The 111590-nt window shown below is 63.0% G+C and carries 115 protein-coding genes, 4 tRNA genes, 1 pseudogene and 1 riboswitch; of the genes and pseudogenes, 15 read left to right on the top strand and 105 right to left on the bottom strand.

Annotated features, from left to right (window positions below):
* Positions 1-4: 4 nt before the first annotated feature.
* The 24 genes from tatA to PEP31012_RS16195 all read right to left on the bottom strand — a co-directional run bounded on the left by tatA (position 5) and on the right by PEP31012_RS16195 (position 17435).
* A complete protein-coding gene (tatA, locus tag PEP31012_RS16310) occupies positions 5-250 on the bottom strand; it encodes a Sec-independent protein translocase subunit TatA (protein WP_150590362.1) in 246 nt (81 codons plus the stop codon).
* 281 nt (positions 251-531) lie between these two features.
* On the bottom strand, positions 532-906 hold the full coding sequence (locus PEP31012_RS16305; RefSeq protein ID WP_150590361.1) for a histidine triad nucleotide-binding protein: 375 nt from the start codon (positions 904-906) through the stop codon (positions 532-534).
* Positions 907-960: 54 nt separating this feature from the next.
* Positions 961-1383, bottom strand: coding sequence for a DUF4870 family protein (locus PEP31012_RS16300; protein WP_246171336.1), 423 nt, complete (start codon positions 1381-1383; stop codon positions 961-963).
* Positions 1384-1448: 65 nt separating this feature from the next.
* A complete protein-coding gene (locus PEP31012_RS16295; RefSeq protein ID WP_150590360.1) occupies positions 1449-1805 on the bottom strand; it encodes a phosphoribosyl-ATP diphosphatase in 357 nt (118 codons plus the stop codon).
* A gap of 5 nt (positions 1806-1810) precedes the next feature.
* A complete protein-coding gene (gene hisI / locus PEP31012_RS16290; RefSeq protein ID WP_150590359.1) occupies positions 1811-2209 on the bottom strand; it encodes a phosphoribosyl-AMP cyclohydrolase in 399 nt (132 codons plus the stop codon).
* Between the two features lie 17 nt (positions 2210-2226).
* Positions 2227-3000, bottom strand: coding sequence for an imidazole glycerol phosphate synthase subunit HisF (gene hisF / locus PEP31012_RS16285; RefSeq protein WP_150590358.1), 774 nt, complete (start codon positions 2998-3000; stop codon positions 2227-2229).
* 38 nt (positions 3001-3038) lie between these two features.
* Positions 3039-3788 carry a 1-(5-phosphoribosyl)-5-[(5-phosphoribosylamino)methylideneamino]imidazole-4-carboxamide isomerase gene (hisA, locus tag PEP31012_RS16280; protein WP_150590357.1) on the bottom strand — a complete coding sequence of 250 codons (750 nt, stop codon included), beginning with the start codon at positions 3786-3788 and terminating at the stop codon, positions 3039-3041.
* 204 nt (positions 3789-3992) lie between these two features.
* Positions 3993-4631 carry an imidazole glycerol phosphate synthase subunit HisH gene (gene hisH / locus PEP31012_RS16275; protein ID WP_150590356.1) on the bottom strand — a complete coding sequence of 213 codons (639 nt, stop codon included), beginning with the start codon at positions 4629-4631 and terminating at the stop codon, positions 3993-3995.
* Positions 4628-5254, bottom strand: coding sequence for a MarC family protein (locus PEP31012_RS16270; protein ID WP_017234572.1), 627 nt, complete (start codon positions 5252-5254; stop codon positions 4628-4630). Before PEP31012_RS16270 ends, hisH begins: the two co-directional genes overlap by 4 nt.
* Positions 5255-5358: 104 nt before the next feature.
* Positions 5359-5946, bottom strand: coding sequence for an imidazoleglycerol-phosphate dehydratase HisB (hisB, locus tag PEP31012_RS16265; protein WP_150590355.1), 588 nt, complete (start codon positions 5944-5946; stop codon positions 5359-5361).
* A gap of 27 nt (positions 5947-5973) precedes the next feature.
* Positions 5974-7038 carry a histidinol-phosphate transaminase gene (hisC, locus tag PEP31012_RS16260; RefSeq protein WP_150590354.1) on the bottom strand — a complete coding sequence of 355 codons (1065 nt, stop codon included), beginning with the start codon at positions 7036-7038 and terminating at the stop codon, positions 5974-5976.
* A 79-nt stretch (positions 7039-7117) separates the two neighbouring features.
* On the bottom strand, positions 7118-7690 hold the full coding sequence (locus tag PEP31012_RS16255) for a hypothetical protein (RefSeq protein ID WP_150590353.1): 573 nt from the start codon (positions 7688-7690) through the stop codon (positions 7118-7120).
* A gap of 1 nt (position 7691) precedes the next feature.
* Positions 7692-9014 carry a histidinol dehydrogenase gene (gene hisD / locus PEP31012_RS16250; RefSeq protein WP_150590352.1) on the bottom strand — a complete coding sequence of 441 codons (1323 nt, stop codon included), beginning with the start codon at positions 9012-9014 and terminating at the stop codon, positions 7692-7694.
* Positions 9011-9691, bottom strand: coding sequence for an ATP phosphoribosyltransferase (hisG, locus tag PEP31012_RS16245; protein WP_150590351.1), 681 nt, complete (start codon positions 9689-9691; stop codon positions 9011-9013). Before hisG ends, hisD begins: the two co-directional genes overlap by 4 nt.
* Positions 9688-10965 carry a UDP-N-acetylglucosamine 1-carboxyvinyltransferase gene (gene murA / locus PEP31012_RS16240; protein WP_174978267.1) on the bottom strand — a complete coding sequence of 426 codons (1278 nt, stop codon included), beginning with the start codon at positions 10963-10965 and terminating at the stop codon, positions 9688-9690. Before murA ends, hisG begins: the two co-directional genes overlap by 4 nt.
* Positions 10966-11024: 59 nt before the next feature.
* Positions 11025-11264 (bottom strand): BolA family protein, encoded by a 240-nt coding sequence (locus tag PEP31012_RS16235; RefSeq protein ID WP_150590349.1) that lies wholly within the window; start codon positions 11262-11264, stop codon positions 11025-11027.
* An 18-nt stretch (positions 11265-11282) separates the two neighbouring features.
* Complete coding sequence (locus PEP31012_RS16230; RefSeq protein ID WP_150590348.1) at positions 11283-12050, bottom strand: ABC transporter permease; 768 nt, start codon at positions 12048-12050, stop codon at positions 11283-11285.
* Positions 12047-12973, bottom strand: a complete 927-nt coding sequence (locus PEP31012_RS16225; protein WP_150590347.1) for an ABC transporter ATP-binding protein — start codon at positions 12971-12973, stop codon at positions 12047-12049. Before PEP31012_RS16225 ends, PEP31012_RS16230 begins: the two co-directional genes overlap by 4 nt.
* Before the next feature lie 329 nt (positions 12974-13302).
* Positions 13303-13560, bottom strand: a complete 258-nt coding sequence (locus tag PEP31012_RS16220; RefSeq protein WP_150590346.1) for an STAS domain-containing protein — start codon at positions 13558-13560, stop codon at positions 13303-13305.
* Between the two features lie 4 nt (positions 13561-13564).
* Entirely contained in the window at positions 13565-14185 is a 621-nt protein-coding gene (locus PEP31012_RS16215; RefSeq protein WP_150590345.1) for an MlaC/ttg2D family ABC transporter substrate-binding protein, read from the bottom strand.
* Positions 14186-14375: 190 nt separating this feature from the next.
* A complete protein-coding gene (locus tag PEP31012_RS16210; RefSeq protein ID WP_150590344.1) occupies positions 14376-15239 on the bottom strand; it encodes an MlaA family lipoprotein in 864 nt (287 codons plus the stop codon).
* 5 nt (positions 15240-15244) lie between these two features.
* Positions 15245-15799 carry an outer membrane lipid asymmetry maintenance protein MlaD gene (gene mlaD, locus PEP31012_RS16205; RefSeq protein ID WP_150590343.1) on the bottom strand — a complete coding sequence of 185 codons (555 nt, stop codon included), beginning with the start codon at positions 15797-15799 and terminating at the stop codon, positions 15245-15247.
* Between the two features lie 53 nt (positions 15800-15852).
* Positions 15853-16620: a lipid asymmetry maintenance ABC transporter permease subunit MlaE gene (mlaE, locus tag PEP31012_RS16200; protein ID WP_150590342.1), complete on the bottom strand. Its 768-nt coding sequence runs from the start codon at positions 16618-16620 to the stop codon at positions 15853-15855.
* Positions 16617-17435, bottom strand: a complete 819-nt coding sequence (locus tag PEP31012_RS16195; RefSeq protein WP_150590341.1) for an ABC transporter ATP-binding protein — start codon at positions 17433-17435, stop codon at positions 16617-16619. Before PEP31012_RS16195 ends, mlaE begins: the two co-directional genes overlap by 4 nt.
* 340 nt (positions 17436-17775) lie before the next feature.
* On the opposite strand from PEP31012_RS16195, the gene PEP31012_RS16190 reads away from it, so the two are divergent.
* Entirely contained in the window at positions 17776-18270 is a 495-nt protein-coding gene (locus PEP31012_RS16190) for a GNAT family N-acetyltransferase (RefSeq protein ID WP_174978263.1), read from the top strand.
* A gap of 22 nt (positions 18271-18292) precedes the next feature.
* On the opposite strand, the gene PEP31012_RS16185 is transcribed toward PEP31012_RS16190, so the two are convergent.
* The 4 genes from PEP31012_RS16185 to PEP31012_RS16170 all read right to left on the bottom strand — a co-directional run bounded on the left by PEP31012_RS16185 (position 18293) and on the right by PEP31012_RS16170 (position 21757).
* On the bottom strand, positions 18293-19486 hold the full coding sequence (locus tag PEP31012_RS16185; protein WP_150590339.1) for a thiamine phosphate synthase: 1194 nt from the start codon (positions 19484-19486) through the stop codon (positions 18293-18295).
* Positions 19487-19551: 65 nt separating this feature from the next.
* Positions 19552-20397, bottom strand: a complete 846-nt coding sequence (locus PEP31012_RS16180; protein ID WP_150590338.1) for a thiazole synthase — start codon at positions 20395-20397, stop codon at positions 19552-19554.
* Between the two features lies 1 nt (position 20398).
* On the bottom strand, positions 20399-20596 hold the full coding sequence (gene thiS / locus PEP31012_RS16175) for a sulfur carrier protein ThiS (protein ID WP_150590337.1): 198 nt from the start codon (positions 20594-20596) through the stop codon (positions 20399-20401).
* Positions 20597-20611: 15 nt separating this feature from the next.
* Positions 20612-21757 carry an FAD-dependent oxidoreductase gene (locus PEP31012_RS16170; protein ID WP_150590336.1) on the bottom strand — a complete coding sequence of 382 codons (1146 nt, stop codon included), beginning with the start codon at positions 21755-21757 and terminating at the stop codon, positions 20612-20614.
* Positions 21758-21974: 217 nt separating this feature from the next.
* Positions 21975-22104, bottom strand: a riboswitch (TPP riboswitch).
* Between the two features lie 253 nt (positions 22105-22357).
* On the opposite strand from PEP31012_RS16170, the gene PEP31012_RS16165 reads away from it, so the two are divergent.
* Positions 22358-24142, top strand: coding sequence for an ABC transporter ATP-binding protein/permease (locus tag PEP31012_RS16165; protein WP_174978262.1), 1785 nt, complete (start codon positions 22358-22360; stop codon positions 24140-24142).
* Between the two features lie 46 nt (positions 24143-24188).
* Here the strand turns inward: PEP31012_RS16165 and PEP31012_RS16160 are convergent, their stop codons facing one another.
* The 5 genes from PEP31012_RS16160 to PEP31012_RS16140 form a co-directional block, all read right to left on the bottom strand.
* Positions 24189-25106: an SMP-30/gluconolactonase/LRE family protein gene (locus PEP31012_RS16160; RefSeq protein WP_150590335.1), complete on the bottom strand. Its 918-nt coding sequence runs from the start codon at positions 25104-25106 to the stop codon at positions 24189-24191.
* Positions 25103-25927 (bottom strand): NAD-dependent epimerase/dehydratase family protein, encoded by an 825-nt coding sequence (locus PEP31012_RS16155; protein ID WP_150590334.1) that lies wholly within the window; start codon positions 25925-25927, stop codon positions 25103-25105. Before PEP31012_RS16155 ends, PEP31012_RS16160 begins: the two co-directional genes overlap by 4 nt.
* A 565-nt stretch (positions 25928-26492) precedes the next feature.
* Positions 26493-27959, bottom strand: a complete 1467-nt coding sequence (locus PEP31012_RS16150; RefSeq protein WP_150590333.1) for a glutamate synthase subunit beta — start codon at positions 27957-27959, stop codon at positions 26493-26495.
* Positions 27960-28055: 96 nt separating this feature from the next.
* Positions 28056-32789 (bottom strand): glutamate synthase-related protein, encoded by a 4734-nt coding sequence (locus PEP31012_RS16145; protein WP_484549315.1) that lies wholly within the window; start codon positions 32787-32789, stop codon positions 28056-28058.
* Between the two features lie 379 nt (positions 32790-33168).
* Positions 33169-33870 carry a transposase gene (locus tag PEP31012_RS16140; protein WP_150590332.1) on the bottom strand — a complete coding sequence of 234 codons (702 nt, stop codon included), beginning with the start codon at positions 33868-33870 and terminating at the stop codon, positions 33169-33171.
* A 199-nt stretch (positions 33871-34069) separates the two neighbouring features.
* Here PEP31012_RS16140 and PEP31012_RS16135 point away from each other — a divergent pair, with 199 nt between their 5' ends.
* From PEP31012_RS16135 to PEP31012_RS16125, 3 genes are all read left to right on the top strand, one after another.
* Positions 34070-34918, top strand: a complete 849-nt coding sequence (locus tag PEP31012_RS16135) for an OmpW/AlkL family protein (RefSeq protein WP_150590331.1) — start codon at positions 34070-34072, stop codon at positions 34916-34918.
* Between the two features lie 267 nt (positions 34919-35185).
* Complete coding sequence (locus PEP31012_RS16130) at positions 35186-35935, top strand: OmpW/AlkL family protein (protein ID WP_150590330.1); 750 nt, start codon at positions 35186-35188, stop codon at positions 35933-35935.
* 318 nt (positions 35936-36253) lie between these two features.
* Complete coding sequence (locus PEP31012_RS16125; protein ID WP_165385382.1) at positions 36254-36631, top strand: ElaB/YgaM/YqjD family protein; 378 nt, start codon at positions 36254-36256, stop codon at positions 36629-36631.
* Between the two features lie 153 nt (positions 36632-36784).
* On the opposite strand, the gene PEP31012_RS16120 is transcribed toward PEP31012_RS16125, so the two are convergent.
* The 6 genes and pseudogenes from PEP31012_RS16120 to pilM all read right to left on the bottom strand — a co-directional run bounded on the left by PEP31012_RS16120 (position 36785) and on the right by pilM (position 44063).
* Positions 36785-37921: a deoxyguanosinetriphosphate triphosphohydrolase gene (locus PEP31012_RS16120; RefSeq protein WP_150590328.1), complete on the bottom strand. Its 1137-nt coding sequence runs from the start codon at positions 37919-37921 to the stop codon at positions 36785-36787.
* 16 nt (positions 37922-37937) lie between these two features.
* On the bottom strand, positions 37938-39014 hold the full coding sequence (gene aroB, locus PEP31012_RS16115) for a 3-dehydroquinate synthase (protein WP_150590327.1): 1077 nt from the start codon (positions 39012-39014) through the stop codon (positions 37938-37940).
* A 248-nt stretch (positions 39015-39262) separates the two neighbouring features.
* Positions 39263-39781: pseudogene (locus tag PEP31012_RS16110) on the bottom strand (shikimate kinase); the annotation flags it as partial.
* Complete coding sequence (locus PEP31012_RS16105) at positions 39675-42362, bottom strand: type IV pilus secretin PilQ (RefSeq protein WP_150590325.1); 2688 nt, start codon at positions 42360-42362, stop codon at positions 39675-39677. The gene PEP31012_RS16105 and the pseudogene PEP31012_RS16110, both read right to left, overlap by 107 nt.
* The gene (locus PEP31012_RS16100) at positions 42352-43017 is read right to left on the bottom strand and encodes a PilN domain-containing protein (RefSeq protein ID WP_174978261.1); all 666 of its coding nucleotides are present in this window, start codon (positions 43015-43017) and stop codon (positions 42352-42354) included. The genes PEP31012_RS16105 and PEP31012_RS16100 overlap by 11 nt, the downstream gene beginning before the upstream one ends.
* Positions 43014-44063, bottom strand: a complete 1050-nt coding sequence (gene pilM / locus PEP31012_RS16095) for a pilus assembly protein PilM (protein WP_150590323.1) — start codon at positions 44061-44063, stop codon at positions 43014-43016. Before pilM ends, PEP31012_RS16100 begins: the two co-directional genes overlap by 4 nt.
* 243 nt (positions 44064-44306) lie before the next feature.
* Between pilM and PEP31012_RS16090 the strand changes: the two genes are divergently transcribed.
* The gene (locus PEP31012_RS16090; RefSeq protein ID WP_150590322.1) at positions 44307-46748 is read left to right on the top strand and encodes a penicillin-binding protein 1A; all 2442 of its coding nucleotides are present in this window, start codon (positions 44307-44309) and stop codon (positions 46746-46748) included.
* Positions 46749-46862: 114 nt separating this feature from the next.
* Here the strand turns inward: PEP31012_RS16090 and cyaY are convergent, their stop codons facing one another.
* Positions 46863-47183, bottom strand: coding sequence for an iron donor protein CyaY (gene cyaY / locus PEP31012_RS16085; RefSeq protein ID WP_150590321.1), 321 nt, complete (start codon positions 47181-47183; stop codon positions 46863-46865).
* 57 nt (positions 47184-47240) lie between these two features.
* Between cyaY and lptM the strand changes: the two genes are divergently transcribed.
* Together lptM and lysA are read left to right on the top strand one after the other, a co-directional pair.
* On the top strand, positions 47241-47468 hold the full coding sequence (gene lptM / locus PEP31012_RS16080; RefSeq protein ID WP_085982717.1) for an LPS translocon maturation chaperone LptM: 228 nt from the start codon (positions 47241-47243) through the stop codon (positions 47466-47468).
* 117 nt (positions 47469-47585) lie between these two features.
* Positions 47586-48854: a diaminopimelate decarboxylase gene (lysA, locus tag PEP31012_RS16075; RefSeq protein ID WP_150590320.1), complete on the top strand. Its 1269-nt coding sequence runs from the start codon at positions 47586-47588 to the stop codon at positions 48852-48854.
* On the opposite strand, the gene PEP31012_RS16070 is transcribed toward lysA, so the two are convergent.
* The 5 genes from PEP31012_RS16070 to PEP31012_RS16050 all read right to left on the bottom strand — a co-directional run bounded on the left by PEP31012_RS16070 (position 48782) and on the right by PEP31012_RS16050 (position 54966).
* Complete coding sequence (locus tag PEP31012_RS16070; RefSeq protein WP_246171335.1) at positions 48782-49588, bottom strand: protein-methionine-sulfoxide reductase heme-binding subunit MsrQ; 807 nt, start codon at positions 49586-49588, stop codon at positions 48782-48784. The two genes, lysA and PEP31012_RS16070, sit on opposite strands and share 73 nt — an antisense overlap.
* Positions 49589-49615: 27 nt before the next feature.
* Positions 49616-50614, bottom strand: coding sequence for a protein-methionine-sulfoxide reductase catalytic subunit MsrP (gene msrP, locus PEP31012_RS16065; RefSeq protein ID WP_150590319.1), 999 nt, complete (start codon positions 50612-50614; stop codon positions 49616-49618).
* 196 nt (positions 50615-50810) lie between these two features.
* On the bottom strand, positions 50811-51995 hold the full coding sequence (gene ccsB, locus PEP31012_RS16060) for a c-type cytochrome biogenesis protein CcsB (RefSeq protein ID WP_150590318.1): 1185 nt from the start codon (positions 51993-51995) through the stop codon (positions 50811-50813).
* An 11-nt stretch (positions 51996-52006) separates the two neighbouring features.
* The gene (locus tag PEP31012_RS16055) at positions 52007-54142 is read right to left on the bottom strand and encodes a cytochrome c biogenesis protein ResB (RefSeq protein ID WP_246171334.1); all 2136 of its coding nucleotides are present in this window, start codon (positions 54140-54142) and stop codon (positions 52007-52009) included.
* A gap of 167 nt (positions 54143-54309) precedes the next feature.
* A complete protein-coding gene (locus PEP31012_RS16050; protein ID WP_150590317.1) occupies positions 54310-54966 on the bottom strand; it encodes a c-type cytochrome in 657 nt (218 codons plus the stop codon).
* A gap of 298 nt (positions 54967-55264) precedes the next feature.
* On the opposite strand from PEP31012_RS16050, the gene yihA reads away from it, so the two are divergent.
* Both yihA and hemB read left to right on the top strand, forming a co-directional pair.
* On the top strand, positions 55265-55933 hold the full coding sequence (gene yihA / locus PEP31012_RS16045; RefSeq protein WP_150590316.1) for a ribosome biogenesis GTP-binding protein YihA/YsxC: 669 nt from the start codon (positions 55265-55267) through the stop codon (positions 55931-55933).
* Positions 55934-56434: 501 nt separating this feature from the next.
* Positions 56435-57433, top strand: coding sequence for a porphobilinogen synthase (hemB, locus tag PEP31012_RS16040; RefSeq protein ID WP_150590315.1), 999 nt, complete (start codon positions 56435-56437; stop codon positions 57431-57433).
* Between the two features lie 124 nt (positions 57434-57557).
* Here hemB and dsbD read toward each other — a convergent pair whose 3' ends face one another.
* The 35 genes from dsbD to rpsL all read right to left on the bottom strand — a co-directional run bounded on the left by dsbD (position 57558) and on the right by rpsL (position 79270).
* Complete coding sequence (gene dsbD / locus PEP31012_RS16035) at positions 57558-59513, bottom strand: protein-disulfide reductase DsbD (RefSeq protein ID WP_246171333.1); 1956 nt, start codon at positions 59511-59513, stop codon at positions 57558-57560.
* A 58-nt stretch (positions 59514-59571) separates the two neighbouring features.
* Positions 59572-59904 carry a divalent-cation tolerance protein CutA gene (gene cutA, locus PEP31012_RS16030; protein ID WP_150590314.1) on the bottom strand — a complete coding sequence of 111 codons (333 nt, stop codon included), beginning with the start codon at positions 59902-59904 and terminating at the stop codon, positions 59572-59574.
* Positions 59905-60097: 193 nt separating this feature from the next.
* Positions 60098-60490 (bottom strand): 50S ribosomal protein L17, encoded by a 393-nt coding sequence (gene rplQ, locus PEP31012_RS16025; protein WP_150590313.1) that lies wholly within the window; start codon positions 60488-60490, stop codon positions 60098-60100.
* Positions 60491-60655: 165 nt separating this feature from the next.
* Positions 60656-61633 carry a DNA-directed RNA polymerase subunit alpha gene (locus tag PEP31012_RS16020; RefSeq protein ID WP_150590312.1) on the bottom strand — a complete coding sequence of 326 codons (978 nt, stop codon included), beginning with the start codon at positions 61631-61633 and terminating at the stop codon, positions 60656-60658.
* 105 nt (positions 61634-61738) lie between these two features.
* Positions 61739-62362: a 30S ribosomal protein S4 gene (gene rpsD, locus PEP31012_RS16015; protein WP_150590311.1), complete on the bottom strand. Its 624-nt coding sequence runs from the start codon at positions 62360-62362 to the stop codon at positions 61739-61741.
* 152 nt (positions 62363-62514) lie between these two features.
* Positions 62515-62919 (bottom strand): 30S ribosomal protein S11, encoded by a 405-nt coding sequence (gene rpsK / locus PEP31012_RS16010; RefSeq protein ID WP_010804113.1) that lies wholly within the window; start codon positions 62917-62919, stop codon positions 62515-62517.
* A gap of 17 nt (positions 62920-62936) precedes the next feature.
* Positions 62937-63302: a 30S ribosomal protein S13 gene (gene rpsM / locus PEP31012_RS16005; protein WP_150590310.1), complete on the bottom strand. Its 366-nt coding sequence runs from the start codon at positions 63300-63302 to the stop codon at positions 62937-62939.
* A gap of 35 nt (positions 63303-63337) precedes the next feature.
* A complete protein-coding gene (rpmJ, locus tag PEP31012_RS16000) occupies positions 63338-63454 on the bottom strand; it encodes a 50S ribosomal protein L36 (protein WP_010804115.1) in 117 nt (38 codons plus the stop codon).
* A 19-nt stretch (positions 63455-63473) separates the two neighbouring features.
* Positions 63474-63692 (bottom strand): translation initiation factor IF-1, encoded by a 219-nt coding sequence (gene infA / locus PEP31012_RS15995; RefSeq protein ID WP_150590309.1) that lies wholly within the window; start codon positions 63690-63692, stop codon positions 63474-63476.
* A 9-nt stretch (positions 63693-63701) separates the two neighbouring features.
* Positions 63702-65039, bottom strand: a complete 1338-nt coding sequence (secY, locus tag PEP31012_RS15990) for a preprotein translocase subunit SecY (protein WP_150590308.1) — start codon at positions 65037-65039, stop codon at positions 63702-63704.
* Between the two features lie 23 nt (positions 65040-65062).
* Entirely contained in the window at positions 65063-65497 is a 435-nt protein-coding gene (rplO, locus tag PEP31012_RS15985; protein ID WP_010804118.1) for a 50S ribosomal protein L15, read from the bottom strand.
* Between the two features lie 11 nt (positions 65498-65508).
* Positions 65509-65691 carry a 50S ribosomal protein L30 gene (rpmD, locus tag PEP31012_RS15980; protein WP_010804119.1) on the bottom strand — a complete coding sequence of 61 codons (183 nt, stop codon included), beginning with the start codon at positions 65689-65691 and terminating at the stop codon, positions 65509-65511.
* Positions 65692-65702: 11 nt separating this feature from the next.
* Positions 65703-66221, bottom strand: a complete 519-nt coding sequence (rpsE, locus tag PEP31012_RS15975) for a 30S ribosomal protein S5 (RefSeq protein WP_010804120.1) — start codon at positions 66219-66221, stop codon at positions 65703-65705.
* Between the two features lie 13 nt (positions 66222-66234).
* A complete protein-coding gene (rplR, locus tag PEP31012_RS15970) occupies positions 66235-66600 on the bottom strand; it encodes a 50S ribosomal protein L18 (RefSeq protein ID WP_010804121.1) in 366 nt (121 codons plus the stop codon).
* Between the two features lie 12 nt (positions 66601-66612).
* Positions 66613-67146: a 50S ribosomal protein L6 gene (gene rplF / locus PEP31012_RS15965; RefSeq protein ID WP_150590307.1), complete on the bottom strand. Its 534-nt coding sequence runs from the start codon at positions 67144-67146 to the stop codon at positions 66613-66615.
* A gap of 15 nt (positions 67147-67161) precedes the next feature.
* Entirely contained in the window at positions 67162-67557 is a 396-nt protein-coding gene (gene rpsH, locus PEP31012_RS15960) for a 30S ribosomal protein S8 (RefSeq protein WP_017235791.1), read from the bottom strand.
* 13 nt (positions 67558-67570) lie between these two features.
* Positions 67571-67876 (bottom strand): 30S ribosomal protein S14, encoded by a 306-nt coding sequence (rpsN, locus tag PEP31012_RS15955; RefSeq protein ID WP_042113420.1) that lies wholly within the window; start codon positions 67874-67876, stop codon positions 67571-67573.
* A gap of 7 nt (positions 67877-67883) precedes the next feature.
* Entirely contained in the window at positions 67884-68423 is a 540-nt protein-coding gene (gene rplE, locus PEP31012_RS15950) for a 50S ribosomal protein L5 (protein ID WP_010804125.1), read from the bottom strand.
* A 19-nt stretch (positions 68424-68442) separates the two neighbouring features.
* A complete protein-coding gene (gene rplX / locus PEP31012_RS15945) occupies positions 68443-68751 on the bottom strand; it encodes a 50S ribosomal protein L24 (protein ID WP_023593828.1) in 309 nt (102 codons plus the stop codon).
* 11 nt (positions 68752-68762) lie between these two features.
* Complete coding sequence (gene rplN, locus PEP31012_RS15940) at positions 68763-69131, bottom strand: 50S ribosomal protein L14 (RefSeq protein WP_010804127.1); 369 nt, start codon at positions 69129-69131, stop codon at positions 68763-68765.
* Positions 69132-69396: 265 nt separating this feature from the next.
* Positions 69397-69669 (bottom strand): 30S ribosomal protein S17, encoded by a 273-nt coding sequence (gene rpsQ, locus PEP31012_RS15935; protein ID WP_010804128.1) that lies wholly within the window; start codon positions 69667-69669, stop codon positions 69397-69399.
* On the bottom strand, positions 69666-69860 hold the full coding sequence (rpmC, locus tag PEP31012_RS15930) for a 50S ribosomal protein L29 (protein WP_010804129.1): 195 nt from the start codon (positions 69858-69860) through the stop codon (positions 69666-69668). The genes rpsQ and rpmC overlap by 4 nt, the downstream gene beginning before the upstream one ends.
* A 14-nt stretch (positions 69861-69874) precedes the next feature.
* A complete protein-coding gene (rplP, locus tag PEP31012_RS15925; protein ID WP_010804130.1) occupies positions 69875-70291 on the bottom strand; it encodes a 50S ribosomal protein L16 in 417 nt (138 codons plus the stop codon).
* 2 nt (positions 70292-70293) lie between these two features.
* A complete protein-coding gene (rpsC, locus tag PEP31012_RS15920) occupies positions 70294-71097 on the bottom strand; it encodes a 30S ribosomal protein S3 (RefSeq protein ID WP_150590306.1) in 804 nt (267 codons plus the stop codon).
* 9 nt (positions 71098-71106) lie between these two features.
* Entirely contained in the window at positions 71107-71436 is a 330-nt protein-coding gene (rplV, locus tag PEP31012_RS15915; RefSeq protein WP_150590305.1) for a 50S ribosomal protein L22, read from the bottom strand.
* A gap of 10 nt (positions 71437-71446) precedes the next feature.
* Entirely contained in the window at positions 71447-71722 is a 276-nt protein-coding gene (gene rpsS, locus PEP31012_RS15910) for a 30S ribosomal protein S19 (RefSeq protein ID WP_010804133.1), read from the bottom strand.
* A 13-nt stretch (positions 71723-71735) separates the two neighbouring features.
* Positions 71736-72563, bottom strand: coding sequence for a 50S ribosomal protein L2 (gene rplB / locus PEP31012_RS15905; protein ID WP_150590304.1), 828 nt, complete (start codon positions 72561-72563; stop codon positions 71736-71738).
* A 2-nt stretch (positions 72564-72565) separates the two neighbouring features.
* Positions 72566-72880, bottom strand: a complete 315-nt coding sequence (rplW, locus tag PEP31012_RS15900; RefSeq protein ID WP_017235800.1) for a 50S ribosomal protein L23 — start codon at positions 72878-72880, stop codon at positions 72566-72568.
* On the bottom strand, positions 72877-73497 hold the full coding sequence (gene rplD, locus PEP31012_RS15895; protein WP_150590303.1) for a 50S ribosomal protein L4: 621 nt from the start codon (positions 73495-73497) through the stop codon (positions 72877-72879). The genes rplW and rplD overlap by 4 nt, the downstream gene beginning before the upstream one ends.
* Before the next feature lie 2 nt (positions 73498-73499).
* Entirely contained in the window at positions 73500-74156 is a 657-nt protein-coding gene (rplC, locus tag PEP31012_RS15890; RefSeq protein WP_150552129.1) for a 50S ribosomal protein L3, read from the bottom strand.
* A 205-nt stretch (positions 74157-74361) separates the two neighbouring features.
* Positions 74362-74673 carry a 30S ribosomal protein S10 gene (gene rpsJ / locus PEP31012_RS15885; RefSeq protein WP_010804138.1) on the bottom strand — a complete coding sequence of 104 codons (312 nt, stop codon included), beginning with the start codon at positions 74671-74673 and terminating at the stop codon, positions 74362-74364.
* Between the two features lie 114 nt (positions 74674-74787).
* A complete protein-coding gene (tuf, locus tag PEP31012_RS15880) occupies positions 74788-75996 on the bottom strand; it encodes an elongation factor Tu (protein WP_150590302.1) in 1209 nt (402 codons plus the stop codon).
* Between the two features lie 82 nt (positions 75997-76078).
* A complete protein-coding gene (gene fusA / locus PEP31012_RS15875) occupies positions 76079-78181 on the bottom strand; it encodes an elongation factor G (RefSeq protein ID WP_150590301.1) in 2103 nt (700 codons plus the stop codon).
* Positions 78182-78298: 117 nt separating this feature from the next.
* Positions 78299-78769 carry a 30S ribosomal protein S7 gene (rpsG, locus tag PEP31012_RS15870; RefSeq protein ID WP_017232357.1) on the bottom strand — a complete coding sequence of 157 codons (471 nt, stop codon included), beginning with the start codon at positions 78767-78769 and terminating at the stop codon, positions 78299-78301.
* 126 nt (positions 78770-78895) lie between these two features.
* Entirely contained in the window at positions 78896-79270 is a 375-nt protein-coding gene (gene rpsL / locus PEP31012_RS15865) for a 30S ribosomal protein S12 (RefSeq protein ID WP_010804142.1), read from the bottom strand.
* A gap of 513 nt (positions 79271-79783) precedes the next feature.
* On the opposite strand from rpsL, the gene PEP31012_RS15860 reads away from it, so the two are divergent.
* Entirely contained in the window at positions 79784-80941 is a 1158-nt protein-coding gene (locus PEP31012_RS15860) for a hypothetical protein (RefSeq protein WP_150590300.1), read from the top strand.
* 225 nt (positions 80942-81166) lie between these two features.
* Positions 81167-81889: an HAD family hydrolase gene (locus tag PEP31012_RS15855; RefSeq protein ID WP_150590299.1), complete on the top strand. Its 723-nt coding sequence runs from the start codon at positions 81167-81169 to the stop codon at positions 81887-81889.
* On the opposite strand, the gene PEP31012_RS15850 is transcribed toward PEP31012_RS15855, so the two are convergent.
* Both PEP31012_RS15850 and PEP31012_RS15845 read right to left on the bottom strand, forming a co-directional pair.
* Positions 81837-82628: an AraC family transcriptional regulator gene (locus PEP31012_RS15850; protein ID WP_150590298.1), complete on the bottom strand. Its 792-nt coding sequence runs from the start codon at positions 82626-82628 to the stop codon at positions 81837-81839. The genes PEP31012_RS15855 and PEP31012_RS15850 overlap by 53 nt on opposite strands.
* Positions 82629-82750: 122 nt before the next feature.
* On the bottom strand, positions 82751-83149 hold the full coding sequence (locus PEP31012_RS15845; RefSeq protein WP_150590297.1) for a CopD family protein: 399 nt from the start codon (positions 83147-83149) through the stop codon (positions 82751-82753).
* Positions 83150-83300: 151 nt separating this feature from the next.
* Between PEP31012_RS15845 and PEP31012_RS15840 the strand changes: the two genes are divergently transcribed.
* Positions 83301-83609 (top strand): DUF4148 domain-containing protein, encoded by a 309-nt coding sequence (locus tag PEP31012_RS15840; RefSeq protein WP_150590296.1) that lies wholly within the window; start codon positions 83301-83303, stop codon positions 83607-83609.
* 297 nt (positions 83610-83906) lie between these two features.
* Here the strand turns inward: PEP31012_RS15840 and PEP31012_RS15835 are convergent, their stop codons facing one another.
* Entirely contained in the window at positions 83907-84617 is a 711-nt protein-coding gene (locus PEP31012_RS15835; RefSeq protein WP_150590295.1) for a dienelactone hydrolase family protein, read from the bottom strand.
* 653 nt (positions 84618-85270) lie between these two features.
* Here PEP31012_RS15835 and PEP31012_RS15830 point away from each other — a divergent pair.
* Positions 85271-85795: a hypothetical protein gene (locus tag PEP31012_RS15830; RefSeq protein ID WP_150590294.1), complete on the top strand. Its 525-nt coding sequence runs from the start codon at positions 85271-85273 to the stop codon at positions 85793-85795.
* 141 nt (positions 85796-85936) lie between these two features.
* Here PEP31012_RS15830 and PEP31012_RS15825 read toward each other — a convergent pair whose 3' ends face one another.
* The 7 genes from PEP31012_RS15825 to hpaH form a co-directional block, all read right to left on the bottom strand.
* Positions 85937-86869 (bottom strand): LysR family transcriptional regulator, encoded by a 933-nt coding sequence (locus tag PEP31012_RS15825; RefSeq protein WP_150590293.1) that lies wholly within the window; start codon positions 86867-86869, stop codon positions 85937-85939.
* 156 nt (positions 86870-87025) lie between these two features.
* On the bottom strand, positions 87026-88015 hold the full coding sequence (locus tag PEP31012_RS15820; RefSeq protein WP_150590292.1) for a 2-dehydropantoate 2-reductase: 990 nt from the start codon (positions 88013-88015) through the stop codon (positions 87026-87028).
* 4 nt (positions 88016-88019) lie between these two features.
* Positions 88020-88970 carry a fumarylacetoacetate hydrolase family protein gene (locus PEP31012_RS15815; RefSeq protein ID WP_150590291.1) on the bottom strand — a complete coding sequence of 317 codons (951 nt, stop codon included), beginning with the start codon at positions 88968-88970 and terminating at the stop codon, positions 88020-88022.
* Between the two features lie 12 nt (positions 88971-88982).
* On the bottom strand, positions 88983-89846 hold the full coding sequence (locus PEP31012_RS15810) for a DODA-type extradiol aromatic ring-opening family dioxygenase (protein WP_150590290.1): 864 nt from the start codon (positions 89844-89846) through the stop codon (positions 88983-88985).
* A gap of 41 nt (positions 89847-89887) precedes the next feature.
* Positions 89888-91363 carry an aldehyde dehydrogenase family protein gene (locus PEP31012_RS15805; protein ID WP_150590289.1) on the bottom strand — a complete coding sequence of 492 codons (1476 nt, stop codon included), beginning with the start codon at positions 91361-91363 and terminating at the stop codon, positions 89888-89890.
* 74 nt (positions 91364-91437) lie between these two features.
* Positions 91438-92223 carry a 4-hydroxy-2-oxoheptanedioate aldolase gene (hpaI, locus tag PEP31012_RS15800; protein WP_150590288.1) on the bottom strand — a complete coding sequence of 262 codons (786 nt, stop codon included), beginning with the start codon at positions 92221-92223 and terminating at the stop codon, positions 91438-91440.
* Positions 92224-92289: 66 nt separating this feature from the next.
* Positions 92290-93093 carry a 2-oxo-hept-4-ene-1,7-dioate hydratase gene (gene hpaH, locus PEP31012_RS15795; protein ID WP_150590437.1) on the bottom strand — a complete coding sequence of 268 codons (804 nt, stop codon included), beginning with the start codon at positions 93091-93093 and terminating at the stop codon, positions 92290-92292.
* A 349-nt stretch (positions 93094-93442) separates the two neighbouring features.
* On the opposite strand from hpaH, the gene PEP31012_RS15790 reads away from it, so the two are divergent.
* The gene (locus PEP31012_RS15790; protein ID WP_150590287.1) at positions 93443-95659 is read left to right on the top strand and encodes a TonB-dependent receptor family protein; all 2217 of its coding nucleotides are present in this window, start codon (positions 93443-93445) and stop codon (positions 95657-95659) included.
* 109 nt (positions 95660-95768) lie between these two features.
* Here the strand turns inward: PEP31012_RS15790 and rpoC are convergent, their stop codons facing one another.
* The 15 genes from rpoC to PEP31012_RS15715 form a co-directional block, all read right to left on the bottom strand.
* A complete protein-coding gene (gene rpoC, locus PEP31012_RS15785; protein ID WP_150590286.1) occupies positions 95769-99980 on the bottom strand; it encodes a DNA-directed RNA polymerase subunit beta' in 4212 nt (1403 codons plus the stop codon).
* Between the two features lie 26 nt (positions 99981-100006).
* Positions 100007-104113 (bottom strand): DNA-directed RNA polymerase subunit beta, encoded by a 4107-nt coding sequence (rpoB, locus tag PEP31012_RS15780; protein WP_150590285.1) that lies wholly within the window; start codon positions 104111-104113, stop codon positions 100007-100009.
* A 496-nt stretch (positions 104114-104609) separates the two neighbouring features.
* On the bottom strand, positions 104610-104984 hold the full coding sequence (gene rplL / locus PEP31012_RS15775; protein ID WP_150552112.1) for a 50S ribosomal protein L7/L12: 375 nt from the start codon (positions 104982-104984) through the stop codon (positions 104610-104612).
* Positions 104985-105044: 60 nt separating this feature from the next.
* Positions 105045-105542 carry a 50S ribosomal protein L10 gene (rplJ, locus tag PEP31012_RS15770; RefSeq protein ID WP_010804162.1) on the bottom strand — a complete coding sequence of 166 codons (498 nt, stop codon included), beginning with the start codon at positions 105540-105542 and terminating at the stop codon, positions 105045-105047.
* A gap of 336 nt (positions 105543-105878) precedes the next feature.
* Positions 105879-106574, bottom strand: coding sequence for a 50S ribosomal protein L1 (gene rplA, locus PEP31012_RS15765; RefSeq protein WP_150590284.1), 696 nt, complete (start codon positions 106572-106574; stop codon positions 105879-105881).
* Positions 106574-107005, bottom strand: a complete 432-nt coding sequence (gene rplK, locus PEP31012_RS15760) for a 50S ribosomal protein L11 (protein WP_010804164.1) — start codon at positions 107003-107005, stop codon at positions 106574-106576. Before rplK ends, rplA begins: the two co-directional genes overlap by 1 nt.
* A gap of 143 nt (positions 107006-107148) precedes the next feature.
* Positions 107149-107706 (bottom strand): transcription termination/antitermination protein NusG, encoded by a 558-nt coding sequence (gene nusG, locus PEP31012_RS15755; protein ID WP_150590283.1) that lies wholly within the window; start codon positions 107704-107706, stop codon positions 107149-107151.
* A gap of 1 nt (position 107707) precedes the next feature.
* Positions 107708-108088 (bottom strand): preprotein translocase subunit SecE, encoded by a 381-nt coding sequence (gene secE, locus PEP31012_RS15750; protein ID WP_042113452.1) that lies wholly within the window; start codon positions 108086-108088, stop codon positions 107708-107710.
* A gap of 22 nt (positions 108089-108110) precedes the next feature.
* A tRNA-Trp gene (locus tag PEP31012_RS15745) sits at positions 108111-108186 on the bottom strand.
* A gap of 64 nt (positions 108187-108250) precedes the next feature.
* Entirely contained in the window at positions 108251-109441 is a 1191-nt protein-coding gene (gene tuf, locus PEP31012_RS15740; RefSeq protein ID WP_150590282.1) for an elongation factor Tu, read from the bottom strand.
* 72 nt (positions 109442-109513) lie between these two features.
* Positions 109514-109588, bottom strand: a tRNA-Thr gene (locus PEP31012_RS15735).
* 34 nt (positions 109589-109622) lie between these two features.
* Positions 109623-109696: transfer RNA gene (locus tag PEP31012_RS15730), tRNA-Gly, on the bottom strand.
* Between the two features lie 73 nt (positions 109697-109769).
* Positions 109770-109855 (bottom strand) — tRNA-Tyr (locus PEP31012_RS15725).
* A 154-nt stretch (positions 109856-110009) separates the two neighbouring features.
* The gene (locus PEP31012_RS15720) at positions 110010-110783 is read right to left on the bottom strand and encodes a glycosyltransferase family 25 protein (protein ID WP_150590281.1); all 774 of its coding nucleotides are present in this window, start codon (positions 110781-110783) and stop codon (positions 110010-110012) included.
* Between the two features lie 344 nt (positions 110784-111127).
* The gene (locus PEP31012_RS15715; protein WP_150590280.1) at positions 111128-111322 is read right to left on the bottom strand and encodes a hypothetical protein; all 195 of its coding nucleotides are present in this window, start codon (positions 111320-111322) and stop codon (positions 111128-111130) included.
* Positions 111323-111590: the final 268 nt, after the last annotated feature.

Here is a 111590-nt window from a genome sequence, read left to right as displayed (position 1 = left end):
CGGCTTAGCCTTGCTTATGATTGCTCGTGTCCTTGGCCTGCACGTCGATGGTGGTCGAATCGCGCAGTTCCTTGGCCGCCGCCGGGTCTTCCTTGGCGGCCGGGGCACCTTCGCCCTCCTTCATGCCGTCCTTGAAGCCCTTCACGGCGCCTCCCAGGTCGCTGCCGATGTTACGCAGCTTCTTGGTGCCGAAAACCATCATCACGATCACCAGCACGATCAGCCAGTGCCAAATACTCAACGAACCCATGACCACTCTCCTTGCGTTTCCCCACCCCTGCCGCATCGCGACGAGGTCTTGTCGTGCACGATTGCCCTGGCTTCACGCCCCCTCGGACAAGCGCTCCATGTTTGCCGCCGTGTCCGCGGCAATGTGCCCCATTGTGGCACATCGCGCGTCACGTCCTGCATCGTAACCGGGCCTGACGTCGGGTAGAAATAAATGTTTCGTGAAACTGTCGCCGATGCGGGACACTTGCACGATCCGGCAGCCCTGCGCGGCAAAGCGTCGCGTCATGCCGCCAGCGGTATTCACATCCGCTTCCACGGCCGCGGCCCGGCCAGAATGTGCATGTGAAGATGATAAACCTCCTGGCCGCCGCCCGGCCCGGTGTTCATCACGACACGAAATCCGTTGCCTTCGATATTCGACGCGTCGCCGTCAAAACGATAACCCTGCTCGGCGGCCAGCTTCGGCGCGAGCAGCATCATCTTGCCCAGCAGCGCCTGATCGCCCGGCTCGCAGTCCTGCAGCGTGGCGATGTGCTTGCGCGGCACCATGAGCAGGTGCAGATCGGCGGCCGGGTTGATGTCCTTGAACACCACCACATCGTCATCGGCGTGGACCTGCGCGCTCGGGATCTGTCCGGCGATGATCTTGCAGAAGATACAGTTGTCTTGCGTCATGCGTGTGTCTTCCTCTCGAATACTCTCAGGGTTCGAAGCGCCGCCCGGCGTCGTTCAGGCGCGCGCGGCGTACATGGGCTTGTTGTCGTTCAGGTAGAGCCAGCCCTTGACGATCCGGTACAGTGCCCAGATGCCCAGCACCCAAAGGATCGCGAAGCCGACCATGACCACGGCGAGCGCCACGCCGAGCACACCCCAGACCACCGACCACCAGAACGTGCGGATCTGCCACGTGAAATGCGAAGCGTAGAGCGTGCCGGCCGCGTCGTCGCGCTTGATGTAGTTGATGATGATCGCCACGATGGCGGTCACGCCGCCCGTGAGCCAGAACAGCGCATAGAGCGCGTAGAGCACATGCGTGAGCTTGCGCAGCGCGCGCTCCTGCTCGGCACTCGGCGCATTCGGGGGCGTGGCGAGATAAGGATTGCCCGGGCTGCCGGGCGATCCGGTCGCGCCCGGGGGCTGCGAATCGTTCATGAGGCGTCTCCTCGCGTGAGCCTGCGCGGCATATCGACGATGGCGGCCGTCACGGCCGCAGGAAATCAGTCCGCGTGTTCGCCGCGGGTGCTGCGCTGCGCCTTTTCGACGAGCCCCGACAACCCTTCGCGGCGCGCCAGTTCAGCGAGCACTTCGTTCGGGCTCAGGTCGTGATGCGCGAGCAGCACCATGCAGTGAAACCACAGGTCGGCCGTCTCGTTGACGAGCTTCTGGCGCAGGTTCTCGGCCCCGCCAATGCGAATGTCCTTTGCCGCGAGCACCACTTCGGTGGCCTCTTCGCCGATCTTCTTGCAGATGGCGTCATCGCCCTTGTGGAACAGACGGGCGACGTACGACTTGTCGGGATCCGCCCCCTTGCGCGAGGCGATCACCTCGGCCACACGCTCCAGCGTATCGTTCATGGCGCTCACTTGTAGATCTTGTGCGGGTCCTTGAGCACCGGCTCGACGGTGGCCCACTGGCCATCCTCGACGCTGCCCTCGAACTTCTGGAAGAAACAGGAATGGCGACCGGTGTGGCAGGCAATGCCGTCGATCTGCTCGACCTTGATCAGCACCACGTCTTCGTCGCAATCGAGACGAATCTCGTGCACCTTCTGCACGTGGCCCGATTCCTCGCCCTTGTGCCACAGCCGCTTGCGCGAGCGCGAATAATAGACGGCCTCGCCGGTCTCGACCGTGCGCGCGAGCGCCTCACGGTTCATCCAGGCGAACATCAGCACATCGTTGCTGCCGACTTCCTGCGCAATCACGGGCACGAGGCCCTGCGCGTCCCAAGCCACCTTGTCCAGCCAATCTTGCGTCATGATCCGTCGAATTCCGTTCAGAGCCGCACCGAAATGCCCTTGTCGGCCATGAAGCGCTTCGCTTCACCGACCGTGTGCTCGCCGTAGTGGAAGATACTCGCGGCAAGCACGGCATCCGCATGGCCTTCGGTCACGCCGTTGGCCAGATCGGCCAGCGAACCCACGCCGCCCGAGGCGATCACGGGAATGCTCACGGCGTCCGACACCGCGCGCGTGAGCGCCAGGTCGAAGCCGCTCTTCGTGCCGTCGCGATCCATGCTGGTGAGCAGGATTTCGCCCGCGCCGAGGGCCTCGATCTGCTTGGCCCAGCCCACGGCGTCGAGTCCGGTGGCCTTGCGTCCGCCGTGCGTGAAGACTTCCCAGCGCGGCGCCTCGCCGTCGGCGGACACACGCTTGGCGTCGATCGCCACAACGATGCACTGCGAGCCATACTTGGCAGCCGCGTCGGCCACCAGTTGCGGATTGGCCACCGCCGACGAGTTCATGCTGACCTTGTCGGCGCCGGCGTTGAGCAGGCGGCGCACGTCGGCCACCTCGCGCACGCCACCGCCCACGGTCAGCGGAATGAAGACCTGCGCGGCCACCGCTTCGATGATCGGCAAGATGAGATCGCGTCCGTCGGAGGTCGCCGTGATGTCGAGGAACGTCAGTTCGTCGGCGCCCTGCTCGTCATAGCGGCGGGCGATCTCGACGGGGTCGCCCGCGTCGCGAAGTTCGACGAAATTGACACCCTTGACCACGCGGCCGGCCGTCACGTCCAGACACGGGATGATGCGTTTAGCGAGAGCCATGATGTTGGCAGGCGAGGCGGCCGCAGCCGTGGCCTCGCTTACGCCGCTCCTTCGGAAAGCTCGTCGGCACGGGTTTGCGCCGCCGCGAAATTCAGGTCGCCCGAGTAGATCGCGCGACCACAGATGACGCCTTCGACGCCCTCGTGTTCGACCTGGCACAGCGCATCGATATCGTTCAGGTTCGACAGCCCGCCGCTGGCAATCACCGGCACCGTCACCGCCTGTGCGAGACGCACCGTGGCCTCGATATTGATGCCCTGGAGCATGCCGTCGCGACCGATGTCGGTGTAGATGATCGACTCCACACCGTAGTCCTCGAACTTGCGCGCCAGGTCCACGACTTCGTGGCCGGTGAGCTTGCTCCAGCCGTCGGTGGCGACCTTGCCGTCCTTGGCATCCAGGCCGACGATGATGTGCCCGCCGAAGGCGCTGCACGCATCCCGGAGGAATCCGGGATTCTTCACCGCCGCCGTCCCGATGATGACGTACGACAGACCGTCATCGAGATAGCGCTCGATGGTGGCCAGGTCGCGAATACCGCCGCCCAACTGCACGGGGATATCGGCCCCGACTTCCTGAATGATGGCGCGGATGGCGGCTTCGTTGCGCGGCTTGCCGGCGAATGCGCCGTTCAAGTCCACCAGATGGAGGCGGCGCGCGCCTTGCTCGACCCAATGTCGAGCCATGGCTGCGGGTTCCTCCGAGAATACGGTGGCTTGATCCATGTCGCCTTGTTTGAGGCGTACACACTGACCGTCTTTAAGGTCGATGGCCGGGATGAGCAGCATAGGCAATCGTGAAACGTCGCTAGAGGGAGGTAAAGGGAATTCGCAAACTACGCGGGCAACATAAAACCGAGCCCAGCCTTGCCGGGCATCGGCACGTCGGGATCGGATTCATCAACATGACACACAGTATAAGCCGGGACGCGGTGCATGCTCAGAGAGACATCCGGGCGCGAGCGCGCCAAACGGGTCACGAACGGGTCACAATCAGGGCTTCCACTGCGCAAAATTGCGATACAGGGCAAGGCCGGCCTGGGCGCTCTTTTCCGGGTGGAACTGGGTCGCGAAGATATTATCTTGGGCCACCGCACAGGTAAAGGGCACCCCATAGACCGTCTCGCCAACGGTCAGCTCGGGCTTCGCGGGCACCACGTAGTAGCTGTGCACGAAGTAAAAGTAACTCTCGTCGGGCACACCGGCCCAGATCGGGTGTGGCTGCGTCTGACGCACGCGATTCCAGCCCATCTGCGGCACCTTGAAGCGCGAGCCGTCGTCCTGCACCTGGCCCTCGAGTTCGAAGCGCACCACGCGCCCCGGCAGCAGGCCGAGCGCGGGCGTGTTGCCCTCGTCCGACATGTCGAACAGCATCTGCTCGCCCACGCACACGCCGAACATCGGCTTGGACGCGGCAGCCTCGACAACCGCGTCGCGCAGGCCCGACTCGTTCAGGCAGCCCATGCAGTCGCGCATCGCACCCTGCCCCGGCAGCACCACGCGGTCGGCGGCGCGAATCTCGGCGGCGTCGCTGCTGATGCTCACATCAGCCTCCGGCGCGGCCGCACGCAGCGCCTGATAGACCGAGCGCAGGTTGCCCATTCCGTAGTCGACAATCGCAATCTTATTCATCTCAAACCCGGCAGCAGTATTTTCAAACCATCGATAATGAATTCCACGGCCAGCGCCGAGAGGATCAACCCCATCAGGCGCGTGCCGATGTTAATGCCCGTGCGCCCGAGCCAGCCTTCAAGACGTCCGGCGCTGCTCAGCGCTACCCAGCACACCGCGCCCAGGCCCACGCCGATCGCCAGAAGCATCAGGATCTGTGCCCAGCCGTGCGCACGCCCCGAGTAGATGATCACCGTACTGATCGTGCCCGGACCGGTAAGCAGCGGGATCGCGAGCGGCACCACGGCGATGTTCGGCCGCTCTTCCGCTTCGTCGCGCTCTTCCGCGGTCGAGCGCGTGTTCCCGGTCTGCGCGTTGATCATGTTGACCGCCATGAGCAACATGATGACGCCGCCGCCGACTTCAAGCGACGCGATCGAAATACCGAAGAAGCGGATGATGGCCTCACCGAACAGTCCCGAGCCGGCGACGACCAGCGCGACCGCAATCGCCGCGACATTGATCGTACGGCGCTTCTCCTCGCGCGTCTGCGACGACGTGAGGCTGATGAATAGCGGGATCGCCCCGAGCGGATTGATCAGGGCCAGCAACGAAATGAAGAACTTGAAGGCGTCGAGCGTCATAGGGGCACACGGCGCCGGCGGCCGGCCGGTCGGTGATGCGTCGCTGGGGCGCCGGCCTTGCGGGCCGGCGGGCTATCGGGCCGGCCGTGCCGACCCGTCTCGCGTTACAGGCTTCCCTTCGTGGACGGCACGACGCCCGCGGCGCGCGGATCGATCTCGACCGCCATGCGCAGCGCGCGACCGAACGCCTTGAACACCGTTTCGCACTGGTGGTGGGCGTTGATGCCGCGCAGATTGTCGATGTGCAGCGTGACGCCCGCGTGATTGACGAAGCCACGGAAAAATTCGATGGTCAGGTCGACGTCGAAATTGCCGACGCGCGCCCGCGTGAACGGCACATGGAATTCGAGACCGGGACGACCGGAGAAATCGATCACGACGCGCGACAGCGCTTCGTCGAGCGGCACATAGCTGTGGCCGTAGCGCACGATGCCCTTCTTGTCGCCGATGGCCTTGGCCACCGCCATGCCCAGCGTGATGCCGACGTCTTCCACCGTGTGGTGATCGTCGATGAAGGTGTCGCCGCGGGCTTCGACATCCATGTCGATCAGGCCGTGGCGCGCGATCTGGTCGAGCATGTGGTCCAGGAACGGCACGCCGGTATCGAGTGTCTTGCGGCCGGTGCCGTCCAGGTCGATCTTGACGCGTATTTGCGTTTCGCTGGTATCGCGAACGACTTCCGCAATGCGCATGATGGTGAGTTCTCGTCGTATGGCTTGTTAGAGTGATGCGGCCAGGGCTTCCACCATTGCCGCATTCTCCGTGGGGGTGCCGACCGTCAATCTCAGGCAATTGGCCAGCAATACGTGCATTTTACCCACGTTTTTGATCAACACCTTGCGTGCGAGCAGCCCCGCGTGGGTTTTGTCGGCATCCGGCACCCGCACGAGCAGGAAATTCGCATCGCTCGGGAACACGCTGACCCCAGGCAGCGCCGCCACGGCAGCGGCCAGCCGCGCCCGTTCGGCACGCAATTGCGCCGCCTGCGCGTCGAGCACGTCGAGGTGATCGAGCATGAATTCGGCGCAGGCCTGCGTGAGCACGTTGATGTTGTAGGGCGGACGCACCTTGTCGATCTGGTCGAGCCATTGCGCGCTGCCCGCCACGTAGCCCAGCCGGATGCCCGCGAGCCCGAGCTTCGAGACGGTGCGCATGACGAGCAGATGGGGGAACTCCGCCAGGCGCGGCATCCACGTCTTGCCGGCAAACGGCTGGTACGCCTCGTCGATCACCACGAGGCCGCGGCTGGCGGCGCGCACGAGCGTCTCGATGTCGTCGTCGGCGAACAGATTGCCCGTCGGGTTGTTCGGGTAGGCCAGATAGACCACCGCGCCCGGATGCGCCGCAATGGCGTTCAACATCGCCGGCATATCGAGCGAGAAGTCGGCGCGCAGCGGCACGCCGACGAACTCGATGCCCGCGAAGCGCGCCGACATCTCGTACATGACAAAGCCCGGCATCGGGGCGATCACGGCGGCTCCGGGGCGGGCCGTGGCCATCGCGATCATGCTGATGATCTCGTCCGAGCCGTTGCCCAGCAACAGCTTGGCGCCGGCCGGCACGCCCATCGTGCGGGCGAGCGTCTCGAGCAGCGCCTGCGGACGCGGCGCCGGGTAACGATTGAGCGCCACGTCGGCCAGGCGCAGCCCCAGCGCGCTGCGCAATGCCGGCGGCAGGCCGTATGGATTCTCCATGGCGTCGAGCTTGAGGAAACCGCTGGCGTCAGGCACGGCGTAGGGGCTCATGGCGAGCACATCGGAGCGGATCACTTGGTCGACGGACATGGCAGTAGAGGAGAATCGGGCGGAATCAGGCGGAATCAGGCGGAATTGCGCGAAGTCGTTCGGGATCGTTCAAAAAGGCTCAGTTGAAGGCGAATGTCAGCCGCCCGGCATCCGCACCATCGATCTTGACGATGCACCGGCGGCCGGTCTCCACACTGCCGAGGGCATCGGTAATGCGTTGCAACCGCACGCCGGTCTGCCAGGACAGCGCCTGCGCCACCGCCGGACTCACGCGCGCGGGCGCGGCTTCGGGCTCGCACCGCATGGCCACCAGGCGGTTGCCAACGCGTCCGAACAGGCCATGGGCAACTTCTTCGTCCGTGCCACGCAGCGCTGTTTTCCCGCCAAGCCGCAACACGTAGATGTCATTGTCGAACGCCTGACGGCTCACGCATACGGTCATGCGCTCGACGGACGTACCTTCGAACGTGGCGTGCTGGCAATATTGTCCGGCGGCGTAGGCCGACGCACTGGCCGCCATCCCAAGGGCGAGCGCGGCACTCGCTCGCCGCACCGCCCGCACGAGGCGCACGGGCAGCGACGAAAACGGCGATGCAAACGGCGATGCGGAACCCGCGAGGGCGCCCAGGCGACGCCGAGCGGCGGCCGACGTCGTTGGACAATACGCGGGCCGCAGGGCGTCGTCGCGCATGTCAGGACTCGCGATGCAGACGGTATTCGGCGCTGCGCGCATGCGCTTGCAGGCCTTCGCCGTAAGCCAGTTCCGCGGCGATCTCGCCGAGCATGCGGGCACCGCCTTCGCTCACTTCGATCAGGCTCGAACGCTTGATGAAGTCGTACACGCCCAGCGGCGACGAGAAGCGTGCCGTGCGCGAGGTCGGCAGCACGTGGTTGGGACCGGCGCAGTAATCGCCCAGGCTCTCGCTCGTGAACTTGCCGAGGAAAATCGCCCCGGCGTGGCGAATCCTGTCGCCCCACTGCTGCGGAGTCTCGGCCGAGATCTCGAGGTGCTCCGGCGCGATCACGTTGGCGATCTCGCACGCTTCGGCCATGTCGCGCACCTTGATCAGCGCACCGCGACCGCGCAGCGAGGCAGCGATCACGTCGCGACGCGGCATCTCGTCGATCTGGCGCTCGAGCGAAGCATGCACGCGCGCGAGGTACGCGGCGTCCGGACACAGCAGGATCGACTGCGCGAGTTCGTCGTGTTCGGCCTGCGAGAACAGGTCCATGGCGACCCAGTCGGGATCGGTCGTGCCGTCGCAAATAACGAGAATTTCGGACGGCCCGGCGATCATGTCGATGCCGACGGTGCCGAACACGCGGCGCTTGGCGGCGGCCACGAAAGCGTTGCCCGGGCCGACGATCTTGTCGACGGCCGGCACCGTCGCGGTGCCGTAGGCCAGCGCCGCCACCGCCTGCGCGCCGCCGATGGTGAACACGCGATCCACCCCGGCGATTTGGGCGGCGGCGAGCACCAGCGGGTTCTGCACGCCATCCGGCGTGGGCACCACCATGACGATCTCTTTCACGCCCGCCACCCGCGCGGGAATGGCGTTCATCAACACCGACGACGGATACGCGGCCTTGCCGCCCGGCACGTAGATGCCCACGCGGTCGAGCGGCGTGACCTTCTGGCCCAGCACCGTGCCGTCCGGCTCGGTGTATTGCCAGCTATGGCTGCCGCACTCGATGCGCTGCTTCTCGTGATAGGCGCGCACGCGGGCCGCCGCGGCTTCGAGCGCCGCGCGACGCTTCGGCTCGAGGCTCTCCAGCGCTGCCGCCAGCGCGTCGGCGCTCAGCTCCAGCGCCGCCATGTCAGGCGCGCTCAGACGGTCGAACTTGTTGGTGTATTCGATGACGGCCGCGTCGCCTCGCGACTTCACGTCGGCGAGAATGTCAGCCGCCGCACGATCGATGGCGGCGTCTTCGCTCGCCTCGAACGCCAGCACATCGCGAAGTTGCGTCGCGAAGCCTTCAGCGGAGGAATCGAGTTTGCGAATATCGAGTTTCATGCTGTTTGCCGGGAGGCCTGCTCGAAGGCATCCAGAATAGGCTGCAACGACTCACGCTTCAACTTGAGTGCAGCCTGATTGATCACGAGGCGCGACGAGATCTCCATGATCTCCTCCACTTCCACCAGATTGTTGGCCCGCAGCGTGCCGCCGGTACTCACCAGATCGACGATCGCGTCGGCCAGGCCCACGAGCGGACCCAGCTCCATCGAGCCGTACAGCTTGATCAGGTCGACGTGCACGCCCTTGGCCGCGAAGTGCTCGCGCGCCGTCTGCACGTACTTGGTTGCCACGCGCAAGCGCGCTCCCTGACGGACGGCATTCGCGTAATCGAAGCCCTTCGGTACCGCTACAGACATGCGGCAACGCGCAATGTTCAAATCGATCGGCTGATACAGACCGCCGCCGCCGTGCTCGATGAGCACATCCTTGCCGGCCACACCGAAGTCGGCGGCACCATATTGCACATAGGTCGGCACGTCGGTCGCGCGCACGATGATGACCTGCAGGTTCGGATCCGTCGTCGGCAGAATCAGCTTGCGCGAGGTCTCCGGGTCTTCCGTGACTTCGATGCCGGCGGCCGCCAGCAATGGCAGCGTCTCCGTAAAGATACGCCCTTTCGAGAGCGCCAGCGTCAGCGGTTGAGCGAGCGGCTGGGCGGGCTTGGCGGAACTCATGCAATGTCTCCCTGGCGCGCTTGAACGCGCCGGATTCGCGCGCCCACGGCGCACAACTTGGCCTCGATGCGATGATAGCCGCGATCGAGGTGATGAATACGGTCGACGAGCGTGCGGCCCTCGGCCGTCAGACCCGCGACGATCAAACTGGCGGAAGCACGCAGGTCGGTCGCCATCACATGCGCACCCGACAGGCGATCCACGCCGGAAATGCGCGCCGTGTTGCCGTCGATGCCGATATTCGCGCCCAGACGCGTCAACTCCTGCACGTGCATGAAGCGGTTCTCGAAGATCGTTTCGACGACCTGGGACGCCCCGTCGGCCACGCAATTGAGCGCCATGAACTGGGCCTGCATGTCGGTCGGGAACGCCGGATACTCCGACGTCCGGAAACTGACCGCCCGCGCGCGCCGATCCATCGACACGCGCAGCCAATCCGCACCTGCCGTCACGTTCGCGCCGGTTTCGCGCAGCTTCTCGATCACGGCATCGAGCGTGCCCGGCACCACGCGATGCAGCGTGATATCGCCGCGCGTGGCCACGGCCGCGCACAGGAACGTGCCGGCTTCGATCCGGTCGGGCACGACATCGTGCGTTGCGCCGCTCAGGCGCGGCACGCCGATCACCACCAGACGATCCGTGCCGATGCCGTCGATCTTCGCGCCCATCTTCACGAGCAGTTCGGCCAGGTCCGTCACTTCGGGTTCGCGTGCGGCGTTGGCGAGCACGGTGACGCCGTCGGCCAGCGTGGCCGCCATGAGCAGGTTTTCGGTGCCCGTGACGGTGATCATGTCGGTCACGAGCGTCTCGCCGCGCAGACGCGTTGCCTTGGCGACGATGTCGCCGTGCGTCAGCGTGATCTCGGCGCCCATCGCCTGCAGGCCCTTGATGTGCTGATCGACCGGCCGCGCCCCGATCGCGCAGCCGCCGGGCAGCGACACGCGCGCCTCGCCGCAACGGGCCAGCAGCGGGCCGAGCACAAGAATCGACGCCCGCATGGTCTTCACGAGGTCGTACGGGGCCGCCGGTTCGGTGATCTGCGACGCGTCGAGCGTCACCGATTCGCCGTGACGCTCGACCTTCACGCCCATGCGCGCGAGCAGCGTCAGCATGGTGCGCACGTCGTGCAGATCGGGAACATTGCCGAGCACCAGCGGCTCGGACGTGAGCAGGCACGCACACAGAATCGGCAGGGCCGCGTTCTTGGCACCCGACACGGTAATCTCGCCCGCCAGCCGCTCGCCGCCCTCGATCACCAGATGGTCGGCGCCCATGCGCTCGCCGGCGGCGGTCTCGCCGTTGCCGGCGACGCCGGCGCTTTCTTGCGTAATCCTCATTGCGCCTGATACTCCGCCGGCGTGAGGGTCTTCATGGACAGCGCGTGAATTTCCGCCTTCATGCGATCGCCCAGCGCGGCGTACACGAGCTGGTGGCGCGCGATGAGGCGCTTGCCGGCGAATTGCTCGCTCACGATGGTTGCATAGAAGTGCTGGCCATCGCCTTCGACGGCCACGTGCTCGCAAGCCAGACCGGCTTCGATGTACTGTTTGATTTGTTCGGGGGTGGGCAGCATGGCCGATCCTAGAGAAGTTCAGTGACGCAATTTATAGCCACGGCGCAGCAAATTCAGCGCCACGGTTGCGAGTATCAGAAAAGTCGCACCCACAACGGCAAGGCTGGTCTGCGGGGCAACGTCGGACACGCCGAAGAAGCCATAGCGGAACCCGTCGATCATGTAGAAGAACGGGTTGAAGTGCGAGACAGCCTGCCACAGCGGCGGCAGCGAGTGAATCGAGTAAAACACGCCCGCGAGGAACGTCGCCGGCATGATCAGGAAGTTCTGGAACGCCGCGAGCTGGTCGAACTTCTCCGCCCAGATGCCCGCGATCAGACCCAGCGTGCCGAGAATCGCCGCCCCGAGGAACGCGAAGCCGACGATCCACAGCGGCGCCGCAAACGTCAGATGCGTGAACGTCACCGTCACCGCGAAGACCCCTGCGCCCACGCACAGCCCGCGCACGACGGCGGCGAGCACGTAGGCGCCGAACATCTCCCAGTGCGACAGCGGGGGAAGCAGCACGAACACCAGGTTGCCGGTGATCTTGGACTGGATCAGTGACGACGAGCTGTTCGCGAACGCGTTCTGCAACACGCTCATCATGACCAGACCCGGCACGAGAAACGACGTGTACGTGATCTGGTCATAGACCTTCACGCGATCTTCGAGCACATGGCCGAAGATCATCAGATACAGCAGCGCGGTGAGCACCGGCGCGGCCACGGTCTGGAAGCTGACCTTCCAGAAGCGCAGCACCTCCTTGTAGAACAGCGTGCGGAATCCGACCCATGCGCCGATCATGCTGCCACCTCCTGCGCACGCGAACCGGACATGATCTGCACGAACACGTCTTCGAGGTCGGCCTTCTGAATGTCGATGTCCTCGACGATGCAGCCTGCCGCCCGGCAGGTGGCGAGAATCGATTCCACTTCGTCGCAGCCCGCCAGACGCAGCGCGAACTGCGGCCCGCTCGTGTCCTGCGCGTCGACCAGCAACGGACGCAGTGCGTCGGGCAACGTGCCCTGCTTGAAGCGCAGCACGAGACGCGTGCCCGCGAAACGTTGCAGCAGCGATGCCGTGCGCTCAAGCGCCACGACTTCGCCGCGCTTGAGCATGGCGATGCGGTCGCACAGCGCTTCCGCTTCTTCGAGGTAATGGGTGGTCAGCACAATGGTGTGGCCTTCGCGGTTCAGGCGCGAGATGAATTTCCAGAGCGTCTGGCGCAGTTCGACGTCGACCCCGGCGGTCGGCTCGTCGAGCACGATGACCGGCGGGCGATGCACGAGCGCCTGCGCGACAAGCACGCGCCGCTTCATGCCGCCCGAGAGCTGGCGCATGTTCGCGTCGGCCTTGTCGGTCAGGTCGAGGTTCGCCATCACTTCGTCGATCCAGTCGTCGTTGCGCGTCAGACCGAAGTAGCCGGACTGGATACGCAGCGTTTCACGCACGGAGAAGAACGGATCGAAGACGAGTTCCTGCGGCACCACGCCGAGCTTGCGGCGGGCATTGCGGTAGTCGCGCACTACGTCGTGGCCGAGCACGCTGATGTCGCCGGCATCCGCGCGCGCGAGACCCGCGAGAATACTGATCAGCGTGGTCTTGCCGGCGCCGTTCGGACCGAGCAGACCGAAGAATTCTCCTTCTTCGATCGAAAAACTGACGCCTTTGAGCGCCTGCAGCGCCTGATAGCGTTTTTTGACGTGACGGATTTCGATGGCGGCCATGGACTGCACGCACCCGCCTTGGCAGGTACGCCATATAGATTCTCCGGCCACGGCGGCTCGTGGGCGCCGACCGCTGGGATCGCGGCAGCAGCCATCGCGGCGGCGCGGGTGCCCGGATGAGGGTAACTGCCCAAAAGTCGGCAGAAAGCCTGTGATTATAAAGGAAGCTGGTGGCGGCCGTGTTCACCCCGGCCACGCGGCCCGGCGGCGCCGGTGACGCGCGTCATGCCGGTGGCGCATGGCGTTCGGCCGCCGTCACGGCATGGCACATAAAAAAAGCGCCGTTGCGAGACGGCGCTTTCCTGCGGGGCACAGTCCGGCCAGTCGAATCAGCTCGAGAGCAGATGGTCGACGCCGTACACCAGCGCAAGGCTGGCCAGCCCCGTCGGCAGGTTAGTGAACGCCAGCGTCGAACCCCGCCGAACCGCGTGGCGGCGCAGGGCCAGCAACACGGCGAGCGCCGACGAGTCGAATTGCTTCAGCCCGGCGCAATCGATCTGGGTCTCGCCCGCGTCGATGCGATCGATGGCCTGCGCAAGGACGTCGCCGGCGGTGTCGTGCGTGAGGTCGGTCTGCAACGCGAGCATGCGCTTACTTGCCGCCTGCCAGTTGCTGGTTGCGCTGCGTCAGAAACTGAATCAGGCCATCGACGCCCGACTTGTTGACCTGCTCGGCGAACTGGTTGCGATACGTCTGGATGAGCCAGGCACCCAGCACGTTCAGGTCATACAGCTTCCATTCGCCGCTGGCGGTCTTGTACAGACGGTAGTCGAGTTCGATCGGCTGACCGTTGTTGATCACGTCGGTGTAGACCACGGCGTCGGTGTCGCCCGGCTGACCACGGAACGGCTTGTAGTTGACCTGCTGATCACGAATCTGGGCGATGGCGCCCGCGTACGTGCGCAACAGCAGCGTCTTGAATTGCTCGGTCAGTTGCTGGCGCTGCTGCGGCGTGGCGTTGCGCCATGCGGCGCCGGTCGCCAGTTGCGTCGTCTTCGCGAAGTCGGCGTGCGGCAGGATCTTCTGCTCAACCAGCTTGGTGATGCTGTTCAGATCGCCTTTCTGGATGTTCGGATCGGTCTTGGCCGCGGCCATCACTTCGCTGACGGTCTGCTTGACCAGCACGTCGGGGGCCTGCGCCTGCGCCACGGCGGCGCCAGCGGCGGTGTACGTCATCAAAGCCATGACGGGAATGAGCCAGAACTTCTTCATTGTGGACTTCCTCTTTCGAGTGACAGGTGTTGCGGGATTGGATACCCGCGTTGCGTCTGGAGTTCTCGGAATGCCGGCAGTGTCGTGTAACAAACTGTTGCCCGACAGGGCTGCCGACAGCGCCCCGCCTTGCGGGGCGCTCAGTGTCATCGATCGGAATCGAGACGGTGCGGTCGGCGATTCGCGCCGATCAACGACGGAACGGCAGGCCGCCCGGCACAATCTTGCCCGGCACGGGCGAGCCCTGCGGCGCGTCCGGTTCGGCTTGAACGCCCGACGCCGGTGCGGCCGGCTTCGGCTGCACATTCGCGCCATTCGCACCATTCGCCGAGCCGTCGTCCTCTTCGTAATTCGGCAGCGCGGCGTTGCCCGCGGCCCCGCCGTTGATCAGGTACTTGCGGCGCGCCAGATAAGCATCGCGCGTGAACGAGTACGGATCGAGGGCAGCCGCTTCGAGCAGGTTGGAGGCGTCGAGCAGGTTCGCCCGCGTATTCACAATGCGAACGCCGTAGATCGAATAGCTCACCCAATTCGGATTGATATACGACGTCGGGTCGATGAACATGTTGCCGGCCAGGCCGACGCTGTCGCGCACCGTGCTCGGGCCGAGCACCGGCAGCACGAGGTACGGGCCATCGGGCACGCCCCACTTGCCGAGCGTCACGCCGAAATCCTGGCTGTGCTTGGGCAACCCGGCGGGCGTGGCGAAGTCGACCAGACCGCCTACCCCCAGGAAGGTGTTGATCGTCAGGCGCATCAAGTCCTGCACGGCGGCCGTGACTTCGAGCTGAAGCAGGTTGTTGGCGAAGTTGTACACATCGCCCACGTTCGAGAAGAAGTTCGTGACCATGTCGCGCGCCGGTTGCGGCACCGCGAAGCGGTAGCCCTTGGCCACCGGCGTCATGACCGTCTTGTCGAGCGTGTCATTGAACGTGTACATCGAACGGTTGAACCCTTCGATGGGGTCTGCGGGACTCGGGTTCGTGACAGTCGAGCAACCGGCCAGCGCCATCGCGCCGGCGGCCAGCACTGCCGAAGTACGGATGCGGGTCATCTCTTTTATTTTCCTTGGGTTACCGTTGCCGCCCCTGGCGCCGGCACGGCAGACGGTGCTGCCGGCGCCGCGGCAGCCGATGCCCCGCCCGCTTGGGCGCCCCCGGCATCTGCCGCCTTGTTGTACAGGAACTGGCCGATCAGGTTTTCCAGCACGATCGCCGATTGCGTGAGCGTGATCGTATCACCCGCCTTGAGCATCTGATCGTCACCGCCGGCTTCCAGCCCGATGTATTGCTCACCGAGCAAGCCCGACGTCAGTATCTTCGCCGACGAGTCCTTCGGGAAGTGATACTGCGAATCGATGTTGAGCGTCACGTTGGCCACGTAGCGCTTGTCGTCGAACTGGATCGACGCCACGCGCCCCACCACGACGCCCGCGCTCTTGACCGGCGCGCGCGGCTTGAGGCCGCCGATGTTGTCGAAGCGCACCGTCACCGGGTACGAGCTCGAGAACGACAGCGAGCTCATGTTGCCCACCTTGAGCGCGAGGAACAGCAGCGCTGCGAAGCCGAGAACCACGAACAGGCCAACCCAGAAGTCGAGGGGGTGTTTTTTCATTGTGTCAGTGTGCGCAAACTGTCTGTCGATGTCTTGGCGGGCACGCGGGCCCGTCAGCTGAACATGAGGGCCGTAAGCAGGAAGTCGAGGCCGAGCACCGCAAGCGACGCCTGCACCACCGTGCGGGTAGTCGCACGCGACACGCCTTCCGGCGTCGGTTGCGCCTCGAACCCCTGGTACAGGGCGATAAAGGTGACGGCAATGCCGAACACGATGCTCTTGATAACGCCGTTGGCGACGTCCGACCACACGTCCACGCCGCCTTGCATCTGCGACCAGAACGCGCCGGGGTCCACGCCGATCAACTTCACGCCGACCAGGTAACCGCCGAAAACGCCCACCGCCGAGAAGATCGCCGCGAGAATCGGCATGGCGATCACCCCCGCCCAAAAACGCGGGACCACCACGCGCGCGATCGGATCGATCGCCATCATTTCCATGGCCGTCAATTGCTCACCCGCCTTCATCAGGCCGATTTCAGCCGTGAGCGAAGTGCCCGCGCGTCCTGCAAACAGCAAGGCGGTGACCACCGGCCCCAGCTCGCGCACCAGCGACAGCGCCACGAGCAGACCCAGCGCCTGCTCCGAGCCGTACCGGTTGAGCGTGTAATAGCCCTGCAGGCCCAGCACGAAGCCGACGAACAGCCCCGAGACCGCAATGATCACAAACGAAAAGTTGCCGACGAAGTGAATCTGGTCGGTCACCAGACGCGGCCGGCGCAGCATGGCGCCGCTCGACGCCAGCACGCGCAGGAACATGCGGGCGCCATATCCCAGGCGCTCGACATGGCCGCGAACAAAACTGCCGAGGGTCGTGATCATGCACGCGCTCCCATCCCGAAATCGTCCGCAAGCGGCGGCGCGGGATACTGAAATTTCACGGGGCCGTCCGGCTGCGCGTCGATGAACTGGCGCACCGTCGGGTCGTTCGAGGCGCGCAGTGCCTCCGGCGTGCCCTCCGCCCCGATTCGGCCTTCGCTGATGAAGTAGATGTAGTCGGCGATGGCAAAGGTCTCCGCAACATCGTGCGAAACAATGATCGACGTAGCACCCAGCGCGTCGTTGAGCTTGCGGATCAGATTCGCGGTGATGCCCAGCGAAATCGGGTCCAGCCCCGTGAACGGCTCGTCGTACATGACGAGATCGGGGTCGAGCGCAATCGTGCGCGCCAGCGCCACACGGCGCGCCATCCCGCCTGAAATCTCGGCAGGCTTCATGTCTCGCGCGCCTCGCAGGCCCACGGCATTGAGCTTCATGAGCACGAGATCGCGAATGAGCGCGTCGCTGAGCCGGGTGTGTTCGCGCAGCGGGAACGCCACGTTGTCGAACACCGTCATGTCGGTGAAAAGCGCGCCGAACTGGAACAACATGCCCATGCGGCGACGCAGGCGGTACCAACCAGCGTGATCGAGCGTCGCAACGTCAGTCCCGTCGAAATCAACGGTGCCCTGGCTCGCATGGACGAGCCCGCCGATCAAGCGCAGCACCGTCGTCTTGCCGCAGCCGGAACCGCCCATCACCCCGATAACCTTGCCGCGGGGAAACCGCATATTCAATCCGGAAAGCACCAGACGTTCGCCGTAACCGAAGCTGACGTCGCGCAATTCGAGCAAATTTTCCGGATTCGAGGTAGACACGTTTCGGGTCTTATAGTGCGGCGCAAAACGCCAATTATAGGGGGGAATGCCGATTGATGCCGCCCAACGGCGATGAGCGGAATCGAGGATCGGCGCTGCCCCGCGGCATTCTACAGGGCCGGCGCGTGTTCGCCTTGCCGCGCCCCAACCGTCACAACAGACAAAAAACGTAACGGCAGCAAGGACTTATCGAGACCTTCCGGGTATGAGTGTTGCGTCGTTGCTACAATACCTTGTTTCACGCAATAACTCGTTGCCCCGAATGCCCCGCCCCATCCAAACGCCTTTCGGCTCCCTTCAGACGCAATCTACGGACGAACTCGATTTTCGGATTCGTCCGATGCAATCCTCCGATATTCCCCAAGTCCTGACGGTACAGGCGGCGGCGTATCGCGGTTCGATGCAGGAATCGGAGGCGACGCTGGCCTCGCGTCACGAGTTGTCGCCGGCCACGTGTTGGGTCGCAGTGGACGCCGGCACGACGAATGCCGCCGTGGCCGGCTATCTACTCACGCACCCGTGGCGCATGGCCGCGCCACCGCCACTGGATACCCGCCTCGACGCGCTGCCCGATGTGCCCGACTGCTGGTACGTGCACGACATGGCGCTCGCCCCTCGCACACGCGGGGCGGGGGTGGCTCGCCAGTTGTACGCGGCCGCCCTCGCATCGGCGCAATCGCTGGGGTTGCGGGCGTCAGCCCTTGTGGCAGTGCAGCAATCGCAAGGCTTCTGGGCACGCTTCGGATATGCCGCAATGCGCGACGTCTCACCGCAGATGGCCGCAAAGCTGGCCGGCTACGGCGATGGCGCCGTGTTCATGACACGCTTGCTGTAACGGCCCGCCGGCGTGCTGGGCATCACGCCCGTTGCGCGAAGGCCCGCTGCATCCCCTTGACGGCCGCCGCCACATCGACGGCCTGCGTGACGGCGCGCACTACGGCCGCACTGGCCACGCCGGTGTCCAGCACTTGCGCGAGGTTATCGGCGTCGATGCCACCAATCGCGACGAGCGGATAATGCGGCGCGATGAGCTTCACATACCGCGCCAGCTTGGCCAGCCCCTGCGGGGCGGTTGCGATCACCTTGGTCGTCGTCGGAAACACGGCCCCCACGGCCAGATAGCTCGGCCGGAAGTGATGCGCCGCCAGAATCTCGTAGTAGCCGTGCGTGCTGATGCCCAGCCGCATGCCCGTCACCCACAGCGCCGCAACCTCGTCGGCGGACAGCGCCGCCATATCTTCCTGACCGAGATGCACGCCATAGGCGCTCGCTTGCGCGGCTTCGCGCCAATGGTCGTTGATGAACCATGCGCTGTCGTGCGTCACACGCCGCCCCGCGGCCACCGTCCGCTCGATCTCCGAGCGCAGCGCCGGATACGCGGGGTCCTTGATCCGCAACTGCACGGTGCCGACTTGAAGATCGGCCATGCGCTCGCACGCGTCGGCGCTCGGCAACACCGGGTACAGGCCGAGGCGCGAAGGGCACGCCGGGAAGCGGCCAGGCGACGGCGCCTGGCCGAGCACGACCGGGAAGGTCTCGAGCACCGTCGGCCAGGCCCCCAGCGTGTCGGCATCCTCCGCTCGGGCATGACTGCCGTCGGTGCGCCACGCGCGAGCGAGCACAAGCGCGTCGTGCGGCGCAAACCCGCAGTCGAGAAACGCGGCAAATGCGGGGAAGAAGGCCGGATCGTCCGCGCCCGCGACACGATAAACGGCATCGCGGGTGTACAAGGTGTCTTCCACCTGCCCCGCCGCCAACGCATGCGAGCAAAGGACAACGGCACCCGCCGCGCGCCACGCGTCGATCTGCGCGGAGGTTTCGGTTCCAGGCACACGCGGCAGCGAGATCGGCCACCAGATCACATCCCCCGCGCCGGCGCTGTCAGGCGTCTGCGCATGCACACGCCAACCGGGTGTCGCCGGGTCGTCGGGCCACGGCGCGAGACGCGCGCGGATGTCGGCGGCGGCCTGACGCCAGGCTTTTGCGAGGCGTGCCTCGGCCGGCAGGCATTGCACATGAGACAGTGTGGCGGCGCCGGTATGCGTCGTCATGACGATTCCTGGTGGGTGAGGCGGTGCGCCGCAGCGCTGGAATTCAAGCGAGCCATCCTCGGACATCAAGCGCCCGTCTGATGCCAGAACGGCACCCCAACGACCGGCGTGCTGGCTTCGGCACTCTCGCGCTCGGCCATCGGCCCCGCGAGCCATGCCGCGCGGCCCGCCCTGATCGCAGCGGCGAACGCACCGGCCATCTCCACCGGCTGCGCGGCGAGTGCCACGGCCGTGTTGAGCAGCACGCCGTCGAAGCCCCACTCCATCACCTGACACGCGTGCGACGGCAGCCCCAGGCCCGCGTCGACAATGAGTGGCGTATGTGGCAGACGGTCGCGCAGCAGTCGCAAGCCATACGGATTGATCACCCCCTTGCCGGTGCCGATCGGTGCGCCCCACGGCATCAGCGCCTGGCAGCCGACATCGAGCAGACGGCGGCAAAGCACCAAGTCTTCCGTGCAATACGGCAGCACCTTGAAGCCGTCGCGAATCAATTGCTCGGCGGCCGTCACCAGACCGAAGGGGTCCGGCTGAAGCGTGTAGTCGTCGCCGATCAGTTCGAGCTTGATCCAGTCGGTCTCGAAGACTTCGCGCGCCATTTGCGCCGTCGTCACCGCTTCCTGCACCGAATGGCAGCCCGCCGTATTGGGCAACACCGGCACCGCGAGGCGGCGCAGCGTTTCCCAGAAATGGCCTTCCGAGGCCTGCGCTCCGGTGCCCGAGAGCTGGCGGCGCAACGCCACCGTCACCATGCCCGGACGGGCGGCGTCGATGGAATCATTGAGCGCCTGCAGCGACGGATAACGCGCCGTGCCAAGCAGGAAGCGGCTGCCGAAGCGCGTGTCGTACAGCGTGAGCGCGTCGCGCACGCTGCCTGCGGCCACATTGGCCGATTCGGTGAATGCGTTCATGTCAGCCTCCCGCCACCGGTTGCACAACATCGATCTTGTCGCCGTGCGCAAGCGCGCGCGCGGCGTATTGCGACTTGGGCACGAATTGCCCATTGATCGCGGCGGCGAACGGCGGTTTGGCGCCGTAGGCGGCGAGCGCCTCGGCCAGCGTTGCCGCATCGGCCACACTCAGCGTCTGTTGATTGATATGGATATCCATCGTGTCCCTCCCCTCTCATGCCTGACGGAACAGATCCGGCCACGGCCGGCCCGCCCGCCACGTCTCCCAGTCGAACGCTTGCCCAATGCCCATCGGCGCGCCCGTTGTTTGCATCAATGCCTGCGCCAGCGCGCAAGCCTCTCCCGTGACCGCCGGCGCGAGCAGATAGCCGTGCCGGTACAAACCGTTCACGCGCAGCACTCGCGCACCATCCCACTGCACCCGCGGCAGATGATCAGGCAATGCCGGACGGCAGTTGACATTCAGCTCGACAATGCGCGCCTCGCCGAATGCCGGGTTCAGCGAATGCGCCGCCGAGAGCAGTTCGAGCGCGGAGCGCACGGTCATCGGCGACATGTCTTCCGACTCGAGTTCGGTCGCGCCGATCACATACAGATCGTTTTCCTTGGGCGCGATGTAGATTGGATAGCGCGGATGCAGCAACCGCACCGGCCGGCGCAGGCCGATGCCCGGCGCGTGAATTCGCACCACCTCGCCGCGCACACCGCGTAGCTGCGTAAGCGCGGCGCGCGCGCCCAACCCGCGGCAATCGATGACAAGACCGGCGTCCGGATACGCGCCCTCGGCGATCTCGGTATGCCAATGCAGCGCCGCCCCCGCCTTCGCGAGGCCAGCCGCCAGCGCGCGCAACAGTTGACGGTTATCGAGTTGGCCTTCGTTCGGCAGCCACCAGCCTTCCTGGAAACGTCCCGCCAGCGCGGGCTCGACGTCGGCCAACTGCGCGCCCGACACGTGGCGAACGCCATCGCGCAGCAACGCCGGCGGGGCATTGGCCCGCATGCGGCGATCGAACATCACCGCTTCGGCGCGATCGGGCTGATGCCACACGACGAGTGTGCCGTTGCGTTGGAAGAAGACGGGCTCGGGCAGACCGTCGATCAATGCCGGCCAACGCTCCAGGCCGACGGCGCCCATCTCGACGATGCTCGGCTCCGCCACGACCGCCTCGGCCAAGGGGGCCAGCATGGCGGCCGCGACCCAGCCGGCGGCCGCCGACCCATCGGCATCGCCGCGCTCGTAGAGCGCCACGCGCGCGCCTGCGCGAATCAGTTGCCACGCGAGAAGGCGCCCGGCCAGGCCGCCGCCCAGCACCGCGACGTCGGGACGCAAAGCGGAGGAAGTGCAGGAGGAGACGCTCATACGCGAACTGCCGCGCAAGCCGGAACGGCGCGCAGGCACTCGGTGACCAGCGAAGGAAGACTCGCGGACGAGGTCGCAGACGTCGATACAAATGTCGTTGCGGCGAGCGTCGCAGGGAGAATCTCAGAGATAAGCGCAGGAATCTGCGGAAGGCAGCGCATGGGGTCCTTTCCTCACGAAAGCAAAAGGACGAAACGGTGTTGAACACCTTACCCCACTGGAGTAGTCGGAAACTTCCCACGCCGGTATTACCCGGGTCGGGTGCAAAGGGTCTCTCTCAGCCCCGCGTCATATGATTACGCATGGTCAACGCCAGCGTACGACACGGAGCACCCCTGTTTCGCCCGCAGCCATTACAACATAGATGCCGATGCCCGTGCAAGCTGGAGTCCCGGACGGTTGCACGCGCGATGCGTCTCGTTTTTTGACGAATCCCCCAAGGCGTGTAACCCCACGTAAACTGAATTTCGACGTGACAGGCGCTCCGAGCCGGAAATCGTGCAACGCACCCGCCGGAACTGCGGTCAAATGCGCCGTCGACCCCAATAACACGTTGCATTTTTGCGGCAAGCCCGCCAGACGATCATGGCTCACACGCCGATGTCTTCCCTGCCTCCCAAGGTGCCGCCGGCCGGCGACACCCCCCCCCCGGCGCCCAAGCCACCGAAGCACCCCACCGCGTGGCAGCTGATCCGGCCCTACTGGGCGTCCGAAAAACGCTGGGAGGGGCGTCGCCTGCTCGCGCTTGTCGTGGCGCTCAACCTTGCCGTCGTGTTCATCAATGTGCGCCTGAACGCGTGGAACGCGGGCTTTTACGATGCCCTCGACAAGCGTAACTGGCCCGTGTTCAAGTCATCGCTGATGGAATTCGCGGTTCTCGCGTTCAGTTTCATCGTCATCGCGACGTTCCGCACCTACTTCCGCCAGATGCTCGAAATCCGCTGGCGCCAGTGGGTCACCGATGCCAACCTGTCGAAGTGGTTCACACAGCAGGCCTATTACCGCATCGAGCGCGATCATCTGGCGGACAACCCCGACCAACGTATCTCGGAAGACATCCGCACGCTCGTCAGTTCCTCGCTGGCGCTGTCGCTCGATTTACTGACGACACTGGTCTCGCTGTTCTCGTTCATCACCATTCTCTGGACGATCTCGGGCGCGGTGTCGTTCGTGCTGGGCGGCATGAACGTGACGATTCCCGGCTACATGGTCTGGGTCGCCGCGCTCTACGCGCTCGTGGGGTCATTCTTCATCTTCAAGGTCGGTCGCCCGCTCGTGGGGCTGAGCTATCGTCAGCAGCAGGTAGAAGCGGATTTCCGTTTTCTGCTGGTGCGTCTGCGCGAGTCGGCGGAGCAGGTCGCGCTCTATCGCGGCGAACGGGCCGAGTTGTCGCGGCTGACGTCGGCCTTCGGGGCCGTGCGCGACAACTGGTGGCAGATCATGGTCGTGACGAAGCGACTGATCTTCGCGAACTCGATCTATGGACAGATCGCCATCGTGTTCCCGATCGTGGCAGCCGCACCGCGCTACTTTGCCGGGGCGTTCACGCTCGGCGTGCTCATGCAGATCATCGGGGCGTTCGGGCAAGTGAGCGATGGTTTTTCATGGTTCGTGAACAGCTTCTCGACCTTGGCCGACTGGAAAGCGACGATCAACCGGCTGCGCGAATTCACGCGAGTGATCGACGCACCGCCGCACGCGCCGGCCACGGGAGGCATTGCACTCGTGACGACCGCCAGCTCGCCCTCGGCCGCCTTCACGGCCATCGATCTGCGCCTCGCGCTGCCCGACGGCGCGCCGCTCGCGGTGGCCGGATCGTTTGCCTTCGCCCCCGGCTCGCGCTGGCTCATTCGTGGCCGTTCGGGCTGCGGCAAAAGCACCATGCTGCGCGCGCTGGCCGGCCTGTGGCCGTTCGGCAGCGGACGCATCGAGGTTCCCGCCGACGCGCGCGTGCTGTTCCTCTCACAACAAAGTTATCTGCCGATCGACACACTGAAGGCTGCACTGGCATTTCCTTCGCATGCCGATGCATTTACCGACGACGAATGCCGTGATGTGCTGAGCGCCGTCAGCCTCGACTCGTATCGCGGCGAGTTGCTGAGCGTCGCTCACTGGGCGCGCCGTCTGTCCGGCGGCGAGCAACAACGGCTCGCCGCCGCGCGCGCGTTGCTGCAGAAACCCGATTACCTGTTCCTCGACGAAGCGACCAGCGCGCTCGACGTGGAAACGGAGGAGGCCGTGTATGAAGCGCTGCATGCGCGTCTACCAGGTACCACAATGGTCAGCGTGGCGCATCGGGAAACGCTCAGTCGTTTCCATCAGCACACCATGACGCTGCATGCCGTGGGTGACGTCGCGCCGCCACGGGCGGTCGGGGCGGCGTAGCCCGTCGACATATCGACAGGGCATCGCCCCAGGGACTCACGCAGCGCTACGCCAGCGCGCGCTCGGGCCGGTACGCCACCTCCGGCAATCCCTGCACGCCGCAACGCACGGCAAACACGTGGCCATCCTGTTCGGTCGCGCCGGTGGCCGGACGGATCGACGTGACGAACAACGTGTCGAAGTCGCGCCCGCCGAAGGCACACATTGACGGCTTCGACACGGGCAACACGACCTCGCGGTCCAGCACGCCCGCAGGCGTGAAGCGCAGCAGGCGGCTGCCGTCGTTGGCACACGTCCAGTAGGCGCCGTCGGCGTCGACGGCCGCGCCGTCCGGGCGGCCCGGGTAGTCATGCATGTCGACGAACAGCCGCTGCCCGCTGATCGCCCCGTTATCGGCATCGAAGTCGAACGCCCACACGCGACGGCGCGTCGGGTGCGAATCGCTCAGGTACATCGTGCGGCTGTCCGGCGAGAAGCCCAGGCCGTTCTGCGTCACCAGGCCCTTCACCCGCGGCGCGGACAGACGGCCTTGCGCGTCGAAGCAAAAGAGCGCGCCCGCGTCGCTCGCAAGCGACATATCCTGCACCATCGTGCCCGCCCAGAAACGGCCCTGACGATCGCAGCGTCCGTCGTTGAAACGCATGTCCGGCAACGGGAACACCGGCGCGGCCACGCGCTGCCAATCGGATGCCGCCAGCGTGCCCGACGGCCCGAGCCGCGCCGCGAACAGCCCGGTTTCACAACCCGCCAGCAACATCCCCGAGGCGTCGAACGTAAAGCACGCGATCTGCTCGGGAAATGTCCATTGACGGTGCTCACCGTCGGCGGGCGTCACGCAATGCAGTTGCTTCGCGGGGATGTCCACCCAATAGAGCGCCTGCTCCTCGGCTCGCCACAATGGGCTTTCACCGACAGCATGCGGCGTCTGTCGCGAGGGTTCAAGCCGTTCGATCGACACGCTCATGCGTTGGGCTCCATCGGCCCCAGCAGCACGAACGGCCCACCCTGATAGCGCTGCGTGACGTCGTCCATCCGTTGATCGGGTGCCTGCAACGGAAACAGGCCGGCGAATTCGGCCGAGCTGTCTTGCGCGCGAAAGCCGAGGAACGCCGCCTTCGTGTTGTCGACCCACAGTGTCGGGTTGTTCGACACGCCGTAGACGATGGCATGGCCCACGCGATTCGTGAACAGCGAGCAACGCACGAGTTCGACGAAATCGCGATAGCTCAGATACGTGACCATCATGCGCGGATTCTTCGGTTGCTCGAACGACGAGCCGATGCGCAGGCACACGGTCTCCAGACCGAAGCGATCGAAGTAGTAGCGCGACAGGTCTTCACCGAAGCATTTCGAGATGCCGTACATGCTGTCCGGACGGTGCGGCGCGTCGACATCGAGCACTTCCGTCACGGGATGGAAACCGACCGCGTGATTCGAACTGGCGTAGACGATGCGCTTTACACCCTGCTTCTGCGCCGCGCTGTAGACGTTGTACATGCCGAGAATATTGGCTTGCATGATGTCGTCGAACGGCGCCTCGACGGAGATGCCGCCCAGATGCACCAGCGCATCGACGCCTTCGAGCAACGCATGCACGGCGGCGCGATCCGCCAAATCGACCTGCATGGCTTCTTCGTGCGGCGCATCGGCCGTGAGAGGCACGATGTCGCTCACGCGCACGATATCCGCCCACTCGGCGAGCTTGCCACGCAATTGCTTGCCAAGATTGCCTGCCGCGCCGGTCAGCAGCAGACGGCGGAAAGGTTTGCTGGATGTCTGGCTCATATCACTCCTTGTTCATCGGTAGATCGCCATGCACGCAACGGTGTATCGCCACATCAACACCTGCGCCGTGTCGCCATCGACCATGACGTTCATGGCTCGCATGGAGAGGCATCCTACGTCAGACGATGTACGATGACAATGGTCGTTTGCCCGGTTTACGGAGAATCCCTAGTCGTTCGCGTGATGCGCCACGTTGGCTAAATTAGCCTTGTATTTACTGAGATTCACCAACGCCGAGCGCATTTTCCGGAAGACTTGCGAGCCAAAATCACTCTTGTTATACGACATCTTATATTATGTGATCCAGTGCACTTCCCCACTGGTTCGCATGTCGCGCGAACCGCAACATCGCGCGACGCACGCGTGGCGCACGAGCGACGGACAGACAAGAAAAAACCGCCCGGACGTTGCCGTCCGGACGGTTTCTTCACGGTAACGCAGAGGCCTACCTCCGCGCCCCTCCTCTCAACCCCGTATTTGTGGTTTTGGCAGGCGTTACCCTTTAGTGCGCTTGAACGCCCTCTATGCCCGCTACGCGCGCACGAAGCGCGCGCGTCGGCACGGCTCAGCGCGGCAGTTCCGAATGGCCCATCAGGAATTCGTCGACCGCACGGGCGCACTGGCGGCCTTCGCGAATCGCCCACACCACCAGCGACTGACCGCGACGCACGTCACCGGCCGCGAACACCTTCGGCAGGTTCGTCGTGTAGGCGCGCTCGCCTTCGGTCGAGGCACGCACGTTGCCGCGCGCATCCTTGTCCACGCCGAACGCGTCGAGCACGGTCTGCAACGGCGACACGAAGCCCATCGCGAGCAGCACCAGATCAGCCTTGAGTTCGAACTCCGAGCCCGGCACTTCCTGCATCTTGCCGTCCTTCCATTCGAGACGCACGGCGATCAGCTTCTCGACCTTGCCGTTCTTGCCTTCGAAGCGCTTCGTCGCCACCGACCAGTCGCGCTCGCAACCCTCTTCGTGGCTCGACGACGTGCGCAGCTTGGTCGGCCAGTACGGCCACACCATCGGCTTGTTTTCCTGCTCGGGCGGCTGCGGCAGCAGTTCGAACTGCGTCACGCCCTTTGCGCCATGACGGTTCGACGTGCCCACGCAGTCGGAGCCGGTGTCGCCACCGCCGATCACGATCACGTGCTTGCCCGTGGCCAGCAGCTGATTGGCCAGCTTGTCGCCCGCATTGACCTTGTTTTGCTGCGGCAGGAATTCCATCGCGAAATGGATGCCTTCCAGCTCGCGCCCCGGCGCCGGCAAATCGCGCGGCTGCTCTGCACCGCCCGCGATCACCACGGCGTCGAACTGCGCCTGCAACTGTTCCGGCGAAATCGTCTCTTTGGAGAAGTTGTTGACGTGCGCTTCCGGCGCGTCCTTGCCGACATAGACACCCGTGCGGAACGTCACGCCCTCGGCTTCCATCTGGCGCATGCGGCGATCGATCAGCCACTTCTCCAGCTTGAAGTCGGGAATGCCATAGCGCAACAGGCCGCCCACGCGGTCGTTCTTTTCGAACACGGTGACGTCGTGACCGACGCGCGCGAGTTGCTGCGCCACAGCCATGCCCGCCGGGCCGGAGCCGACGACGGCGACCGTCTTGCCGGTCTTGTGCTTCGCGGGCTGCGGTTCGACCCAGCCTTCGCTCCATGCCTTGTCGATGATCGCGTGTTCGATCGACTTGATGCCCACCGCGTCGCTGTTGATGTTCAGCGTGCAGGCGGCCTCACACGGCGCCGGGCAGATACGGCCCGTGAACTCGGGGAAGTTGTTCGTCGAGTGCAGCACCGAGATGGCCGACTTCCAGTCCTGGCGATACACCAGATCGTTGAAGTCGGGAATGATGTTGTTGACCGGGCAACCGTTGTTGCAGAACGGAATGCCGCAGTCCATGCAGCGTGCGCCCTGCACCTTTGCCTGCTCGTCGGAGAGCGCGAGCACGAACTCCTTGTAGTGCTTCACGCGTGCCAGCGGTGCTTCGTAAGACTCGCCCTGGCGCTCGAATTCGAGAAAACCTGTGACCTTGCCCATGTTTCTTCAGTCGGAAAGTTTTGTGGTTACCGTGCCTCACCCTGGCGCGGCCCGCGATCGGGGCCCTCACCCCGTGGCGGTGCCGCGCCAGCGGCGTCAGGCCGCCAGTGCTTGTTTTTCGTTGGCCTTGGCCATATCGCCGAGGGCCCGCTTGTATTCGCTCGGGAACACCTTCACGAACTTGCGGCGCGCACCGTCCCAGTCTTCGAGCAACGCCTTGGCCCGCGTCGAGCCCGTGTACTGGAAGTGGCGCTCGATCAGCTCGCGCAGTTGCGCCTCGTCAGTCTGGCCGCGATGCCACAGCCCCTGGCTCACCGTGCGCTCCTGCTCGCCGTGTGGCAGCACCGGATCGAGCGCAACCATCGCCGTGTTGCACTTGGCGGCAAAGGTGCCGTCCGCGTCGTACACGTAGGCCACACCGCCCGACATCCCGGCCGCGAAGTTGCGCCCGGTCTCGCCCAGCACGACCACCGTGCCGCCGGTCATGTATTCGCAACCGTGATCGCCCGAACCTTCCACCACCGCGGTGGCGCCCGAGTTGCGCACGCAGAAGCGCTCGCCGGCCACGCCATTGAAGAAGGCTTCGCCTTCGATGGCGCCGATCATCACGGTGTTGCCCACGATGATGTTGTCTTCGGCATTGCCGCGGAAGTCGTTGGTCGGACGCACGATGATGCGTCCACCCGACAGGCCCTTGCCGACGTAGTCGTTGCCGTCGCCCACCAGATCGAGCGTAATGCCTCGGGCGAGGAACGCGCCGAAACTCTGACCGGCCGTGCCCTTGAGCTGCACGTGGATGGTGTCGTCCGGCAGGCCCTCGTGGCCGTAGCGCTTGGCCACTTCGCCCGAGAGCATCGCGCCGACCGTACGGTTACGGTTGCGCACCGGCTGGATGAACGAGACGTGCTCGCCCTTCTCGAGCGCCGGCAGCGCCTTCTCGATGAGCGCGTGATCGAGTGCGGCCGACAGGCCGTGATCTTGCGATTCGACATGCAGACGCGGCACATCGGCTTCCATTTCCGGCAGATGGAAGATGCGCGCGAAGTCGAGGCCCTTCGCCTTCCAGTGCTCGACACCCGCACGGGTGTTGAGCAGGTCGGCGCGGCCGATCAGGTCGTCGAACTTGGCGATGCCCAGTTGCGCCATGATTTCGCGCACTTCTTCGGCCACGAAGAAGAAGTAGTTGACCACGTGTTCCGGCTTGCCCTGGAATTTCTTGCGCAGCACCGGATCTTGCGTCGCCACGCCCACCGGGCAGGTGTTCAGGTGGCACTTGCGCATCATGATGCAGCCTTCGACGACGAGCGGTGCCGTCGCGAAGCCGAATTCGTCTGCGCCCAGCAGCGCACCGATGACCACGTCGCGACCGGTCTTCATCTGACCGTCGGCCTGCACGCGGATACGACCGCGCAGGCGGTTGAGCACCAGCGTCTGTTGCGTCTCGGCCAGGCCCAGCTCCCACGGCGTGCCGGCGTACTTCACCGACGACAGCGGCGAGGCGCCCGTGCCACCGTCGTGACCGGCGATCACCACGTGATCGGCCTTGGCCTTCGCGACACCGGCGGCGACCGTGCCCACACCCACTTCGGACACGAGCTTCACCGAGATCGACGACGACGCGTTCACGTTCTTCAGATCGTGGATGAGCTGCGCCAGATCTTCGATCGAGTAGATGTCATGGTGCGGGGGCGGCGAAATCAGGCCGACGCCCGGCACCGAGTAACGCAGCTTGCCGATGTATTCCGTCACCTTGTGACCCGGCAACTGCCCCCCTTCGCCCGGCTTCGCGCCCTGCGCCATCTTGATCTGGATCTGATCGGCCGAGACCAGGTAGTCGGCCGTCACCCCGAAGCGGCCCGAGGCCACCTGCTTGATCTTCGAGCGCAGCGAATCGCCGTCCTGAAGTTCGATATCGGCTTCGATCACATCGTGACCGACGATCGAGGCGAGCGACTCGCCCTTCTTGATCGGAATTCCCTTCAGCTCGTTGCGATAACGGCGCGCATCTTCACCGCCCTCACCCGTGTTCGACTTGCCGCCGATACGGTTCATGGCAACGGCCAGCGTGGCGTGCGCTTCGGTCGAGATCGAGCCGAGCGACATGGCGCCGGTGGCGAAACGCTTCACGATGTCCTTGGCCGATTCGACCTGATCGAGCGGAATCGCGCGCTGCGGATCGACGCGGAACTCGAACAGACCACGCAACGTCATGTGACGCTTGCTCTGGTCGTTGATGAGGTTCGCGTATTCCTTGTATGTCTGGTACGAGTTCGAACGGGTCGAGTGCTGGAGCTTGGCGATGGCGTCCGGCGTCCACATGTGGTCTTCACCACGAATGCGGAACGCGTATTCGCCGCCGGCGTCGAGCATGTTTGCGAGCACCGGGTTCTCGCTGAAGGCGTCGCGATGCAGACGCACTGCCTCTTCAGCCACTTCGAAAATGCCGATACCGCCGACGTTCGACGCCGTGCCCTGGAAGTACTTCTTGACCAATTCCTGCGACAGGCCGATGGCCTCGAAGATCTGCGCCCCCGTGTACGACATGTACGTCGAGATGCCCATCTTCGACATGACCTTGTGCAGGCCCTTGCCGACGGCCTTGACGAAGTGCTTGACCGCCTTTTCGGGCGTGAGATCGCCACCCTGCTTGCGGGCGATCTGTGCGAGCGTCTCCATCGCGAGGTACGGGTGAACGGCTTCGGCGCCGTAGCCCGCGAGCAGGGCGAAGTGGTGCACTTCACGCGCCGAACCGGTCTCGACAACGAGGCCGGTGCTCGTGCGCAGACCTTGCGCGACCAGGTGCTGGTGCACGGCCGAGGTCGCGAGCAGCGCCGGGATCGCGACCTGTTCGCGATTCGTCAGACGGTCCGACACGATGAGGATGTTGTAGCCCGACTTCACCGCATCGACGGCTTCGGCACACAGCGACGCGAGGCGCGCTTCGATGCCTTCCTTGCCCCATGCGACCGGGTAGCAGATGTTGAGCTCGTACGAGCGGAATTTGCCGCCGGTGTACTTGTCGATGTGGCGGATCTTCGAGATTTCCTTGAAGTCCAGCACCGGCTGCGACACTTCGAGACGCATCGGCGGATTGATGTTGTTCGTGTCCAGCAGGTTCGGCTTCGGACCGATGAACGACACCAGCGACATCACCATGTTTTCGCGGATCGGGTCGATCGGCGGGTTCGTCACCTGGGCAAACAGCTGACGGAAGTAGTGATAGAGCGTCTTGTTCTTGTTGCTCATGACCGCGAGGGGGCTGTCGTTGCCCATCGAACCCACGGCTTCTTCGCCGTTGATCGCCATCGGCGTCATCAGCAGCTTCACTTCTTCCTGCGTGTAGCCGAAGGCCTGCTGCAAGTCGAGCAGCGGCGTGGCCGAATCGTGATGCGCGCCGGCCTCTTCGACCTTCGGCTCGATCTCGTCGAGCTTGATGCGCACGGCGTCGATCCAGCTCTTGTAAGGCTTCGCGTTGGCGAGGTTGTCCTTGAGTTCCTTGTCGTCGATGATGCGGCCCTGCTCCATGTCGATCAGGAACATCTTGCCCGGCTGCAGGCGCCACTTCTTGACGATCTTCGACTCGGGAATCGGCAGCACGCCCGACTCCGAGGCCAGGATGACCATGTCGTCGTCGGTGATCAGGAAGCGCGCCGGACGCAGACCGTTACGGTCGAGCGTCGCACCGATCTGACGGCCGTCGGTGAAGGCGATGGCGGCGGGGCCGTCCCACGGCTCCATCATGGCAGCGTGATATTCGTAGAACGCGCGGCGATTGTCGTCCATCAGCGTGTGCTGTTCCCAGGCTTCCGGGATCATCATCATCACGGCGTGGGCGAGCGGATAGCCGGCCATCGTCAGCATTTCGAGGCAGTTGTCGAACGATGCGGTATCCGACTGGCCCGGGTAGATCAGCGGCCACAGCTTCTGCAGATCGTCGCCGAGCACGGCCGACGAGATCGCGCCCGTGCGGGCGTTGATCCAGTTGACGTTGCCCTTGACGGTGTTGATTTCACCGTTGTGCGCGACCATGCGATACGGGTGCGCCAGCTCCCATGCCGGGAACGTGTTCGTCGAGAAGCGCTGGTGAACGAGGGCGAGCGCCGAGACGGTGCGCGGATCGGCCAGGTCACGGTAGTAGCGGCCGACCTGATCGCACAGCAGCAGCCCCTTGTAGACGATCGTGCGCGCCGACATCGACGGCACGAAGTATTCCTTGCCGTGCTTGAGCTTGAGCGCCTGAATGCGGTGGCTTGCCGTCTTGCGGATGACGTACAGCTTACGCTCAAGCGCGTCCGTCACCATGATGTCCTGCCCGCGGCCGATGAAGATCTGGCGGATCACCGGCTCGGTCGCCTTCACGTTGGGCGACATCGGCATCTCGCGGTCGATCGCGACATCACGCCAGCCCAGCACGACTTGTCCTTCGGCCTTCACGGTCCGCTCGAGTTCCTGTTCGCAGGCCAGACGCGACGCATGCTCCTTCGGCAGGAAGATCATGCCGACGCCGTATTCGCCGGCCGGCGGCAGGGTCACACCTTGCCGGGCCATTTCTTCGCGGTAGAACTGATCGGGAATCTGGAGCAGGATACCGGCACCGTCCCCCATCAACGGGTCGGCACCAACGGCGCCCCGGTGATCGAGGTTTTCGAGAATCTTCAGGCCCTGCTCGACGATGGCGTGGCTCTTCACGCCCTTGATGTGGGCCACGAAGCCAACGCCGCAGGCATCGTGTTCGTTGGCCGGGTCGTACATGCCCTGAGCGTCCGGCGCCAAGTACGCCTCACCCGGCATCGCTACGGCCGTTGCAATCGGTTGCTGTTTCTTTTCCACGAGTTACACCGTCTCTTGGCGAGGTCGCCGCGCGCATGCTCGTCGCGGTCGACCGGGTTAAGTGGGGGTGGCCGGGTGGGCCGGGGCTGCGGATTCGCGCGCGTCGAAGTTCGTTCTTGGGCGTCGCCACAGGGGGCCGACTCAGCGCGCACGCTTTTGCGCATCGCACCAATCGGCCGAAGTTGGAATATACGCCATGAAATTCACAATGACAAAGTATTTTAATGGGGTCAGATTCTAATTAAAAACCGCACCAAAAGAAGGCTCGTTTTAATTGGGGTCATATAATATTTGGCCGGCCGATGCTCCATAAAATATCCGCGATTTCAAGTACCTACAGAACGCCTCACAGACCGGATGCGACCCGCCGCGAACGTCCTCAGAGGGCGTTGGAGACTGCTTTTCGCGGGCGCCCCCGCGTGAGCGGGCTCACGCGCCGGTTGGCCGCGAGCGACATGCGTGCTTGATAATCGGGCCCACCGAGCAGCCATCCCTTCTGTGTTGCTGTACGCAGTGCGTCAATCTCACGGGCCGGTAGCGGGGTCGAGAACCCCTCCGCGTAGGCACGCTGACGCTCGAACGGCGTATTGCCGAGCGCCCAGTACAGCGCGTGGTCCGTCACCAGGCTGTCGACGGTCAGGCCAACGTGATGGTTGTAACTCGACCACAGGTAGTTGCCGGGCGCCTCCACCAGACCCGCGCGCACCGGATTGAGTTCGACGTAGCGGCTCGCCAGCAGTAGATAGTGCTCGGCTTCGATGACCGTGGCGCGATACCGCCCCTCCCACAGGGTGCCGGTGCGCTGGTGACGCCGATTGAAATACAGGACGTAGTAACGGCCGACGGCCTGCAGCGTGGCCGGAAGGCTACGCTCGTCCGAGGGGGTCGCGACCAGGTGCAGATGGTTCGGCATCATGCACCAGGCGTGAATTGCCAGCCCGTTGCTGCGCGCGGCATCGCGAAGCCGGTCATGAAAGACGCGCCGATCCTCGTCGTCGACGAAGATCGCCTGTCGGTTGTTACCGCGCAGAATCACGTGCTGCGGCTGGCGTGGAATAAAAAGTCGAGGTAAGCGGGCCATGCGGATTCAAATGTAATTCTTTAAAGCTGGATATCACGATCGTCGAGAGGGTTTCGTCATCAAAAATCTCTTTAAATACTGATATCTAGCCAAACCCCGTTGATTCGTACAAAAGCTCTAGATCCGACGATTGCGCGGGCGAATCCCAAGCGCATAATGCATCGAAAAAATAAATAAATAATCTTGGGAGGATAGACAAATGACAACTCGGGCCTTTCGGTCCGCGGCGTGCCTGTGCGCGCTCGGACTTTGCGTTTCCCTGGCATCCACCCACGCCAGCGCACAACAAGCCGGCGACAACGTCGTCAATCTCGGATGGTTTCACATCGCGCCGCAGGACTCCAGCAAGCCGATGACCACCAGCGTCACGCAGGAGGGACTCACCCCCACCCTCGTGCCGTCGAACTTCACCTCCCCCGGGAGTGGCGCGAAGGTCAGTAACGCCGACACGCTCGGTCTGGTCATCACCCACTTTGTCACCGACAACATTGCCGTGCAGACCGTCGCCGGCATTCCCGCCAAGTTCAAGCTTACCGGACAAGGCGTGATCGCGCCGCCGGGACTGGCCGGCGCGCTCACGAGTATCGACCTTGGCGCGTCGCAAAACAATCCGATCGTGCAGAGCGTTCGTCAATGGAGTCCGGCGCTCGTGTTCCAGTATTACTTTGGACAGGCCAATTCCACCTGGCGCCCCTTTCTGGGGATCGGGGTGAGTTATACGTTCTTCACGAACGTCAATCTCAATCCGAATTTCGAAGCGGCGTTGAATCAGAATTTCGGCAGTGTGCTCGCATTCACTTCCGGACATACCGGGCCGACCACCGTGGAAGCGAAATCGTCGGCGTCGTGGCAACCGGTTTTCAATGCCGGCGTTTCCTACGCTTTCGACAAGCACTGGGTCGCGAGTGCCTCCGTTTCGTATGTCCCTCTCAAGACCACCGCGAATATCAAGATCAAGGCACAGGACGGAACGGTGCTCTCTTCCTCCGACGCCGAGATCAAACTGAACCCGATTGTCACCTTCGTATCGGTTGGCTACAAGTTCTAGACTCAACGTGCGGGACGCATGATGCGTCGGGCATATCGGACTCCGCAGTGAATTCCTAAAAGCGTGCCCAAGGCTTCAGGGCACGCCTTTCGCGCGTCCAGCGCCTTTTTCTAAGGGCATTCCATGAGTCGGTGCATGGAAACAACACCTTTAGAGCCTGCCCTCCAGACTGTTGCTTTCCGCTGCTATGCCCCGTCGGCATAATGGCCCTGAATTTCATTTACCGAAATTCTCGACAATAAAGAATCTTGAGCAGGAGACGAATCGATGAAGTTGAAGCATTTGACGATGGCTGCCGTGGCCATGTTGACGGTATCCGGGGCCGCGTTTGCACAGCAAGCCGGCGATAACGTTGTCAACCTTGGCTGGTTCCACCTCTCGCCCCAGGTTTCGAGTGATCCGCTCCGCGTGACCGGATCGAACGTGCCGGGTCTGGCCGCAGCGGTGAACAGCCGACTTGGCAACACGGGCGCACAAGTTGACGACTCGGACACCGCGGGTCTCACGTTTGCCCACTTCTTCACCGACAACATCGCCGTCGAAGCCGTCACCGGCTTCGCACCGAAGTTCCGCCTCTACGGCCAAGGCAACCTTGCGCTGCCAGGTGGTGGCTCGCTGGCGTCGGCCAAGCAGTGGAGCCCGGCCCTGTTGCTGAAGTACTACTTCGGAAAGGCAAACGACACGTGGCGTCCGTTCGTCGGCCTGGGGGTCAGCTACTTCTGGTACACGAACATTGACCTGACGCCGGGCTTCCAATCGCTGGCCAGCAATGCATTGACGGGCGGCCCGGGCGGCACTACGACGGCCAAGCTGACCAACTCGTGGGCGCCCGTGTTCAACGCCGGTATCAACTACAACATGGACAAGCACTGGACGCTCGCATTCTCGGTGTCGTACATCCCGGTGAGCACCACGGCCAAGCTGACGACGACGCGCGGTCCGATCACCACGACCAGTGAATCGAAAGTCAGGCTGAATCCGGTGGTCACGTTCCTGTCGCTCGGTTACCGCTTCTAAGCCCCGCGCCAAGTCCGCTTTCCGGCTCGCTCCAACGCCTGAATTCGGCCCGTCTCGGCGCAACGACAATCGATTCAAGCCGTCCAGAAAACGCCGCCCTGCGCGGCGTTTTCTCATTTCCAGCCGCGATGTCAGCGCCTTCCCACACGATCTTCAGCCAACGCAACGCAACTTTCTTCGTTCCCCGACAGTCTCTGAAGGTGTACGCATGCGAACGGTCACGCCATAATGGCCGCTCGCCTCAGGGTTCCACCGGCGTCGTCGTTCCCCGAATCGAATGGGCGCCGCATTTCAATACCACCTCTTGGGAGTCTGAAAATGGGAATTGCCTCGAAAGCGGAAACGGTGCTTAACAGCAGCCTGGACGATGCGCGCTTCGCTGGCCGCCGCACGGCACGCGCCGCACGTCTGGCGAGTCAGGACGTCTCGTCACGCGTACGCGATCTGCTCGACGATCTGGACCACGCGCTGTCCAACGCGAAGTCGGCATCGGACGTCGAGGCCCTGCGCGCCGAGATCGGCGACAAGCTTCGCGAAGCGCGCAGCGAATTTGGCGATGCCCGCGCCAACCTGCGTCGTCGCGCCAACGAAGTCTGGGAAGAGGCCGATGGCTACGTGCACGAGCGCCCATGGCAAACCGTTGGCACCGTGGCGGCCGTCGCGCTGGTCCTCGGCTTTATTGCGGGACGCAGCTAACTCACCGGTCGTGCCGCTGCGCTCATCTCGGGGGCATACCTGACGAATCGAGATGCCAGTGCCCCCCTCATCACGACACGCGGCACGAATAGCGTAATCAGTGAAACGCAGCCGGCGAAAGCCGGCTGTGTCGCTTCATCCCCGCGGGCTGGGTCAGAGCGTCGGTTCGATCGTGAAGAGACGGCCGTATTCCTTGATCGCGTACCGATCCGTCATGCCAGCAATGTAGTGTGCGATCCAGCGCGGCTGATCCGTGGCGCTCTCGGTACGGTAGTTGGGTGGCAGCAAGCGGGGATCAGCGAGGAAGGCGTCGAACAACGCTTGCACGGTGCGCTGCGCTTTCGCTGCCATGCGCATCACGAGATAGTGTCGATACAGGTTGTCGAACAGGAACCGCTTGAGCCGCCCGGCCTGCTCGCGCATCTCATCGCTGAAGGCGACCAGCGGTCCGGCACCGCGGACGTCGTCCATGGAGAACGGCGAAGCGTCTGCCACACGTTGGCGCGTGGTCGTGATCAGGTCGACGATCAACGCATTGATGATCCGCCGTGTGGTCTCGTGCACCAGCCGCCGCCCGGCAATCTCCGGCCACGCCAGCCTCGCCTCCGAGCAATAGCGATTCCATAGCGGCACCTCGTCCAACTGATCGAGCGACAACAAACCGGAGCGCACGCCATCGTCGATATCGTGATTGTTGTAGGCGATTTCGTCTGCAAGATTGGCGATCTGCGCTTCCATGCTGGGCTGCAGCCCCTTGAGAAATCGCTCGCCAAGCGCTCCCAATCCTCTCGCATTCGCGCGCGAGCAGTGTTTGAGAATGCCTTCGCGTGTTTCGAAACAGAGGTTCAGGCCGTTGAAGCCGCCGTAATGCTCTTCGAGTTCGTCGACCACGATCAGGCTCTGCAAATTGTGCTCGAACCCGCCGTAGTTCTGCATGCAGGTGTTGAGTGCGTCCTGCCCGGCGTGACCAAAGGGCGTGTGGCCCAAGTCGTGTGCCAACGCTATCGCCTCGACGAGATCCTCGCTGACGCGCAGATTCCGCGCGATCGACCGTCCGATCTGTGCCACTTCGAGACTGTGCGTCAGGCGCGTGCGGAACAGGTCGCCCTCGTGGTTCACGAACACTTGCGTTTTGTATTCGAGCCGGCGGAACGCCGTCGAATGAATGATGCGGTCGCGGTCGCGCTGGAATTCGGTCCGCGTCGTTGGTGCGGGTTCCGCGAATCGCCGTCCGCGTGACGCGCTCGAGCGCGCCGCGTAGGAGGCAAGCGACGCTTCGTAATCGATCATCGCCAGCCTTCCTTTCCTAAACGTTGGCGCGCAATGTCGCGCGAAGTTCGGCATCCGGAACGCGCGTCATGAACGCTTGCCCCAGCCGATTGAGCAGCACGAAACGAATGTCGCCGCCTTCGGCCTTCTTGTCGACGTGCATCAGGTCGATATAGCGATCCTCGCCGAGATCCGGTCCCGTGACCGGCAGCTTGGCCGCCGCAATCAGCGCCTTGATACGCGGCACGAACGCCGCGTCGATGAAACCCAGACGCGCCGACAGGTCGGCCGCCATGACCATGCCGCACCCCACCGCTTCTCCATGCAGCCATTCGCCGTAACCGAGACCCGCTTCGATGGCATGGCCGAACGTATGACCGAAATTCAGCGTGGCCCGCAGGCCTTGCTCGCGCTCATCGCTGGCGACAACCTGCGCCTTGATCTCGCACGACCGCTGCACGGCGTAAGTCAGCGCCGCCGTGTCGCGGGCATTCAGCGCTTCAATATTCGCTTCGATCCAGGCGAAGTACTTTTCATCGGCGATCGCGCCATGCTTGATGACTTCCGCCAGCCCGGCGGCCAGCTCACGGTCCGGCAACGTGGACAACGTGCCGATGTCGGCCAGTACGGCGCTCGGCTGCCAGAAGGCGCCGATCATGTTTTTGCCGAGCGGGTGGTTGATCCCCGTCTTGCCGCCGACCGACGAATCCACTTGGGCGAGCAGCGTCGTCGGCACCTGCACGAACGGCACACCGCGCATGTAGCAGGCTGCGGCAAACCCGGTCATATCCCCGACGACGCCACCGCCCACCGCGATCAGCGTCGCCTTGCGGTCTGCCTGGGCGCCCAGCAGTTCGTCGAAGATCAGATTGAGCGTTTGCCAGTTCTTGTGCGCCTCGCCATCGGGCAGCACGGCGGTGACCACCTGCTTGCCGAGCCGCTGGAGCGTTGCCGCAACGCGCTCGGCGTAAAGCGGGGCGACGGTCGTATTCGTCACGATCACGGCATGCGTGCCGCGCACGTGGGGGGCGAACAAGGCTTCCTGTGTGAGCAGATCGGTGCCGATGTGGATCGGATAGGCGCGCTCGCCCAAATCAAGTTTGAGGGTAATCATGCCGCTTGTTGTCATGTTCAGCGATATCGCCGATATCAGCGAGGAAAGGTATCACGTGCGGGCGACACGGGCGTTGTCTGCACGACGTCATCGCAACCGGCCTGCGGCAGATCGTCGTTGTGTCCGTCCGCCGGCACCGCGCCACTGTCACCGTGCGCGCCCTCAGGGTCATCGCCATGCGAACGCTCGCCCTCATGCGCAGGTTCGTGCTCGTCTGGCGCATCGCATGCCATGCCGGTATTGTTGGGAACGATCCCGGCGACCTCCAATTGCATCAGCACCATATTGACCAGCGCATTCACGCTTGGCCGCCCCGTTTCGATGACGAAGGTTGCGCATTCGCGGTAAAGGGCGTCGCGCTCCTGGAACAACTTTTCAAGACGTGCGCGCGGATCGGCCGTCTGCAGCAACGGGCGATTCTTGTCACGACGCGTGCGCAACCAGAGGTCATGTGGGTTGGCGCGCAAATAAACCACGGTACCGCGTGACTTGATGTGTTCGCGGTTTTCCGCGCGCAGCACTGCCCCCCCGCCGGTGGCGAGTACGATACCGCTACGCTGCGTGAGTTCGTCGATGGTCTGGGCTTCGCGCTGGCGGAAGCCATCCTCACCCTCGTGCTCGAAGATGATCGGAATGCGCACGCCTGTGCGCGCCTCGATCTCATGGTCGGAGTCGTAGAACTGCCGCCCGAGACGTCGAGCCACAGCGCGCCCAACCGTGGTCTTGCCCGCCCCCATCAGTCCGACAAGTATTACGTTTTCCAGCATAAATCGCTGATATTTGGGTTCCAGCCCCCGATGATACCGGGATATGCGTCGGGCGTGCGGAACGCGTCAACTCGGAGAGTACCCCAGTGAGCGGACGATGACCGGACGGCAGGTCGTTTTGCGCGGGCTCGGGAGCGACATTGAGGGAATCCGCCCGATCCTCGGCATCGTTGCCCCCCTTGCCCTCAGGCACCACGCTGGGTGTCAGGAAGACCAGCAGCTCCGTGCGGCGGTCGTCGCTGGCGCGGTTACGAAACAATGCCCCCAGCAACGGCAGGTCGCCCAACCACGGTACGCTGGCCCGACTGTCGCGCCGTTCTTCCTGGTAGATCCCGCCGATGGCCACCGTCCCCCCGTCCTCGACCTGCACCTGCGTTTTCACATGCCGGGTGTCCACGGCAAATCCCTGCGCCACCGCCTGTCCAACGCTGTCCTTGCGCACATCGACATCCAGAATCACCTGACCGTCCGGCGTAATCAGCGGGGTCACTTCAAGCCGCAACGTGGCCTTGCGAAATTGGACCGACGTCGCATTGCGACGGCCGCTTTGCGTCTGGTAAGGCAGCTCCGTGCCCTGTTCGATGACGGCCTGAATCTTGTCTGCCGTAACCACGCGCGGCCGGGAAACGACACGTCCGCGCCCGCTGGTCTCCAGCGCCGAGAGTTCCAGTTGCAGGAAGCGCGTGGCCGAGCGGCCGAAAAGCGTGATTGCCAGGCTCGGCGGCACCACGCCAGACAGCGCCGCCGCGGGCAGGCCTATGTCGAGTGCATTCCCCGAGAGCGTCTCCCCTGCGCCATTCGCGCCGCGAGTGCTGCGAGTGCCGCGTGGATCCCCCGTGACGGCCGGCTCGCCCGTCTGCGCCCCGCCTTTACCGCGCCCGTAGTATCCCGCCAGCCTGACGCCGAGCGACTCACTGAACCGGTCGTCGGCCTCGACAATGCGGGCTTCGATCAACACCTGCCGAACCGGCACGTCGACGCGCGCGACGAACAACGCCAAGGCATCGAGCTTCTCCGGCAAATCGGTCACAAATAATTGGTTCGTGCGCGGATCGGCAATCAGGCTGCCTCGCGCCGACAACAAGCGTTGCCCCTTGCTGTCCTTCTCCCCCATGAGGATCTCCCTCAGCGCCAATGCTCGCGGGTAGTTCAGCGTGAAGCGACGGCTGGCCAGGGGCAGCAAGGCCTCGCGCTTTGCGGCCGCTTCCAGTTGCGTCTGCTCGTCGGCAAGCAGGTCGGCACGCGGCGCGATCCAGTCGACACCGTTCAACGATTGAACGCCAAGACCGGCGCTACGGGTCATGACCTCGAACGCCGCGGCGGCGGAGACGCGCTGCACTTCCATGTCGAGACGCCCTGCCACACGTTCGCCGATCACCACACTGCGCCCGGTCAGACGGGCAAAGGCCCGCAAAGCATCGGCCGCCTCGACGCCGTGGAGCGTCACGTCGACGGTTGGCGCGTCGGAACGCTCGATCGCATCTCCCCGTTGCGGTGGCCCGTCGCTCCAGATCGCGGCCAATCCTGCGGCGGATGTCCGGTGAAACACCACCCTACGCGATCCCGCGCGCATCGATCCGACGGGCGTCCCTTCGTCGACCGTCGGCTGCGGGCTCGACGTCGACATCGTCACGGCGTCCTGTGCGGCCCGCCGCGTGAGCGGCGCGCGAAACACGTCGATCGTGTCTGCCGGCGGCTGCCAGCGCGGGACCGGCGCCGGTAACGCCGGCAAGGGGCGCCCGGAAGGCGCACTGGGCAGGTTTGCGGGACGTCGCCAGGCGTAGGCGGCGACCATCGCCGTGACGCCGGCATCGGCCTCTTCGACCGCTGCCGCGCCCGGCGTGCCCAATGCAGGCCCCTCGAGCGACAGGTGCTCGACCGCCAGATGTCGCGGCATGCGGTCGACCTCGGCAAGCCAGTCGAGGAGATTGGCGACGCGCCCCCTCACACGCATTTCGGCACGCTCGATGTCGAGGTCCCCTACCGATGCGGACGGCCCCGGCCGTGCCGCCTCCAGTGTCAGCCCCAAACGTGCCGCGAGCCGCTCGAGATCGGCACGCCACGCCGAACGTGCGTCATCATCGGCATCCGCCGATAGCCACGTCTCGGATGGGTTCGGTGCTGGCGTGCGCGTCGCTTCGCCTCCCTCGCCTCCCTCGCCCACTTCGACCGCTTCGCTCCCCTCGCCGCCCTCGTCGCCCTCGACCGCCGTATCCCCCTCGTGCTGTGACGCAACGGGCAGCAGACGACGCCAGGCCATCGTCTCGGCCTCGGCGTCGCGCAGCACGGTCGACAACGCGGGCAAGCGGCGCGCCGCGTCATTGGCCCGATCCCACGCCTGCTGCTCGACGCCAAGATCCTTGCGCAAGGTTGCCCGCACCGGCAGGCCTAGCAGCCACCAGATCGACCACGCCATCAGAAGCCCCATCAGCCAGGCGAGGAGGGTCAGCCCCCACCGCACCGGCGAGGCCCACTCGGCCGGCGAAACGGATGTCCATGCCGCCCATCGCGAACGCCAGCGGGCCGCCACATCATGAAAAATATCGCGGACATCGTCCGCCGGTGGGCGCTCACCGTACATCGGACACCTCCTCACTCGACAGTCCATCGACCTCGGCATTGACCGACATCGCGACGGGATTGGATGCCAGTTTTCGTTCAATACGCAACGCGAAACGGCGAAGCGTCGGCGCGGACGCCTGGGTCACGGCGCCAACCCACTGCCGTCTGACGCTCTCGGGCACGACACTCGATTCGACTTCCGCGACCTTGCGCACCCACGGCAGCGTCCTCAATCGCCTCTGCGTTTCTCGCACCCTTGATTGCGTCGTTGCATAGCCCTCGACACGCACCTGGTCGTCGCCGAATTTCACCGACGTCAATCGCACGCCGTCGGCGCACGCGCGCATGATGTCCAGCAACCGGTACGCGACAGGTTGCCGACGCTCGATCAACGCGGCTGCCGCCCGGCGATGTGCCCCCATGGCCGCCAGCGCGCGCCCGGCGCTATCGAACGCAGCAGCGTGTTTGCTGAGCCGCTCGCTCGCCGCGCGCAGCGCCGCCGTTTGCGCCTGGATGTGCTCGCGTTGGGAGAGGTCGCGAGCGACCGGCGCGAGCGATGCGAGTCCACCGCACGCCGCCACGCACGCCCATCGGCGACATTGCCGTCGAAACTCCCGCTGCCGGCGCTCAGCGAACGAGGGCAGGAAATCGAGCGGCGGAAATTCGACCTTCATTCGCATGTCACTCCCCGCATCGACATCGCACGCAACGCCAATCCGCACGACACGGCAAGCGAAGTGCGTTGCGCAAAGGTCTGACGCCTCGGCCCGGAAGGGAGCGACGTTTCGAATCGTCGCAGGGGATCGAATGGCCGCACAGGCATGGCACAGGCGGCGCCGAGCGCGTCGCAAATCGCCACCAGGCCGCCAGGACTCGCGCCTTGCGTCGCGACATGCATGACGCTCGGGGCGACCGGCAGCTTGCCCGACAGCTCTCGCACCACGCTTGCCAACGCGTCCGGATGGCCACCAAGACCGTCGAAACGCTCACGCGTGTCGGCCACACAGGTGTGTCCATCGAAGACGGACAAATCGAGGTGATGTGAGTCGATTTGCAGCAATGCCATGGGCGTGCGCGGCGGCGCTGGCGCGCCGGCTACACCATCGGCCAGCCATGCCCATCGGAACGCTCGCCGTCCGGCCTCGTGCGCCGCATCGATCGCCTGTGCCCGAAGCCCCGACATCTCGAGTACCGCGATGCGGCTATCCACCAGTTCGGCCTCGCACGCGTATAAACGCAGACGATGGTTGCCCAGGTCGGCCCACGTCACGCCCACGCGATGGCGCAGGACAGGATCGCCGTCGCCGGGCAGGAGCCGGGCGGCGCGGCGCTCGCACCACGCCCGCAAGGCGCGCGGCGGCACGTCCTCCGGACGCTCGACGACCTGCGTTTTCAACGCATGGGCAGGCAGTGCCAGCACGATGGTGTCGTCCTGCAGGTCCTGCACGGGCGTGCCAAGCCGCTCCAAGAGTTCCTCCAGGCGACGTGCAGCGGCCTCGGGTTTGGCGATCGACGCGCCGCGCAGGATGCCATCCTCCAGCGCCGCCGTCCCGCACGCGTCCAGACGCAACTGCGCGGGACCGGCCACCCGCATCAAGCGAACGAAATGCATGCCGCCGGCGTCAAAATGAATACCGCAACCGCCACCCCCGCCGCGCGGAAACGCCGACGCCAGTTGACTGCCCATGTGGCGCACACCGCGCAGAACCGCTTCGATCATGACGTCCTCCCGTCTCTTACCCAGTCGATGTCATCGATGCTATCCAGCGCGACGCGGCCGCCCAATCGGACCAGTCCGAATCCGCGCGCTCGCCCGCCAAACGAGGGGCGGTTTAGGAATCCGCGCCCGCTTTTCTCGTCTGATTCCGATACCTCCTAGGCCAGAACTCCGATTTCGGGGCGTCGAGGCGGGCGGCTTCGGGTCGTTCGTTATAATCAGTTCATCGATTTTTCCGGTTCCCCCATGGCAAGCACACCCCAAACCGAGACACCCCGCGACAAGCGCCCACCCAAACCGCGCCGCTCGCTGTGGCTGCGCCTCACGCTTTGGTTCGCCGGCCTGATCGCCGCGATGGTCGTCTGTGGCGCGCTGCTCGCGGGGTACATCCTGGTGGTGATGACGCCGCAGTTGCCGTCGCTCGACACGATCGTCGACTACCGGCCCAAGATTCCGCTGCGCATCTATACCGCCGACGACATCCAGATCGGCGAGTTCGGCGAAGAGCGCCGTAATCTTGTGCGCTTCGCCGACATTCCCGACGTGATGAAGAAGGCCGTACTTGCCATCGAGGACGACCGCTTCTATCAGCACGGCGGCGTCGACTTCATCGGCATCTTCCGCGCTGGCGTCGCCAACTTCGCGCGCGGCGGGTCGGCGCAAGGTGCCAGCACGATCACGATGCAGGTCGCGCGAAACTTCTTCCTGTCCAGCGAAAAAACGTACACGCGCAAGATCTACGAAGCGCTTCTCGCCTACAAGATCGAGTCGCGCCTCACGAAGGATCAGATTCTCGAGCTGTACATGAATCAGATCTATCTCGGCGAACGCGCTTATGGCTTCGCCAGTGCGGCACGCGTCTATTTCGGCAAGGATCTGAAGGACATCACGCTCGCCGAGGCGGCCATGCTCGCCGGCCTGCCGAAGGCGCCGTCGGCCTATAACCCGATCGTCAATTACAAGCGTGCCCGCGTGCGTCAGGAGTACATCCTCAAGCGGATGTACGACCTCGGATATATCTCGAAGTCCGAGTACGATCAGGCCATAGCGCAGGAACTGGTGGTGCGTGGGCTGGGCAGCGAGTTCAGCGTTCATGCCGGGTATGTGGCGGAGATGGTTCGCCAGCTGCTCTACGCGCAGTTCAAGGACGAGATCTACACGCGCGGCCTGAACGTCTACACAACGATCAATTCAGCCGATCAGGAAGCCGCTTATGAAGCGCTGCGCGCAGGCGTCATGGCCTACGAGTTGCGCCATGGCTATCGCGGGCCGGAGGCCAACATCGACCTGCCAGCCGATCAGGACGAGCGTGAGCAATTGATCGACGACACGCTGGTCGAACATCCGGACAGCGGCGATATGGTCGCGGCCGTTGTGCTGTCCGCGTCGCCGCAGCAGGTCAAATCGGTGCTACTGAATGGCGATGACGTGACCGTCACCGGCGACGGCTTGCGCTTCGCAGCAGCCGGACTGAGCGCGAAGGCCCAGCCAAAGCAGAAGATTCGCCCGGGCTCGGTCATTCGTGTGACCCAGGACGCGAAGCACAACTGGCGGATCGTGCAGATGCCGGACATCGAAGCCGCATTCGTATCGCTCGACCCGCAGAACGGCGCAATCCGCTCGCTTGTCGGCGGCTTCGACTTCAGTCGGAACAAGTTCAACCACGTCACGCAAGCGTGGCGTCAGCCGGGCTCCAGCTTCAAGCCATTCATCTATTCAGCGGCCCTCGAAAAGGGTTTTGCACCGGCAACGATCATCAACGACGCCCCGCTGTACTTTTCGGCCGCGCAGACGGGTGGCCAGCCGTGGGAGCCGAAGAACTACGGCGGTGGCTTCGACGGGCCGATGCCGATGCGCGTCGCGCTGATGCGCTCGCGCAACCTCGTGTCGATTCGAATCCTGCAGAGCATTACCCCGGGCTATGCGCAGAAGTTCATCGGACGGTTCGGGTTCGAGGCGGACAAGCATCCGGCCTACCTGCCGATGGCGCTGGGCGCGGGGATGGTCACGCCGCTGCAGATGGCGAGTGCCTATGCCGTGTTTGCCAATGGAGGCTTCCGCGTGAATCCGTTCATCGTCGCGCGCATTACCGATTCGAAGGGCAACGTCATCATGGAGGAAAAACCGTCCACGGCGGGCGACGAGTCGATCCGTGCGATTTCGACGCGTAACGCCTTCATCATGAATTCGATGCTGCACGACGTGGCAACGCGTGGCACGGCCGCCAAGACCAACGTGCTCAAGCGCAGCGATCTCGCCGGCAAAACGGGCACGACGAACGATTCGCACGACGCCTGGTTCGCAGGCTATCAGTCGCAGTTGGTCGGCGTTGCCTGGATTGGCTTCGATCAGCCGCGTAATCTGGGGGATCGAGAAACGGGGGGCGGTCTGGCGCTGCCGATCTGGATCGACTACATGGCCAAAGCCTTGCGCGGCGTGCCGGAATCGACGCGTGCGGTGCCGCCTGGGGTTATTCAGGCTAACGGCGATTATTACTTCGACGACTATCCGCCGGGACGCGCCGTCAGCACCGTCGGCCTGAGCGCCGACGTCGCCCCGGATGGCTCCGCCGCCATGGGCCCGTCGGCGGGACCGTTGCCCGGCCATATGCCCGCCCAACCGAGTCCCGCGCCGGTGGACCGTCAGGAGCGCCAGCGCATCCTGGATATGTTCAACAACAAGCCCTGACGGGGCTGACAGGTCTGTCGATGCCGGCGGTCCGTAAGACTCCCAAACCACCGGCCCGTGCGGCGCCGCCGATCACATCCAGAGCGCCGCGCTGCGATTTCGTTCTCAGCGTTCTCAGTTGGCCAGCAGCGTCACCGTCTCGCCCGCCTGCTGCGACGCGAATCGCGACAGCGCCTCAAACAGCTCGGCGTCATCGCGCGTGTCGCGCCATTCGTCGCCCTTGAGTCGGTAGTGGTACCCCCCCGAGCGCGCAGCCACCCAGATTTCGCTCATCGGCGTTTGCAGGTTGACGATGATCTTGCTGCCGTCTTCGAATTCGAGCGTCAGGACGTTGCCCGTTCGCTCGCAATCGATGTCCACGTCGCTGTCCTCGACAGCGGCCTCCACCTGCGCCAACACGGCTTCGGCGAGCGCCAGGAATTCACTTTCCGTCATGCTAAACTCCACGGTTTGCGTCATCGTTTGCATGCCGCACCACGCGGCGATACCCCCATGACTGCACCTATTCGAACCTGCGCGATTGTAGCGTCGATTGCCCTGTTGAGCGTATTGGCCGGTTGCGGTCAGGCCGGGCCGCTGTATATCCCCGCGCGTCCGGTGAAACCGACGCCGCCGCCCGGCGCACCGCTGCCACCGCCGCCGCTCGTGCCCGAACCGCAGCGCGGCCCGTCGGTCGACGTGCCGCCAGCCGCTTCGCTTCCGGCAGCGAAGCCGGAATAAGCAGGAACAATACGAATTAAGGCGGAATGCGCGGAATGCGCCGATTTACGCCGATCTATGCCGGCAGGAAGCCCTCCGCCTCCCCGGCGTGCCCTAGTTGATTACCGAGTTTTCGCGATGTCCGACGCCATCTTCTCCTACCGCAACGACGTCCTCCATGCCGAGGGCGTTGCACTGCCCGCGCTCGCCGAGCGTTTCGGCACGCCTTTGTACGTCTATTCGAAAGCGGCCCTGACGAACGCGTACCAGGCTTACGCCAAGGCCTGCGAGGGCCGCAACGCCGCGGTGCACTATGCCGCCAAGGCGAACTCGAACCTCGCCGTGCTCGGCGTGTTCGCCAAGCTTGGCGCGGGTTTCGACATCGTGTCGGCCGGCGAACTCGCCCGCGTGATCGCGGCCGGCGGAGACCCGAAGCGCACCGTGTTCTCAGGCGTCGGCAAGCACGCGGACGAGATGCGCTACGCGCTCGAAAAGGACGTCTTCTGCTTCAACGTGGAATCGCGCCCAGAACTCGACCGACTCAATGAAGTCGCCGGGCAAATGGGCAAGCGCGCTCGCGTGTCGCTGCGCGTGAACCCGAACGTTGACGCCAAGACGCACCCATACATCTCCACCGGTCTGCGCGGCAACAAGTTCGGGGTGGCCTACGAAGAAGCCTTCGAGGCCTATCGCGCCGCCGCCGCCATGCCTAACCTCGAAGTCGTCGGCATCGACTGCCACATCGGGTCGCAAATCACGGAAATCTCGCCGTACCTCGACGCCACCGACAAGGTGCTCGATCTGGTCGAGAAGCTCGACGCTGCGGGCATCTCATTGCACCACATCGACGTGGGCGGCGGCCTGGGCATCACCTATACCGACGAGACGCCGCCCGATATCACCGCATTCGCCACCACGCTTCTCGATCACATCGCCAAGCGCGGCCACGGTCACCGTCAGGTGCTGTTCGAGCCGGGCCGCTCGCTCGTCGGCAACGCCGGCGTCCTGCTCACGCGCGTGGAATTCCTCAAGCACGGCGAGACGAAGAATTTCGCCATCGTCGATGCGGCCATGAACGATCTCGCGCGACCGGCAATGTACGAGGCCTATCACGGCATCGACCCTGTCGAGCGACGTGCCGTCGACGCGGCGATTTACGACGTCGTGGGCCCCGTGTGCGAAAGCGGCGACTGGCTCGGCCGCGACCGCACCTTGGCGATTGCCCCTGGCGATCTGCTCGCGATTCGCTCCGCAGGCGCCTACGGCTTCACGATGAGTTCCAACTACAACACGCGCCCGCGGGCGGCCGAAGTGATGGTCGATGGCAACGAAGCCTACCTCGTTCGCGAACGCGAAACGGTCGAGTCGCTCTTCGCGGGCGAACGACTGCTGCCTGCCAACGTCTGAGCCCGCCGCCTGCGAAGCGCCCACAGTACACGGGCGCCGAGCAGGCTCGCTACCACGATCGCGTAGATCGCCGGTTGGGCAAGATCGTTCTTGCCGGCCTTCATCCACCAGTAGTGCAGAATCGCCAGCACGGCAATCGCGTAGATGAGGCGATGCAGCCGCTGCCAACGCCGCCCGCCCATGCGTCGCACCACCGCGTGCGGCGACGTCAGCGCCAACGCCACCATCAGCACGAATGCCGTGAATCCTACGGTGATGAAGGGGCGCTTGCCCGACACGTCGTGCAGGATGCTCGCCCAATCGAACCACTGATCCAGCCAGACATACGTGGCGAAATGCAGCACGCCGTAGCAGCATGCAAACAGTCCAAGCATGCGCCGCAGCCTCAGCAGCCAAACCATGCCCGACAAGCGTCGCATCGGCGTAATCGCGAGCGTGATGCAAAGCATGACCAACGTCCATGTGCCGGTCGAACGGGTGATGAACTCAACCGGATTGGCTCCCAGCCGATCCATCACGCCATACGCAACCAGTCGCAGCCCCGGCGACAGCGCGAACAGGAACACGACCGCTTTCACCCAGGGCAGCCAGCGTTGCCGGTGTTGCGCCGATTGACCGGCCGCGCGCGCAGCGGCAACCGCTGACGGCAAACCGTTCCCGTTTCCTCGGGTGGGCGCCGCTGCCTCGACGGCGACGTCGGGGCCCTCGCCCGGATGACGTGGGGTGATGGACATATCGGCAGATCGACGCGGCGCGTGCGCTCAGAAGAATTTGCGTAGATCCATGCCCTGGTACAGGCTGGCCACCTGATCGCCGTAGCCATTGAACATCAGCGTTTTGCGCTTGGGCGTGAAAATGCCGCCGTCGCCAATGCGACGCTCGGTCGCCTGACTCCAACGCGGATGATCGACCTCGGGATTCACATTCGAGTAGAAACCATATTCGTCCGGTGCCGCGCGATTCCAACTCGTGAGCGGCATTTTCTCGACGAAGCGAATCGCGACGATGGATTTGGCGCTCTTGAACCCATACTTCCACGGCACCACCATCCGTACCGGCGCACCGTTCTGGTTCGGCAGCACCTCGCCGTACAAGCCGAACGTCAGCAGCGACAGCGGATGCATCGCTTCGTCCATCCGCAATCCCTCCACGTATGGCCAACTCAGCACGGGATACGATAGCCCCGGCATCTGCTTCGGATCGGCCAGCGTGACGAATTCCACATACTTCGCGTTGCCCGTCGGCTGCACCCGCCGGAACAGTTCAGACAGCGAGTAGCCGACCCAGGGGATCACCATCGACCACCCCTCCACGCAACGGTGGCGATAGACGCGCTCCTCAAGCGGTGCAAGCTTGAGCAGTGCATCGATATCGTAGACCTTCGGTTGCTTGACCTCGCCCTCAATGGCCACCTGCCACGGGCGCGGCTTGAGCGTACTGGCGCGGCGCGACGGATCGGACTTGTCGGTGCCGAACTCGTAGAAGTTGTTGTAGGTGGTGACGTCCTTGATATCGGTCGTCTTGTCTGTGATGACGTAACGCGTGTTGCGCGTCGCCGCCAGTTTCGCCAGGCCTGTGCCTGGACTGTCGGCCGCGAAGGCCGTCTGTAGCGGCAACAGCCCTAGGGCAGCGCCGCCCAGCCCCGTCAACCCGGCACCGGACGCGCGCAGAAAGCGCCGCCGAGCGGTGACGACCTCGTGCGGCGTAATGTCGCTCGCCGGAATGTCCGCCCCGCGCAAGCGCAATTGATCCTGTCTCATGATGTCCCCTCCTGCCAGCCGTTTGCACCACGGCCGCCGATTGCGCAACGTTGCGAACGCGCCTGCCCATTCAGACGGGTGCCGGAACGGCGTCGTTCCCATCGCCCTGGTGCGCAAAATCATACGACACGATGAAAAAAGCCGCCGGCAACAGCGTGCGGCGGCTTTCGCGCGATGCCCGATGCGGCAATGCGTGTCAGAGTTGACCGTAGCTGTGAAGTCCCGAGAGGAACATGTTCACACCGAGGAACGCGAAGGTCGTGATCAGCAAGCCGGTCAGTGACCACCACGCCGCCACCGCACCACGCAACCCCTTCATCAGGCGCATGTGCAGCCATGCCGCGTAGTTCAGCCAGACGATCAGCGCCCAGGTCTCCTTCGGGTCCCAGCTCCAGTAACCGCCCCACGCGTCGGCGGCCCACAGCGCACCGAGAATCGTAGCGATCGTGAAGAACGCGAAACCGACGGCAATCGCCTTATACATCAGGTCATCGAGCAACTCGAGCGACGGCAGGCGCGACGAGAAGAATCCGCTGTCGAGCGGCTTGCCGGCCACCGCCAGACGCCGGTTCTCGCCCGACTTGAGCAGATACGCCACCGCGACCATCGCGGCGAGCGCAAACGTGCCGTAACCGATGAAGTTCGCGGGCACATGAATCTTCATCCACCAGCTCTGCAATGCCGGCACCAGCGGTTGGATCTCGTAGGCACTGCGCGCCACGCTGTACCAGAGATTGAAGCCGACCGCCGCGCTGATCACGAGCAACACGAACGGCCCGAGCGAGCGTGTTTCGTAGTGATGCTCGTAATACAGATAAAACAGGGACGTGATCATGCAGAAGAGCACGAACACTTCGTACAGGTTCGAGATCGGGATATGACCGACGTCGGCGCCCACCAGATACGACTCGTACCAGCGCACCATCATGCCGGTGAAGCCGAGTAGCACAGCGGACCAGCACAACGCCGACCCGACGCTCGCACCGAACGGTGACCGCGCGATCAAGCCGCCCCAGTAGAAGAACGTGGCCAGGAAGAACAGCGCACTCATCCACAGGATGGCCGACTGACTCGAGAGGAAGTACTTGAGCAGGAACGCCTGGTCGGCGCGCGCCAGATCATGGTGATACAGCCCGATGCCCGAGAGGGCGAGGATCGCGATCCCGGCCATCAGCCACCTCACGGACCGCCAGTGCCAGCCCAGCAGCGCGAAGACCGGCACGCAGAGCACCAGAATCGTGTGCTCGTAATAATCCATGTAGTGTCCGTAGCGATTGAGGGCAAAGCCCGCCCCGATCGCCAGCGCCAGCGCGAACAGCCAGTCGCCGACACTGCGCCGACGCAGCCACGAGACTTCCGAATAGGTTTGCAATAACTCCATCTGTCTCACCCTTATCGTTTTGTGACGATCTCGTCGATCTCCGCCTTCGTACGGGCGAATTCCTTCTCGAAATCCAATGTGCGGCGCGTGGTCGACACGGCCATCAATACCGAACTACCGCCGTCCGGCGTGTCTTTGAGCCACAGCCACAGACGCCGCTCGCGCACGTAGAACATGGAGAAGATGCCAAGCACCAGCAGCAAGCTGCCAAGATACACGATCTTCTTGCCCGGCGAGCGCGTGAGCTGGAAGACGCTCGCCTGGATCTGGTCGAACGAATCGAGCTGCAGGTAGACGGGGGCGTCGTACAGGAAATTGTCGGACAGCGCGTTGGTCGCCGTATGCACGAAGCGCTCATTCTCGGGCGTCGGCGTCATGGCCGGCTGCCCGGCCTGTTCGCGCGCGACCTGCCACAGTTGCCAGATCGTGCCGTCCAGAATGCGGCGGAACATGTCGGCCGCATTCGATTGCTGATCCTGCGGGACCTTCTCGTTGACGAACTCCGCAATCGCCTGCAAGCCGCCCTTCGCATGGCTGGTTTTGCTTGCCGGAATCGCGCCGGCAAACAGATCGAGCTCGCGCTTGGCGCTCTCCTGCAATTGCCCGCGCAACGCTGCCGACGTCTGCGACGGCAGCGATTGGGCGGCGAAGCGGCGGGCCGCTTCCGCCCGAGCGCCATCGTCCTGAAGCGCGGCGCGCAGCAGCATCCATTGCTTGACGGAGCCGTCGGCGTCCGCCGGAATGCGCAGATACTGGAACGGGCCGTCCGGCGTATCGCGCACGCCGGTCATGAAGACGCGCTCGCCGTCGTCCACCAGAATCGGCAGCATGTAGTTGCGGTACTCCTTCGCCTGCCCATTGCGGTCGCGCACCTTGTACTGCACCGACGGCCCGACGTTGCGCAAATCCTTGCCCACGTCGGGGCGCGCGCCCGAGCCGAGTCGGGCGTTCAGATCATCTCGCAATGACTTGCGGGCCACACCGCGCACGTCGCGCTCGCCGCTGCCATTGCTGATGTTCTCGACGTTGATGGCGCGGAAATCACTGAACTCGACGGTGTATTCGTCCTGGCGGGCGCCGCCGCTACGCAATTGCGTCGAACCGCCCACGTTCCCCGAGAACGCAAACGCTCGGTCGGTCGGGCCGTGCATGGGATACCCCGTGAGCTTGAGCTTGCTGCCGCCGTCCTCGAAGCTCGACTGGTAGATCGCCACGCCCTTGTAGATGAATGGTTCGTTGACCTTTACCGTCGCGTTCATCGACTTGCCGGTCTCGGGGTCGGTGACCACGATATCGCTCGCGAACAGCTTCGGCATGCCGGTCGAGTAGTAGTCGACGTGGAATTTCTTCAACTCGACCGAGAACGGCAGGTCCTGCACCACCGAGCCATCCTGGAAATTCAGAATCGCCGTGTTCGATTTACCGCCCTCCGGCACGAACGCATAACCGCGAAACGCCGGATTGTTCGGCGAGAGGCGGTGCGTCTGGGGAATCTGGGCAATCACGGCGTTGCCCTGCAGCGGCGACTTGCCGAACAGCGCCATCTGGAGACGAATGAGCAGGTCGCTGTCGACCAGTCCGCCCAGGCAGATGATCACGATCGCACTGTGCGCGAAGATGTAGCCGATCTTGTTGACCGCGCCGGTCTTGGCCGCGACGAGCGTCGCGCCGTCGCGCTCGCGGACGACGAACCGGTAGCTGCGGCGTCCGAGATAGCCCGTGAGGCGCGACACGAGGTCGGTGCGCGACGCCGGGCCGGTGAATTCGGCCTTGTGACCGAAGGCTCGCAGACTGCCCTCGCGCACGTGATCGCGCCAGCTGCGGATGTCCGCGACCATCTTCGGCGCGTTGCGTACGATGCACAGCGTCGTCGACGCCATGAGAAAGAAGAGGATCAACAGGAACCACCACGAGCTGTACACGGTGTACAGACCGAGCGAGCGGAAGATGTCGGCCCAGAACGGACCGAACTGATTGACGTAGTTGGGGTAAGGGTCGCCCTGCTTGAGCACGGTGCCCACGATGCTGGCAATCGCAAGCACGCTCAGCAGGCTGATGGCGAAACGCATCGAGCTGACCAGCTCGACGCCATCGCGCACCCACCGCTGCGCGCCCTTGATCTGCATTCCCGAGGTACTGAGGCTCATCCTGTGTCCGACAACAAAAAAGGGCGGGGACGCGTCTCTTACGCGCCCGCCACCCTGTGTATGCTAAACCAGTTCCATCCGGCCGCCCTGCGGTGCCGCAGCTGGTTTCGTTATAAGTCAGCGAATATACCCTGACGTTCACATGATGTCAGAGCATGGGCTGCCGATCAGCGCAAACCGGCGATGTAATCCGCGACTGCCTTGATTTCCTTGTCCGACAGCCTCGAGGCGACCGTGTGCATCGGCGCATTGTTTTTGCGAACCTCGTCGCGGAACGCCACCAACTGGGCGGCGGTGTATTCCGCCCACTGGCCGGACAGACGGGGATACTGCGACGGCATACCGGCACCGGTCGGGCCGTGGCAGGAGGCGCAGGCGGGAACGCCCTTTTCGGCCAGTCCGCCGCGGTAGATCTTCTGGCCCAGCGGCACGGTGTCCTTGTCGCGCGCGGCCCCCGGTTTCATGGTCTGCGAGGCGAAATAGGCGGCGACGTTGTGCATGTCCTGATCGGACAGCGCGGCGACCATGCCGGCCATGATGGCGTTGTTGCGCGCCGGCGTTTTGCCGGGCTGGGCCTTGAATTCGGTGAGCTGTTTGTAGAGATATTCGGCGTGCTGACCGGCGAGCTTCGGATAAGCGCCACCGGTGCTGTTGCCGTCTGCGGCGTGGCAGGCGGCACACACCTGACTGGCAATGGCCTGACCCCGGTTCAGGTCGGGTTTGGCGGGCGCCTGAGGCTCGGCGGCGTGTCCTGCACCGCTCAGAAGAAAGCATGCCAGCGCCAACGGTGTTGCAGCGAGAGACTTCCACACTCCTCGGTTCATTCGCACACCTTATATCTGTTTTGTCGGGAAATCGGTCGTTCGAACTCACCGTCCGGCGTCGCGTTTCTCCTCCAGCCGCACGGCGCGCGAGACGTTCGGACAAGCCTTGGCAAGGCCAAGGTTAACTTTCATATTGTACAATAAAGTCTTTCCCCGACTTTAGGGGATTTCCATGTAGAAGGCCGCAGAACGGGGCTTCCCGGGCTTTCGCCGGGGGCGCATCGAACCCACCGTCTTGCGTGCCTGCGCCCGCGTTGCAGCCCGACTCCTGTGGCTGCGGCGCTCCTCGGTCCCCGTCATGTCCCTACTTCATCAAGCCCGCTTCTTCACGACCGTCAATCATCTGCGCGACCTGCCGCCCACGGCCGTGCCCGAGGTCGCCTTCGCGGGTCGCTCGAACGCGGGCAAGTCCAGCGCACTCAACATTCTTTGCAATCAGAAGCGGCTGGCCTTCTCGAGCAAGACGCCAGGCCGCACGCAGCACATCAATTACTTCGAGATCGCGCACCTCGAGCATCTGTACGGCTATCTCGTCGATTTGCCTGGCTATGGCTACGCCGAAGTCGGCGGTGGCGTGAAGGTCCACTGGCAGCAGCTTCTGGGCGACTACCTCGTGCAGCGGCCGCAATTGCGCGGCCTCGTCCTTGTGATGGACTCACGCCGTCCGTTCACGGATCTCGATTGCGAGCTGATCGACTGGTTCATGCCGACGGGGCGGACCATCCACGTGCTGCTGACCAAGGCCGACAAGCTGACGCGTCAGGAAGCGACCGTGGTACTGCGCGACACGCAAAAGCGACTGGCGGCCCTGCCGCGCACTGACGGCCTGCCGTCCGACGATCCCGCAACGCCGCCGCAGTTCACCGCCCAACTGTTTTCGTCACTCAAGCGTACCGGCGTGGAAGCCGCGCAACGCGTGCTCGAAGACTGGCTCGCCATTCCTGCACGCACCACCGCCAAGAAGTAAGCGGGCATCAAGCCTCGAGGGGGCGGCGAAGACCAGACGTGCCGCGCAGGCGCGGCAAATCGTCGCGGCGAGTCGCGCGGCCCTCCATGCGTTTGGCGCAATATCGGCGCGCGCAACGCGGCCGGGCACGCCCCCTCGGCCGAACGGATGAGTGCGCTCGAATCCCCCCGAACGCTGCGTTGCCAAGGGCTTGACCGACACGATTCGCGCGCCCATAAAAAAACCGCCGTGTAGGCACGGCGGGTTTAAATGAGCCTTATCGTAGAACGACAGGCGCCCGCTCAGGGAGGAGAAGCGGGGGACGTCGCACGCAGTGCGAACATCCGGTTGGTATGATATACCATGCGTTCGAAAGTTTCCCGGCAAGTGCCGTTTTTTGCGCACGTTCCCGCTGGCGGGATCGCTGAGCCAGCGGCAACGACGCGCGGGTTTCGGGATGCCTCCGCGACCGACTTCACCAGAATCTTCGACGCGCCATTCTTCGTCCAAAGGACCCATCGCATGAGTTCCTTCCCCCTGCTTCGCCCGCGCCGCATGCGACGCGATGATTTTTCGCGCCGTCTGATGCGCGAAAACCACCTGACTTGCGACGACCTCATTTATCCGGTGTTCGTGCTCGAAGGCGAGAACCGCCGCGAGGCCGTCGATTCGATGCCCGGCGTCGAGCGCGTCTCGGTCGACGAACTGCTACGCGTTGCCGACACGTGTGTCACGCTAGGGGTGCCGGTGATCTCGCTATTCCCGAACATCGACGCGTCGTTCAAGACGCCCGACGGCATCGAGGCCACCAATCCGGATGGCCTGATCCCGCGCGCTGTGCGTGAGCTTAAACGCCACTTCCCGGATCTTGGCGTATTGACCGACGTTGCCCTCGACCCGTACACGAGCCATGGCCAGGATGGCGTGCTCGACGACAACGGTTACGTCATCAACGACGTGACGACCGGCATTCTCGTGAAGCAAGCGCTCACGCAGGCGGAAGCAGGCGTGGACATCGTCGCGCCGTCCGACATGATGGATGGTCGTATCGGCGCCATTCGCGAAGCGCTCGAAGCCGACGGCCACATCCACACGCGCATCATGGCGTATGCCGCCAAGTACGCGTCGGCCTTCTATGGCCCGTTCCGCGATGCCGTCGGATCGGCGTCGAACCTGGGCAAGGGCAACAAGATGACGTATCAGATGGACCCCGCCAACTCCGATGAAGCGCTGCGTGAAGTCGCGCTCGACATCGAAGAAGGGGCGGACATGGTGATGGTCAAGCCCGGCATGCCGTATCTGGACATCGTGCGCCGCGTGAAGGACGAGTTCCGCTTCCCCACGTACGCCTACCAGGTCAGCGGTGAATACGCGATGCTCAAGGCTGCCGCGCAAAACGGCTGGCTCGACCACGACAAGGTCATGATGGAATCGCTGCTTGCCTTCAAACGTGCTGGCGCCGATGGCATCCTGACATACTTCGCGCTCGACGCGGCAAGGCTGATTCGCGCGCAAGCGTAATCCGCAGCCGCCGGCACCACCGAATCCGTTCGCGATGCGCCGCGTTCGGGTTCGGGTTCGGGTTCGGGTTCGGGTTCGGGTTCGGGTTCGGGTTCGGGTTCGGGTTCGGGTTCGGTGCCAATGCTCAGGTGGCCGGGCCCAACGCTTTGTCGAGGCTACGCAGGAACTGATCCGCCGACTGCGCGCCGATCACGCGCACGCCCTTTCTCTCGTTACCGTTGCTGTCAAAGAAGAGAATGCCCGGCGGGCCGAACAGCCCGAAGCGCTTGAGCAGTGCCTGATCATCGGCACTGTTGGCCGTGACATCCGCCTGCACGAGCAACATCTGATCAAGTCTGGCTTTGACCCGCGGATCCGTGAAGACGAAGCGCTCCATTTCCTTGCAGCTGATGCACCAGTCCGCATAGAAGTCGAACATCACCGGACGGTCCGCCGTAGCGATGATCTGATCGAGTTCGGCAACACTGCGTACGCGATGAAACCGGACGCCCTCGACCCTGGGGGCATCGGCGTTGGCGCTCCCCGAGGTGGCGACGGTCAACCCGGCAAGCGGCGCCAGCGGATCACGCGCCCCCACTGCCGCCCCCACCAAGGCAACGGCGCCAAGCAGAGCCACGACGACCCCCATCCCCTTGAGCACGCGTCGCGCCGCGCTCACACCGTCGGGCAACCGATCGAAAACGTGCATGAAGGCGGCTGCCACCAGCAGCAGCGCTCCCACGCCGAGCAACAGCACAGGCGTGCTCAGCAATGGCCGCACAATCCACAGTGCAACACCGAGAAGCAGGAAGCCAAAGCAGCGCTTCACGCCGTCCATCCACGCCCCGGCGCGCGGCAGCAATGCACCGCCACCGCCCGCGAGGATCACCAGCGGCAACCCCATCCCGAGCGACAACGCGAAGAGCGTTGCGCCACCAAATACCGCATCCCCGGTCCTCGCGATAAAGGCGAGCGCGGCCGCAAGCGGCGCGGTCACGCACGGACTCACGATCAGTCCCGACATCACGCCCATCATCGCCGCACCGATCCATTGCCCGGACTGCTGCCTGCGAGCGGCATCGTCGATGCGGGCGCGCCACATCAACGGCAATTGGATTTCATACATCCCGAACATCGACAGCGACAGAATCACCATGAGCAGAGCAAACGAAACCAGCACCCATGGCGCCTGCAGGAACGCGATGAGGCCTTGCCCCAGCAACCCGGCAGCGACACCAATGGCGGTATTCACGACGGCCATGCCGAGCACATAGGCGAGCGCCAGACGCACAGCCTTGCCTCGACTGGCCCCCTGTCCGGCGACAATCGACAGGAGAATCGGCACCATCGGCAGCACGCACGGCGTAAAGGCCAACCCGACACCCAACGCGAAGAAGATCGCCAATGCCAGCGCGAAGCTTCCACCGGAGAGAATCCGCTCGGCCTCGTGATAGTCGTCCCGCGCCGACAACCAGCCACCAGCGGTACCGGCATCAGGTACCGCAGACACCGATGTCGACGACGTGATGGCAGACTGTCCGGCCGACGCCTGAGCCTTGCCACCGAGCAGCGCCAGCGTCGCGGATCCGGGCTGCGACTTGGCCGCTGACTCCCCCTGCGCCTCCCCACCCGTATCCCCGTCACTCGCCACGCCAATGGCTGCGGCGGAAATCTTCATCGGCTTGTCCATCGGGGGATAGCACAACCCCTTCTCAGCGCAGCCCTGCATGGTGACATTCAGGGTGAACGGCCCACCGGCACGACTGACGGGAATACGAACGTCGATGGGCTCGTGATACACCTCCATGTCCTTGCCGAAGGTCTCGTCGCGTTTGACTTCGCCTTTCGGAAACTCGGGAGCGCCCAGCGCGACAGCGGGATTGTCGGTAGCGAAAGCAAACCGTTCTCGGTAGAGGTAATAACCCTTGGCAACGTCAAAATGCAGCAACACGGCACCGGGCTGCTCGGTCTTCGACACCTTGAAGGCGACATCCGGATCGAGAAAGTCGTCAGCGGCGTGGGCTCGCCCGGCCCCGAGCGACAGAACCGCCACCGCGACCAGTAACGCGAGCGACCACAGCCACAGGGCGCGATGTCGCATCGCGCCTGATTCATCGAGACCGCCTCGTACAACCGCCGGCCCCACCCTCGTCTTCCCATCAGACATGCAACGTCCCCCGCGTCTCACCCTCGACCCACCGCGCGTACGCGGGCAACGCCGCCGAAGCGGGCCACGCCACGATCTCCGGCACGTCGTACGGATGATGTTCTTTAATGAATTGCTCGAGGGCGCCATAACGCCCAGCCGTCGTCTTGATCATGAGCGGCACCTCCACGCTCGTCTCGCGCTTGCCCTGCCAGCGATAACTGGAACGCACGGGTGCCATTTGCTGCACGCACGCCGCCAGCCGCTCGGCCAGCATGCCGTCGGTGGCAGCCTCGGCGCTGGCCTCGTCGGGGAACGTCGTCATGACGATAAGCAGGGCATCCATGATGTGCGGTAGACCGTTCAAGCGTGGGGATTGTTCACTGTACACCGACGCCGGGAAACGTGTGCGATCGGCCGGCTATTTCCGGAATAACACGCCGACGCCTTCGGACAACACCTCAAAACGAAAAAAGCCAGGTCGACGACCTGGCTTCTTCTGACGGCTGACGGTCGTAAAAGACCGTGGCGCGAATCGCTTACTCAGCGACTTCCGGCGCTTCCGTGTCGACTTCCGGACGATCCAGCAGTTCGACGAAAGCCATCGGCGCGTTATCGCCCACGCGGAAACCCATCTTGAGGATGCGCAGGTAGCCGCCCGGACGGTTGGCAAAACGCGGACCCAGTTCGTTGAACAGCTTGGTGACCATGTCACGATCGCGCAGGCGGTTGAACGCCAGACGACGGTTGGCCACCGAATCCTTCTTGCCCAGGGTGATGAGGGGCTCGACGACCTTGCGCAGTTCCTTCGCCTTCGGCAGCGTGGTCTTGATCGCTTCGTGTTGGATCAACGAGTTCGACATGTTGCGCAGCATTGCCAGACGGTGGCTGCTGGTACGGTTCAGCTTACGAAGACCATGACGGTGACGCATTTCAACTTTCCTTTAAACAGAGTTTTCGACCTAGCTCTTCTATCGGTGACCATCACCGCGGGCCGGTACCTTCGCTATCGGCCGTATCGGAACGTTCAAGAACACTCCGACGCGCCGCACTTACGTAGCGACACGGCCGCCCGAGGGCGGCCATGCCGTTACGCCTTACTTCTCGAGACCAGCCGGCGGCCAGTTTTCGAGCTTCATGCCCAGCGTGAGGCCACGCGAGGCAAGCACTTCCTTGATCTCGTTGAGCGACTTGCGACCCAGGTTCGGGGTCTTGAGCAATTCGTTCTCGGTACGCTGGATCAGGTCGCCGATGTAGTAGATGTTTTCGGCCTTCAGGCAGTTGGCCGAACGCACCGTCAACTCGAGATCGTCCACCGGACGCAGCAGGATCGGATCGATCTGCGGCGCACGCGACGGGGCTTCGCTGGCGGCTTCCGTGCCTTCCAGCGCAGCGAACACCGACAGTTGGTCGACGAGGATGCGAGCCGATTGACGGATCGCTTCTTCCGGCGACACCACACCGTTGGTCTCGATGTTCATCACGAGCTTGTCCAGGTCGGTACGCTGTTCAACGCGGGCCGATTCGACCGCATAGCTCACACGCTTGACCGGCGAGAACGACGCGTCGAGGACGACGCGGCCGATCACCTTGGCCGACTCGTCGCCATAACGGCGCACGTTACCCGGGACATAACCACGACCCTTTTCGATCTTGATCTGCACGTCGAGCTTGCCGCCCTTGGCCAGATGCGCAATCACGTGGTCGGGATTGATCAGTTCCACATCATGCGGCACTTCGATATCCGAAGCGCGCACCACACCTTCACCATCCTTGCGCAGCGTAACGGTGACTTCGTCACGGTTATGCAGCTTGAACACCACACCCTTCAGGTTCAACAGGAAGTTAACGACATCTTCCTGGACACCGTCGATGGTGGAATATTCGTGCACAACGCCGGCGATCGTCACTTCGGTCGGGGCATAACCGACCATCGACGACAACAGCACGCGGCGAAGCGCGTTACCCAAGGTGTGGCCGTAGCCACGTTCGAACGGCTCCATCACGACTTTGGCGTGATGCTCACCGACCGGCTCAACCGCAATGATCTTGGGCTTCAACAAACTGGTTTGCATAGGTTTCCTTTTCAATACCCTCGGCTCGTTACACCGATAAGGCTGATGCGTGACAACCTGCACGGAACGCAAAAACGCGCCGTGAGGCGCGTCAGCATACGGATATTAACGCGAATACAATTCGACGATCAGGCTTTCGTTGATGTCGCCTGCGATATCGCTACGTTCCGGCAGTGCCTTGAAAGTACCTTCCATTTTCTTGGAATCAACCGAAACCCAGATCGGGAAACCGACTTGCTCGGCCAGCGACAGTGCTTCTTGAATACGCACTTGCTTCTTGGCCTTGTCGCACACGGTGATCACGTCGCCGGCCTTGACCTTGATCGACGGGATGTTGGACACAACACCATTCAGCGAGATCGCCTTGTGGCCGACCAGCTGGCGCGCTTCAGCGCGCGTCGAGCCGAAACCCATGCGGTACACGACGTTGTCGAGGCGCGATTCGAGCAGTTGCAGCAGGTTTTCACCCGTGTTGCCCTTGACGCGATCGGCTTCCGCGAAATAGCGACGGAATTGGCGCTCAAGCACGCCGTAGATACGCTTGACCTTCTGCTTTTCGCGCAGTTGGTTGCCGTAGTCCGACGTACGAGCACCCGAGGTGCGACCATGCTGACCCGGCTTGCTGTCCAGCTTGCACTTGTCGGCGAGCGAGCGGCGTGCGCTCTTCAGGAAGAGGTCGGTACCTTCACGGCGGGAGAGTTTGGCCTTCGGGCCGATATAACGTGCCACGGTTGTTCCTTTATCTCAAAATCTGACGCAGCGAACTTTGTCCACTACGCAAGTCCGGTACCTATGTACCGGACGGTGGTCTTAGAAATTGCTACGCGCACGGCCGAGACCGTGCGCGAACCCGCGATTATAGCAGGATTTGCTTCTACGTCTTAGATACGACGACGCTTCGGCGGGCGGCAGCCGTTGTGCGGGACCGGCGTCACGTCCGAGATGGCCGTAATCTTGATACCCAGCGCATTCAGCGCACGAACCGCCGATTCGCGACCCGGGCCCGGGCCCTTGATGCGAACTTCCAGGTTCTTCACGCCGTATTCCAGCGCCACGCGGCCAGCCGACTCGGCAGCAACCTGGGCAGCGAACGGGGTCGACTTGCGCGAACCCTTGAAGCCCTGGCCACCCGACGTCGCCCATGCCAGCGCATTGCCCTGACGATCGGTGATCGTAATGATGGTGTTGTTGAACGAAGCGTGGACGTGCACGACGCCTTCGGCAACGCTCTTCTTGACCTTCTTGCGAACGCGCTGCGAAGCGGCGTTGTTCTGTTGCTTAGCCATGAGTTCCTATCCTCTGGTTACTTCTTCAGCGAGACGCCGGCCTTACGCGGGCCCTTGCGGGTACGCGCATTGGTACGGGTGCGCTGACCGCGAAGCGGCAAGCCCTTGCGGTGACGCATACCACGATAGCAGCCCAGGTCCATCAGGCGCTTGATGTTCATGGTCACTTCACGGCGCAGGTCGCCCTCGACCGTCAGTTGACCGACTTGATCACGCAGCTTTTCGAGATCCGCGTCGTCGAGGTCCTTGACCTTCTTCGACAACGGCACACCGGCGGCTTCGCAAATCTGGCGAGCGCGCGTGCGGCCGACACCGTAAATGGCCGTCAAGCCGATTGCGGTGTGCTGGTGGTTCGGGATGTTAACCCCTGCGATACGAGCCATTCGTAATTCCCCAACTAAATAGCGTTAAAGGCCGATTAGCCCTGACGTTGCTTGTGGCGCGGATCCGAACTGCAGATCACGCGCAGCACGCCTTTGCGCTTCACAAACTTGCAATTGCGGCAGATGCACTTAACAGATGCCAAAACTTTCATGACAATTCCCTCTCTCTAATCACTTCGCCCGGAAGACGATCCGCGCACGCGACAGATCGTAGGGCGTCAACTCTACCGTCACCTTATCTCCAGGCAGGATGCGGATGTAATGCATCCGCATCCTGCCGGAAATATGTCCAAGTACTACATGGCCATTTTCCAGCTTTACCCGGAAGGTGGCATTGGGGAGGTTTTCAAGGACCTCACCCTGCATTTGTATAACGTCGTCTTTCGACATGATCCAGGATCAGCGAAGCGTCATGTTATTGCCGCCCTTGAAATTCGCTTTTTTGAGCAGCGACTCATACTGTTGCGACATCACATACGACTGCACTTGCGCCATGAAATCCATCGTCACCACCACGATAATCAGCAGTGAGGTTCCACCGAAGTAGAACGGGACGTTCCAACGCAACACCAGAAACTCAGGCAGCAGACACACCAGGGTGACATAAGCTGCACCGGCCAGCGTCAGGCGCGTCAGGATCTTGTCGATGTACCGTGCCGTCTGATCGCCCGGACGGATACCCGGGACGAACGCGCCGCTCTTCTTCAGGTTGTCCGCGGTCTCCTTGCTGTTGAACACCAGTGCGGTGTAGAAGAAGCAGAAGAACACGATCGCCAGTGCGTAGAGCATCACGTAAATCGGCTGACCCGGCGACAACTTCGCCGCGATATCCTTGAGCCAACGCGTGCTGTCGCCTGCGCCGAACCAGTTCGCGATCGTTGCCGGGAACAGGATGATCGACGATGCAAAGATCGGCGGAATCACGCCTGCCATATTCAGCTTGAGCGGCAGGTGCGAAGCCTGGCCACCATACACCTTGTTGCCGACCTGGCGTTTGGCGTAGTTCACGAGGATCTTGCGCTGACCTCGTTCGACAAACACGACGAAGAACGTCACGAGCACCACGAGCGCACAGATCACGATGGCCGAGAACGGACCGATCGAACCGGTGCTGACAAGCTCGAACAGACCGCCCACAGCGTTCGGGAGTCCGGCCGCGATACCACCAAAGATGATGATCGAGATGCCGTTACCGAGGCCGCGTTCGGTGATCTGCTCACCGAGCCACATCAGGAACATCGTGCCGGTCACGAGCGTGATCACCGTCGTCAGGCGGAACAGCATGCCCGGATCGACGACGAGCCCAGGCTCGCTCTCCAACGTCACTGCGATCGCCGCTGCCTGGAAGAGCGCGAGCACCACCGTGAAATACCGGGTGTACTGCGTGATCTTGCGCTGGCCGGCCTGGCCTTCCTTGCGCAACGCTTCCAACTGTGGCGAAACCATCGCCAGCAGCTGCATGATGATCGACGCCGAAATGTACGGCATGATCCCCAGTGCGAATATCGTGAAACGCGACAACGCACCACCCGAGAACATGTTGAACATGCCCAGGATCCCGCCCGACTGGCGCTGGAACAACTGCGCCAGCTGATCGGGGTCGATGCCCGGCACCGGGATATGCGCACCAATACGGTAGACGATCAACGCCAGCAGCAGGAAAACCAGCCGCCGGCGCAGATCCGCATACTTCGGGCCCTGCGTACCAGGCTTAGCGAGATTAGGAGACTTGGCCAATGCTGGCTCCGGGGTGACCTAACTTACTCTGCGACCGAACCGCCGGCCGCTTGAATCGCCGTGAGCGCACCCTTGGTGACGCCCAGACCCTTCACAACGACCTTGCGGGTGATCTCGCCCGAGGCGATGATCTTGGCCGACAGCGACAGCTCGCTCACCAGACCGGCCTGCTTCAGAACCAACAGATCGATCTCGTCGACCGGCAGGTTGTTCAGGTCCGCCAGGCGAACTTCGCCCACGAAACGACGCGTCAGCGACTTGAAACCACGCTTCGGCAGACGACGTTGCAGCGGCATTTGACCGCCTTCGAAGCCCACCTTGTGGAAGCCGCCCGAACGCGACTTCTGACCCTTGTGACCACGGCCGGCGGTTTTACCCAGACCCGAACCGATGCCACGGCCAACGCGGCGCTTGGCGTGCTTGGCGCCTTCTGCCGGCTTAATCGAATTCAATTCCATTTTGCCCTCGCTCAGTCGACGATCTTCACAAGGTACGAAACCTTGTTGATCATGCCCCGCACAGCGGGCGTATCCTGCAACTCGCTGACCGAATTGAGGCGACGCAGGCCCAGGCCCTTGACGGTCGCGCGGTGTTCTTCACGCGTACCGATCAGGCTCTTGACCAGCTTAACTTTCACAGTTTGCTGCGACATATTGATCACCCTTAGCCGAGGATCTCTTCCACCGACTTGCCACGCTTGGCGGCGATGTCAGCAGGAGTCGATTGTTTCTTCAGGCCGTCGAGCGTGGCGCGGACCAGGTTGTACGGGTTCGTCGAGCCCAGGCTCTTCGTTACCACGTTGGTCACGCCCATCACCTCGAACACCGCGCGCATCGGGCCACCGGCGATCACGCCGGTACCGTCCTTCGCCGGCGACATCAGGACGCGCGAGGCGCCATGCTGGCCGAGAACGTTGTGTTGCAGGGTGCCGTTCTTCAGGGGCACCTTGAACATGTTGCGGCGGGCTTGTTCCATCGCCTTTTGAACGGCAACCGGCACTTCCTTCGCCTTGCCCTTGCCCATGCCGATGCGGCCATCGCCGTCACCAACCACGGTCAACGCGGCAAAACCGAGAATACGGCCACCCTTCACAACCTTCGTGACACGGTTGACCGCGATCATCTTCTCGCGAAGGCCGTCGTCGCGTTCGTCAGCCTGAACTTTCGCTTGCATCTTTGCCATGACGGATCCTTACTTAGAACTTGAGGCCGGCTTCACGGGCAGCGTCGGCCAGAGCCTTGACGCGACCGTGATAGCGGAAGCCCGAGCGGTCGAAAGCCACGCTTTCGATGCCGGCAGCCTTCGCCTTCTCGGCGATACGACGGCCGATCAGCGCAGCAGCAGCAGCGTTGCCACCCTTGCCTTCCTTGTCGCCCAGTTCCTTGCGCACTTCGGCTTCCAGCGTCGAAGCGCTGGCCAGCACTTGCGTGCCGTCTTCCGAAAAAACTTGCGCGTAGATGTGCACGTTGGTGCGATGCACGGAAAGGCGATGCACCTTTTGAGCTGCCAGCTTGATACGAGTCTGGCGAGCACGGCGCACACGAGATTGTTTCTTGTCCATGTTTCGCACCCTTTACTTCTTCTTGGTTTCCTTGAGGATCACCACCTCGTCCGCATAGCGGACGCCCTTGCCCTTGTAGGGTTCGGGCGGACGGTAACCGCGAACTTCCGCAGCCACTTGTCCGATGCGTTGCTTATCAACGCCCTTGATGATGATCTCCGTCTGCGTCGGGGTCTCGGCCTTCACGCCTTCCGGCATGGCATGCACGACATCGTGCGAGAAACCCAGCTCGAGCTTCAGGTTCGTACCTTCAGCCTTGGCACGGTAACCCACGCCAACGAGTTGCAGCTTCCTTTCGAAACCCTTGCTCACACCGGTCACCATATTGTTGACCAGTGCACGTTCGGTGCCATACAGCGCATTCGCTTCGCGGCTTTCGTCAGCCGGGGCGAAGGTGATGGTGCCGTCTTCGATCTTGACGTTCACGAGGGCGTTAATACCGCGGGTCAGCGAACCCAGGGCACCCTTGACCGTCAACACATTGCCTGCCAGCGTGGCTTCCACGCCCTTCGGCAGTGCAATGGGACTCTTACCTACTCGAGACATTTCAACTCTCCTCGGTTAGGCGACGTAGCAGATGACTTCGCCGCCCACGCCGGTGGCGCGTGCCTTGCGATCGGTCATCACGCCCTTCGGGGTCGAGACGATTGCAACGCCGAGGCCGTTCATGACCTGCGGGATGTCGTTGCGGCTCTTGTACACGCGAAGACCCGGGCGGGACACGCGCTCGAGGCGCTCGATCACCGGACGGCCAGCGTAGTACTTCAGTGCAATGTTCAGCACTGCTTTCGTTTCTTCTGCTTCAACCGCGAAGTCTTCGATGTAGCCTTCGTCCTTCAGGACCTTGGCGATCGAGACCTTCAGCTTGGACGAGGGCATCTTCACCGATGCTTTCTCAACCATCTGAGCGTTGCGGATGCGAGTCAGCATATCGGCGATAGGATCGCTCATGCTCATGGTGCTTCTCCTATTACCAGCTAGCTTTGGTCACGCCCGGGATTTCGCCACGGAAGGCGATTTCACGGATCTTGTTACGGGCCAGGCCGAATTTGCGGAAGGTACCGCGCGGACGGCCAGTCAGGTCGCAACGATTGCGTTGACGCGTCGGATTGGCGTTACGCGGCAGCTGTTGCAGCGCCAGACGTGCTTCATAACGCTCGTCTTCCGACTTGCTGGTGTCTTCGATGATCGCTTTGAGGGCGGCGCGCTTGGCAGAAAACTTCTGCGCCAGACGGGCGCGTTTCTTTTCGCGTTCGATAAGTGCCAGTTTAGCCACGATTACCTCAGTTACGGAACGGGAATTTGAACGCCGACAGAAGAGCCTTGGCTTCTTCGTCAGTCTTCGCGGTCGTGGTGATGCTGATGTTCAGACCACGCAGCGCGTCGATTTTGTCGTACTCGATTTCGGGGAAGATGATCTGTTCCTTCACACCGATGTTGTAGTTGCCGCGACCATCGAACGCACGACCCGAAATACCGCGGAAGTCACGCACGCGCGGCAGTGCCACGGTGATGAAACGATCCAGGAATTCGAACATACGCTCGCCGCGCAGCGTCACCATCGTACCGATCGGGTAACCTTCGCGGATCTTGAAACCGGCAATTGCCTTGCGAGCCTTCGTCACCACCGGCTTTTGGCCAGCGATTTTCGTGAGGTCGCCAACGGCGTGCTCAATGATCTTCTTGTCGGCGACGGCTTGACCAAGGCCCATGTTCAGGGTGATCTTGGTGATGCGCGGCACTTCCATGACAGACTTGTAACCGAACTGCTTTGTCAGCTCGGCGACAACCTTGTCTTTATAGAATTCTTGCAAACGGGCCATTATCTATACTCCCTGTGACTTAGGCACCGACGACCGCACCGGTCGTCTTGAGGAAGCGGACCTTCTTGCCGTCTTCGACCTTGATGCCCACGCGCGACGGCTTGCCATTGGCATCCACCAGCGCCACGTTCGACACGTGGATCGGCATCGTCTTGTCGACCACGCCACCTTGCGTACCCTTCATCGGGTTCGGCTTGACGTGCTTTTTGGCAACGTTCACGCCTTCGACGACCAACTTGTCGCCATCAACGGCCAGGACCGTGCCACGTTTGGCCTTGTCCTTACCCGTCAGCACGATGACCTGGTCACCCTTGCGAATCTTGTTCATGTGTCGGCTCCTTACAGCACTTCCGGGGCCAGCGACACGATCTTCATGAAGCGTTCGGTACGCAGTTCACGCGTAACCGGCCCGAAGATACGGGTGCCGATCGGCTCGAGCTTGGTGTTGAGCAGCACGGCGGCGTTGCCGTCGAATTTGACCAGCGAGCCGTCCTGGCGACGCACGCCCTTGGCGGTGCGCACGACCACTGCGTTATAGATTTCGCCCTTCTTGACGCGACCACGCGGGGCAGCATCCTTCACGCTGACCTTGATGATGTCGCCAATGCCGGCGTAGCGACGCTTGGAGCCGCCCAGCACCTTGATGCACATCACTTCACGCGCACCGGTGTTGTCGGCTACTTCGAGCCGGGTTTCAGTTTGAATCATGGTGTTATCTTCCCAACTTAATCCGACACATACGCGTCGGTCAGTCTTGGTCCCCGTCAGCACCAAAGGGTGCCGTTTGGGTTGAGTCGTTCAAAAGTGGACAACTTTGCAACCTCAACCAGACCCGTAGAGGATACGAATCGGCTTCGGAAGCCATCCACTCCCTTGCGAAACCAAAGACCGGTTTTAGCGAAAGAAGCGGAAAGTCCGGAATTATACAATGATAATTCCGGACTTGCAAGTCAAGCCTTCGCTTCAGCGCGCTTTAGATGATACGGGCGGCTTCCACGAGACGGGAGACCGTCCAGGCCTTGGTCTTCGACAGCGGGCGGGATTCTTGAATCTCGACCGTATCGCCTTCCTTGTACTGGTTGGTCTCATCGTGCGCGTGGTACTTCTTCGAACGCACGATGTACTTGCCGTAGAGCGGGTGCTTCATTTGACGCTCGACCAGCACGGTAACCGTCTTGTCCATCTTGTCGCTGACAACCTTACCCACGAGGGTACGCTTCAGCGAGGTCTTAGCGGTATCGTTCATTTCTGGCTCGCCTTCTCAGTCAACACGGTACGCACACGCGCGATGTCCTTGCGCACCTTCTTCAGCTGGCTGGTGTTGCTCAGCTGTTGGGTGCCCGCTTGCATGCGAAGACCGAATTGGGCCTTCAGCAGATCCGACAGTTCCTTGTTCAGGCCGTCGACATCCTTGGCACGAAGTTCGGATGCTTTCATTTCAAATTCTCCCCTCAGGCGCCAAGGCGACGTACGAAGAACGTCGTCTGAATCGGCAGCTTGGCAGCAGCCAGGCGGAACGCCTCGCGCGCCAACGCTTCATCCACACCGTCCATTTCGTACAGCATCTTGCCCGGTTGAATCTCGGCGACGTAGTACTCCGGGTTACCCTTACCGTTACCCATACGCACTTCTGCCGGCTTTTGCGAGATCGGCTTGTCCGGGAAGATACGGATCCAGATACGGCCACCGCGCTTGATGTGGCGAGTCATGGCGCGACGCGCGGCTTCGATTTGACGAGCCGTCAGACGACCACGACCGACCGCCTTCAGGCCGAATTCGCCGAACGACACTTCGTTACCACGCGTGGCAACGCCAGTGTTACGGCCCTTCTGCTCTTTGCGATACTTTCTGCGTTTCGGTTGCAGCATGATTATTCTCCAGTCTTGGCGTCGCCTTCAGGCTTGCCAGCCGGGCGGCGTGCACCACCGCGCTTCGCGCCGGCCTTATCGCCAGCATCGTCACGACGGGGGCGACGGTCGCCCGGACGCGCGTTGCGGCGCGGACGCTTTTCTTCGGCCGGCTCTTCAGCCACCGGAGCGTCGTTGCGGCCCAGCGTGTCACCCTTGTATACCCACACCTTGATACCGATGATGCCGTACGTCGTCTTCGCTTCCGAGGTTGCGTAGTCGATGTCAGCGCGCAGCGTGTGCAGGGGCACACGGCCTTCGCGGTACCACTCGGTACGGGCGATTTCGATACCGTTCAGACGGCCTGCGCTCATGATCTTGATGCCTTGGGCACCCAGACGCATCGCGTTCTGCATCGCACGCTTCATGGCGCGACGGAACATGATACGGCGCTCGAGCTGCTGAGCGATCGAATCGGCGATGAGCTGCGCATCGGTTTCCGGCTTGCGGATTTCCTCGATGTTCACGTGCACGGGCACGCCCATGCGCTTTTGCAGCTCGGCCTTGAGGATTTCGATGTCCTCGCCCTTCTTGCCGATCACAACACCCGGACGCGAGCTGAAAATCGTAATGCGAGCATTACGCGCCGGACGCTCGATGATGACGCGGCCGACCGAAGCGTTCTTCAGCTTCTTCTTCAGATATTCGCGAACGCCGATGTCTTCCTTCAACATCTGCGCGAAGTTCTGGTTGTTGGCGTACCAACGCGAAGCCCAGTTACGACTGACCGCCAGACGGAAGCCAGTCGGATGAATTTTCTGTCCCATCGTGACCCCTTAGTTGCCCAGCGTCACAGTGATGTGACAGGTTTGCTTCTCGATGCGGTTACCACGGCCCTTAGCGCGCGCGGTGAAACGCTTGAGCGAGGTCGCCTTGTCGACGTAAATGCCCTTGACGCGCAGTTCGTCGATGTCAGCACCTTCGTTGTGCTCGGCGTTGGCGATGGCCGACTCGAGCACCTTCTTGATGATGACCGCGGCCTTCTTCGGCGAGAAGGTCAGGACATTGAGTGCGCGCTCCAGCGGCAGTCCACGGATCTGGTCGGCGACCAGACGCGTTTTTTGCGCCGAGATACGAGCATCGCGATGAATTGCTTTCACTTCCATGGTCGGCCCCTTATTTCTTCGCCTTCTTGTCGGCCGCATGGCCCTTGAAGGTACGGGTGAGCGCGAACTCACCCAGCTTGTGGCCGACCATGTTTTCCGTCACGTACACCGGCACGTGTTGACGGCCGTTATGCACAGCGATCGTCAGGCCGATGAAATCGGGCAGGACGGTCGAACGACGCGACCAGGTCTTGATCGGCTTCTTGTCACGCGATGCAGCCGCCGCTTCCACTTTTTTCAGCAGGTGAGCGTCGCAAAACGGACCTTTTTTAACAGAACGAGTCATTTGCTAGCTCCAATTAACGCTTCTTGCGACGCTGAACGATCATGCTGTCGGTGCGCTTGGTCGAGCGGGTACGCTTACCCTTGGTATGCTGACCCCACGGGCTGACCGGATGACGACCAGCAGCCGTACGACCTTCACCACCACCGTGCGGGTGATCCACCGGGTTCATCGCCACACCGCGAACGGTCGGGCGAATACCGCGCCAACGCTTTGCACCGGCCTTGCCCAATTGGCGCAGGCTGTGCTCTTCGTTACCGACTTCACCGATGGTGGCGCGGCACTCGATGTGCACGCGACGCACTTCACCCGAACGCAGACGCACTTGAGCGTACGTGCCTTCGCGAGCCAGCAGCATGGCCGACGTACCAGCGGCACGGGCGATTTGCGCACCCTTGCCCGGCAGCAGTTCGATGCCGTGGATCGTGGTACCGACCGGAATGTTGCGGATCGGCAGCGTGTTGCCTGACTTGATCGGCGCTTCCGAGCCGCTCATCACTTGCTGGCCGACGGTCATGCCCTTCGGTGCCAGGATGTAACGACGCTCGCCGTCGGCGTAGCACAGCAGAGCAATGTTCGCGCTGCGGTTCGGATCGTATTCCAGACGCTCAACCTTCGCCGTGATGCCATCCTTGTTGCGACGGAAATCGACGATACGGTAGTGTTGCTTGTGACCGCCGCCCATATGACGGGTGGTGATGTGACCGTTGTTGTTACGGCCAGCGGTCTTGCTCTTGGTATCGAGCAGCGGGGCGAACGGCTTGCCCTTGTGCAGATCCTTGTTGACGACCTTGACCAGCGAACGGCGGCCCGGCGACGTCGGTTTGGTTTTGACGAGTGCCATGATTACTTGGCCTCCGCTTCAAAATTGATTTCCTGACCCGGCTTCAGGCTCACGTAGGCCTTCTTCTCGTGGTCGCGACGACCCATGAAGCGGCCAAAGCGCTTTTGCTTGCCCTTGCGGTTCAGGATCTGCACCGACTCGACTTCCACCTTGAAGAGAAGCTCGACTGCAGCCTTCACTTCTTGCTTGTTCGCGTCGCGTGCAACTTGGAACACCACTTGTTCGTTCTTGTCAGCCACCAGCGTCGCCTTTTCGGAGATCACCGGCGAGAGCAGGACCTGGTACAGACGATGGTCGTTTTTACGCACGTCGCTCATGACAGCATCTCCTCAATCTTGGCGATCGCGCCCTTCGTCACCAGCACCTTCTTGAAGTAGATGAGCGACAACGGGTCGGCGAAACGCGGCTCGGTGACGGCAACGTGAGCCAGATTGCGCGAGGCCAGGAACAGGTTCTCGTCCACGCTATCCGTGATCAGCAGCACCGACTCAAGACCCATGGCCTTGATCTTTTCAGCGAGCAGTTTGGTCTTCGGCGCATCCAGCTTGATGTCCTCGACCACCGACAGACGACCTTCACGGGCGAGCTGCGACAGAATCGAGCACACACCAGCGCGGTACATCTTCTTGTTGACCTTGTGGGTGAAGTTCTCTTCCGGCGAATTCGGGAAGATACGGCCACCGCCGCGCCACAGCGGGCTCGACGACATACCGGCACGAGCACGGCCCGTACCCTTCTGACGCCACGGCTTCTTGGTCGTGTGCTTGACCTGTTCACGGTCCTTTTGCGCACGATTGCCGCTGCGGGCGTTGGCTTGGTAAGCCACCACAACCTGATGGATCAGCGCTTCGTTGTAGTCACGGCCGAACACGACGTCCGACGCGTTGACCGCAGCGCCTTCCTGACCTTGCTCATTCAGGAGCTTCAGTTCCATTGTTACGCTCCCTTCGCGAGTTTGGCCTTGACTGCCGTGGTCACGAAAACCTTGCCTTCGTTGGCGCCCGGAACGGCACCCTTCACGAAGATCAGGCCACGTTCAGCGTCAATGCGCGCGATTTCGAGATTCTGCACCGTCGTGGTGACGTCGCCCAGATGACCCGTCATGCGCTTACCCGGGAACACACGGCCCGGATCCTGCGCCATACCGATCGAACCCGGCACGTTGTGCGAACGCGAGTTACCGTGCGAAGCGCGGCCCGAAGCGAAGTTGTAGCGCTTGATGGTACCGGCGTAGCCCTTACCGATCGACACGCCTTGCACGTCGACCTTCTGGCCCACCTGGAAGAGATCGACGCCAACGGCCGCGCCCGGCTGCAGTTCAGCAGCTTTGGCAGCATCGACGCGGAATTCCTTGAGGATTTCACCGGCTTCGACACCCGCTTTCGCGTAGTGGCCGGCGGCGGCTTTGGTCACGCGCGTGGCGCGACGGTTACCGAAAGTGACTTGAACGGCCGTGTAGCCGTCCGTTTCATCCGTCTTGATTTGCGTCACACGGTTGTTAGACACGTCGAGCACGGTGACGGGAATCGAATCGCCGTCGTCCGTGAAAATACGCGTCATGCCAACCTTGCGACCGACAAGGCCAAGGCTCATGATTTTCTCCATTCCCGACTGCGATTGGCCGGGGCTAAATGATAAAAGGATGGCCCACGGACGTGGCCCATCTTTTAAAAACTACACTTGAGCCCGCCATTATAGACGAGCTTTTATCGCTTGACAAGTGTTGCTAAATCGCATAACAAAAACCCCGCCGAGTCAGTATTGGCGGGGCTTTCCAGCGCAAAGTCGCTCTTGAGCCTTACTGCAGCTTGATCTCGACGTCGACGCCAGCCGGCAGGTCCAGCTTCATCAGGGCGTCAACGGTCTTGTCCGTCGGATCGACGATGTCCATCAGGCGCTGGTGCGTGCGGATTTCGAGCTGGTCGCGCGAGGTCTTGTTGACGTGCGGCGAACGCAGGATGTCGAAACGCTCGATGCGGGTCGGCAGGGGCACCGGGCCCTTGACGATCGCGCCAGTGCGCTTGGCGGTTTCAACGATTTCGGCGGCCGACTGGTCGATCAGGCGGTAGTCGAAAGCCTTCAGGCGGATGCGGATTTTTTGGTTCTGCATGGAAATTCTCCAAAGAGCGTGGCAGCCCTCGTTCGGGTGCCGGGTAAATCACAAAGAGCAAACGCAGCGTCGGCGGCGGGAGTGCAAGCACTCCCGCCCTCCGTCAATCCGTCATTAGTCTTCGATCTTGGCAACCACGCCGGCGCCGACGGTACGGCCACCTTCGCGGATTGCAAAACGCAGACCTTCTTCCATGGCGATCGGCTGAATCAGTTCAACCTTGATCGACACGTTGTCGCCCGGCATGACCATTTCCTTGCCTTCCGGCAGGGCGATCGAGCCCGTCACGTCCGTCGTACGGAAGTAGAACTGGGGACGGTAGTTGTTGAAGAACGGGGTGTGACGGCCACCTTCGTCCTTCGACAGGATGTAGACCTCGCCCGAGAACTTGCGGTGCGGCTTGATCGTGCCCGGCTTGGCCAGAACCTGACCACGCTGGACGTCTTCACGCTTCGTGCCGCGCAGCAGAATACCGACGTTGTCGCCTGCCTGACCTTGGTCGAGCAGCTTGCGGAACATTTCGACGCCCGTGCAGGTCGTCTTGTCGATCTTCGGCTTGTCGCCGTCCATGGCGATACCGACGATTTCGATTTCTTCGCCGACCTTGATGATGCCGCGCTCGATACGACCGGTCACGACCGTGCCGCGACCCGAGATCGAGAACACGTCTTCCACCGGCATCAGGAACGTGCCGTCCACGGCGCGCTCCGGCGTCGGGATGTACGTGTCCAGCGCGTCAGCCAGCTTCATGATGGCTTCTTCGCCCAGGGGACCCTTGTCGCCTTCGAGCGCCAGCTTGGCCGAACCCTGGATGATCGGCAGATCGTCGCCCGGGAAGTCGTACTTCGACAGGAGTTCGCGAACTTCCATTTCGACCAGCTCGAGCAGCTCGGCGTCGTCGACCATGTCGCACTTGTTCAGGAACACGATGATGTACGGCACGCCAACTTGACGGGCCAACAGGATGTGCTCACGCGTCTGCGGCATCGGGCCGTCGGCAGCCGAGCAAACCAGGATGGCGCCGTCCATCTGGGCAGCACCGGTAATCATGTTCTTGACGTAGTCGGCGTGGCCCGGGCAGTCAACGTGTGCGTAGTGGCGTGCCGCCGTTTCGTACTCGATGTGTGCGGTGTTGATGGTAATACCGCGCGCCTTTTCTTCCGGTGCCGCGTCGATTTCGTCGTACTTCTTGGCCTGGCCGCCGAACTTCGACGACAGAACCGTTGCGATAGCGGCCGTCAAGGTGGTCTTGCCGTGGTCAACGTGACCGATGGTGCCAACGTTCACGTGCGGCTTGGTCCGCTCGAATTTTTCCTTTGCCATTTCCGAATCCTCAGATACTGAATAGACGATTAAACAGTGCGCCGGGCGCTGCATCTCATGATGCAGACACCCGACAATTCAATTACTTGTTCTTGTTGCTGATAATGGCTTCGCTCACGTTCTTCGGAGCTTCAGCGTAGTGCTTGAACTCCATCGTGTACGTGGCGCGGCCTTGCGTGGCCGAACGCAGCGACGTCGAATAGCCGAACATTTCCGACAGCGGAACTTCAGCGCGCACAATCTTGCCGCCGCCGACCATGTCGTCCATGCCCTGGATAATGCCGCGACGCGACGACAAGTCGCCCATCACGTTACCCATGTAGTCTTCCGGCGTTTCCACTTCCACGGCCATCATCGGCTCGAGAATGACCGGGTTGGCGCGGCGCATGGCTTCCTTGAAAGCCATCGAACCGGCCATGCGGAACGCGTTTTCGTTCGAGTCCACATCGTGGTACGAACCGAACGTCAGGTGAACCTTGACGTCAACCACCGGGAAGCCGGCCAGAACGCCGCTCTTGAGCGTGTCTTGAATCCCCTTGTCGACCGCCGGGATGTATTCGCGAGGAATGACACCACCCTTGATCTCGTCGAAGAACTCGTAGCCCTTGCCTTGCTCGTTCGGCTCCAGCGTGATGACAGCGTGACCGAACTGGCCGCGACCACCCGACTGCTTGACGAACTTGCCTTCGACGTCCGCGGCCGACTTGCGAATGGTTTCGCGGTAGGCAACCTGCGGTGCGCCGATGTTGGCTTCCACGCCGAATTCGCGCTTCATGCGGTCCACCAGAATTTCGAGGTGGAGCTCGCCCATGCCCGAAATGATGGTCTGACCCGATTCTTCATCGGTTTGCACGCGGAACGACGGGTCTTCCTGCGCCAGGCGGTTCAGGGCGAGGCCCATCTTTTCCTGGTCGACCTTGGTCTTGGGCTCGACAGCCTGCGAAATCACCGGCTCCGGGAACACCATGCGCTCGAGCACGATCGGGGCGGTCGGGTCGCACAGCGTGTCACCCGTGGTCGCATCCTTCAAACCGACGGCTGCGGCGATGTCGCCTGCGCGCACTTCGTCGATTTCTTCGCGCTGGTTCGCGTGCATCTGCACGATACGGCCCAGGCGTTCCTTCTTGCCCTTGACCGAGTTCAGCAGCGTGTCACCCTTGTTCACGACGCCCGAGTAGACGCGGAAGAAGATCAGTTGGCCAACGAACGGGTCGGTCATGATCTTGAACGCCAGCGACGAGAACTTCTCGTCATCTGCCGCGCGACGCTCGATCGGCTGTTCCTTCTCGTCCGTGCCCTTGACCGGCGGAATATCGACCGGCGACGGCAGGAAGTCGATCACGGCGTCCAGCATACGCTGCACACCCTTGTTCTTGAACGCGGTGCCGCACAGCATCGGCTGGATTTCGCAAGCGATGGTACGCGTGCGCAGACCGTTGATGATCTCAGCCTCGGAGAGGTCGCCCTCTTCCAGATACTTGTTCATCAGGTCTTCGCTCGATTCGGCAGCCGCTTCGACCATGCCTTCGCGCCACTTCTGGGCGTCCGCCATCAGCTCGGCCGGAATGTCGACGTAGTCGAACTTCATGCCTTGCGACGCTTCGTCCCAAATGATCGCCTTCATCTTGATGAGGTCGACCACGCCCTTGAAGCTTTCTTCCGCGCCGATCGGCACCACCACCGGCACCGGGTTGGCCTTCAGGCGGTTCTTCAGTTGGTCATAGACCTTGAAGAAGTTCGCGCCGGTACGGTCCATCTTGTTGACGAACGCCAGACGCGGCACGCCGTACTTGTTGGCCTGACGCCAAACGGTTTCCGACTGGGGCTGCACGCCACCCACGGCACAGTAGACCATGCACGCGCCATCGAGAACACGCATCGAGCGCTCGACTTCAATCGTGAAGTCGACGTGACCCGGGGTGTCGATGATGTTGATGCGGTGCTTCTGGTAATTGTTCGCCATGCCGGACCAGAAGCAGGTCGTGGCAGCCGACGTAATCGTGATGCCACGCTCTTGTTCCTGCTCCATCCAGTCCATCGTCGCGGCGCCATCGTGCACTTCACCGATTTTGTGGTTCACACCGGTGTAGAACAAAATGCGCTCGGTCGTCGTGGTCTTACCTGCGTCGATGTGAGCGCTAATACCGATGTTGCGGTAGCGCTCGATAGGGGTTGTACGAGCCACTTTAAGCCTCTTTCAATGTAGCCGCCATTTTTGAGGGGGCTACTAACACAAACGGGCGAGGCGCAATTTCTCATGCGCACCCGCCCCGGTTTCTGCTCTAGGTACTGCTTGCCAGCGTCAGAAGCGGAAGTGCGAGAATGCCTTGTTGGCTTCGGCCATGCGGTGAACTTCGTCACGCTTCTTCATGGCGCCGCCACGGCCTTCCGAGGCTTCGATCAGCTCACCTGCCAGGCGCAGGGCCATCGACTTCTCGCTACGCTTTTTCGCGGCCTCACGCAACCAACGCATCGCCAATGCCATACGACGCGACGGACGCACTTCGACCGGAACCTGATAGTTTGCACCGCCAACGCGGCGGCTCTTGACTTCAACCACCGGCTTCACGTTACCGAGAGCCGTGTTGAAGATTTCCAGCGGATCCTTGCCCGCCTTGGTTTGGATCTGCTCGAAAGCACCATAAACGATGCGCTCTGCCACCGACTTCTTGCCGGCAAGCATGAGCACGTTCATGAATTTAGCGACATCAACGTTGCCGAACTTCGGATCGGGCAACACTTCGCGCTTGGGGACTTCGCGACGACGCGGCATGATTTCTTCCTTAATAAATTCAGTTGGAGCTGGGCTCCAGGCCACCTACTAGCCCATCTCAGGCCGAGTGACCACTTACTCAGTGACGATGTACCACCATCACCGAACGTATATCCGCTGAGCCGCTTAGGCCTTCGGACGCTTCGCGCCGTACTTCGAACGGGCCTGCTTACGGTCCTTGACGCCTTGCGTGTCGAGGCTACCGCGCACCATGTGGTAACGCACACCCGGCAAGTCCTTCACACGACCGCCGCGAATCAGCACGACCGAGTGTTCCTGCAGGTTGTGGCCTTCACCGCCGATGTACGAAATGACTTCGAAACCGTTCGTCAGGCGCACCTTGGCAACCTTACGCAGAGCGGAGTTCGGCTTCTTCGGCGTCGTCGTGTACACACGAGTGCACACGCCGCGACGCTGCGGGCAGTCCTGCAGGGCCGGGCTCTTGCTCTTGATTTGAGCAGAGGTGCGCGGCTTGCGGACCAATTGGTTAATCGTTGGCATTGTGATTTCCTAAATGTGTCAAAAGCATGAAAACCAAGGCGGGCCGTCATGCAGATTTACTGCGCACTCCCCGGCTTCTCTTGCGGATTGCCCGCATCTAAACGCTTGATGCATAAGCATTTTGCATTGGACACGCGCATACCGCCGGAAAAACCGGAGCCTGCGACTATACCTGCGGTCAAGGCAAGTGTCAATGCACTCGTGCACGAATTCGCCCCGTAAGTCGTTGATTGTTAACGCGTTGCCATCGGCGTTGCCATCGCGGGCTCGCGTTGCCTTGCGCCCGCCTCGGTGTGCGCCATTGCCGTCGCGGGTGCCAAACCGCAAAAATCGACGTTCCGACGCAACAACCGGATTCGCTGTAGCGGGAATACTCCAGGCGACCACGGGAAGCGTCCCGTGACATCAACCGGAGTGACAGCGATGTACTTTGCGATTGGAGAGTGGCTTACGTCCGCCCTGGCCGTGTCGAACGGAATACCGTTACCGCAACAGACTTCGCCTGCGCATGGCATGACGACCGACCTCAGGCAACTCGCCTCGGCGCCGGTCTCGGCCAGCGCACACCGTGTCGCGCCACGCCGTCCGGGTGCGGGCACCAACGATACGACCTTCGACTGGTCGCGGGCCCCGGCGACCCGCGCACGGGTCTTTGCCGAGCGGCTGACAGATGTGCGACCGGTCTGCCTGGTCGGCAGCCGCAACGACAGTGAGAATTGCCTCCTCGACCTCACACCGGGCGCGAACGTCGACGTCAGCGCCAGCCGCCTGATGCTGGCGGGCTGCGAAGCGTCGCTCCCGCCATCGGTCAGCACCGCGCTCACGCGCAGCGGACGCGATGCCCGCGCCCTCGAGCAAGCGTTTTCCGAGACGTTCGCTGCAGAGTCGCAAGGGAAATTTTCCGTCCCGGCGATCGCGCAACGGATCACCGAGTGCCTGCGCCAGATATCCCCGGGCATGCCACACCTGCTGCGCCACGCCGAGGTCTACCTCGAGATGCCGCGGGTCACGTTTTTGCACAGGTTGACCAGCGAGCAGGAAGCCCGGCGCCACCACGTCACGACACCGTTTCCGAACCCACCCGTTGGGCGCATCACCGGCGCCCCGGAGGTACGCGAGGCCATGCTGGGCGCCTACATTCGGCTTCCGCTCGGCGGCGGCGTCCACACGTTTATTGTCTCGCTCGCCACGCCGCATACCGTAGAGCGGATTCGCGAGGATCCGCGCACGCACGCCGGTCAGCACCTGCACGCCATCTTCGGCGACGTCCCGGAATACCTTCAGGCCGCGCGTTTGCAGATGCGCACGGTCGCGCCAGGCGACGACGTCGTGCACACACTGGCCGAGTGGCTCCATGACGGTCATCAACGCTATCGCGACTTCGCCCGCAGCGAAACGCGCGAGACGCTTGCACCGGAATCGCATCGCCACGTCAGACAGCCAGCGTGTCCACCGGCCGCCCCACCACGAACGCCCGACGCCGCACGGACGCCGCCCCGGGCGCAGGCGTTGATGCAGGCCGAGGTGCTGCCGCAGACCGGCGCTGCCCCAGCGCCCACCCGTTCGCGGCGCGATCGACAGCCTTCGGCCGCCGAACTCGCGGAAGCCCTCGCAGCGCTCGAGCGCTTGGACAAGCAATACCGTATGCTGGGACGCCCTCGGTTCGGCTGACCCGAACACCCCTTGGCGCGGGGCACGCCAGCGGTGATGGCCGGGGTGACGACCCAGGTCGTCTTCTCGCGAGATTTGCGCCCCCCCTGTCAAATCTCGCAGCGCCGCCTGTCGCATCCGGCGTAGCCGGTGTCATCCGGCGCGTTTTTCCCGGGAGGGCGAATTCGTACACTCTGGGGTTTAGGCAGCGAGCCCTCCTGCCCTGACGCGAGCCCACTATCCGCCATGCAGGCAAGTTTCGAAAAAGACAGCATCCTGGTGCTCGATGTCGACGGCACCCTGACCGATTCGGCGCGAATTCACCAGCGAGCGTTGCTCGGCGCCATGACCTCGCTGGCCTTTGAAGACCTGAACACCGACTGGGGCAGTTACCCGCATCACACCGACACCGGCATTCTGATTCATGCCCACGCCTCGCACGGACGCGCGCTGCCGCAGCCGCACGACCTGGCGCGCTTCGAGCACGAGATCGACGAGCGCTTCACCGCCTTGCTCAACGCGCACGGCCTGGCCGAGATCCCTGGCGCCCGAGCCTTTGTCGACGCGGCACACCGCTCGCGCTGGGGCGTGGTGTTCGCCACGGGTGGCATCCGGCAGGTCAGCCACCGGAAGCTGCGTGCCGTGGCCATCGAATACACCGACGCGATGCTCATCACATCCTCCGAGTACAGTTCGCGCGAACAGCTCGTCGCCGAGGCCATCAAGCGGGCGCAGGCCGGCTATGGCATCACGCATCCGCGCGCGATCGTCTCGATCGGCGATGGCATGTGGGATCTGAAAGTGGCGCGTCGTCTCGGCATCGATTTCGTCGGGATCGGCTCACGGCGCTCGCGCTCGCCGCTTTACGCCGAAGGCGTGCCCGTCTACGACGACATGTGGGACGCGATGCACTGGCTCACGCCGGGCCGCGCACGCGCGTCAGGTATTCGCTTGGCGTCACGCCCATGAAGCGACGGAACATCGTGGAAAATGCGCTCGGGGTGTCGTAACCGACTTCGAGCGCCACCTGCGTGATGGGCTGCCCCGCCCCCAACATCGGCAACGCGCCCAGCAGGCGCATGTGCTGACGCCACTCCCGAAACGGCAAGCCGAACTCCGTCATGAAGCGCCGCTCCAGCGTGCGGCTCGATGCGCCGACGTCGAGCGCCCAGTCCTGCAGGCTGCGAGGATCCGCCGGTGTGTTCAGGTAGATGTCGAAGATCTTGCGCAGACGCGCGTCGCGCGGCACCTGCAAATGCAGCGGCGACTCGCTCTTCCATTCCACTTCCTCGAGCAAGAGCGCCATGACGAGCGCGTCCTTGCCGTCGGGCGACCAATCGGCGGGCAGCGACATCGCACGCAGAATCAGTTCGCGCAACAGCGCGGACACGCCGATGACGACGGGCGCGGCGGGCGCCGTGAGCTCGCATCGCGCCACGTCGACGTAGACCGTGCGCATCTCGACGCGGCCACGCATGCGCACTTCATGCGTGACTTCCCCCGGAATCCAGAGCGCGCGTTGCGGCGGTATCACCCAGAACGACGTATCGGTGCGCACCTCAAGAATGCCGGCACTCGCATACATCAGTTGCGCGCGCCGGTGGCTGTGCGGGGGCACGACGAAGCCATCCGGGTAATCTTTCGCCAACGCGCCGACGGGGCGGTCTTGCCCCTGAAATGTCAGCGGTACCCCAGTTGTGATCGGCATCGGCACCAGGCCTTTCAAAGGCGTAATTTGGGTCGCTTTTTGGCGATCTCGCCAGCGTAACACTGGGCATCCCCGCCCACCAAGCCGAATCCCCGGGTGCGGCGGCGCAAAGCCCACACGCATCAAAAGGGCTTGACGATCACGAGCGAGACGACGCCCGCCATCGAGAGCAGCGCGACGGGAAGCGCGCGCCGAAAAAGCGCCGAGGACGTCGTGGCGCCGTCGCGTTCGAGCCGCCTGAGCGTGGCGGACATGCGGCCGTGCAATCCCGAGAGGATCACCACCAGGACCAGCTTGGCCATGAACCACGGCGCACTCCACCAGTGCGCCATGAAGGCCAGTGCCGGACCGGTAATCCAGACCACGATCAGCGCGGGCGACGCCAGTCCGTAATCCGCTCGCCGCGCGACGCGTCGCCACTCGGGCTGCGTCAGACGTCCGCCCAACGCCATCGTCACCAACCCGGCGATAAACGTGATCACCGCAATCAGATGGGTGACCTTGATCCACAGATAGAGCATCGGGGTCTCCTTGGGGCTTCGATTTATTATTTCCAATCAAGCAATAGTTGATTGCGCTAACTCGCCTTTATCGCCAAATGACGCAGCAATACACTTCAACTGTCGACGATGAATAGCACATCGCCTCTTTCAAAAGACAGGAGAAAACATCATGCAACGCACGCTTATTGCCTCGGCTCTGGTTTCCGCAATGCTGGCCCTCTCGGCCGGTTCGGCTTTCGCCAGCGACGCCTTCGACGGCCCGTCGGAATTCTCGTGGGTGCCGCAGACCAGCGTCCTGAGCCGCGCTCAGGTGCGTCAGGAACTGGTCCAGGCCCAACAAGCCGGGCTTGTGGTTCAACACGACGCCGTGTACCCGAAGGCAGCGCCGAGCGCCCAACCGGCGGCAGCCAACGCCCCGATCACGATGGGTTCGGTCGGTGGGCTGCAACGTGCCGGCACGACCTATTTCGGCTCCTGATGTAACTCGCCGCGCTGCGGACCTCTCAAGCAGGGCTGCGGCGCGGCGCGCGTTCTGCGCATAACGACGCGCCGGCTTCGGCTGGCTCACTGTGATCTCCGGTCGGTCACGACCTCAGACTCCTGTCGCTGTGCGTAGTGGTTCGACGCACAGGACTTTGCCCGTCGCTCCGGCGACGGGCTTTTTTAGCGGACGTACAACGCACTGGCGACGTCCGCGAGCCTGCGACCCCGCGACAGAAAACGACGAAGCCCGCCGAAGCGGGCTTCTTGTCGTTGCCGGAACGACGCACGACGCTTACTTCGCCAGCGACTTCGCGAGAAACGCGAGCGCACGGCCATGGGCGAGCGCCGCCGACGGCTGATGGTACGACGCGCGCGCCCAGCAGTTGAAACCGTGATCGGCACCCGGATACACGAACACTTCGGTATTCGGACGCGACTTCACCGCTTCGGTCACCGACGTCACGATATCCGGCGTGATGTGGCTATCGAGCGCGCCGTAGTGGAACTGCACCGGCACGTTCAGTTGGGCCGCTTCACCCAGATAATTGTGAATGCCGCCACCGTAATACGGCACAGCGGCGTCGACCAGCCCGCGCGCGGCACTCAGGTACGACAGCAGTCCGCCGAAGCAGTAGCCGACGGCGGCGATCTTCGCACCGCCATCAAGCTTGCCGCGCAGCGCCTTGGCCGTCGCTGCGATATCCGCCACAGCCTTCTCGATGTCGACCGACTGGCGCAGCTCCATCGCACGCGCCCAATCGTCGCCCGAGTAGCCGAGTTCGACGCGCGGAGCGGCGCGCCAGAAGATGTCCGGCGCGAGCACGACATAACCGTCCATCGCATATTGATCGGCCACGCCACGAATGTGTTCGTTCACGCCGAAGATTTCCTGCACCAGCACAATGCCCGGCGCGTTTGCGGTCTGCCCCGACGGCGGCAATGCCAGGTAGGCATCGAAGGCGCCGTCCACGGTTTCGACACGGATCCATTGACTGTTCGACACGGAAGTTGCTCCATCAAAGAAAGGGGGGAATGCCTGCGCACGGCAACGACTGAGCCCCCACGGGATCGGGTACGTCACAAGCACGCGACCGCGCGCAGTCAGGCCGGATCAGTATAGGCACTTTTGCGCTCGCTCACAGCGCGCGGCGACGCCCGCCGCACAAGGCGGTGCGGCAGCACCAGGGACATACGTCGGCACATTGCGCCGCCCGTTCCCCAGCCATCTCACGCGCAGCGCGACGCGGCGTTTCGACGACCGAACCCGAACCGTCGGCCCGCGTTTAGCCCACCCTGGCTTCGTAGCTTCGTTGCATCATCCCGCCACCCCGTCGTCGCTCCATCACTCCATCACTCCATCACTCCATCACTCCATCACTCCATCACTCCGTCACTCCATCACTCCATCACTCCGTCCCCCGCCACACAGCCATTCGGCCATTCGGTCATTCGATCGCATCCTCGTTTCGCCGCGTCGTCACGTCGACACGTCGACACTTCATCACTTCGTTGCTTTTCCGCTACGTCGACACGTCACCCCATCCCCTCGTGACGCCCCTTACATGTCGTTACCGTCCCCAAGCCGATCGGCGGATGCGCGTTACGCTTGCCACAGGCGTTCGACATTGTTGCGAACGTGTTTAATACGGAGTCCATATGATAAAGATCACATTGCGCCAGACCATCAGCGCCGTTGCGCTTTCGCTGGCATTGACAGCCACCGGCGTTGCCACGGCCGATACGCTGCCGGCCACAGTCCGGGCGCAGAGCGCACCGCCGATGGCCGACAGGTGCAATGGCCACGGCATGCGCGACGCTGGCGACATGCCGCCACCGCCGCCTGGCATGGCACCACACGTCGGTGGCCCGAGTCTGCGAGGTGGGGCCGCCCCCGCCTTTGCAGCCATTCGCACCATCGAGGAAATCGCGCATTGGTACCGCGTTGGCGGTCATCCCGAGAACGTCTTGCCGTTCTACCGCGAGACGCTCTCGCAAACGCGCGACCCGATGCTACGGCACCATCTGAGCAACGCCATCGCGCGCGAAGCGTTGAAACCCGCCGACACCACGGCAGCCATTGCGACGCTGCGTGCGCAGTTGCGCGAGGATCTCGCCGCGCTAGCACCGCCATCGCCATCGCCATCGCCGCCGTCGTCGTCGCCTGACGCCAAGCGCCGCTGATCGGTCCCATATCGCCACCGTACACCTTGGTCATGCTGCAGCAATGACTTTGGTGTACTTATCGATATCCCAGGCACCGGAATCGTGACACGCCCGCCCATCAGACGGTCACGATGATCAGCGCGCGCGATGGCGACCGCCTCAATCCCGTGACGCCGCCATGACCCTCTCATTCCATTGCGGCAGCCACGTCAGCAAGAACTGCGCGAAACCCTCGGCGGCCGGCGAGGCCGCGCGCGAGAGCGGCCGATACACACAGACCTGACGAATCGTCTCGGGCGAGACGACACGCCGCATCACCAGGCCGAACGGCGGCGCGAGCGCCGCCACGTAGCCGGGCGTCAGGGTGGCGGCCAGCCCTTGCGACGCGACGCCAAGCGCGGTCGTCACGTTATCAACCACATCGATGGGCGTAATGCGCGCGTCGGGGGGTGCGGACAGGCGCATCTGCGCGACGCTGCGTTCGTGATCGCGTCCCGCGGCCACGAGCGGCGTATCGCGCAGGTCCGCCCAGCGCACTCGGCGACGACGTGCGAGCGCGTGATCCGGCGCACACCACAACACCCATGGACTGTCGAACGCCGGCGTCCCGGCGACATGTGCGCCCGTCGAGCGATTGGGGCCGATCGCCAGATCGAGATCACCGTTGGCCACATGATCGACGAGCGCATCGACGGGCGTATCGACCACACGCACCACGACCTTGGGCCGCAGGTCGGCGTAAGCGCGGATGGCCGCGGGCAGCGCCAGGCTCGCGAGCACCAGCGGCGCACCGACACGAACGATGCCCGCCGCGCGGTTGAGCACGTCGTCCGCCGTCTTCTCCGCCGCCTGCACATGTCGAATCACCGATTCCGCCGACGCGAGGAAATCGCGCCCCGCGCTGGAGAGCGCCACGCGCCGGGTCGTGCGGTCGAACAGTCGAAAGCCGAGGACGGATTCGAGTTCGGCAATGAGTTGGCTCACGGCCGACGAGGTGAGCCCAAGACGATTGCCCGCCTCGGCGAAGCTGTGCAATTCGGCAATGGCCACCAGCGCTTCGAACTGGCGTAGCGTGACGCGGGTCAGGGGCATGTCGTGTCGATGATCAAGTGTCGCTTGCGAAGGGACCGGAGTCGATGGATTGTCCCGTAACGGCGCGTCGCTCACCATCGACGTTCAAACGTCCTCGCCGATAATGGCCAGCACCGCCAACGCGACCGAACGCCGGCACCTGCCCCGATGCGCGGATTACTGCGGATACAGGCCATGTACCCGCCCAAACAACCGCGTCAACCCGAGCAATGCGTCGATGTTCGGCGTGGCTACCGATACGCGCTGACCGATCTCGCGCACCACGCTCACCAGCGCGTCGAGTTCGATGGGGCGGTGCGCCTCCACGTCCTGCAGCATCGACGTCTTGAACGCCCCCAGCTTCGCCGTCACCGCGTGCCGGTCCTCGGGCGACTGCTCGATCGCGCAGCCGATCTTCGCGCCGATCGCCGCCGCCTCACGCATCGCCGCCGAGCAAAACCCGCGCACGAGCGGGTCGTCCAGCAGCCGGTCGATGGTCGCGCCCGTGATCGCCGACACTGGGTTCATCGTCAGGTTGCCCCACAGCTTGTACCAGATGTCGAGGCGCACATCTTGCGACGCCTTGACCTCGAAACCTGCCCGCGTCAGCAACCCCGCGAGCCGCTGCACGCGCTCGCTCACTCCGCCGCCCGGCTCGCCGATGATGAGCCCCTGGCCCATCCTGTGATCGACCAGCCCCGGCGCCGCTGTCGCCGCACTCGCATGCACCACGCAACCGATCACGTTCGCCAGCGGTATCGCCTCGCCGATTGCGCCCTGCGGATCGACGCTCGTCAGCGCATCGTCGCCAAACGGCGTCACGCCCTTGCAGAACCACCACGGTACGCCGTTCATCGCGGGCAATACCAGCGTTTGCGGCCCGAGCAACGACGCGACGGCCGGCGCGACCTGCGTGAGCGCCGGCCCCTTCACCGCGATGACGACCAGATCCTGTACACCGAGCTGGACCGCGTCCTCCAACGGATGCGCAGCGGCCACGGGCGCCGCCGCCAACGTCTCGCCCTGCTTCACTCGCCAGCCGTGCTCACGCAGCGCCGCCAGCGTCGCACCGCGCGCCAGTGCGCTCACCTGCGCCTCGCCCGCCGCCGCCAGTCGCAACCCGATCAAGCCACCAATGGCGCCCGCGCCAATGATCGTCACCTTCATCCCTTCACTCCTGTCGTTGCGCCGCGAGGCGATAGTTTTCCTTGAATCGCGCCGGCACCCGTTCATCAAACCCCAGCGCCACACGGCGCACTTCGGGACTGTCGCCCGGCGCGTGTCCCACCCCCAGCGCCGCCGCACGCGGCGCGTCGATGCCCACGACCTGCCCGGCAAGGCGCCCGAGCCCGGTGATCTCGCACGCCACGCGATCCCCAACGTCCACGGAGCGCGAATGGCAGGGCGTGCCCATCAGGATCACGTCGCCCGGCATCAGCGTGATATGCCGGGCGATGTCCGCGATTACATAGTGCGGGCCCCAGATCGTCTCGTCACCGATATGCGCTTCCTGCACGATTCGCCCATTTCGATAGGTACGCAACGTCTGCTCGAACAGATTCACGCCGCGCACAATGCCCGGCCCGATCGGCAACAGCGTGTCGGCGCCCTTCACCCGCAGCATCGATCCCTGATCCGTGTCGCGAAAGTCCTGCAACCCCATGTCCAGCGCCGGGCAGAACCCCTCGATGTAATCCCACGCCTCGTCAGGCAGCACATTGCGGCACGTGCGCCCGATCACCACCGCATACTCGCCCTCGTAGTTCAGATAGCGGCAATCCGCCGGCTTGAGGATCTGGCCATCGTGACCATTGAGTGAGGTCGGCGGCTTCGTGAAGTACGTCGGCGTGTCGGTCGGCTTGGGTCGGTTGCGCGTCTCCATGCTACGCGAGCGATAGGAGATATGCACGGCGATGATCTTTGACGGGTCCACCGGCGGCAGGTGCGCCACCGTCTGCGAATCGACCGTGCGCCCGTCGTCGAGTCGCAGCCGCCCGCGCTCGCCCCCTTCCTCGACGATCGTGCCCCAGAACGCGCTGCCGCCGAGCAAGACGCGGCGACGCTCGACGCGCGGGCCGCGCATCACGGCGGGCAATTCGCGCAGCGGAAACTCGAAGTCCATGGTCTCGCTCCGTCAGATCGTATCGAACCAGATATGTACGTTGCCGGTGCCGCGCGCGTTCTCGTAGTCGGACAGCACCGTGCCTGGATGACGGCTGGCCGCACCGCCCAGCGCCCCGACCATCTGCAGATAGTGTGCGCCGTGCGCCTCCCACGGACGCTTGCGATAGTCCTCGTCCCAGTTCGCCAGGATCCGGTCGTGACGCCCCTCCCGAAACGCTTCGATGGCGCGCTTGTCGCTCTCGATATTCTCGGGGCGCGACACATTGCTCTCGTGAAAGATGCGCGGATGATTGGGCTGCCAGTCGATGCCGTTGAACCGGTGACTCAACGCACCGGATGCCAGCATCACCACACGCAACGAACTGCGGCGAATCGCCTCGCCGATCACCTCGCCCGATTGCAGGAAGTGCGGCGTCTCGCAGTTCTGACACGAGCTGACGGTCACGATCGGCCACGCATCGAGCCGCATCTGCTTGATGACGTTGATCGTCGGGTAATGGCGCGGCAGGTCGGGGTGCAACACGGCCCGGGCGCGCACGCCGCGCTCGCGTGCCACGGCTTCGACGCTCAGCGCGAGCTCCGGATGGCCTCGGTAGTCGTACGGCACGCCGTGCAGATACCACGGCATTTCATCGGAGACATACATGCCCGAATAATGCGCGCCGCCGTCGATCAGGTGATAGCCGGTGGTGAACCAGTGCGAGTCGAAGATCACGATGACGTCCGGACACGCCGCCACGATACGCTCACGCACCCGGGCGTAACCGGGTATCAAGTCCGAATCGCTGCCCGCGCCCTGCAGCACGCGGAATTCCTCACACTGCATCAGGCCGGGGTGATGCGACACCAGCGCCGCGCCGACGATCTGTCCCATAGGGCTCTCCTGTTCTCTCGTTGTGATGCCGCGCTCGCGTTTCAGCGATGACTGAAGCTGGCCTTGAACGGCTGTTTGGGCACGATGACATCCTTCACGTCGCAAAAGAATTCAAAGCTCCAGTCGCCGCCTTCGCGTCCGATGCCCGAGCGCTTGATGCCGCCGAAGGGCGCCGCCAGATCGCGAATGCCGAAACTGTTGATCCAGAGAAAGCCCGTGCGAACGCGCTGCGCCACGGCGATGGCATGCGCCTCGTCGCCGTAACAGACGCCCCCAAGGCCATAATCCGTGCCATTGGCCAACTCGACGACCTCGTCATCACCGACGAACGTTTGCAGCGTGAGTACCGGGCCGAAGACTTCCTGCTGCACGATCTCGTCGTGCTGACGCAGGTCGGTGAGCAGCGTCGGCGCGAAGTACTGCGCGCCAAACGGATGCCGCGTGCCGCCCCACACCACGCGCGCGCCTCCCGCCACAGCCCGGTCGACGAAGCCCTGCACGCGCTCGAGTTGCCGCAAGTGGATGATCGGACCGATCTCGGTCGCCCCGTCGCGCGGATCCCCCACAACCAGACGCTCGACCTGTGCGCGCAGCTTGTCGGTGAACGCGCGCACCACGTCGGCATGCACGAGCAGGCGCGTGCCCGCCAGACACACCTGCCCGGCGTTGCGATACATCAGCCCGGCGGTCGCGGCAGCAGCGTCGAGATCGGCATCCGCCAGCACGATGAAGGCTGACTTGCCGCCCAGCTCCAGACTGCACGGTACGAGATTGGCCGCCGCCGTCGTGGCGATCCACTTGGCGGTCGCGACCGAGCCGGTGAACGAGATGCGCGCAAGCCGCGCGTCGCTCACGAGCGCCGCCCCTGTCACGTTCCCCGGGCCTTGCAGCAGTTGAAACACGCCCGGCGGCAACCCGGCCTCATGGGCACAGTCCGCGAGCAACGACGACGTGAGCGGTGCCCACTCCGGCGCCTTGAGCACCACCGTGTTGCCCGACGCCAGGGCCGGTCCGATCTTCCAGGTCGCGAGCATCAGCGGCGCGTTCCACGGTGTGATCACCGCGACGACGCCCGCCGGATCGTGACGCACGAGATGGCGCGCCTGCGGCGTCTCGATCACACGGTCCTGCAACGTCATGGCGTGCTCGGCGAACCAGGTGATGTTCTGCATGGCGCGCGGGACCACGCCATGCGCCATGCGTGAGCGCAGCACCCCGGCATCGACGCTCTCCAAGACGGCGAACGCCTCGGCACGACGCCCGATGGCGTCGGCAAATCGCTGGAGATATGGCAGGCGCCCCGGCGCACCAAGCGCCGCCCACGCGGAGAATGCCCGTGCCGCCGATGTCACCGCGGCATCGGTGTGCGCTGCACTGCCGCTGGCGATGTCCCCCAGCGGCGTCTGATCGATAGGCGAGACGCACGCGAACGTGTCATCGGATGCCACGCGACGGCCGTCGATATAGTGATCCGGCGAAACGGACACGCCGGCGACGTCAAAACGGGGAGCACTCATGCCAGGTCTCAGAAAAGGGTTGTGGCGCGGTTAGGGGAACGGTTGGGCAGCGCGTCCGAGGTCCGGTGAACCGTTCAGCGCTCTCCATCGTCGATGGTGGAAAATTTCGCGGCGAGCGCACGGCTCGCGTTCGCGAGCAGCGTGGTGTCGATGCCCACCGCCATGAAGGTCACGCCGAGGTCGAGGTAGTGACGGGCCAGCGCCTCGTCGGTGCAAAGGATCCCAGCCGCCTTGCCCGCACGACGGATCCGGGCGATGCCGTCGCCGATCGCCAGACGCACGTCGTGATGCGTCGTGTGTCCCAGATGCCCCATCGATGCCGCAAGATCGGCCGGACCGATGAACACGCCGTCGACGCCATCGACGGCGGCAATGTCGTCGACCTGCGCGAGCGCATCGGCCGTCTCCACCTGCACGAGCAGGCAAGTCGTCGCGTTCGCCGCGTGCAGATACTCGTCGTAGGCGTTCCACCGTGAAGACCGTGCCAATCCGCTGCCGACGCCGCGCGTGCCGTGCGGCGGATAGCGCGTGGCGCTGACAAGCGCGCGCGCCATCTCGGCGGACTCGACCATCGGCACCAGCAGCGTCGTCGCCCCGATTTCCAGTACCTGCTTGATGAGCACAGCGTCCCCATGCGGCAACCGCACCACAGGGTGCGTCGGGTACGGCGCCACCGCCTGCAGCGTCGCGAGCATCGTGCGCAAATCGTTGGGTGCGTGCTCGCCGTCGATTACCAGCCAGTCGAACCCAGTGCCGGCGCACAACTCGGCGGCATACGGCGTGGCGAGCCCCAGCCACAGGCCGATCTGGCGCTCGCCTTGGGCCAGCGCTTGTTTGAAGGCATTAGAGGGTGTTTTCATGACATCGACTCCATTGAGGTGCGCATACACGGGGCAAGTCGGGGCAATGGTTGGCCATCCGCCCCGTCAGACGAAGCGCACGCCGATGGCGCCGAGCGGGCCGTAGTCGGCGTGAAACACGTCGCCCGCCGCACAGGCCACCGGTCGCGTGAACGACCCGGCCAGCACGATCTCGCCCGCTTGCAGTCCTTCGTCGAAGGCGCCCAGCTTGTTGGCCAGCCACGCAATGCCATTGCCGGGATGGTTGAGTACCGCGGCACTCAGGCCCGATTCTTCGATCACGCCATTGCGATAGAGCAGCGCGCCCGTCCAGCGCAAATCGATGGCGTCCGGCCTCACGGGGCGCCCGCCGAGAATCACCGCCGCATTCGCCGCGTTGTCGGCAACCGTGTCGACGACCTGGCGCGGGGCTTTCGTCTCGCGGTCGAACAGCTCGATGCGACCATCGATCAATTCGAGCGCGGGCGTCACCCATGCGGTGGCGTCGAGCACGTCGAACAAGGTGAGCCCGGGCCCCTTGAGCGGTTTGGCCAGAATGAACGCCAGCTCCACTTCGAGACGCGGCACGATGAACCGCGAGGCGTCGAGCGTCGCACCATCGGCCACGAGCATGTCGTCGAGCAGCGTGCCGTGATCGGGTTCCGTGATTTGGGCGGCGACTTGCATGGCGCGCGACGTCAATCCGATCTTATGGCCGACCACGCGACGGCCTTCGGCGAACTTCAGCGCAAGCCACGCCTGCGCAATCGCATAGCTGTCGGCGATCGTCATCTCGGGATAGCGGCGGGAGAACTGCCTGACGGGTGTGCGGCTGCGTTCGGCATCGTGCAGCTCACGGGCAAGGGCCTGGCAGGTCACAGCGTCGAGCATCGGCATCGGGTCGTCTCCTTGGCGTCGCCCACGGCGGGTCGGGCGTCGCTATCGATCGCTATCGATCGTTATGGGTCATGACGGGTCACTGGCCCCTATTCTTGCGGCCGCCGGCGCCAGGAACAATCAATCGATTCAGGGCCATTGATAAGCAAAACTGGACAATCAAACCCCGGTGGACGCCGATCTGCGTGCGCGGAATTACCAACACAAATTAGAAATGAGAGTGATTTGCATTTATAATTCGCATCACTTTATTACCGCGCATTACGCCAATCGAACACCGGCGTCTGGCCTTTCGGCCAGCGCTCAGGTCTGCCCCCTCTCGCCCTCAAGAAGGTCCGACAAGATGAAGTTGCCCCTCCGCCGCCGAATACACGCGGCAGCAGACACCGCCCGCACGCCCCTCGTCCGCCACGGCGCGTCCCGTCATCCACTTCGTTCCATTCGTTCCCTTAGTCCCCGTCTGCCGCGCGTCACGGCGAGCGCCGCCGCGCTGCTCGTGGCAACGCTGGGCACCGCGCATGCGCAGCAAGCCACCCCAGGCGCCATGGGCGTCGCGGCCGCGACATCCGGGGCCGAAGTCGAACTCGACGCGGTCAACGTCTCCGGCGACTGGCTCGGAACCGGTCTCGACAGCAGCGCGAAGACCTTCCCCGGCGCACGCACGGTCGTGAAGAAGGACCAGATCGACGCCTCGGGCGCAACGAACATCGGTGACGTCATGCGCCGCATCCCCGGCGTGCAGGCGAGCGACAACTCGGGCACCGCGGGCAGCGCCATCTCGCTGAACATCGGCGTGCGCGGTCTTACCGGTCGTTATACACCGCGCTCCACCGTGCTGCTCGACGGCATTCCGATGGCCGTCGCGCCTTATGGACAGCCACAGTTGTCGTTTGCGCCGGTCAGCCTTTTCAATATCGAGAGCATCGACGTGGTGCGCAGCGGCGGCGCCGTGCGCTACGGGCCGCAGAACGTCGGCGGGGTGATCAACTTCAAGACACGCGCGATCCCGAGCACACCGGGCCTCACCGCCGACGCCACCGTGCGAGAGAACCTGTACACCACCGGCGGCGGCGCCAACACCCAATACGGCGCGTTCCTCGGCACACAGATGGACAACGGCCTGGGACTCGCGCTGCTGTATTCGGGTATGGTCGGCCGCGACTGGCGCAAGGGCAGCGACGAGCGCGTGAACGACCTCGCGCTGAAATGGCGTTACGACATTTCGTCGAGCCAGCAGGTGTACGGCAAGGTCTCCTATTACGACGTGAAGTCGAAGACACCCGGCGGCCTGAGCGTCGCGCAATTCAATGCCGACCCGTTCCAGAACACGCGACCCAACGACTACTGGAGCGGCAACCGCACCGGCCTCGACGTCGGCTATCTGAACACGATCTCCGAGACGCAGGAATTCGAGATCCGTACGTTCTACAACGAGAGCTATCGTCAAAGCACGCTGATCAACGCGGCCGGCACGCAGACCACGCACCAGCCTCGCAACTACCAGACGTTCGGCATCGAGCCGCGCTTCACGCAACGCCTGTTCGCCGGCCCGACCGCGCACGACGTGAGCGTTGGCTATCGCTACGTGCACGAGCGCGGCGACGACAACAACTGGACCACGACGCTGGCCACCGGTCGCAACTCGGCCACGCGGACGTTCTACAACTACACCAGCGCGAACGCGTTCTATCTCGACGACCGCATCGCCTGGGGCCGATGGCGACTCACGCCGGGCGTGCGTTACGAGTTCATCAATTCGCAGCGCGTCGACAAGTCGACGGGCAACGCGTTCCGCTCGGACAACCACAAGCCGCTGCCCTCGGTGAACCTGTCGTATCTGGTGAACAGCGCGTGGACGATCTTCGCGGACTACAGCACGTCGTTCGGGCCGGTGCAGAACACGCAGTTGAATTCGATGTCGGCCTCGAACCCGCTGCAACCGGAGCTGGCGCGCACGTATGAAATCGGCACACGCTGGACGGACTCGCGCTGGAAAGCCGAGCTGACGGCGTTCAAGATGAGATTCGACAACCAGATTCTGCAGGTGCCAGGCTCGACGCCGGCCGTGTTCCAGAATATCGGAGCGACGAATCACGACGGCATGGAGACCGCCGTCGACTACACCTTCGATCGCGACAGCGTGCTGCGCGGCCTGAACGTGTACGCGAACTTCACTTACACGCGCGCGATCCAGCAGTCGGGCGCCACTGCCGGCCTCGACGTGCCGTTCTACTCACGCGTCACCGACACGCTCGGGGCGCGCTACACGGTCGGCCAGTGGACGTTCAACGTCTCGACCACTCACCAGAGCGCGCAGTACTCGGACCTGGCGAACACGGATGCGGAATCGGCCGACGGCAGCAATGGGAGGGTGCCAGGCTTCCGTCTGTGGAACCTACAGGCGATGTACAAGATTCCCGGTTACAGGAACGCCGACGTCACCGTGGGCCTGAACAACATCTTCGACAAGCGTTTCTATACGCGCAACGTCGACGGCAACGCCGGTCGCATGGTCGGCGCGCCGCGCATGGTCTACGTGCAGGGCCACTTCGGGTTCTGAGCGTCACGGATCGGCAGGCAAAAAAAACGGCACCCGCAAGGGTGCCGTTTTCATTACGACGTCAGTGTCAGGTTGGCGGCGCCCGCTCTCGCCCGCGCCGCCCGCCCGATTACTCTGCCGTAGGCGCTTCCACCGAGCTCGGCATCGGCGCAAACGCCTCTTCCAAAGCGATCTGGTCGTGACGCTCGCGATCCGACGTTTCGCGGGCCTTGCGGGCCTTGTGATACGCCAGACCCGTACCTGCCGGGATCAGACGGCCGACGATGACGTTTTCCTTCAGGCCACGCAGGTCGTCCTTCTTGCCCATGATCGCAGCTTCGGTCAACACGCGCGTCGTCTCCTGGAACGAGGCCGCCGAGATGAACGAATCCGTCGACAGCGACGCCTTCGTAATCCCCAACAGCACGTTCTCGTACTGCGCCGGACGCTTGTCAGCGGCGTTCATGGCGTCGTTCTCGTACAGCATGTCCGAGCGCTCGACCTGTTCGCCGATGATGAAGCGCGTATCGCCGTTGTCGGTGATCTGCACACGACGCAGCATCTGGCGAACGATCACCTCGATGTGCTTGTCGTTGATCTTCACACCCTGCAAGCGGTACACGTCCTGCACTTCGTCGACGATGTAACGCGCCAGCGCTTCGATACCCTGCAGACGCAGGATATCGTGCGGATCGGCCGGGCCGTCCACGATCATTTCGCCCTTGTTCACCACCTGGCCGTCGTGCACCAGCACCTGCTTTTCCTTCGGAATCAGGAACTCGTGCTGGTTGCCGTCGAGATCGGTAATGACCAGACGCTGCTTGCCCTTCGTGTCCTTGCCGAACGACGTGGTACCGGTGACTTCGGCCAGAATGCCGGCGTCCTTCGGTGCACGCGCTTCGAACAGTTCGGCCACACGCGGCAGACCCCCGGTAATGTCGCGGGTCTTCTGCGCTTCGGTCGGGATACGGGCGAGCACTTCGCCCACCGGCACCTGCTGACCGTCCTTGATGGTAATCAGTGCACCCACCTGGAACCCGATCGTCACCGCGTGATCGGTACCCGGGATCTTCACTTCCACACCATGTTCGTCGAGCAGCTTGACCTGCGGACGCACGTTCTTCGACGCCGGACCACGACGCTTCGGATCGATCACGACCAGCGTGGACAGACCCGTCACATCGTCGATCTGCTTGGCCACCGTGACACCTTCCTCGACGTTCTCGAACTTGGCGTAACCGCCGTGTTCGGTAATGATCGGGCGCGTCAGCGGATCCCACGTCCCCAGTTGGGCACCGGCCTTGACCTGTGCGCCGTCCAGATGCAGCAGCGTGGCGCCATACGGCACCTTGTGGCGCTCGCGCTCACGGCCATGATCGTCCGTGATCAGGATTTCGCCCGAACGCGAGATGGCGATCTGTTCGCCACGACCGTTCGTCACGTAACGCATGGTCGCCGAGAAGCGAACCGTACCGTTCGACTTGGCTTCGATCGACGAGGCCACGGCCGCACGCGATGCCGCACCACCAATGTGGAACGTACGCATCGTCAGCTGCGTGCCCGGTTCACCGATCGACTGCGCGGCGATCACACCGACCGCTTCGCCCACATTCACACGCGAGCCGCGGCCCAAGTCACGGCCGTAACAGGCGGCGCACAGACCGAAGCGCGTATCGCAGGTCAGCGGCGTGCGCACGCGCACTTCGTCGACGCCCAGCGTTTCGATCATCTCGACCGCGTCTTCGTCGAGCAGCGTGCCGGCCTCGTACACCGTCTCTTGCGTTTCCGGATTCACGACGTCAGCCACTGCCACGCGACCCAGGATGCGGTCACGCAGGGCTTCGACCACTTCACCGCCCTCGACCAGCGCCTTCATCGCCACGCCGTTGCTCGTGCCGCAATCGTCTTCGACCACGACCAGATCCTGCGTCACGTCGACCAGACGACGCGTCAGGTAACCCGAGTTTGCCGTCTTCAGTGCCGTATCGGCCAGACCCTTACGTGCACCGTGGGTCGAGATGAAGTACTGCAACACGTTCAGGCCTTCGCGGAAGTTCGCGGTAATCGGCGTCTCGATAATCGAGCCATCCGGCTTGGCCATCAGGCCACGCATACCGGCGAGCTGGCGAATCTGCGCGCTCGAACCGCGAGCACCGGAGTCGGCCATCATGTAAATCGAGTTGAACGACTCCTGGTCCACCGTGTTGCCGTCGCGATCGGTCGTCTTCTCTTTCGAGAGCTGCTCCATCATCGCCTTGCCCACGGCGTCGCCGGTCGCACCCCAGATGTCCACGACGTTGTTGTAACGCTCTTGCGCCGTGACCAGACCCGACATGTACTGACGGTCGTACTCCTTGACCTTCTTCGAGGCCTCGCCGATCAGTTCTTCCTTCTTCGTCGGCACGAGCATGTCGTCGACGCAGATCGAGATACCGGCGCGCGTTGCCAGGCGGAAGCCCGACTGCATCAGCTTGTCGACGAAGATCACCGTCTCGCGCAGACCGCAGCGGCGGAACGCCGTGTTGATCAGCTTCGAGATTTCCTTCTTCTTGAGCGACTTGTTCAGCACCGAGAACGGCAGGCCCGGCGGCAGAATTTCCGACAGGATCGCGCGGCCGACCGTGGTCGGGTACAGCGTGATCTTCGGCGTCTTCTCGCCCGTTTCCGGATCGACCGTGTACTCCGTGATACGCACGTTCACGCGCGAAGCCAGTTCGACTTCCTTGTTGTCGTACGCACGCAGCACTTCCGAAACGTCGATGAACGACAGGCCTTCCCCGCGGCCGTTGATCTTGTCGCGGGTCGCATAGTACAGACCCAGCACGATATCCTGCGACGGCACGATCGACGGATCGCCGTTGGCCGGGAACAACACGTTGTTCGAGGCCAGCATCAGGGTACGCGCTTCCATCTGCGCTTCGAGCGACAGCGGCACGTGAACGGCCATCTGGTCACCGTCGAAGTCGGCGTTGAACGCCGCGCAAACCAGCGGGTGAAGCTGGATGGCCTTGCCTTCGATCAGCACCGGCTCGAACGCCTGAATACCCAGGCGGTGCAGCGTCGGTGCGCGGTTCAGCATGATCGGGTGTTCGCGGATCACATCTTCGAGGATGTCCCACACCACCGCCGTCTGGTTCTCGACTTCCTTCTTCGCGGCCTTGATGGTCGTGGCCACGCCCAACACTTCCAGCTTGTGGAAGATGAACGGCTTGAAGAGTTCGAGTGCCATCAGCTTCGGCAGACCGCACTGATGCAGCTTGAGCGTCGGGCCCACGGTAATCACCGAACGGCCCGAGTAGTCCACGCGCTTACCCAGCAGGTTCTGACGGAAACGACCGCTCTTGCCCTTGATCATGTCGGCGAGCGACTTGAGCGGGCGCTTGTTCGCACCGGTCATCGCCTTGCCGCGACGGCCGTTGTCGAGCAGCGAGTCCACGGATTCCTGCAGCATGCGCTTTTCGTTGCGCACGATGATGTCCGGGGCCTTCAGCTCGAGAAGACGCTTCAGACGGTTGTTACGGTTGATGACGCGGCGATACAGATCGTTCAGGTCCGAGGTCGCGAAGCGGCCACCGTCGAGCGGCACCAGCGGACGCAGCTCGGGCGGGAGCACCGGCAGCACTTCGAGCACCATCCACTCGGGCTTGATGCCCGAACGCTGGAAAGCCTCGAGCACCTTCAGGCGCTTGGCGTACTTCTTGATCTTCGCTTCCGAGCCCGTGGCTTGCAGCTCGGCGCGCAGATGCTCGACCTGCTGGTCGATGTCGATCGAGCGCAGCAGCTCGCGCACGCCTTCCGCGCCCATCTCGGCACGGAATTCGTCGCCGTATTCCTCGACCTTGTTGTAGTAATCCTCCTCGGTCATGATCTGGCACCGCTTGAGCGGTGTCATGCCCGGTTCGAGGACCACGTAGGCTTCGAAGTACAGCACGCGTTCGATGTCGCGCAGCGTCATGTCGAGCACCATGCCCAGACGCGACGGCAGCGACTTCAGGAACCAGATGTGCGCGACCGGCGAGGCCAGCTCGATGTGGCCCATGCGCTCGCGACGCACCTTCGCCAGCGTGACTTCCACGCCGCACTTCTCGCAGATCACGCCGCGATGCTTCAGGCGCTTGTACTTGCCGCAAAGGCACTCGTAATCCTTGATCGGACCGAAGATCTTTGCGCAGAACAGGCCGTCACGCTCGGGCTTGAACGTCCGGTAGTTGATCGTTTCCGGCTTCTTGACTTCGCCGAACGACCACGAGCGGATCTTGTCCGGCGAAGCCAGACCGATCTTGATCGCGTCGAACTGTTCGTCCTGTTGGACTTGCTTGAATAGATCGAGCAAAGCTTTCATTGCTTTCTCCTGTTGCCTGAACGCGATTAACCGCGCTCCAGGTCGATATCGATACCGAGCGAACGGATTTCCTTGACCAGCACGTTGAACGATTCCGGCATGCCGGCATCGATCACGTGATCGCCCTTGACGAGGTTCTCGTACACCTTCGTACGACCCGTCACGTCATCCGACTTCACGGTCAGCATTTCCTGCAGCACATACGATGCGCCGTACGCTTCCAGTGCCCACACTTCCATTTCACCGAAGCGCTGACCACCGAACTGGGCCTTACCGCCCAACGGCTGTTGCGTCACCAGCGAGTACGGACCGGTCGAACGCGCGTGCATCTTGTCGTCGACCAAGTGGTGCAGCTTGAGCATGTGCATGAAGCCGCACGTGACCGGACGCTCGAAAGCTTCGCCGGTACGGCCGTCGAACAGCGTGACCTGGTTCTTCGACGGGGTCATGCCGAGTTCCTTCGCGATGTGATCCGGGAACGCCAGATCCAGCATGCGACGAATTTCCTCTTCATGCGCACCATCGAACACCGGCGTTGCGAACGGCACGCCGTTCTGCAGGTTGCGCGCCAGCGACATGATTTCGTCGTCCGACAGGCTGTCGATATCTTCTTGCTGACCGCTCTCGTTGTAGATCTTCGTCAGGAACTTGCGAACTTCCTGGACCTTGGTGTGCGCCTGCAGCATTTCGCCGATGCGCCAGCCCAGACCCTTCGCTGCCCAGCCGAGGTGCGACTCGAGAATCTGACCCACGTTCATCCGCGACGGCACGCCGAGCGGGTTGAGCACGATGTCCGCCGGACGGCCATCGGCCATGTACGGCATATCCTCGATCGGCACGATCTTCGAGACCACGCCCTTGTTACCGTGACGACCGGCCATCTTGTCGCCAGGCTGCAGACGACGCTTGACCGCCAGGTACACCTTGACCATCTTCAACACGCCCGGCGGCAGTTCGTCGCCCTGCGTGAGCTTCTTGCGCTTCTCTTCGAAGGCGAGGTCGAACTGGTGACGCTTCTGCTCGATCGATTCCTTGATCTGCTCGAGCTGTTGCGCACCTTCGTCTTCCGCCAGACGGATGTCGAACCAGTGGTAACGATCCAGATCCGCCAGGTATTCCTTCGTGAGCTTGGTACCCTTGGCGAGCTTCTTCGGACCGCCATTGGCCGTCTTGCCCACCAGGAAGCGCTCCAGACGCTGGAATGCATCGCCTTCCACGATACGCAGCTGGTCGTTCAGGTCGAGGCGGTAGCCCTTGAGTTCATCGTCGATGATCTGCTGGGCGCGCTTGTCGCGCTGAATACCTTCACGCGTGAACACCTGCACGTCGATGACGGTGCCGCTCATGCCCGACGGCACGCGCAGCGAGGTGTCCTTCACGTCCGATGCCTTCTCGCCGAAGATCGCGCGCAGCAGCTTTTCTTCCGGCGTAAGCTGGGTTTCGCCCTTCGGCGTGACCTTGCCCACCAGCACGTCGCCGGCTTCGACTTCCGCGCCGATGTACACGATGCCCGACTCGTCCAGACGGCCCAGTTGCACTTCGGCCAGATTCGAGATGTCGCGCGTGATTTCCTCAGGTCCGAGCTTCGTGTCGCGAGCGACCACGTTCAGCTCTTCGATGTGAATCGACGTGTAACGGTCTTCCGCAACCACACGCTCCGAGATCAGGATCGAATCCTCGAAGTTGTAGCCATTCCACGGCATGAACGCGATCAGCATGTTCTGACCCAGCGCCAGCTCACCCAGATCGGTCGACGCGCCGTCGGCGATCACATCGCCGCGCGCCACCTTGTCGCCCACTTCCACGATCGGGCGCTGGTTGATGTTGGTGTTCTGGTTCGAACGCGTGTACTTGATCAGGTTGTAGATGTCCACGCCGACTTCACCGGCCACGGCTTCATCGTCGTTCACGCGAATCACCACACGGCCGGCGTCGACATAGTCGACCACGCCGCCACGGAAAGCCTGCACGGTCGTACCCGAGTCAACGGCCACCGTACGCTCGATACCCGTACCGACCACCGCTTTTTCCGGACGCAGGCAAGGCACGGCCTGGCGCTGCATGTTCGAACCCATCAACGCGCGGTTCGCGTCATCGTGCTCGAGGAACGGAATCAGCGAGGCTGCGACCGAGACGATCTGCGACGGCGCCACGTCCATGTACTGGATGCGGTCCGGCGTGACCATCAGCGTTTCGCCGGCTTCACGCGACGACACCAGTTCGTCGGTCAGTTCGCCGTTTTCGCCGATCGACGCGTTCGCCTGAGCGATCACGTAGCGACCTTCTTCAATGGCCGACAGGTAGTCGATCTGGTCGGTGACCTTGCCGTCTTCCACCTTGCGGTACGGCGTCTCGAGGAAGCCATACTCGTTCAGGCGGGCGTACAGTGCCAACGAGTTGATCAGACCAATGTTCGGACCTTCCGGCGTTTCAATCGGGCACACGCGACCGTAGTGGGTCGGGTGCACGTCGCGCACTTCGAAGCCGGCACGTTCGCGGGTCAAACCGCCCGGGCCCAGTGCGGACACGCGACGCTTGTGCGTGATTTCCGACAGCGGGTTGGTCTGGTCCATGAACTGCGAGAGCTGCGACGAACCGAAGAACTCGCGAATGGCCGACGAGATAGGCTTGCTGTTGATCAGGTCGTGCGGCATCAGGTTTTCCGACTCGGCCTGACCCAGACGTTCCTTCACGGCACGCTCGACACGCACCAGACCAGCGCGGAACTGGTTCTCGGCCAGTTCGCCGACGCAACGCACACGACGGTTGCCCAAGTGGTCGATGTCATCGACTTCGCCGCGGCCATTGCGCAGATCCACGAGGATCTTGATGGTCGAGAGAATGTCGTCGTCTTCCAGCGTCATCGGGCCGAGCACTTCGTCACGGCCGACACGGCGGTTGAACTTCATACGACCCACCTTCGACAGGTCGTACGCTTCTTCGCTGTAGAACAGACGGTTGAACAGCGCCTCGACCGCGTCTTCGGTCGGCGGCTCGCCCGGACGCATCATGCGGTAGATCGCGATGCGCGCAGCGGTGCGGTCGGCGGTCTCGTCAATGCGCAGCGTGGCCGAGATGTACGAACCCTGGTCCAGATCGTTCGTGAACAGCGTCTGGATGTCCGACACGTCCGACTCGCGCAGCTTGACCAGCACGCTTTCCGTGATTTCTTCGTTGGCGTTGGCGATCACTTCGCCGGTATCGCCATCGATCACGTTTTTCGCGAGCACACGGCCGAGCAGGTAGTCTTCCGGCACCGAGATGAACTTGGTGTTGGCGTTCTCCAGGTCGCGGATGTGCTTGGCGTTGACGCGCTTGTCCTTCTGGACGATGACCTTGCCTTCGCGATCCGTGATGTCGAAGCGCGCCACTTCACCGCGCAGACGCTCGGGCACGAACTCCATCTGCGCGCCTTCCGGCATCAGCTTGAAGTTGTCGAACACGAAGAAGTTCGCGAGGATCTGTTCCGGCGTCAGGCCGATGGCCTTGAGCAGGATCGTGACCGGCATCTTGCGACGGCGGTCGACGCGGAAGTACAGAATGTCCTTCGGATCGAATTCGAAGTCCAGCCACGAGCCGCGGTAGGGAATGATCCGTGCGGAGAACAGCAGTTTGCCCGAGCTGTGCGTCTTGCCCTTGTCGTGTTCGAAGAACACGCCCGGCGAGCGGTGCAGCTGCGAGACGATGACACGTTCCGTGCCATTGATGACGAAGGAACCCGTCGAGGTCATGAGCGGAATTTCGCCCATGTAGACTTCCTGTTCCTTGACTTCCTTGACGACGGGCTTGTTCGGCGATTCACGGTCGAGAATCACCAGGCGAACCTTGGCGCGCAGGGCCGAGCAAAAAGTCAGGCCGCGCTGTTGACATTCCTTGACATCGAACGCGGGCGTGCCGAGCAGATAGCTGACAAACTCCAGGCGTGCGAACCCGTTGTGAGAAACGATCGGGAAAATGGAGGAGAAGGCTGCTTGCAGACCCTCCGGCTTCCGCTCCGATGCAAGCGCATCGGCTTGCAAGAACGATGTGTACGAGGCGAGCTGGGTGGCCAGCAAAAACGGCACCTTGTGCACGGTCGGACGCTTCGCAAAACTCTTGCGAATGCGTTTCTTCTCGGTGAAGGAATAGTGCATTACGATCTCCGAATCACTACGCTGACGACGACGGCAGGCATCGTCAACGGGTGTTCATCGACTGAGACCAGACGTCCCCCACGGCGGGCTTGCCGCGGAGCAACGAGCTTGGTGGTTGGCCGCTACCAACCGCTGGCTGACGGCGACGGATGCCTGTGTTGCCCGTCGCCCGACCAAACTTGCCTTCTGCAGTCGCTTCAGAAGACAAAGAGAAAACCGTCACGGGTCGAATCCCGGCGCGATTTTTTCTTTGGCCTCTTCGGTACTTCCTGGGTCCTGCGCTGTTACTGCGTGTCGCCGATGTTCTCGATGGCGCGTGCACCTGAACCGGCACGAATCACGGATGTATCAATGAAATTATTTTGTTTTCAACCACTTGGCGCCATTTCGCGCCGGCTTTCGAACACCGCCCCCCGCTTGTGGGATTTGGCTCTCCAGAAAGCACAAAAAGGCTGACGACGTTTCGTCGCCAGCCTTCCCTACGCGCAGAGCCGAATTACTTGATTTCGACCTTGGCGCCGGCTTCTTCCAGCTTCTTCTTGGCTTCGTCAGCAGCAGCCTTGTCGACGCCTTCCTTGACAGCCTTCGGAGCGCCATCAACCACGTCCTTGGCTTCCTTCAAGCCCAGGCCCGTGATTTCGCGGACGGCCTTGATCACGCCGACCTTGTTCGCACCGACTTCCGCCAGGATGACGTTGAATTCGGTTTGCTCTTCCACTGCGGCAGCAGCGCCAGCACCCGCCGGGCCAGCCACCGACAGGGCAGCAGCCGACACGCCGAACTTCTCTTCGAACGCCTTGACCAGGTCGTTCAGTTCCATAACCGACATTGCGCCAACGGCGTCGATGATGTCTTCTTTCGTGATTGCCATTTGTAAAACTCCTAGATTGTGTTCGGACCGAAGTCAGCGATCGTGTAACCGGGACGAGAATTAAGCAGCTTCCGCTTGCTTCTTCTCGGCCACGGCAGCCAGGACGCGAGCAAAGCCGGAAACCGGCGCTTGCATGACACCCAGCAACTTCGCGAGCAGTTCGTCGCGGCTCGGGATCGAGGCCAGCGCTTGCACGCCTGCCTTGTCCATCACCTTGCCGTCGTACGAGCCGGCCTTCAAGATCAACTTGTCGTTGCCCTTCGAAAAGTCGTTCAAGACTTTCGCAGCGGCTACGGGATCCGTCGAGATACCGTAGATCAGAGGACCGGTCATCTGCTCAGCCAGGTCAGCAAACGGGGTGTTTTCCACCGCGCGGCGAGCCAGCGTGTTCTTCAGAACGCGCAGGTAGACGCCTTGCTGACGCGCATTGGCGCGAAGCTTCGTCAGATCGCCAACCGTGATTCCGCGATATTCAGCCACAACGATGGTCGAAGCACCGGCGACTTGCGCCGAAACTTCTGCCACGACGGCTTTCTTATCATCAAGATTAAGTGCCACGGTTAACCTCCAAAATTAACATCACCTCATGGTGATGCCGTTCCACTAACGGCTTACCGACATGTCTGGAGTTTCAACCGCCGCGCCCGGTTACCCGCGTGCGACGATGGTGACTGCATAACCTGTTCGGGTTCGCCATCTGCGTTGGCTGGCGTATTAAGGGAGCGTCAATACATGCCCATTCCCGCCAACGGTCTTTGATAACCGGAAGCGATTTCCGGAGAATCCGCTTCCGCCCAAAGTCTCTTGCTACTGACTGTCGATCCCGAGGATCGCAGCCGTCGCAGGGGACGCCATCACCCTGCGATTGCGATACTGTGTTGCTCGATGTCCGGCTTAGGCAGCCAGGCTGGCCTGGTCCACGCGCACGCCAACGCCCATCGTGCTCGACAGGGCGATCTTGCGCAGGTAGACACCCTTGCTCGACGCCGGCTTCGACTTCGTCAGGGCTTCGAGCAGAGCCGACAGGTTCTGACGCAGCGCAGCCGGCTCGAACGATGCACGACCGATGGTTGCGTGGATGATACCGGCCTTGTCAACACGGAACTGCACCTGACCGGCCTTGGCGTTCTTCACTGCCGTAGCGACGTCCGGGGTCACCGTGCCAACCTTCGGGTTCGGCATCAGGCCGCGCGGGCCGAGGATCTGACCCAGCGTACCGACGATACGCATCGTGTCCGGCGAAGCGATCACGATATCGAAGTCCATCTTGCCGGCCTTGATTTGCTCGGCCAGGTCTTCCATACCGACGATTTCAGCGCCGGCAGCCTTGGCTTGCTCGGCCTTCTCGCCCTGGGCGAACACGGCCACGCGCACCGACTTGCCGGTACCGGCCGGCAGAACGACCGAACCGCGAACCACTTGGTCCGACTTCTTCGCATCCACGCCCAATTGCACGGCGACGTCGATCGACTCGTCGAACTTGGCGCTTGCGCATTCCTTGACCAGAGCCAGAGCGTCGCCGACCGGGTACAGCTTGTTGCGGTCGACCTTGGCGGCCAGTGCTTGTTGACGCTTCGAGATCTTAGCCATTACAGACCCTCCACCGTGATGCCCATCGAACGTGCGCTGCCAGCGATGGTGCGAACCGCGGCGTCCAGATCGGAGGCGGTAAGGTCAGGCATCTTGGTCTTCGCGATTTCTTCCGCTTGTGCGCGGGTGATCTTGCCCACCTTGTCGGTGTGCGGCTTGCTCGAACCCTTTTGCAGGTTGGCAGCCTTCTTGATCAGCACCGTTGCCGGCGGGGTCTTCAGGACGAACGTGAAGCTCTTGTCCGCAAAGGCGGTGATCACCACCGGGATCGGAAGACCCGGCTCGAGGCTCTGCGTTTGCGCGTTGAACGCCTTGCAGAACTCCATGATGTTCAGGCCGCGTTGACCCAGGGCCGGGCCCACGGGGGGCGACGGATTGGCTTTACCTGCAGGAATCTGCAGCTTGATAAAGCCGATGATTTTCTTTGCCATGGTTTACTCCGGAACGAATATGTGGCGCATATTCGGGGTTGAGTCATAGCGCGCGTTCACCAAAAACGGGCTACTGACGCTCCTCGGCGACGGCTGTCACCAACGCAAAAACGCGCCGGACGTCGCGCCGGCGCATTTTATTCTTAGATCTTTTCGACTTGTCCGAACTCCAGTTCTACCGGAGTTGCCCGTCCGAAAATGGTGACGGAGACACGGAGGCGAGATTTTTCGTAGTTCACTTCTTCCACCGAGCCATTGAAGTCCGTGAACGGACCATCCTTGACTCGAACCAACTCGCCCACCTCGAACAACGTCTTGGGACGCGGCTTTTCCACCCCGTCCTTGATTTGCGACATGATCTTGTCGACTTCGGCCTGCCGAATCGGAATCGGTCGATTGCCCGTACCGCCGACAAAGCCCGTGACCTTGGCGGTGTTCTTCACCAAGTGCCACGTGTCATCCGTCATTTCCATCTCGCACAGCACGTAGCCGGGAAAGAAACGACGTTCGGTGACCGACTTGTGGCCACCCTTGATTTCCACCACTTCTTCGGTCGGGACAAGAATCTCGCCGAAATAGTCTTCCATGCCGGCACGGACAATACGCTCGCGCAGCGCTTTGGCTACGCTCTTTTCCATGCCGGAATACGCATGAACGACGTACCAGCGCTTCTTACTCGGTGCAGCCCCGGTATCAGACATATCACTTCCAGCCAAGAATCAAAGAGAACACCGCCCATTCGATCGTCTTGTCGCTGATCCAGAGATACAGCGCCATCACGATGACGAACGCGAAGACGATCGCAGTCGTTTGAGCGGCCTCTTTACGGGTCGGCCAAACGACCTTACCCACTTCCCGATACGCATCCTTGGCAAAAGCCAGGAAGCCTTTGCCGGTTTGCGATGCCAATGCAACCCCTGCTGCGATGGCCAGAACGACGACGATGGCCGCAACGCGCACATACAGCGCTTGTTGCTCCAGCGCGTAGAACGCCACGACACCAGCAATCACGAGCAGCCCGGCCAGTGCCAGCAGCAGCTTGTCGCCAGTCGTACGTACAGTTTCTACGGGAGAATTCGCCATTTCCAGCTTGCAGACAGTTGTTTGGCAGGGGCAGAGGGAATCGAACCCCCAACCTTCGGTTTTGGAGACCGACGCTCTGCCAGTTGAGCTATACCCCTAAAACAGCAGTGGGGCCAGCCGCCAAAAGCTGACCCCGTAAGCGCGGACCGTTAAGGTACCGGCTTACGCTACGATCTTTGCAACCACGCCGGCACCGACGGTACGGCCACCTTCGCGAATTGCGAAACGCAGACCTTCGGTCATGGCGATCGGCGCAATCAGCTCAACGCTGATCGACACGTTGTCGCCCGGCATGACCATTTCCTTGCCTTCCGGCAGGGTGATCGAGCCCGTCACGTCCGTCGTACGGAAGTAGAACTGCGGACGGTAGTTGTTGAAGAACGGGGTGTGACGACCACCTTCATCCTTCGACAGCACGTACACTTCGCCCGTGAACTTCGTGTGCGGGGTGATCGAGCCCGGCTTGGCCAGAACCTGACCACGCTGAACGTCTTCACGCTTCGTGCCACGCAGCAGAATACCGACGTTATCGCCTGCCTGACCTTGGTCGAGCAGCTTGCGGAACATTTCGACGCCCGTGCAAATCGTCTTGACCGTCGGGGTGATACCGACGATTTCGATTTCTTCGCCGACCTTGATGACGCCCGACTCAACACGCCCCGTCACCACCGTACCGCGGCCCGAAATCGAGAACACGTCTTCCACCGGCATCAGGAATGCCTTGTCGATGGCGCGTTCCGGCGTCGGGATGTACGTGTCGAGCGCATCAGCCAGTTGCATGATGGCTTCTTCGCCCAGGGGACCCTTGTCGCCTTCCAGCGCCAGCTTGGCCGAACCCTTGATGATCGGCAGGTCGTCGCCCGGGAAGTCGTACTTCGACAGAAGTTCGCGAACTTCCATTTCGACCAGCTCGAGCAGCTCGGCGTCGTCGACCATGTCGCACTTGTTCAGGAACACGATGATGTACGGCACGCCAACTTGGCGAGCCAACAGGATGTGCTCACGGGTTTGCGGCATCGGGCCGTCGGCCGCCGAGCAAACCAGGATAGCGCCGTCCATCTGGGCAGCACCGGTAATCATGTTCTTGACGTAGTCGGCGTGGCCCGGGCAGTCAACGTGTGCGTAGTGGCGGTTAGCCGTTTCGTACTCGATGTGGGCGGTATTGATGGTAATACCGCGCGCCTTTTCTTCCGGTGCTGCGTCGATTTCGTCGTACTTCTTGGCCTGGCCGCCGAACTTCGACGACAGGACCGTTGCGATAGCGGCCGTCAGGGTGGTCTTGCCATGGTCAACGTGACCGATGGTGCCAACGTTCACGTGCGGCTTAGTCCGCTCGAATTTTTCCTTTGCCATTTCCGACTCCTAACGGGGTTATCTTTTGCCGAGGTTGCTCGGCATGATGATTGCCGCGCTTCACACTATCTTTGGTGCCCATGGGCAGGATCGAACTGCCGACCTCTCCCTTACCAAGGGAGTGCTCTACCACTGAGCCACATGGGCGAATCCTTGACTTCTACTGCATCTGCGCGTCACCTGGAGCGGGTGAAGGGAATCGAACCCTCGTCGTAAGCTTGGAAGGCTTCTGCTCTACCATTGAGCTACACCCGCTTGGATTCCGACTCTCGCCTCAGGCAACAAGCGCCGGAGATTTTCATTTCCGGCGCTCATTACTTCCGCATTCTGGTGGAGGAGGTTGGATTCGAACCAACGTAGGCGTAAGCCAACAGATTTACAGTCTGCCCCCTTTAGCCACTCGGGCACCCCTCCGCAGAGAATTTGCAATTATGGAGATGTCGCCCCGCCTTGTCAACACCTTCCATGCATTAAATACGCAGTTTTTGTGCCTGACGCTCTGCGGATTTTCACTATATGCGGCAAGTTATTGATTTTCTTGGATATGTGAAATCAGGCGAGATCGGGCTTAGTGCCAATGACGTATCGGGGCAAACCAACGTCGGCGCCAGGCGTTGACATGGCGGCTCAGACTGTCCCGCCCCCGGTGGAATTCTCGCTTGAGTTTTTGCCATGGGTTGCGCTTGACCTTATGACGCCCCGGGATGGTGGTACCGAAGTCGTCGCCCCGATCCAGCACGATATCCGGCGATACCGAGATCATGCGGATACCATGCTCCCAATCCCGGTTCATCATGTCGTCGACCGGGTGAATGATACGTCCGGCGTAGGCCAGAAGCACAAGTGCGGCCCCGCGGCGGATGAGGTAGGCGTGGGCACCGCCAGGCTGCTTCCGGTGGTCGTGCAACGCCTCTCCGCCAGGCAGCCGCCCGACCTGCCACTTCCCGGCGGCGCCGCCCTCCTTCAAGCGCATGATGCCCCAGGGCACCGCCACGTTCAGTGTCGACCTGAGACGTCGCGAGAAATCAGGCGTCAACTCGACATCGTCTTCCAGGACGCACCAGATATCGTCGTTGGAGTTGGCTAGCGCCTCCCAGATTCGGTAATGGCTTTCATAGCAGCCAACCTCTCCAAGCGTCAGGTGATTGTCATAGATCCGCAGGCGCTCGGCAGCGTCATACGTCGACGGATACTCGGAAATGCGCTCGGCATCGAAGAATTGAAACGGGACGTCGGCTGCGGCCAACTGCGCACTCATGTGCGTGCGACGAACGTCGCTGTCCACGAGAGAAATGACGACAACCGGGGGAAGGTTTGGCGTCGAAATGCGATTCTGGATCATCGTTATGCGCTCGCACCATGACTGGGCGGCGCCTGCGCCGCAAACTGAAAAGCGGCACGATAACGAATGAAATGCAAAATTACGCGATTTTTCCTGGTGTTTCGAGTGCTTTCCTACAGCGATCGCCGCTGAACATTGATGCCGGCACGGCTTAACCGCGACCGTGCGCCGAATCAGTCACCGTATCCCAAAGGCGTGGCGGCGTAGTCGAACACCATCTCATGAATGTGAATGTCGCACCACTCACGGAACATCTTGAGCGTTCGATGAGGCGGCCATCGGGTTACGTCTACGTACCCATCGTTGAACGATTGCTCGAAGAGCGCCTTCCAGTTCCGCTGCACTCATCGCTTGCCTGGCTCGTCGGCGTTGCCATTGGCCGGGATCAGGAATACCGACGGCTCCTCCTGCGCTTCTTTCAACGCGATAACAGCGCCTCCGGGATAGGGGTCTGCGGCATTGATCCAATCAACAAACGGTTGCCGCGGCAAAACGCCAATAGCCGCGCGGTTGATAACGCACAACGGTTCAATTGACATTGGCCTTATCCTCACGAAAGATCTATGGGGGTATCGAGCGAATAACATCAATCGGGCGACATCGCCGAGATACATACCGCCAGCCACCGACCGTGGCCGTCACCTTGGGCCCGTCAGCTCACGCGCCATTCAACACGCGTCTCAAGCATTCGATGACGCACCGCTAATGATGCGCTGGACGTCGATCCAGCCGGAATTTCCCAGAAAAGCAAAAACCCCTTGCTACGCGTTGTAGCAAGGGGTTTTTAAGGGGAGCCTGACGATTACC

Origin of the sequence: Pandoraea eparura, assembly GCF_902459725.1 — a bacterium.
Taxonomy (GTDB): domain Bacteria; phylum Pseudomonadota; class Gammaproteobacteria; order Burkholderiales; family Burkholderiaceae; genus Pandoraea; species Pandoraea eparura.
Note: the sequence above shows the minus strand (reverse complement) of the source record. Positions and strands in the feature narration are given on the sequence as shown.

Bases quoted from the DNA above. Each gene is read 5' to 3' on its own strand.
- tatA (WP_150590362.1), bottom strand. From the start codon at position 250: ATGGGTTCGTTGAGTATTTGGCACTGGCTGATCGTGCTGGTGATCGTG.
- PEP31012_RS16305 (WP_150590361.1), bottom strand. From the start codon at position 906: ATGACGCAAGACAACTGTATCTTCTGCAAGATCATCGCCGGACAGATC.
- PEP31012_RS16300 (WP_246171336.1), bottom strand. From the start codon at position 1,383: ATGAACGATTCGCAGCCCCCGGGCGCGACCGGATCGCCCGGCAGCCCG.
- PEP31012_RS16295 (WP_150590360.1), bottom strand. From the start codon at position 1,805: ATGAACGATACGCTGGAGCGTGTGGCCGAGGTGATCGCCTCGCGCAAG.
- hisI (WP_150590359.1), bottom strand. From the start codon at position 2,209: ATGACGCAAGATTGGCTGGACAAGGTGGCTTGGGACGCGCAGGGCCTC.
- hisF (WP_150590358.1), bottom strand. From the start codon at position 3,000: ATGGCTCTCGCTAAACGCATCATCCCGTGTCTGGACGTGACGGCCGGC.
- hisA (WP_150590357.1), bottom strand. From the start codon at position 3,788: ATGCTGCTCATCCCGGCCATCGACCTTAAAGACGGTCAGTGTGTACGC.
- hisH (WP_150590356.1), bottom strand. From the start codon at position 4,631: ATGAATAAGATTGCGATTGTCGACTACGGAATGGGCAACCTGCGCTCG.
- PEP31012_RS16270 (WP_017234572.1), bottom strand. From the start codon at position 5,254: ATGACGCTCGACGCCTTCAAGTTCTTCATTTCGTTGCTGGCCCTGATC.
- hisB (WP_150590355.1), bottom strand. From the start codon at position 5,946: ATGCGCATTGCGGAAGTCGTTCGCGATACCAGCGAAACGCAAATACGC.
- hisC (WP_150590354.1), bottom strand. From the start codon at position 7,038: ATGTCCGTCGACCAAGTGATCCGCTCCGATGTGCTCGCCATGAGCCCC.
- PEP31012_RS16255 (WP_150590353.1), bottom strand. From the start codon at position 7,690: ATGCGCGACGACGCCCTGCGGCCCGCGTATTGTCCAACGACGTCGGCC.
- hisD (WP_150590352.1), bottom strand. From the start codon at position 9,014: ATGAAACTCGATATTCGCAAACTCGATTCCTCCGCTGAAGGCTTCGCG.
- hisG (WP_150590351.1), bottom strand. From the start codon at position 9,691: ATGAGTTCCGCCAAGCCCGCCCAGCCGCTCGCTCAACCGCTGACGCTG.
- murA (WP_174978267.1), bottom strand. From the start codon at position 10,965: ATGGGCGCCGACCATCTGGTGATCGAGGGCGGCGAGCGGCTGGCGGGC.
- PEP31012_RS16235 (WP_150590349.1), bottom strand. From the start codon at position 11,264: ATGCTGCCCACCCCCGAACAAATCAAACAGTACATCGAAGCCGGTCTG.
- PEP31012_RS16230 (WP_150590348.1), bottom strand. From the start codon at position 12,050: ATGATCGGCGCATGGGTCGGATTCCGCACGCTGTTCTACAAGGAGGTG.
- PEP31012_RS16225 (WP_150590347.1), bottom strand. From the start codon at position 12,973: ATGGCCGCCATCGAAATCCGTCACGTCAAAAAACGCTATCAGGCGCTG.
- PEP31012_RS16220 (WP_150590346.1), bottom strand. From the start codon at position 13,560: ATGCTCGCGTTGCAGACCGACCTCACGCACGACACCGCCGGCGACGTC.
- PEP31012_RS16215 (WP_150590345.1), bottom strand. From the start codon at position 14,185: ATGAAGAAGTTCTGGCTCATTCCCGTCATGGCTTTGATGACGTACACC.
- PEP31012_RS16210 (WP_150590344.1), bottom strand. From the start codon at position 15,239: ATGACCCGCATCCGTACTTCGGCAGTGCTGGCCGCCGGCGCGATGGCG.
- mlaD (WP_150590343.1), bottom strand. From the start codon at position 15,799: ATGAAAAAACACCCCCTCGACTTCTGGGTTGGCCTGTTCGTGGTTCTC.
- mlaE (WP_150590342.1), bottom strand. From the start codon at position 16,620: ATGATCACGACCCTCGGCAGTTTTGTTCGCGGCCATGTCGAGCGCCTG.
- PEP31012_RS16190 (WP_174978263.1), top strand. From the start codon at position 17,776: ATGCAATCCTCCGATATTCCCCAAGTCCTGACGGTACAGGCGGCGGCG.
- PEP31012_RS16185 (WP_150590339.1), bottom strand. From the start codon at position 19,486: ATGACGACGCATACCGGCGCCGCCACACTGTCTCATGTGCAATGCCTG.
- PEP31012_RS16180 (WP_150590338.1), bottom strand. From the start codon at position 20,397: ATGAACGCATTCACCGAATCGGCCAATGTGGCCGCAGGCAGCGTGCGC.
- thiS (WP_150590337.1), bottom strand. From the start codon at position 20,596: ATGGATATCCATATCAATCAACAGACGCTGAGTGTGGCCGATGCGGCA.
- PEP31012_RS16170 (WP_150590336.1), bottom strand. From the start codon at position 21,757: ATGAGCGTCTCCTCCTGCACTTCCTCCGCTTTGCGTCCCGACGTCGCG.
- PEP31012_RS16165 (WP_174978262.1), top strand. From the start codon at position 22,358: ATGTCTTCCCTGCCTCCCAAGGTGCCGCCGGCCGGCGACACCCCCCCC.
- PEP31012_RS16160 (WP_150590335.1), bottom strand. From the start codon at position 25,106: ATGAGCGTGTCGATCGAACGGCTTGAACCCTCGCGACAGACGCCGCAT.
- PEP31012_RS16155 (WP_150590334.1), bottom strand. From the start codon at position 25,927: ATGAGCCAGACATCCAGCAAACCTTTCCGCCGTCTGCTGCTGACCGGC.
- PEP31012_RS16150 (WP_150590333.1), bottom strand. From the start codon at position 27,959: ATGGGCAAGGTCACAGGTTTTCTCGAATTCGAGCGCCAGGGCGAGTCT.
- PEP31012_RS16140 (WP_150590332.1), bottom strand. From the start codon at position 33,870: ATGGCCCGCTTACCTCGACTTTTTATTCCACGCCAGCCGCAGCACGTG.
- PEP31012_RS16135 (WP_150590331.1), top strand. From the start codon at position 34,070: ATGACAACTCGGGCCTTTCGGTCCGCGGCGTGCCTGTGCGCGCTCGGA.
- PEP31012_RS16130 (WP_150590330.1), top strand. From the start codon at position 35,186: ATGAAGTTGAAGCATTTGACGATGGCTGCCGTGGCCATGTTGACGGTA.
- PEP31012_RS16125 (WP_165385382.1), top strand. From the start codon at position 36,254: ATGGGAATTGCCTCGAAAGCGGAAACGGTGCTTAACAGCAGCCTGGAC.
- PEP31012_RS16120 (WP_150590328.1), bottom strand. From the start codon at position 37,921: ATGATCGATTACGAAGCGTCGCTTGCCTCCTACGCGGCGCGCTCGAGC.
- aroB (WP_150590327.1), bottom strand. From the start codon at position 39,014: ATGATTACCCTCAAACTTGATTTGGGCGAGCGCGCCTATCCGATCCAC.
- PEP31012_RS16105 (WP_150590325.1), bottom strand. From the start codon at position 42,362: ATGTACGGTGAGCGCCCACCGGCGGACGATGTCCGCGATATTTTTCAT.
- PEP31012_RS16100 (WP_174978261.1), bottom strand. From the start codon at position 43,017: ATGAAGGTCGAATTTCCGCCGCTCGATTTCCTGCCCTCGTTCGCTGAG.
- pilM (WP_150590323.1), bottom strand. From the start codon at position 44,063: ATGATCGAAGCGGTTCTGCGCGGTGTGCGCCACATGGGCAGTCAACTG.
- PEP31012_RS16090 (WP_150590322.1), top strand. From the start codon at position 44,307: ATGGCAAGCACACCCCAAACCGAGACACCCCGCGACAAGCGCCCACCC.
- cyaY (WP_150590321.1), bottom strand. From the start codon at position 47,183: ATGACGGAAAGTGAATTCCTGGCGCTCGCCGAAGCCGTGTTGGCGCAG.
- lptM (WP_085982717.1), top strand. From the start codon at position 47,241: ATGACTGCACCTATTCGAACCTGCGCGATTGTAGCGTCGATTGCCCTG.
- lysA (WP_150590320.1), top strand. From the start codon at position 47,586: ATGTCCGACGCCATCTTCTCCTACCGCAACGACGTCCTCCATGCCGAG.
- PEP31012_RS16070 (WP_246171335.1), bottom strand. From the start codon at position 49,588: ATGTCCATCACCCCACGTCATCCGGGCGAGGGCCCCGACGTCGCCGTC.
- msrP (WP_150590319.1), bottom strand. From the start codon at position 50,614: ATGAGACAGGATCAATTGCGCTTGCGCGGGGCGGACATTCCGGCGAGC.
- ccsB (WP_150590318.1), bottom strand. From the start codon at position 51,995: ATGGAGTTATTGCAAACCTATTCGGAAGTCTCGTGGCTGCGTCGGCGC.
- PEP31012_RS16055 (WP_246171334.1), bottom strand. From the start codon at position 54,142: ATGAGCCTCAGTACCTCGGGAATGCAGATCAAGGGCGCGCAGCGGTGG.
- PEP31012_RS16050 (WP_150590317.1), bottom strand. From the start codon at position 54,966: ATGAACCGAGGAGTGTGGAAGTCTCTCGCTGCAACACCGTTGGCGCTG.
- yihA (WP_150590316.1), top strand. From the start codon at position 55,265: ATGTCCCTACTTCATCAAGCCCGCTTCTTCACGACCGTCAATCATCTG.
- hemB (WP_150590315.1), top strand. From the start codon at position 56,435: ATGAGTTCCTTCCCCCTGCTTCGCCCGCGCCGCATGCGACGCGATGAT.
- dsbD (WP_246171333.1), bottom strand. From the start codon at position 59,513: ATGCGACATCGCGCCCTGTGGCTGTGGTCGCTCGCGTTACTGGTCGCG.
- cutA (WP_150590314.1), bottom strand. From the start codon at position 59,904: ATGGATGCCCTGCTTATCGTCATGACGACGTTCCCCGACGAGGCCAGC.
- rplQ (WP_150590313.1), bottom strand. From the start codon at position 60,490: ATGCGTCACCGTCATGGTCTTCGTAAGCTGAACCGTACCAGCAGCCAC.
- PEP31012_RS16020 (WP_150590312.1), bottom strand. From the start codon at position 61,633: ATGCAAACCAGTTTGTTGAAGCCCAAGATCATTGCGGTTGAGCCGGTC.
- rpsK (WP_010804113.1), bottom strand. From the start codon at position 62,919: ATGGCTAAGCAACAGAACAACGCCGCTTCGCAGCGCGTTCGCAAGAAG.
- rpsM (WP_150590310.1), bottom strand. From the start codon at position 63,302: ATGGCTCGTATCGCAGGGGTTAACATCCCGAACCACCAGCACACCGCA.
- rpmJ (WP_010804115.1), bottom strand. From the start codon at position 63,454: ATGAAAGTTTTGGCATCTGTTAAGTGCATCTGCCGCAATTGCAAGTTT.
- infA (WP_150590309.1), bottom strand. From the start codon at position 63,692: ATGTCGAAAGACGACGTTATACAAATGCAGGGTGAGGTCCTTGAAAAC.
- rplO (WP_010804118.1), bottom strand. From the start codon at position 65,497: ATGGAATTGAATTCGATTAAGCCGGCAGAAGGCGCCAAGCACGCCAAG.
- rpmD (WP_010804119.1), bottom strand. From the start codon at position 65,691: ATGTCGCAGCAAACTGTGAAAGTTAAGCTGGTCAAGAGCCTGATCGGT.
- rpsE (WP_010804120.1), bottom strand. From the start codon at position 66,221: ATGGCAAAGATGCAAGCGAAAGTTCAGGCTGACGAACGCGACGACGGC.
- rplR (WP_010804121.1), bottom strand. From the start codon at position 66,600: ATGGACAAGAAACAATCTCGTGTGCGCCGTGCTCGCCAGACTCGTATC.
- rplF (WP_150590307.1), bottom strand. From the start codon at position 67,146: ATGTCTCGAGTAGGTAAGAGTCCCATTGCACTGCCGAAGGGCGTGGAA.
- rpsH (WP_017235791.1), bottom strand. From the start codon at position 67,557: ATGAGCATGAGCGATCCTATCGCCGATATGCTGACTCGCATCCGCAAC.
- rplE (WP_010804125.1), bottom strand. From the start codon at position 68,423: ATGGCCCGTTTGCAAGAATTCTATAAAGACAAGGTTGTCGCCGAGCTG.
- rplX (WP_023593828.1), bottom strand. From the start codon at position 68,751: ATGAACAAGATTCGCAAGGGTGACCAGGTCATCGTGCTGACGGGTAAG.
- rplN (WP_010804127.1), bottom strand. From the start codon at position 69,131: ATGATTCAAACTGAAACCCGGCTCGAAGTAGCCGACAACACCGGTGCG.
- rpsQ (WP_010804128.1), bottom strand. From the start codon at position 69,669: ATGAACGATACCGCTAAGACCTCGCTGAAGCGTACCCTCGTGGGTAAG.
- rpmC (WP_010804129.1), bottom strand. From the start codon at position 69,860: ATGAAAGCATCCGAACTTCGTGCCAAGGATGTCGACGGCCTGAACAAG.
- rplP (WP_010804130.1), bottom strand. From the start codon at position 70,291: ATGCTGCAACCGAAACGCAGAAAGTATCGCAAAGAGCAGAAGGGCCGT.
- rpsC (WP_150590306.1), bottom strand. From the start codon at position 71,097: ATGGGACAGAAAATTCATCCGACTGGCTTCCGTCTGGCGGTCAGTCGT.
- rplV (WP_150590305.1), bottom strand. From the start codon at position 71,436: ATGGAAGTGAAAGCAATTCATCGCGATGCTCGTATCTCGGCGCAAAAA.
- rpsS (WP_010804133.1), bottom strand. From the start codon at position 71,722: ATGACTCGTTCTGTTAAAAAAGGTCCGTTTTGCGACGCTCACCTGCTG.
- rplB (WP_150590304.1), bottom strand. From the start codon at position 72,563: ATGGCACTCGTCAAAACCAAACCGACGTCGCCGGGCCGCCGTTCGCTG.
- rplW (WP_017235800.1), bottom strand. From the start codon at position 72,880: ATGAGCGACGTGCGTAAAAACGACCATCGTCTGTACCAGGTCCTGCTC.
- rplD (WP_150590303.1), bottom strand. From the start codon at position 73,497: ATGGAACTGAAGCTCCTGAATGAGCAAGGTCAGGAAGGCGCTGCGGTC.
- rplC (WP_150552129.1), bottom strand. From the start codon at position 74,156: ATGAGCCTTGGCCTTGTCGGTCGCAAGGTTGGCATGACGCGTATTTTC.
- rpsJ (WP_010804138.1), bottom strand. From the start codon at position 74,673: ATGCAGAACCAAAAAATCCGCATCCGCCTGAAGGCTTTCGACTACCGC.
- tuf (WP_150590302.1), bottom strand. From the start codon at position 75,996: ATGGCAAAGGAAAAATTCGAGCGGACCAAGCCGCACGTGAACGTTGGC.
- rpsG (WP_017232357.1), bottom strand. From the start codon at position 78,769: ATGCCGCGTCGTCGCGAAGTCCCCAAGCGCGAAGTGTTGCCCGATCCG.
- rpsL (WP_010804142.1), bottom strand. From the start codon at position 79,270: ATGCCAACGATTAACCAATTGGTCCGCAAGCCGCGCACCTCTGCTCAA.
- PEP31012_RS15860 (WP_150590300.1), top strand. From the start codon at position 79,784: ATGACGACCGACCTCAGGCAACTCGCCTCGGCGCCGGTCTCGGCCAGC.
- PEP31012_RS15855 (WP_150590299.1), top strand. From the start codon at position 81,167: ATGCAGGCAAGTTTCGAAAAAGACAGCATCCTGGTGCTCGATGTCGAC.
- PEP31012_RS15850 (WP_150590298.1), bottom strand. From the start codon at position 82,628: ATGCCGATCACAACTGGGGTACCGCTGACATTTCAGGGGCAAGACCGC.
- PEP31012_RS15845 (WP_150590297.1), bottom strand. From the start codon at position 83,149: ATGCTCTATCTGTGGATCAAGGTCACCCATCTGATTGCGGTGATCACG.
- PEP31012_RS15840 (WP_150590296.1), top strand. From the start codon at position 83,301: ATGCAACGCACGCTTATTGCCTCGGCTCTGGTTTCCGCAATGCTGGCC.
- PEP31012_RS15830 (WP_150590294.1), top strand. From the start codon at position 85,271: ATGATAAAGATCACATTGCGCCAGACCATCAGCGCCGTTGCGCTTTCG.
- PEP31012_RS15825 (WP_150590293.1), bottom strand. From the start codon at position 86,869: ATGCCCCTGACCCGCGTCACGCTACGCCAGTTCGAAGCGCTGGTGGCC.
- PEP31012_RS15820 (WP_150590292.1), bottom strand. From the start codon at position 88,015: ATGAAGGTGACGATCATTGGCGCGGGCGCCATTGGTGGCTTGATCGGG.
- PEP31012_RS15815 (WP_150590291.1), bottom strand. From the start codon at position 88,970: ATGGACTTCGAGTTTCCGCTGCGCGAATTGCCCGCCGTGATGCGCGGC.
- PEP31012_RS15810 (WP_150590290.1), bottom strand. From the start codon at position 89,846: ATGGGACAGATCGTCGGCGCGGCGCTGGTGTCGCATCACCCCGGCCTG.
- PEP31012_RS15805 (WP_150590289.1), bottom strand. From the start codon at position 91,363: ATGAGTGCTCCCCGTTTTGACGTCGCCGGCGTGTCCGTTTCGCCGGAT.
- hpaI (WP_150590288.1), bottom strand. From the start codon at position 92,223: ATGAAAACACCCTCTAATGCCTTCAAACAAGCGCTGGCCCAAGGCGAG.
- hpaH (WP_150590437.1), bottom strand. From the start codon at position 93,093: ATGCTCGACGCTGTGACCTGCCAGGCCCTTGCCCGTGAGCTGCACGAT.
- PEP31012_RS15790 (WP_150590287.1), top strand. From the start codon at position 93,443: ATGAAGTTGCCCCTCCGCCGCCGAATACACGCGGCAGCAGACACCGCC.
- rpoC (WP_150590286.1), bottom strand. From the start codon at position 99,980: ATGAAAGCTTTGCTCGATCTATTCAAGCAAGTCCAACAGGACGAACAG.
- rpoB (WP_150590285.1), bottom strand. From the start codon at position 104,113: ATGCACTATTCCTTCACCGAGAAGAAACGCATTCGCAAGAGTTTTGCG.
- rplL (WP_150552112.1), bottom strand. From the start codon at position 104,984: ATGGCAATCACGAAAGAAGACATCATCGACGCCGTTGGCGCAATGTCG.
- rplA (WP_150590284.1), bottom strand. From the start codon at position 106,574: ATGGCTAAGATCTCGAAGCGTCAACAAGCACTGGCCGCCAAGGTCGAC.
- rplK (WP_010804164.1), bottom strand. From the start codon at position 107,005: ATGGCAAAGAAAATCATCGGCTTTATCAAGCTGCAGATTCCTGCAGGT.
- nusG (WP_150590283.1), bottom strand. From the start codon at position 107,706: ATGTCTGATACCGGGGCTGCACCGAGTAAGAAGCGCTGGTACGTCGTT.
- secE (WP_042113452.1), bottom strand. From the start codon at position 108,088: ATGGCGAATTCTCCCGTAGAAACTGTACGTACGACTGGCGACAAGCTG.
- tuf (WP_150590282.1), bottom strand. From the start codon at position 109,441: ATGGCAAAGGAAAAATTCGAGCGGACTAAGCCGCACGTGAACGTTGGC.
- PEP31012_RS15720 (WP_150590281.1), bottom strand. From the start codon at position 110,783: ATGATCCAGAATCGCATTTCGACGCCAAACCTTCCCCCGGTTGTCGTC.
- PEP31012_RS15715 (WP_150590280.1), bottom strand. From the start codon at position 111,322: ATGTCAATTGAACCGTTGTGCGTTATCAACCGCGCGGCTATTGGCGTT.